Source organism: Litoreibacter sp. GN1-5 (assembly GCF_055693805.1).
The window spans coordinates 2,037,513-2,152,855 of sequence record NZ_JBVFUP010000001.1 but is presented as its reverse complement, the minus strand read 5'-3'; the positions used below and the strand labels follow the sequence as shown (position 1 = coordinate 2,152,855).

Below are 115,343 nucleotides of genomic sequence, written 5' to 3'. Positions count from 1 at the left end.
ATCAGAAGTACGAAGAGTCAGGTATCGACCAAAGCCCTTCGAATTAAGGACAATCAGTTACATTTAGCGGGGGCAGAATTATGAGTGTCGCCGCTCGGGCTAAAGCTTTTGCCGCAGTTGCGGCTGATTTGCTTACAGGTGACAAGCAGGCAGATCGGGTTGTGCCACCATCGGGCTATACGGCGAACCTGACGATCTTCACCGCCGCGGCTATGGCGTTTCTAGCAGTCTTTGCGATGGCGTTGTCGCTTGCAACAGACCGTTTGGCGGATCGTTGGGCGTCCGAGCTGGCACGAACGTCGACTGTCCGCATCTCGGCACCAGCCGAAGAGATTGAGGCGCAAACCCTTGCCGCGCAGGACGTCTTGCGCACCACTCCGGGGATCGCGACATCGCGGATTTTGGGCGACGAGGAACAGCGTCTGCTTCTTGAGCCATGGTTTGGCCCAGATTTGCCGGTCGAAAGCCTACCAATCCCGCGTCTGATCGAAGTGGTAGAGGACGAGGCAGGCTACGATACGGAAGGGTTGCGCCTGCGTCTTTCTGCCGAAGCACCGGGGGCAATCTTAGATGACCACACCCGTTGGCGCAGACCGCTTGTGACAGCCGCAAAACGCTTGCGCCTTCTGGGCTGGGTCGCAATCGGGGTGATCGCTTTATCAACCGCAGCGATGATCACATTAGCGGCCCGCGCTGCCTTGTCGGCCAATGCCCAAGTAATCCGTGTGACCAGATTGGTGGGCGCAAAGGATACCTATATAGCCCGCGCTTTTGTCCGCCGGTTTACCCTGCGGGCGCTGTCAGGTGCTGCGATTGGCGCTGTTCTAGGGATGGTTGCCATCGCCTTGCTTCCAGCGCCTGCAGAAGACGGGGCTTTTCTGACTGGGCTTGGGTTTCAGGGATGGCATTGGCTCTGGCCTCTGATCGTGCCACCGTTAGCAGCGGTTGTCGCTTTCCTTGCAACGCGGAGCGCCGCGTTGAAGACATTGAACGAGGTCACATGATGTTTGCTTACAGTCTGCAGTGGATACGATCCCTGTTATTCGGCCTGACGATTTATGTGGCTATCGTTTTATACGCTTTGTTCTATCTGCCGTGGACATTGATCAGTCCCATGGGGGCAGTGGCCGCGTGTCATGGGTATGCGCGTTTCGTGCGTTGGACAGCACGCTGGATGATCAATCTGGAAACAGAAGTGCGTGGCACGCCCCCAACAGGTGAGGTGCTGGTTGCAGCGAAACATCAGTCCTACCTCGATATTTTCATGATATTCAATTCCATTCCCCATGGGAAATTTATCATGAAGAAAGAGCTGCTCTATGCGCCAATATTTGGGCAATATGTCTATCGTCTGGGGTGTGTGCCGGTCGATCGTGGCAAACGGGGCAAAGCGATTGCAAAAATGCTGGAAGATGTAAAACGAGGTGCTCAGCTACCAGGACAATTGGTGATATATTCCCAAGGGACCCGTCTGGCACCGGGGGTTAAGGCACCTTACAAAGTTGGGACAGCAGCCCTTTATGAACAGATGGGTCAAGAATGCTTTCCCGTTGCGACCAATGCAGGCGTGTTTTGGCCACGACGCGGGATTTATCGCAAGCCGGGTACGGCGGTTGTCGAGTTTTTACCTCCAATCCCAGCTGGCTTGCCAAGAGAAGAGTTCCTTCAAAGGCTGGAACATGAGGTCGAAACCGCTTCTGACCGATTGCTTGATGAGGCTGGGTTCGTGAAAAAGGGCTAGGCATTTGGAATTTGTCGAAACCATAGAGCAACTTGAGAAGCTTTACGGTACACCGGGCGACGCATCTCTGGTCAAGGTCGCCACTCAGATGACACCGTTATACCGGCACTGGATTATGGCCTCAAAATTTTGTGTGCTTAGTACAGTTGGGCCGAATGGCACCGATGGCTCTCCCCGAGGTGATGATGGTCCGGTGGTCACTGAACTTGACCCTCAGACACTTGCGATGCCCGATTGGCGCGGTAACAATCGATTGGACAGTTTGCGCAACATCGTGGCTGACGGGCGCGTATCACTGATGTTTATGGTTCCCGGATCTAACAACGTGGTGCGCGTGAACGGTCAGGCAAAGATCAGTGTAGATGACGAAATGTTAGAGCAGTTTGTGCGTAAAGGCATACGACCCAGATCGGTCATTATTATCAAGATCGGTGAAATATACGCTCAATGTGCCCGAGCTTTGCTGCGTGCGGGCCTGTGGTCAGGCGATGACCAGAGCATCAATTTACCCTCCGTTGGGGATATCCTTAAGGAAATGACAGATGGCACTATTGATGGCGCAACCTACGATGCGAACTGGCCCGGACGTGCTGCCAAAACGATGTGGTGACGGGCTCAAAAGCCTAAGCCGCCAGCCCTTTTGATCCTAATCCAAGGTATTTCTGCCGGCGATCCATGATCAACCTGTCACCTTCCATGCCAGACAATTGCGTCAGCATCTTTTTAATCGCGGCCCGGACATTTTTGATAGTTTGTTCCTTGTCCCGTTGCGCACCACCCATAGGTTCAGGGATTATCTCGTCGCAAACACCTAGTTTGTTCAGGTCTTGCGCTGTCAGGCGCAAGGCTTCGGCGGCTTCGCGCATTTTCTCGGCGTCTTTCCAAAGGATTGAAGCGCATCCTTCCGGGCTGATCACCGAGTAGATCGAATGCTCCAACATGGCGACCTTGTTCGCCGTTGCGAATGCGACCGCCCCACCTGAACCACCTTCACCGATGATGACCGAAATCAGCGGCACGCCGATCTCAAGGCATTTCTGAGTGGATCTGGCAATCGCTTCCGATTGCCCGCGTTCTTCTGCACCCTTACCGGGATAGGCCCCGGGTGTGTCTACCAGTGTAATAACCGGCAGTTTGAAGCGGTGCGCAATATCCATCAGCCGGATCGCCTTGCGGTAGCCTTCGGGGCGGGCCATGCCAAAATTCCGCTCAATCCGCGTTTTGGTATCGGTGCCTTTTTCATGGCCGATCACCATGACGGGCGTATCATTGAAGCGGCCTAAACCGCCCATGACAGCATGATCGTCCGCAAAATTGCGATCCCCGGCCAGCGGTGTGTATTCAGTAAACAAAGCCTCGATATAGTCTTTGCAGTGGGGGCGGTCCGGATGCCGTGCGACCTGACATTTGCGCCAAGGGTCCAGATTCTTGTAGAGGCTTTGCAGAAGTTCTGATGCTTTGTTGTCCAGATCAGCGGCCTGCTTTTCGACATCCATCTCTTCGTTCTGACGGGCCATAGCGCGCAGTTCTTCTGCTTTGCCTTCGATTTCGGCCAATGGCTTTTCGAACTCAAGATAGTTGTTCATTGCATGCTCCGATCTTGTGACGTGCCACACTATATGGCCGCGCTGATTGCCAGATGCAACTCAACAGGTCTTAGGTATTTATCATCTCAAACTGCTGGACGATGACTTCGGCCTGTTTGATCGAGGCAATATCCACCAGTCGCCCCTTATAAACAGTGGCACCCTCGCCGTTTTTCTTGGCCTGTTCCATAGCAGCAAGGATTTCGCGTGCTTCCTGCACTTGCGTTTCAGAGGGGGTGAAGACCTCGTTTGCCAAAGCAATTTGCTTGGGGTGGATCGCCCACTTGCCGACCATGCCTAATGTCGCAGACCGACGCGCTTGTGCCCGGAACCCTTCGTCATCCGAGAAATCCCCGAATGGTCCGTCCACTGGTAAAACGCCATGGGTGCGGCAGGCAGCAACGATAGCTGTTTGTGCCCAATGCCATGGATCGGACCAGTGTTTTGCGCCATCCTGAAGCATATAATAGTTTTCCTGCGTCCCGCCGATGCCAGTGGTTTGCATTCCCATGGAGGCCGCGAAATCCGCAGCCCCAAGGCTCATCGCCTGCAATCGTGGAGAAGAAGCGGCGATGTCTTCCACATGGGCAATCCCGGCAGCGCTTTCGATGATAACCTCAAGACTAATCCGCTTTTGCCTGCCTTTAGCGGCCTCAACGGCTGTGACCAGTGCATCGACAGCGTAAATGTCAGCGGCATTGCCGACCTTGGGGATCATGATCTGATCAACCCGGTCACCTGCCTGTTCCAGAATATCAACCACATCGCGATACCAATAGGGTGTATCCAGCCCATTGATCCGGACTGACAGGTATTTATTGCCCCAATCGACATCGCCAATCGCTTCGATAATGTTCTTGCGTGCTTGCGGTTTGTCATCCGGCGCAACGGAGTCCTCTAGATCAAGGTTGATTACATCTGCGGCGGAGGCAGCCATTTTTTCAAACAAAGCCGTGCGGGAGCCGGGGCCGAACAACTGACAACGGTTTGGACGGGCAGGGGATGTGGGTTGCAGTCGGAAGCTCATGGCAGGTCTCGCAGCGTAAGGATATTTCGTAATCGGTCGCCCTGTTGTTAGGATATTACGTAAGGCACTGCAAGTGCTGCGCTGCGGCATAATGACAAAACGCATACAGCGTGTCAGGACCGATCAACAGGCGCTAGACTTGCGGATGCATTTAAGGCGAAGGAAGCGAGGATGTGGTTTCGTAATTCAGCCGTCTTGAGTATGACTAATGAACGAAGCAATTTTACTATGTGTGAGCGCCTAACGATATGATGATATTGAACATTAACCCCCTTGTAGTTGTGATTGAGAACGCCTTTGACAAGAGTTTCGCAGACCAGGTGATTACTCTGGGCATGAACGCTATGGCGCAAGCCCCGACGATTAATCCGGATGGCGGCCAGATGTTAAGTGACTTGCGCACCAACAGTCAGGCGACTCTGGATCAATGGCAGCATGAGAGCATGACAGAACTGACCAGAAACATTGCATTCTGGCTGAAACTTCCACCAGAAAACTCTGAGCCTGTGCAGCTATTGCATTATTGTAATGAGCAGGAATTCAGGCCGCACCCCGATGGGTTTGATGATAGCGAAGGCGGACGCATGGCTAAAAAGAATGGCGGCCAGCGCCTTTATACTTCGATTTGTTATCTGAATGATGTGCCGGCCGGGGGCGAGACGGTTTTCCCGAAATTGAAGATCGCGGTTCAGGCAAAACTGGGGCGCATATTGATTTTTGCGAATACTTTGGTGGGATCAGCAGACATACATCCCTATTCTTTGCATGCCGGCGTCAGCGTCACAGAGGGCGAGAAATGGGCAATGACCCATTGGTGGCGGCAGAATACGTTTAAAGCAGCGGATGCGGATTACCCCGACATACCCGGAGACATGGTTCGATATTGAGCCCTGATCAGGTTCGTCTCAGACGGATCACCACGTCCACCTTGGAAATCTCTGTTCCTTCAGGGGCATCAGGCAAGGCAGAGATTTCCAGCTGTTCTTTCGGGGCATCTGACAATGTACCATCGTTTTCCCAGAAGAAATGCGGGTGATCATCAATGCGTGTGTCGAAATAGGACTTTGTACCATCGACCATGATCTCTCGGATTAGGCCAGCATCCGAGAATGCACGTAGGGTATTATAGACAGTTGCAAGTGAGACGCAGTCGCCACTTTTCTTTGCCGCTTCATGCAGGATTTCTGCGGTAACGTGCCTGTCCTGACCATCACCAATCAACAGCGACGCCAAGGCCACCCTTTGACGTGTCGGGCGTAAGCCAGCGCTTGACAGCCAAGCCGTCCCGCGTTTGATCTTTTGTTCGGTCATATCAACAGAATGCACACTCATATCTCTTATATAGGGCTCTATGCCTCTATGTTTCAAATAAAAATCGAATGTCGTGATGAAAGTGCGGCACTTGCGCGCCAGTGAAGGCCAATGTTAGACGGGACTCAAGGAAAACACAGGGGATATAGGGGCGGACTGTATGGCGGAGTTTCCGACAAGTTTTGGCAAGGATGAACTGCTGAAATGCGCAAGGGGTGAGTTGTTTGGCCCCGGCAATGCCCAGTTGCCTGAGCCGCCGATGCTAATGATGGACCGTATCACGGATATCAGTGGTGATAGGGGTGCTCATGGCAAGGGGCATGTGGTGGCAGAGTTCGACATTACGCCTGATTTATGGTTCTTTGCCTGTCATTTTCCAGGTAATCCGGTGATGCCGGGTTGTCTCGGGCTGGATGGCCTGTGGCAGCTTACCGGGTTCAATCTTGGATGGCGCGGATGGCAGGGGCAGGGGTTTGCCTTGGGTGTTGGCGAAGTTAAGCTGACGGGTATGGTTCGGCCTGATCGCGCTATGATTACCTATTACGTGGATTTCACCCGTGTTATTGATCGCCGCCTGAAAATGGGTGTTGCGGATGGCCGTGTCGAAGCGGATGGTGAAGTAATCTATCAGGTCAAGGATATGAAGGTCGGTCTGGCTGTCGCAGAAGACGCCTGAGCCATACGACCAAAGGAGGATGCCATGCGCCGCGTTGTGATTACAGGTTTGGGGATCGTATCACCTATTGGCAATTCCGCTGATGAGGTCATGGCCGCTCTGAAGGTAGGCAAATCCGGGGTGGAAACAGCCGAAGAGATGGTCGAACACGGGTTTCGCAGCCAAGTGGCTGGAACGCTGAAAATTGATGTGACAGAGCATGTGGATAAACGTCGCTTGCGTTTTATGGGACCGGGTGCGGCCTATGCCCACATCGCGATGGAACAGGCGATTGCGGATGCGGGGCTTGAGCAAAGCGATGTTGTCAATCCACGCACGGGGCTGATCGCGGGATCTGGTGGGCCGTCAACATCTTCTATGCTGGTGGCACATCAAACAGTGCTGGACAAAGGCTCACCCAAGCGGATCGGTCCATTTGCGGTCCCGAAATGTATGTCATCGACGATCAGCGCAAATCTCTCCACTGCGTTCCAGATCAAGGGGTTGAACTATTCGATCACATCAGCCTGCTCGACCTCACTGCATTGCATCGGCAACGCAGTTGAACAGATTCAGTTCGGCAAACAGGACGTCATGTTCGCTGGTGGCGGGGAGGAACTGGATTGGACTTTGTCCTGCTTGTTCGACGCCATGGGGGCGATGTCATCGAAATATAATGATACGCCGCAAAGGGCGTCCCGCGCATTTGATGCGGACCGGGACGGATTTGTTATTGCAGGCGGCGGGGGCATTGTTGTTCTGGAAGAACTGGAACGCGCCAAGGCCCGTGGGGCCAAGATTTACGCCGAGGTAACAGGTTACGCTGCAACCAGCGATGGTCATGATATGGTTGCCCCGTCCGGCGAAGGGGGAGCGCGCGATGCGGGTTGCTCTGAGCGGTTTGGCGGATCGTAAGGTCAGCTATATCAACGCACATGGCACCTCTACCCCGGTAGGTGACGTGGGGGAGGTCGAAGCCGTGCGCCGTGTCTTTGGCGAAGGGCAGACTCCACCGATCAGTTCGACAAAGTCGATGACAGGGCACAGCCAAGGAGCAACAGGCGCGCAAGAGGCAATCTATTGCCTGCTGATGTTACAAGACGACTTCATTGCGCCGTCCATCAATGTTGAAACATTGGATCCGGATTTGAACCCCGGTGAAATCGCAACTGATCTGGTTGAAAATGCAGGTCTGGACACCGTCATGACGAATTCTTTCGGATTTGGCGGAACAAATGGATCCATGTTGCTGAGCAAGTATTTAGGATGAGCACCCATGTCTGACTTAATGAGTGGTAAGCGCGGCTTGATCATGGGGGTCGCCAATGAGCGCTCCATAGCTTGGGGAATCGCCAAGGCGATGGCGGCGGAAGGTGCAGAGCTTGCATTTTCCTATCAGGGCGAGGCTTTTGGCAAACGCGTTGCGCCGTTGGCGGAAAGCCTTGGTTCAGACTTTCTGGTAGATGTAGACGTGACCGATGACGCCTCAATGGATGACTGCTTTTCCAAGCTCAAGGATCGTTGGGGGCAACTTGACTTCATTGTCCACGCGATTGCTTTTTCCGATAAGAACGAACTGACAGGGCGGTTTATTAATACAACGCGTGACAACTTTAAAACGTCCCTGGCGATTTCCTGTTATTCGTTGATTGATATCGCCCGGCGTGCGGCTCCGCTTATGCCAGGTGGTGGTACGATCCTGACGCTGACGTATCAAGGCTCGAACAGGGTCACGCCATTTTATAACGTGATGGGCGTTGCAAAAGCGGCTTTGGAAAGCTCGGTCAGGTATTTGGCGAATGATTTGGGCCCAGATGGTATTCGGGTCAACGCGATTAGCCCGGGGCCCATGAAAACACTTGCAGGTGCCGCCATTGGGGGCGCGCGCCGCACATTTCGTCAGACCGAGGCAAACGCCCCCTTACGTGCAAATGCAACGCTTGAGGCTGTCGGCGGTACGGCCGTCTATCTGGCTTCAGACAGTGGCGCTTGCACAACAGGCGAGATCATTCGCGTTGACGGTGGGTATCATGTTTTGGGGATGCCACAGCCCGAGAACCTGTGACAATAGCCCAACCCATGACCTAAGACTCAATTGTTAAAGACGGCTCAAGCCACAAAGCTGCGGTCGAGATATTTAACCAAACTATAGGTTAAAACCGCTTCGCAAAGACTAAGGCAAGAAACGCCATATTGCCGCCCATTTCATGCCAGACTGCGCTTCTAAGTCTGCCCTAACGGAGTTTGGGTTAGGATAACGCAGATGCTCGCATTGGTTGGGGCGCTACTATTATGCTCTTTGACGCTATACGCGCTTCGTGGCGGATTGGTATCCGGCAACGGGGTGACAGTCGTTGGCATGGATGTCGAAGGTCTTGGCCTTGGCGCCTTAGCTTTCGCTGCTGCTGCCTGGTATTTCGGGCCACTCTACGGATTGGCTATTATCCTCAGCGTTATGATCCACGAATTCGGCCATGTGGCGGCTTACCGCATTGCTGGCCATGATGACGCGCGGTTTCGCTTAATACCGTTGTTGGGCGGTGTTGCGATTTCCGATAAGCGACCCGAAAGTGATATGCATAGCTTTTTCATCACACTGATGGGACCCGGCATTTGCATTGCGCCCTTGGTGCTTTCAATGGCTTTGTCGGACTTTCTGGACCCTATCTCAACAATGGGTGCTGATTTCTTCTGGGCTTTTGCGATGGTTACAGGGGCATTAAATTTCTTCAATCTGTTGCCATTCTGGCCGCTTGATGGTGGTCGCTGTGTCCGCATTATTACAAATGCGTTCACGCCCGGCGCGACCAACTATATCGCTTTGGGGATGAGCGCTGCACTGGCCGCGGCGGCGGTCTCGCTCCAATCCATCGCGTTAACTGCATTTGCTTTGATGGGCGCACATTCTTTATTTGCAAAATCTGAAGAAGCAGAAAGCGAATACCGCCTGACCCGTTTACAGGCTCTTTTGGCGCTGGCTGCTTATTTGTTCACAATGGCTGCGCATCTTTGGGGCGGCTACCGGATGCTGCTTGCTTATATCTGATCCCAAGCGGCTATAATTCGGCGTTTCCCTTCGCGGGGGAGTGTGCAAGTGTTCCCCATAAAGGGGATCATAATGGCAATCACCACTTGTGTATTCGATGCTTATGGCACGCTTTTTGATGTTGCTTCTGCCGCACGACAGGCAGCAGAGGAACTGGGACATAAGGCTTTAGCAGAATGCTGGGCAAAACTGGCCAATGATTGGCGTTTGAAACAGTTGCAATACACCTGGTTGCGCGCCATCACAGGCGATCATACGGATTTCTGGCAAGTCACTGGCGAAGGTCTTGATTGGGCGATGCAGGCAAACGGTCTGTCTGACCCTGACCTGCGGGAACGCCTGTTGGCGCTTTATTGGGAGTTGCAGGCCTACCCGGAAGTTCCTTCGATGCTGGCTGCGTTGAAAAACATGGGCATGACGACAGCCATTTTGTCTAACGGGTCGCCTGATATGCTGGATGGCGCTGTGAAATCCGCAGGGATCGGCGACGTTTTGCATGATGTGCTGAGTGTTGAGGATGTGGGTATCTTCAAACCTGCTGCTGTCGTATATGATCTTGTGGGCAAACGCTTTGATTGTGCAAAATCTGAAGTTTTGTTTGTGTCCTCCAATGGCTGGGATGCGGCAGCGGCAACTGGATATGGGTTCACAACCGCTTGGGTTAACCGTGGGGCGGAACCTATGGATAGGTTGCCCTGGAAACCAGCGCATGTCCTAAGCGATTTGGCAACAATTCCCGATCTTGCAGGGGCGATTTAGATGTATTTCAACGCAGCAGATGGCACGCAGCTGCATTTTACCGATGAAGGCAGTGGGCTTCCTGTGCTTTGCCTTGCGGGGCTGACCCGCAATGGGACCGATTTCGACTATGTTGCACCGCATCTTTCAGATGTACGCCTTATCCGTCTGGATTATCGCGGGCGCGGTAAATCGGACTGGGCTGATCTAACTACTTACACCTTGCCACAAGAAGGACAGGACGCGATTGCGCTGCTAGACAATCTTGGTATCGAGAAGGCCGCCATTCTGGGCACTTCCCGTGGCGGCGTTATTGCGATGGGGCTTGCTGCGATGCTCAAAAAACGTCTTCTAGGTGTTTGTCTCAACGATATTGGCCCCGAAGTTGCCACCCCCGGTTTGGAAGCGATCAAGGTCTATCTCGGACGCCGCCCCACATTCAAAACAGTAGAAGACGCTGTACAAGCCCGCGCCAAGTTGATGGCCGGATTTTCCAGCGTGCCGGAAAGCCGTTGGCGAGAAGAAGTCGAACGTCACTACGTGCAGGACGCGGATGGGTTGAATATCAACTATGATCCGAAGCTGCGTGAGGGTGTCTTGGAAAAGGCGGAAAACCTCAACCCTGATCTCTGGCCATTTTTCAAAGCGCTTGAAGGGTTGCCGACGGCACTTATCCGGGGCGAGAACTCCGATATTATTACCAAGGAAACGGCCGCAGAAATGCAGCGCCGCCGGCCTGATATGACCTTCGCCAATGTACCAAACCGGGGTCATGTCCCGTTTCTGGATGAGCCGGAATCGCTGATGGTGATTAAGGAATGGCTAGAGCAGATGCAATGAATATCGCAATGATCGAAGCCGCTGCAAAGCGGCTCGAAGGCCATGCGCGGCGAACGCCGCTTTTGAGTTCTCCGTTTGTAGATGAAATTGCAGACCGTCGCGTTTTTGTTAAACTAGAAGCCTTACAACATACAGGGTCGTTCAAGTTTCGTGGGGCCTGGGCTGCTGTTTCAAACCTTGATGATGATGCATTGAAGGCAGGCGTGATCGCTTTTTCCAGCGGCAATCATGCGCAGGGTGTGGCGTTGGCAGCACGGCAACATGGGGCGAAGGCCGTGATTATCATGCCTGCAGACGCGCCACAGATAAAGATCGACAACACGCGGGCCCTGGGGGCGGAGGTCGTGCTATATGATCGTGGTTCTGAGGATCGCGATGAGATAGGCGACCGTTTGTCGTCGGAACGCGGGCTGACCCTGATCAAACCGTTTGATGAACCGCAAGTGATTGCTGGGCAAGGAACAACCGGTCTGGAAATTGCGACACAAGCGGCGGAGCTGGGCGTGAATGCAAGCGATGTTCTGGTGTGTTGCGGTGGGGGCGGCTTGACCTCTGGCATTGCGCTGGCGCTGGAGGCGAAAGCGCCGGATTTGCGCGTTCGCCCGGTCGAGCCCGTCGGGTTTGACGACGTGGCCCGGTCACTGGTGGCGGGGCAGATCAGGCGCAATGATAAAACGTCCGGGTCCCTTTGCGACGCTATCATCACGCAGCAACCAGGTGAGATCACCTTTCCTATTCTCAAACGCCTCTGTGGTCCGGGTATTGTTGTACCCGAAGAAGACTGCTTGCGGGCGATGGTCGTGGCCTTTTCACGGCTGAAGGTGGTGCTGGAGCCGGGCGGAGCAATCGCGCTGGCGGCTGCACTATATCAAAGTGATCAGATTGATGGGGACGACGTGATCGTCGTTGCCTCCGGCGGGAATGTTGATGCAGGCGTGTTCCGCATGGCTTTGGACAAATACGGAGATACCGCATGACAGATTTCACCATCGCCAGTTTCAATGTCAAAAACCTGATCGGCGCAGAGCAGGAATATTACCGCTTTGAAAAATACACAGTTGAAGAACACGCTTGGAAAGAGGATTGGCTGGCTGATCAGGTTTTCACTCTGAACGCAGACATCATATGTTTTCAGGAAATCTTTGATCAGGAGCCCCTTCAGGATGTGGTAGATGAAGCTGATCGTAGGGGCAAAGCCTCAAACGATGATGCCCTGCCGGACCGATCCAAGAGATATGCCAAGAAGGCGATTTTCCGAAAATTGGCTTACGCGCCTTACACGGACGCCGGCCTCGCATTCGCCCCCAATGCCAATGATGGTGGCCCCGGTGAGCGGCGGCCGGGTGTAGCCATCTTGTCGCGCTTTGGTTTCGTGGGCACGCCGGAGATCATTCAGGACGTTTCACCTGTTATCGAAATCCCTTTCGGCCTGATGGGTGGTGGTGACGGTGGGGCGTTTCGCCTGAACCGCCTGTCGCGCCCGATCCTGAAGGCGAAGATCCCTGTGGATGGACGGGTCGTTACCATATTCAATTGCCACCTCAAATCCAAGCTTGGGGAATTCATGCGACCCGAAGGGGCGGATTTTGCGCCCGAAGCGGACTTGCTGAACTACGATGCTGTTGGTCGCGCACTTGGATCGATGCGCGCGGCTGTGCGTCGCATGGCAGAGGCGTGGGTGCTGCGTCGAATGATCGTAGACGAGATCAAACAGGGCAATCCAGTTATGGTGCTGGGTGATTTCAATGACGCTGACAACGCCGTATCGTCCGAGATCATCGCAGGTGAACTGCCATTCAAGAACTATGCTTGGATGCGCCGCCATGATGCGCAGAAGGCCAATGATCGATATATCAAGGAAGAAGCTGAGCAAATCCGCGAAAGCATCGAAACCTTGCGCCTGCATTCCTGCGAAAAGCTGTTCGTGCGCAGATCCCTGCGTGACATGGTTTATACTGCGGCGTTCGGTGGAGTATACGAATCCATTGACCAGATCCTGATGTCACGCCATTTCATCGAAGGGCCGGATCAGATTGGCGAGATGGACTATTTCAGCGTGTTCAATGACCATCTGACTGATGGGTCTCACCCGGAGGCACCGTATAACAAGCTTGCCTCTGATCATGGGCAGATCATGGCGCATCTGCGGCTGTGGGATTCCGGCTAAGGCTGGTGGCAAATATAGCCCATGATACCAGCATGATTATTGCCGCCAAAAGAAACGCAGCGCCAGGCAGGAAAATGGCAGCATCCGGGGCGGTGAAAATGGCGAATACTTGTGTCATCATCAGTGGTGTGATGATCATGCCGACGGCGTTGATGGATGACAGAAGGCCTTGAAGTTCGCCCTGTTGGTCGTCGGGCGCGCGTTGCGACATGATCCCTTGCAAGGCCGGTGCTACGATCGCGCCAAGAGCTGAAAGTGGGGTAAGGGCAAGCAGCAGCCATCCGTTGGACACAAAGGCGATGATTGCCAACATTATCGCGTTGAAAATCAAACCGAACCAGACCGTACGGGTTTCACCAAGCCTTGGGATTATCACCCGGATCAGACTTCCTTGCACAATGGCCATTGAGATGCCGTAGACCGCAAGTGATACGCCGATCATACCCGGACTCCAGCCAAAAGCTGCCTGCGTGTAGTAGGCCCATATTGCCGGGTAGACCATGTTGGCGACTTGATAGAAGAAGAAAACCAATAACAGGCAACCGACGCCAGGTAATGCCCCGATATATTTTAGCCCGCCCGCCGGATTGGCCCTTCTCCAAGTGAAGGGGCGACGCTTTTCAGGCGTGACGGTTTCGGGCAGAACGAAAAACCCGAAGATCAGGTTGGTCGCCGCCAGAATAGCAGCAGCATAGAAAGGTGCCCGCGGTCCGAACTCGGCCAGTAGGCCGCCAATGACCGGGCCGAGGATGAACCCTAGTCCAAATCCTGCGGATATCAGGCCGAAATTCTGCGCTTTTTTCTCTTTTGGACTAATATCGGCCATGTAGGCAGATGCTGTAGAATGGGTTGCAGCAGTGACGCCGCCGACAATTCGTCCGGCCAGCAGCAACCAGATCGTACCTGCTAAAGCCATCACCACATAGTCCAGCGCCATAACGAAAAGGGACACCAGCAGAACGGGCCGGCGCCCAAAACGATCACTCAGATTCCCAAGCGCCGGGCTGAACAGAAACTGCATGACAGCAAAAGCAGCAGAAAGGATGCCACCCCAAAGTGCTGCATTTGAGATGTCGCTGCCGCGCACATCCATAATCAGCTCTGGCATTACTGGTAGGATTAGTCCGATACCCATGGCATCCAGAACGACTGTAATCATAATGAAAGTGACAGGCAGGTTCCGGAACATAAGAGCCTTCAAGCAAATGAGCTGCCACAGTGCCGCGTCAAAGCTGTCTGTTCAAGCCTATGTCTATCAGGATAGGGGGCTTTTAGTTTTGACTGGCGCGTTCCAGATGCCCAATTTCTTCCAGAAAACCGGTAATAGCCAAAGCATATTCATCCGGTTTTTCGACACATGGTAAATGACCTGCACCTCGGATGAGATGAAACTGGCTGCCTTTGATCAAATCACTGATCTCGCGAACAAGGTCTGGCGGGGTCGTCTTGTCTTCACTTCCCGCAATGGCAAGGGTTGGCAGGCTCAGGCTTGCGGTTTGGTTGTAGAAATCTGTTCCGGAAATGGCAGCGCAACATCCGATATAGCCGTGTTGAGGCGTTTCCATCAGCATCTTGCGCCATCGGGTCATTTGGGGTGTTTCAAGGAAACGCCGGGCAAACCAGCGCTCCATGACTTCATCTGCAATGCCAGACAAGCCTTTATCGTTGATCTCGTTAATGCGATCCTGCCATGTCTGGGGCGTGCCCATTTTGACTGCCGTATTGCACAAAACCAGCGCCCTTATCAGATCAAGCCGTTTCGTCGCTAAGCCCTGCGCAACCAATCCACCCAATGAAAGACCTACAAAAACACAATTCCTGGCGTCCAGAGCATCAAGAACTCTTTCTGCATCGCGGACAAGAGCACCCATCGCATAAGGCGCATTCGGTGCAGAGGTACCGCCATGCCCACGCGTATCAAAGCGGATCAAGCGTAGGTTTTGTGGTAGCCGCTCGATCACCTGATCCCACAGATTAAGTGTCGTCCCCAATGAATTGCCAAAAACAACTGGCCGTCCATTTGGATTGCCGTCAATACGAGCGTTCACAATAATATCGCCCAGATCAATCTGTTGCATGGTCCCCCCGCTTCGCAATGCAGGGCCACACTACATCTGGAAAAACCGGTCTACGCCGGATTTGAAATATCCCAGATTTTGAACTCTGCTTAGATTATACGGAACCAAACCGCAGGTCGATCATACTAAGGCAGATTTTTAGAGCTGATTATGCGAATTTACGCGCGCAGCCTTAACGGTCATTTTCATGTTCCAGTCTTTGCTGGGCTATCAGTTCGTTATGTTCTGCGCGTTGTTGGTCGGACAGACTGTTTTCCACATAGGTCATATGCGCTTCAACTGCAGCACGGGCTGCTGGGCCATTGCGGGCTTGAATTGCATCATTGATGGTGCGGTGTTGGTCCAGCAACATATCGCGCGTTGTGCGTTGCTTGAACATGACCTGTCGATTGTAGAAGACGCCTTCGCGCAGTAATTGGAACATTGCACGCATCATATGCAGCATGACTGTGTTGTGGCTTGCCTCAATGATGGCAAGGTGGAACTCTGCATCCAATGCGGCTTCCTCAGCCGGATTGCGTTTAGTATGTGCGGTTTCCATCTTGCGAAAGATTGTATCGACCACCTTAAGGTCCGTATCAGACCCTAAACGTGTGGCACGTTCTGCAGCCATGCCCTCTAGGTCGCGGCGGAAAGAGATATAGTCAAACACAGCCTCATCATGTGTTGCAAAAAGCTGGATCAGTGCGTCGGAAAAAGCCGAGTTCAAAACATCCGCCACATAAATCCCTGCCCCCGCCCGTGTCGCTAAAAGGCCGCGATCCTGTAAACTTGCGATTGCTTCCCGCAAGGATGGCCGCGAAACGCCCATGCGTTCGGCCAACTCTCGTTCTGATGGCAGGCGTTCGCCTGGACGCAAAATACCGCGCAGGATCAGCAGTTCAATCTGACGCACAATTGAACTGGATAGCTTTTCGGCTTCAATTTTCTGAAACGGCATTGCGACCCCCTAAAATTGGTCAAAAGATATGACCGCATATGGGGGATAGCAATAAAAAACGGCCTGAGTTGCGTCAGGCCGTTTTTTGTTTTGTCTTGGATCAGGCAGCGTTGGGGCGGATAATAATCTCGACCCGACGGTTTTGTGAGCGCCCTTCTGGTGTCAGGTTAGAAGCGATCGGTTGGTCTTCGCCTTGTCCGAATGAACGAATCCGGAAGCCTTGAACGCCAGAGTTCTGAAGTACAGAAGCCACGGTTTGAGCCCGGCGTTGGGATAGATTGAAGTTGTAATTGGCGCTGCCTGTATTGTCCGTATGACCGACTATATTGACGGTTGTATCAGGATAATCATTCAGGTTTCCGGCCAACGCGCGCAGATCGCGCTGCAGATCAGGTCGCAACGAGGCGCTGTCGGTTGCAAACAGAAGATCCTGCGGCATTGTCACCCGCAATTCAGTCCCTGTGTTGACGATACCGATATCCTGATTGGGAATATCGCGGCGTAGGTCCTGCGCCTGTTTGTCCAGCCTGTTGCCGATCAAGCCGCCGACAGCGGCACCGATGCCAGCACCAACGGCACCTTTGACCAGCTTGTCATCACTGCTGGATGCGCCGATTGCGCCGCCAACCAGACCGCCGATGATGGCACCTGTTTGCGTGCGGTTTCCAGCGCCTGCGCCTGTGCCATTTCCGGTGTTCAGGTTGCCTTGGTCGCATGCGGCAAGGGCCAATACTGATACACTGGCGAAAATAAGGGAAGTACGGGTCATTTCTACGTCTGCCTCAACTCATTGGTTGCTTAACTTTATGATTGTTATCTTACAAATATATGTAATGCACTGCACATTTAAGCGAATACGCGTCTTCTTGCCGCATTAAACAGCTTCTTTACGGGCAGTTTCGTAAGCCAGCATAGCGCGTTTGACGGGCAAACCCCAGTGGTATCCGCCAAGGCCACCAGATTTGCGCAAGGCCCGGTGGCAAGGGACTAGCCAGGACACCGGGTTGCGTCCGACTGCGGTGCCCACAGCGCGGACAGCCTTCGGGTTGCCAATGGATTTTGCTATTTCAGAATAAGTGGTTACATGACCTGACGGGATGCTAAGCAGGGCTTCCCAAACCTTGATCTGGAAGGGCGCACCGATCAGGTGCAGTTGTGTTTCGGACCTATGATCGAAAATCTCATCAGCGGTAGCGACAATGCTTTTAGAGTCTTCCACATAAGTTGCCGCAGGCCAGCGGGCCGCCATATCGGCGAAAGCGTCCTCACGGTTTGTTTCATCTCCGAAAGCCAAGCCGCAAACGCCACGGTCTGTCGTCATGATCAAGGCGGATCCAAAGGGGCTGTTGGCCCATCCGTAACGGATAACCAGGCCTTGACCTTTGCGAGCAAAATCACCTGGGCTCATCGCTTCCCAGCGCAGGAATAGATCGTGCAGGCGGCTGCTACCTGACAAGCCAACTGCGTTCGATGTTTCCAAAGTGGTGAATCGGGCGTCCAGCAAGGATTTCGCATGTCCGAGGGTCAGGTATTGCTGGAACCGTTTTGGCGATACGCCAGCCCAACGGCTGAATACTCTTTGGAAATGCGCAGGGCTCATGCCCATCTTCGCTGCAAGCGCCTCAAGCGGCAGGTCCGTTCCATCTGCGTCGTCGATCAGATCAATGGCGCGTTTCACGATCCCATAATGGTAGGCAATATTTACATCATCAGACATGGTCTCAAACTCCGAACAGCTTGCTGAATTTCTACAACAGCACGCCATTCGGGGCGACCCGATTCATGATACATCTACGCGACAGAGGCCCAATCTTGCCGTTTGTCATCAGGCGTAATTGCTTGATCGATCAACGTCGCCTCCCACCCTTCCAAAACAGGTCTTGGCGCGCTGTCGGTATGGGTCAGACTGTCCAGAGCGGTTCCAATGATCGCTTTGATGCTCGTTTTTTCATCCGTCATTTGGTTGGATACGCCCGCCAGACTTTCGACCCAAAGACCATCCGCCTTGATCAGCTCAGGACATTTCAACATGATCGCAATCCGGCTTTTGTTGCCTTCTTGATTGGCCGGGAATGGTGCGAGCTCTGTGCTGAGATCGCCTGCGCAGGCCAGTGCCTGATCTGTTTCAAAATACAAATCAACCTGCCAGCCAGACAGAAGAACACGCTGGTTTTGTGCCAGAACAACATCTTGAGCTGGGCTGTTTTCCCCAAATCGGCCCGCAGGAATACGCACGCCACAGATCGTATTGTCCCTTGCAAACCTGCCGCTGCGCCACAGGCCCGAGATAGGTTGGGGACCATTGTCATAGGTCATCACCATATCCCCCACCCGTAGCTTTTCCGCAGTAATATCCCCGTCAGGTGTTGCAATCATAGTGCTGCCACTGAACCCCGGTCGTAAGGAGGGGCGTGTTTCAGGCAGAGGCACGTTTGCCTTATGCGCAAAGGGGCTGAGGTATCTAGGGTGTTGCATAGCCGTCTCCTGTGAGTCCCAGAGACTATGCGGTGTGTGTGGTAAACGAACGGTGAATACTGGACCGCTTTGCTTTTCAAAATCATATCGAATTGTTCCTATCTTGCCCATGCTGGCCAGACGGGGCATACCGCAACAATGGCAAAGCAGCTCGACTATCATACGATTCACAAGATATTTACCCGTTTCCATGAGGCTGACGCTGCTCCGGAAGGGGAACTGCACCACACGAATGCCTATACTCTGGTAGTGGCTGTGGCTCTGTCTGCTCAGGCTACGGATGTTGGAGTGAATCGTGCCACTGAAAAACTATTCCAGATCGCTGATACGCCCGCGAAAATGCTGGCGCTGGGCGAAGATAAATTGATTAACCATATCAAAACTATCGGCCTGTATCGCAACAAGGCCAAAAACGTCATCAAGCTGAGTCAAATTTTGGTCGATCAATATGATGGGCAAGTTCCATCGTCGCGTGCAGCTCTGCAATCACTGCCCGGCGTCGGACGCAAGACAGCCAATGTGGTGCTAAATATGTGGTGGAAACATCCCGCACAGGCGGTCGATACGCATATTTTTCGTGTCGGCAATCGGACCGGCATTTGCCCCGGCAAGGATGTAGATCAGGTCGAACGTGCCATAGAAGACCATATTCCGGTTGAATTTCAGCAGCATGCACATCATTGGTTGATCCTGCACGGGCGCTATATTTGTAAAGCGCGTAAACCCATGTGTGGCAATTGCCTGATCCGAGATCTCTGCCCTTTTGAGGATAAAACACTATGAAAAAATATCAGGTTGTTGGTATCGGCAATGCGCTGGTTGATGTGCTCTGGGAATGCCCTGATGCGTTTCTGGCTGAGCACAGTATCGAAAAAGGTATTATGCAACTGACTGACTTGGCCAGCGGGGCACAGCTTTATGACCAGATCGGTGCAGCAAAGGAAATCAGCGGCGGATCAGCGGCCAATACAATTGCTGGCATCGCACATTTAGGTGGACGCACCGCTTATGTCGGTAAGGTCAAAGATGATCAGCTTGGTGCGATCTTTGCCCATGATCTGCGAGCGCAGGGCGCTGATTATGATACACCACTGGCGTCAAAAGATCATGAGGCTGAGACAGGTCGCTGCATTGTACTTGTTACGCCGGATGGTGAACGGTCGATGAATACATATCTTGGCGTAACTGAATTCCTTAGCCCATCTGATATTGACGAAGGCCAGATGGCCGAAGCCGAGTGGATTTACCTGGAAGGTTACCGCTTCGATGGGGCCGAGAGTCATGCAGCTTTTGAAAAAGCCATTGCGGCTTGCAAGGGCGCAGGCGGTAAGGTGTCCTTGACGCTAAGCGACCCGTTTTGTGTGGATCGCCACCGTGACGCGTTCCGGCAAATGATCCGGGATCATGTGGATTTGCTCTTTTGCAATCGGGCCGAGATGCTGTCGATGTATCAAACAGACAGTTTTGAGGGTGCTTTGTCCGAAGCCGCTTCGGAGGTAGAGATTGTGGCCTGTACTGACAGCGAAAATGGCGCCCATGTCCTGAACGGTGCCGGTCGCTGGCATGCGCCCGCTATGCCGGTTCAAATCGTCGACGCGACCGGCGCGGGTGACCTGTTCGCGGGAGCCTTCCTGTGGGGGTTGACCAACGACCATGACTTAGAAGCTTGTGGCCGTATGGGGTGCATAGCGGCCGCTGAGGTGATCAGCCATATCGGGGCGCGGTCCGAGGCGGATTTGAAACAGGTGTTTGCGGATAAGGGTCTGATCTGAGGCTGTCATCTGTCTTTGTGTGGTGGACCGTTTATGTTACCCGCCGGTCGCTTCTGCCATTCGCGCCAAGCCCATGCCGACAAACAGCAATGCAATGGTTCCTAATATTATGACTTGCAAAATACGGAAATAGAACTGTGGCAGGAAGTCCATTTTTGTCCGGTAGAGTTTATTGAATGGTACATTTTTAGGTTTTGTGATGGCGACGGCAAGCCAAAACGGGACGGCTGCGACAAGCAGTATGATAAAGTATGGGTCGAGATAATCAGGCGCTCGCACAAACCCAAAATTGAACGCCGCAGCGCTGTTCGGCACCAGCGCAAGCGCGCCGAAGCCCAAGAGATACTTTTTTGCAGAATCTGAGCATATCTAACTTCTTTTCTTATAAGTTGATCCTACCAAATTAACCGCGAATATGGCGGTTTTTCGGCACCAGAACTATTGAAAACTGTAAAGATCAATCGTCCATGAGTTGGAGCTTGGATCTGCACCCACCAGGTTTTGTTAGATGATCGTTTCGAGCCCAAATAGACAATAATCGACATCTTACTTATGCTCAGTTCCAAAGTGGAGAGCTTATGTTTGAGCGAACCGTACTTCAACTTTCTTGGATCTCATTCTGTGTCCTGTTTTACGCCACAATGACATTAAACACTCTCTTTTTCACGCCTGCCTTTGGGAAGGAAGTATAACCCACAGGTCTTTGGTTTACCTGTTCTTTAGAAACAGTGGATGGGGACGTCGCGGATGCAGTATTGAGAATTGGCGATGGCGACACAATCAGTTTAAAAATCAACGAGCTTAGTTTGCACAATGTCGTTGAATTGGTGGGTCACAGTCACTCCCCAAACATTGCTTTTTCTACTAACATGGATAGCAGGGGTGTCTACACGCTGGTTGTTCACAGGGATTTCTTTCTCCCGAATCCTGAAGGTTACAATCCGTCCAAACCTCCAGCAACTTTGACCATTCAAAACGCTAACGCTGATGTGGTTCCCAAGGTTGTTGTGTACTGGGGTAGGTGCGAGTTTTTCTAGCCGCGTAAGGTAGTCGCCTCGTCCGCACAGCTGTCGAACAGCTCTGTCAAAGCTATTGAACCAGAACACCTGCCCTCCGGCTTCAATCCCCCAGCTTCGCGTGGATCTCGTCGAGGTCGATCTCGCCTTTGGGCATTTTATTTGAAGGGTCCTCAAAATCGTATTTGAACAGGTTGAAATCACGCTTGTAGATTTCATAGACCAGATGCATCGACAAATCGTCGAAATAGTCTTCGATCGGATGGGCACGTTTGGGGCCGTGGCCTTCGCTTTCATTGAAGCGTGGGATTTCGGCTAGATTTATAGGGTGTGCTGTGTCCACAGAATCAAGAACCGTTTGCATACCTTCATTGAAATGTTCTGTGAAAAATATATGGTCATAGGTGCCACCGTTAATGATGAAGGTCGAGATATGGCCCGACATGGCGGACCAGTGGATGTCGGGCTCCATCGGTCGGCGCCAGCGGATTGTGTCGCGGGCAAATAGCAGAAAGCGTCGAAATGATTTGATTTGATCAAACTCAAACCCGGTTTCAGGGTCGCCGACCTCGATTCCATATTTCTGCGTGAGCAACGGAACCAGATTACCGCGATAGCGCTGACCATTGCGCTGGATACCACAAATTTTGTCGAAGAAAGAACTTAGGATACGTCCGTATGGGTTTCTCACGCAGGTGAAGGTATAGGATGCATGTGTCTTGGCGTTACGTTCGATCTTTGGCTGGCTGTTTTCGAAAGCCCATTTATGTATTCTGCTGGTTGCATCATGGATATCACCATCGAAGAATTCCCCATGATCCGAATAATACATGATCTGCCCGATGGTCGAGCAGGCACATTTCGGAACCACACGGTAAACCATGCTTTCGCTTTCGGTCATCCAGACCCCGGGAAACCCCATATTTGCGTTGCCTCATTCTGTCGGCTTGATCATTTGCATAGAAAAGCAAACTAGACCTGTCTATTCAATTGTTACTAAGGTTATCTTCAGAAAACTAAAAGATCATTACGTCGACTTGGGACACTCTTTATATAATGGCAAAGATCGCGTTTATATTACTGTGTCACAAAGACCCGGATGCCGTCATCGCGCAGGCTGAGCGCTTGACTGCTGCGGGCGACTGCATGGCAATACATTTTGATGCCAGATCGCCGAGCCAAGCCTACGGGCTGATACGCGCGGCATTGAAAGACAACCCCAACGTGGTCTTCGCCAAAAAACGTGTCAAATGTGGTTGGGGGCAATGGTCGCTTGTCGCCGCAACCCTGCAAGCAATAGAGGCAGCGCTTGAGGCTTTCCCGCGCGCCACTCATTTCTACATGTTGTCCGGGGATTGCATGGCGATCAAATCGGCTACATTCGTTCATGAGTTTCTGGATGAAGACGATATCGATTATATAGAGAGCTTTGATTATTTCAGCTCTAACTGGATCAAGACGGGCATGAAGAAAGACCGGTTGATCTATCGCCACTGGTTTAACGAACGTGAACGCAAGAGCATGTTCTATGCCTCTTACGAGTTGCAAAAACGGTTGGGTGTGACCCGTGCCATTCCGGACGATTTGCAGATGATGATAGGCTCGCAATGGTGGTGTCTTCGCCGCGGAACAGTTGAAGCAGTGCTGGATTTCGCCAAGTCGCGCGGCGATGTGATGCGATTTTTCCGCACAACCTGGATTCCGGATGAGACATTTTTTCAGACCCTGGTCCGTCATCTCGTGCCCGATGCTGAGATCAGGAAACGAACGCTGACCTTCCTGATGTTCACGGATTACGGGATGCCAGTGACGTTCTATAATGATCATTATGATCTTCTGCTCAGTCAGGAATTTCTGTTTGCCCGCAAGATTTCCCCCGATGCGACGGAGCTGAAGGCACGGTTGGGCGATTTGTATGCGTCAGAGCGAACAGAGTTTGCGATGTCCAATGAGGGACGGACTCTGTTCGATTTTCTAAGCCGTCAGGGTCGAATTGGGCAGCGGTTTGGTCCACGTATCTGGGAGCGCGAGAATACTCTGGGGCGGGACCGCAAAGTGTTTATCCTGACTTGTAAGAAGTGGCATGTGGCCAAGCGACTGCTGGCAAGAATTCTTGAGGAAACGGATATTAACGGTGTGGAATACCTATTTGACGAGGAAGCAACAGCTTTGCCTGATCTGGGAGGAATAGAGACCACGCTCAAGAAACGAAATCATCACTGGCGAGCCTTTCTGCGGTTGCTGTTCGGGGCGTTGGGCGAAGACCGGCTGATCATATGTATCGACCCCAGCAATATTGCGCTGGTGCGAGACTTGTTTTCCGACATATGCACAACCCGCCTTTTGGAGATTGATTGCAATTTTGACGATAACTATCTGCAAGGTCATGCCACCCGTGTTGGCCTGGTTGGCGAGATGACGTCGCAAGATGCGATAGACCGATTATTGCCGACCGTGCGCCATACATTCCGATATGAGAGTGCTCAGATCAGGGATGTGGAATTGAGCGGATATTTCCGGATCAGTGAACAACGGGACAAAAGTGCAAATGCCAAAGCTCTGGCAGAGTTTCTTGATGTTGCAGAAGATCGTGCAGCGCGTATCCTGTCGATAGATTATCTGTTTGCGGATTGAGGAAACGATATGGCTTATGTCTATGATACCCAGAACATCTTTGCCAAAATTTTACGCGGTGAGATCCCAAATACGACGGTGATGGAAACAGATCACACGCTGGCATTCAATGACATAACACCGCAGGCCCCAACGCATGTTCTGGTTGTGCCGAAGGGGCCATATGTCTGCTATGATCATTTTGCGCTGGAAGCTTCGGATGCCGAGATTGTAGATTTCAATCGGGTCATCGGACAGATTTGTGTCGAGCTGGGCATTCAACCCGGTGAGGGTGGTAACGGGTATCGGCTGATCTCAAACGCGGGGTCCGATGGGGTTCAGGATGTGCCGCATTTGCACGTGCATATTCTGTCTGGTCGACCATTGGGGCGTATGCTTTCAAGACCATAACTGATCCAATTGGGCCGCTGCCGCGGCGTTGTTTATTCTGCAAGTTTTTAGGTGATGCTTCTGTCGGGGGGCGTTGCGCGGGTTGCGGTTTCGGGAGCCTCCGGCGGAGGTATTTTTCCCATTTGGAAAAGGGGATGTGGTCTTGTGGGTGGAGCGTGTTGCGCTATGATCGGCTTGGAGTTTAGAGACAGGAAAAAAGATGATGCCGACACCCGTGCCCGAGACAGAAGTGGTCGATAATTACCGGATCGCCTGCGATGGTGGTGAAGGTGCATTAGGCCATCCACGCGTCTGGTTGCAGATTGATGAGGTGACGGGCTTTGTGGAATGTCCTTATTGCGACAAGAAGATCATTCATCGTGATTTTGAAGGCAAAGTCTAGTGGCTTTTGGCAAAGGCTGTCATCTGCACCTGATTGACGGCTCGGCCTTTATTTTTCGTGCCTATCACGCGCTTCCGCCACTAACCCGTAAATCTGATGGGTTGCCGATTGGGGCGGTGTCTGGCTTTTGTAATATGTTGCAACGTTATGTGGACGGAAATAATGGGACAGATGCGCCGACCCATGTGGCAGTGATTTTTGACAAGGGTTCCCATACGTTTCGCAATGAGATTTATGATCAGTACAAGGCCAACCGTGAGGCGATGCCCGAAGATTTGCGTCCGCAGATTCCTTTGACGCGAGCGGCGACGCGCGCATTCAATATTGCTTGCGAAGAACAGGAAGGCTTTGAGGCTGATGACATGATCGCCACTTTGGCTGTTCAGGCGCGTGCGCTTGGCGGGCGATGCACGATCATTTCCTCTGATAAGGATCTGATGCAACTTGTGGGCGATGGGGTCGAGATGTTCGACGCCATGAAGAACCGGGTCATCGACGTGGATGGTGTGCACGAGAAGTTTGGCGTTGGTCCGGAACGGGTGGTTGATGTGCAGGCGCTGGCAGGTGACAGCGTCGATAATGTCCCCGGCGCGCCGGGGATAGGGGTGAAGACGGCAGCGCTTTTGATCAATGAATACGGTTCGCTAGAAGAATTGTTGGATCGTGCCGAGGAAATCAAACAGCCCAAGCGGCGTGAGACATTGATCAATTTCCGCGAGCAGATTGAGATTTCAAAACGACTGGTACAGCTGGACGATAACACGCCGCTGAATTTCACGCTTGATGATCTTGAGGTGCGCGATCCTGATCCTGAAAAGCTGATGGCATTTCTGGCGGAGATGGAGTTTCGTACGCTGACAAAACGCATTGCTGAGAAGCTTGAGGTCGAAGCTCCGGTGATCGAAGATGCACCTGTGCAGGCTGTTGATGCGCCTGAAATGCCTGCGCTGAGTGAGGCGGTCTACGAAACAGTGCGCGATCTCTAACGAGTTAAAAGCCTGGATCGCGCAGATTTATGGGCGCGGCTGGGTAGCTGTGGACACGGAGACAACGGGTCTCAACGAAATGATCGCGGAGCTCGTAGGCATTTCGTTATGTGTGGAACCGGGCCATGCTTGTTATATCCCGCTTGCCCATATCACAGGTGAAGGGGATCTGTTGGGCGCGACTGAGCGCGCTGATGGGCAGATGGGTTTGGAGGAGGCGCTTGCCTTGCTCAAGCCCGTTCTTGAAGATGAGAGCATCCTCAAGATTGGCCAGAACATGAAGTACGACGCAAAGATTTTCGCGCGATACGACGTGGCCGTTGCGCCGATTGATGACACAATGCTGCTGAGCTATGCATTGCATGCGGGGTTGCATAATCATGGTATGGATGCGTTGAGCGAGCGCTACCTGGGTCACACTCCGATCCCAATCAAGACCCTTCTGGGGACAGGTAAGTCTGCAATCACTTTTGATCGTGTGCCGATTGAAAACGCGACGCCTTATGCTGCGGAAGACGCTGATGTCACGTTGCGTTTGTGGAAGCTGTTCAAACCGATGCTGCATCAAAAGCAGGTCACAACAGTGTATGAAACACTGGAACGGCCCTTGATCCCGGTTCTGGCCAAGATGGAAATGAATGGTATCAAGGTGGACCGCGATACCTTGTCACGCATGTCGAATGCCTTTGCGCAGAAAATGGCGAGCCTGGAGGCAGAAATACATGAAGTAGCGGGCGGTCCTTTCAATGTAGGCTCGCCCAAACAGCTTGGGGAAATTCTGTTCGACAAGCTGGAATTGCCCGGTGGCAAGAAGGGCAAGACAGGGGCTTATGGCACCGGGGTGGACGTTCTGGAGGATTTGGCGACCGAGCATGAACTGCCGCGCCTTGTGCTGGACTGGCGGCAGCTGTCGAAGCTGAAATCGACCTATACGGATGCGCTGCAAACTCATATCAACGCCGAGACCGGGCGGGTCCATACATCTTACTCCATTGCTGGGGCCAATACTGGACGGCTGGCGTCGACCGATCCGAATTTGCAAAATATCCCTGTGCGCAGTGAAGAAGGTCGCCGTATCCGAGAAGCTTTCGTGGCAGAAGAGGGCAACCTTCTTGTCTCGCTTGACTATTCCCAGATCGAACTGCGTATTCTGGCCCATATCGCGGATATTGCAGCGCTCAAACAGGCGTTTAAGGACGGTTTGGATATTCACGCCATGACAGCGTCCGAGATGTTTGATGTGCCGATGGATCAGATGACCCCGGAAATTCGCAGGCAGGCCAAAGCGATCAACTTTGGGGTGATTTATGGAATTTCCGGCTTTGGCCTTGCGCGGAATTTGCGTATCCCGCGTGCGGATGCTCAGGGCTTCATTGATCGTTATTTCGAGCGTTTCCCCGGCATCAAAGACTACATGGATGACACGATTGCTTTTGCGAAAGCGCATGATTATGTGCAGACGCTGTTTGGCCGGAAAATCCATACACCAGAGATCAATGCCAAAGGCCCGCATGCAGGTTTTGCGCGGCGTGCAGCGATCAATGCGCCCATTCAGGGGACCGCTGCAGATGTGATCCGGCGTGCGATGATCCGCATGCCTGCTGCAATTGCGGACTTGCCCGTGCGTATGTTGTTACAGGTCCATGACGAGTTGATTTTTGAAGCACCTGAAGACAGTGTCGACGCAGTTATTGAGCGTGTGCGTGATGTTATGCAGAATGCGTCTGATCCAGCTGTGAAATTCGACGTGCCGCTGATCGTCGATGCAGGTCAGGGCAAAAGTTGGGCTGAGGCTCACTGAACTTGGAATGCAACTCAATGGGCGTAACAGTTTTTATAGCCGTTTGACGTTAGCCCAATCTGCCTGATGCTGTCTGCGCTTCTATTGCAGGCGTGTCATCTGTGGCTTCCAGTGGGCATCTGCAAGCTTTGTAAACCTGTCTGCGCGCGATAGGACCGATGATTAGGATTACCATAAAGGCAACAGGCCATGCGGTTGTCCAACCGCCGAACCAGATATGGGCGAAGGCCGCTGACAGACCTGACATTTTGTAAGTCATTACCCCACATACAATTGCAGACATCACTGCAGAGGTGATGGCGCTGAACAGGATGAGGGCAAATACGTTTCGTTTCATTGGCAGGCTTTCGAGACATTCGGTTTTGATAATGCCTACGGGATAAAACACTGATCACATAGCCGATGGGCGAACGGCCTCTGTGCATCTGTGCGAAAACCACGAAAACCTTGCACAGACAGCGTGATTTCACGAAACTGTGAATGCGAATTTGGTGTTTCAGTAGCCTTAAAGTTGTGAATCAGGCGACATGTCAGTTTTGTTTGATGTTTCGTCGACCTGCGGCAAACATTTTTTCAATGCTGCGAAACTTGCGTCTGTATCTTGTGTTTCCGCACTCGCAAAGAAGGCTTCCAGCTTGGGACGTGCTATGATGGAAGAGTCGATTTGTGGGTCAGCACCTTGAGCATAGAGCCCTGCCTGGATCATCATCTCAGCGTCCGCATAGATACCCATCAGCATACGGGCTTGTGACAATATCTGATTTTCATCACTCGATGCTGCTGTTGGTAGACTTCTAGAGACGGAGCGTAGCAAGTCAATTGCCGGGAAACGCCCGCGCTCTGCAATTTTACGATCCATGACAACATGCCCGTCCAATACGCCACGCAGGATATCTGCGACGGGTTCTTCCATATCTGATCCTGACACAAGCACCGAGAAAATACCGGTTATATCGCCCTTGCCATTTGGTCCGGGCCCTGCGCGTTCGCAAAGCGACATGATGGTCTGACTTGTGGACGGGGGAAAGCCGCGCAGGGATGCGCCCTCACCACTGGCAACAGCGACCTCTCGATGCGCCTCGGCGAAGCGGGTGATCGAGTCTGCCAGAAATAGAACCTGTAGCCCTTGATCACGAAAAAACTCGGCCACTGCCATCGCAGACCATCCAGCCCGTCGGCGGATCATGGGCGATTGATCGGATGTGGCAGCAACAATGACTGAGCGTTTCAGACCTTCGGAGCCTAACACATCCTCAACGAAATCGCGTAGTTCGCGTCCACGCTCACCAATCAGGGCAATTACTACAACATCCGCTTCGATGCCTTGCGCAAGATCAGCTAGAAGTGTCGATTTCCCAACGCCAGAACCTGCAAAGAGGCCGATGCGTTGCCCCTGCACAATTGGCAGGAATGTATTAAACACCGAGAGCCCGGTTTCCAAACGCTTTCCCAACCTGCGTCTGCTGGCGGCAGCAGGGGGCGGCGTGAGCAGTGGGAATGGCTTCAGCCCCTTGAACAGAGGCTTGCCGTCCAATGGCTTCCCAAAAGGATCCACAACGCGACCCAGCCACCTGTGGTCTGGTGAAATATCTGACCCGCCAACGTGATGCACTTTATCGCGCAAGGCAAAACCACTACATCCGGACGCTGGCAGCACATTGATCCTGCTTGCATTCAGGGACAGAACTTCCCCCAGAACTGCGCTGCTTTTTCCTTCGATCCGGACCAGATCGCCAACACGCGCGATTTTGGACAGCCCGGATACTTGCAGAACGCCGCCATCTGTCCCGGTGACAAAGCCGGTGCGTTCGACAAGAGACATTCCCCTGACTTCGGCTTCAAGGGGGGCAAAGCTGGATACGGGCATTAAGCAAAGTTCCTTTTTGGTGCGCTTACACTTTCTAAAGGAATCACTCTTAAGACTTGGTTGAGATATTAATCGAGGGAGAAGCCCCGATGTTCCAGAACCTAGAAATCTTCCGCACGGCGCAGGCAATGGCGACCCACGCGGCTGCGCGTCAGTCTGTTGTAGCGGCAAATATCGCGAATGCCGATACGCCGGAATATAAAGCGAAGACTATGGCAAGCTTTGCTGACGTCGCTCAGCAGAATACGGGATCTGGCCATCTGAAAACCACCCGGCCAGGGCATATGGCGTCCAGCACGCAAGCCGCACATTTTGAAGCTATGCTCAATTCCGATGCGGCATCAAAACCCAACGGCAATACGGTCTCGGTTGAGGAAGAAATTTTCCAATCCATTGAAGCGGAAAGACAGCATTCTCGTGCTCTGGCAATCTATCAAAGCTCTCTGACAATTCTGAAGACCAGCCTTGGTCGTGGGCGCTGAGGTTGAAGCATGAGTGATTTGAGCAAAACTCTTAGCGTGGCCTCAAGCGGAATGCGGGCGCAGGCGTCCCGTTTGCGTCTTGTGTCTGAAAATCTCGCCAATACCGATACGCCGGGTTATCGCAAGAAAGCAGCCAGCTTTGAGCAGATGATGCAGAAACCCGATAGCGCCGGTGAAGTACGCCTTGGGAATGTGCGGCTGGATCAGACAGAATTGCCCCGCCTGTACGATCCGTCCCATCCGATGGCTGATGAGGGCGGGTATTATGAGGGTTCCAACGTCAATCTGATGATCGAGATCGCTGACGCGCGCGAGGCGCAGCGTAGCTATGAAGCCAATCTGAAAATGTTTGAACAGGCACGCAAGATGTCGTCGTCGCTGCTTGATCTGCTGCGGCGCTAGGGAAAAGGACACGTCATGGATATCAGCTCAAATTTCGCCGCAAGGGCTTATGGTGCGGCAAAACCTGCAACCCAGCCAACACCGGGGAAAGAAGATCAGGCCTTCGGGTCCGCAGCCCAGAGTTTCGCAGATGTTTTGCGCAATGGGGAAGATACGGCAAAGGCTGCCATGTTGAGCAGCGCTGACCCGCATGCATTGGTTGAAGCCTTGGCACAAACAGAACTTGCCGTCGAAACCGCAGTTGCCGTGCGTGATAAAGTGGTCGAAGCGTATCAAGAAATTCTGAGGATGCCCGTCTAATGATGGCCGAGGCTGAATTCTTCGATGTCTTGCGACAGGCGCTCTGGATTTCGGTTGTCATTTCGGCGCCAATCCTTGGTGTGGCACTGGTTGTCGGGTTGGCGATTGGTTTGATCCAAGCCCTGACGTCGATTCAGGAAATGACCCTGACATTTGTGCCAAAGGTCGCGGCAATGCTTGCCGTTTTTTGGGTGTCGATGGCTTTCATGACCCGCACGCTTACCAATTTCTGGGCGGATGGGATCATCCCAATGGTTGCAGGCGGATAAGAGAATGAGCAATTCGATCTATACCGCACTGACGCGCCAATCCGGATTGATGAAGGAAATGCAGGTTGTGGCCAATAACGTGGCGAACGCTGCAACGACAGGCTACAGGTCAGAAGGCGTTGTTTTTTCCGAGCATGTCCAAAGGCTTGGGGCGGATCATGCTTCGGTCTCTATGGCAGTGGCCGGTGCGCACCAAACGGATGCGCGCCAAGGCGCGATGACCAAGACGGGCGGTCAGTTTGATCTTGCAATTGAAGGCGAGGGCTATTTTCAGATTGAAACCCCAGCCGGCGTGCGTCTGACCCGCGCCGGTGCGTTTATCCCCACGCCAGAGGGTGATCTGGTTACACCGAATGGATATCCGTTGCTGGATGCCGGCGGTGCGCCCGTCTTTGTGCCGGGTGATGCGCGGCAAGTGAATATTGCGCCAGATGGCACGCTAAGCGCTGATGGCAATCCGATTACTCAGATTGCCTTGGTGAAACCTGCTGATCCGTTGGATTTAACCCGTGAGGACGGTGTCAGGTTCAAAACAGAAAGTGAGCTGGTTCCGGTAGAAAACGGCGCGCTTTTGCAAGGTTTTCTGGAAAGTTCAAACGTAGACCCGGTTGGGCAGATTGCCCGCATGATCGAAGTTCAGCGCGCCTATGAGATGGGTCAATCCTTCCTTGAGCGCGAGGATGAGCGCTTGCGGTCGATCATGGCACTTGTGGGTCGTTAGTAGAGAGGATCAAGATGAGAGCATTGCAAATTGCGGCAACAGGCATGGCCGCGCAGCAGACACGGGTTGAGGTCATCTCCAACAACCTCGCCAATATGTCTACGACCGGCTACAACACGCGTCGGGCTGAATTTGCTGACCTGCATTATCAGCAAATGACACGGGCGGGCACTATTAATGCAGCCGATGGAACATTGGTTCCCGCGGGTGTTCAGCTGGGTCTTGGCGTTCGCCCGACCGCTGTAACTGTGAACGTTGCGCAAGGGGCCTTATCGGCGACAGGCGGCGATCTGGATGTGGCGATCGAGGGGCGTGGGTATCTTGAAGTCACACTTCCATCAGGGGTATCTGCCTACACGCGTGATGGGGCTTTGAAGCGTACTGGCGATGGCCTGATTGTGACCTCTGACGGATTTCCGGTGGTTCCCAACACAACCATTCCAGAAGATGCGCGCTCGATTTCCATTAATGCAGATGGCGAGATTTACGCCTATTTCATTGATCGGGTAGAGCCCGAATTGCTGGGCCAATTGACCCTTGCCGGGTTCACCAATGAAAAGGGTCTGGAAGCCATTGGCAGCAACCTTTTCACTGAAACCGGGGCCTCTGGCCCTGCTTTGGTGGGCGATGCAGGTACAGATGGTTTGGGGACGTTCCGACATGGTTTTCTGGAAGATCTCGTCCGTTGATGCTGTGCGCGAAGTGACTGAACTGATCGAAGCGCAGCGCGGGTACGAGCTGAATGCCAAAGTCATTACAGCCGCCGACCAGATGCTTGGCGCGACGACGCAGATCCGATGATGAGTTTCGCGCGCTTTTTTGTTTGTGCTTTGCTGGCGCTCTCGCCTGATTTGCAGATGGCCCATGCGGATACGGTTGTTGCGAACCGGACAATCCGGGCCAATACGATTGTCAAAATGGCGGATCTGAATGTTATTGGCGAAACCGTCCCGGGAATGGTCAGTGATCCGTCCCTTGTCGCAGGGCTTGAGGCGCGCAACATCCTTTATGCTGGCCGTCCGATCCGACCCGCGGATGTTGGCCCGCCCGCGTTGGTAGAACGCAATCAGATCATCCCTCTGATTTTTCAGACAGGTGGTTTGGTGATTATGACCGAAGGCCGCGCCCTTGATCGCGGTGGTGTAGGGGAACGCCTGCGCGTTCTCAACCTTGCGTCCCGCAATACTGTTTCAGGACGAATTGACATGACAGGCGCTGTGCGCGTTGGACAATAAGTGGAAAAGAAAATGCTATTGAAAAACAAGACGATTATGACTGCCCTTTTCATTGCGTTCTGCGCAAGTGGTTGCGCCAAGCTGGATGAAGTTGGAAAGGCTCCAAGCTTTACACCACCTCAGCAAAGCAATGAGCATTTTGCCATGATGCGAACACCCATTCCGCAAAGTGCTACGAAGGCAGTTGCGACCGAGGAAGCCTCGCTATGGCGGGCCGGGCGAGAGTCGCTCTTGGGCAACCAACGTGCGTCACGTGCGGGGGATATCCTGACTGTCGTCATCGAAATCGATGACCGCGCGGAGATCTCCAACAGCTCCAGCCGTTCACGGCAGGGGAAGGAACAATTGGGGATTCCGTCGCTTCTTGGGATACCGCAAAGGCTGAATGATATTCTGCCAGATGGCGCGTCGCTGGATGATGCGGTGTCTGCCAATTCGTCCAGCTCATCCTCTGGGGACGGATCCGTGCAACGCAAGGAAAAGCTGACATTGCGTGTGGCTGCAACCGTGGTTGACGTTTTGCAAAACGGCGTTCTAAGCATTCAGGGATCACAAGAGGTCAGGGTGAATTTCGAGCTGCGCGAACTGCTTGTCTCGGGCTATGTCCGGCCTGCCGATATTTCACGGCAAAATCAGATCACCTATGACAAAATGGCCGCCGCGCGTATTTCCTACGGCGGTCGTGGTCGGATTACCGAAGTACAGCAACCCAGATACGGTCAGCAGGTCGCTGACATCATTTTACCGTTCTAAATATTATGGGAAAGCTTCTTCCAATTTTGCTTGCTTTGATTGGCCTTGGAGTTGGTGGTGGTGCAGGGTTTTTCCTGCGCCCGCCTCCGCCTGAAGAAGAGCTTATGTCGGAAGAAGAAAACCACAGTGAAAGCGCGCCAGAAACTAAAAAGGATTACGAAGAAGATGGCGAGCTGACCTTCGTTAAAATCAACAATCAATTCGTTATACCGGTCGTCGAGGGTAAACGCGTCAGGTCGCTTGTCGTATTGTCGATTAGTCTTGAGACCAAACCTGCAAATACCGAGACGATCTATAATCTAGAACCCAAACTACGCGATGCTTTCCTGCGGGCCATGTTTGATCATGCCTATGCAGGTGGCTTCGACGGGGCGTTTACTGCCAGCCCTACGCTGGATGCATTGCGCTATGCTTTGCTGGAATCGGCCAATCATGTCGTTGGTGACACAATTACGAATGTATTAATCACCGATATTGTCAGACAGGACGGCTGACCGCTCAAAGGGTGGCTAAAGCGCGGCTGAAAGCTTGTTTCTGGCCGAATGCAATCCTCAGTTTTTCTTTTGCATCGCCCATATCTGCCATCGCGGCGGCCAGCGAAATCATCATATTGCGGTGCTTCTTTTCCTGCCAGAGCCTATGAGCCGCTGCGTTTTTCAAATCGATAGCGGCATCTACGTCTAATATGTCGATCTTGCACGCCAGAAGTCGCGCGATTTCAGCCTCGATGCGTTGAACCTTGTCACGGGCAGATTTGAAGTCTGCTTGCGCACGCTCGTATTTCAGTTCGAGAATTGCGAGAAGCTTTTGTTCTTTCGACCGCTTCGTCATGTTCAACGCTTAGCTTTCTTGCGCATATCTTCCGCAAAGCGAATGGCTGTTGCCACAGTGCGATAATGTTCGGGCAGGATTTGTTGACCTATTTCAACAGTTGCATGCAAAGCGCGCGCGGTTGACGGATCGCTGTGAATTGGTATATTGGATTGTCCTGCCACCTCGCGGATGCGAGCCGCGATTTCATCAACACCTTTCGCCAAGCAAACCGGGGCACCACCACTGGCCTTGTCCCATTTCAACGCCACGGCATAATGGGTTGGGTTCACAATCACCACGTCAGCGGTTGGGACATCCGCCAGCATCTGGTTCATCGCAATATCATAGGCCCGTTGGCGGCGTGTCTGCTTGAATTGCGGATCACCTTCGGATTGCTTGGCCTCGTCCTGTACCTCTTTGCGCGACATACGGTGTTTTTTCAGGTGCTCCGCCGTTTGCCAAAGATAGTCGACGCCGCCGATCACAAGCGTCACGACCATTACAAGCATCAGAAATTCAACCAGCATAGCGCCAATCTGCCCTGCGGTCTGGCTGGAGCTCATGGCGACAGTGCTCATCAGGTCATCGAGACGGCCCATCATGAACCATCCTAGCAACGCCGAGATCAGGATCAGTTTGACCGTGGATTTCAGAAATTCGAAAATACCCTTGCTGCCAAACTTATTCTTGGCCCCTGAAATGGGGGATATTTTGTTCAACTTCGGTTCGATTTTACTTGGGGCAAATACAAAAGCGCGCTGCGCAATCAGGGAAAGCAAAACGGCCAATGCCGGCAATCCGAACAGCGGTAGCAGGCCCCAAATCATATCCCGCATTAACGTGGCCATAAACCATGAGCCACCTCTGTCAAACACAGTCTGCGCAATCCTATCTGCCTTCGAGACCAGCTGCGCATTGGCTTGGCCAATGCTGTCGATGGCCTGTGGTCCGGCAAGCGCAAGGGCAATAATAAGCCCGAGATAGGATGCTGCTGTTGTGATGTCGGTACTTTTCGGGATTTCACCTTTCTTGCGCGCATCCTCCAACTTTTTTGGGGTCGCCTCATGTGACTTTTCGGCGCTATCATCCTCTGCGCTCATTAGAAACTTGGCCCGAAAACATCGACACCAGACAAAAACGCCTTCAGCCAGACAGACAGAATGATCGGGCTAGAAACCATCAACAAGACAAGACCGCCAAGGCTGATCGCGGGTGCGCCGACAAAGGCCACCATCAGTTGCGGCATGGCTTTATTGATGACCCCAAGTGCAAGGTTGTAAATGACGGACGCCAGAACAAACGGCGCTGCCAGCGTAAAGCCAAGCGAGAAAGCATAGCTTATCCTGCCCACGCCCCATTCTGACAGATCGGCGCTGAGCGGCATTTGCCCGCTGGGAAAAAGTTCATAGGAAAACACAAGCATCTCGGCGACCCGAACATGCAAGCCTGCCATTGCCGCCAAACATAATCCGGCGACAACTAGTAAGGTGCTGAAAGACGGTTGCGGCTCTGCCCCAAGGCCTGCGCCAAACAGTTGCGAGAGCGACGTGGATTGGGCGGCAATCGCGCCGGCCACTTGAAGCGAGATAATGAACAGACGAAACAGAATACCAAGGCTTAGGCCCGCAACCACTTCGGACGCTACCAAAAATATCCAGAACCCATCTTCCAGTTTCTGGCTCACATGGTCCCAGACGATTGGCGTTACGATCAACGCAAAGGCAATGGCCGCGCCCAGTTTTATGCGGGCAGGCACTGCTTGTTCGCCGAAGGCAGGCAATAGGGCGATAGCAGCCCCGATGCGCAAAAAGACAAGCGCACAAATCCATACGGCATTTTCGGCAAAGCCAAACAATTGCGCGAGCTCTGCCGTCACGGTGCGACAAGGCCCACAACAGAGGGTTTTGCATCCTGCGCGATTTCTTCAAACGACAGCACCGGGGCCAAGATACCCTTAGCCGACAAGACTGTCCTAAGAAACCTGCGGCGCTGAACAGATGCGATAATGGCGGGATAAATACCTTTCTCGCCCGCCTTGTTCAGTTTTTCGGAAACGCTTGAGGCAAGCTTGTTAAACTGATCAGGGGGCAGGGCGACGTCACCGCCATGCTCGCTCTCGATCTGATATTGCTGGAAGATGTCTTCCCAATCCTGCGAAAGTTGTATGAGTGGCAGCGAACCATCCTCACGCCGCATTTCTGCGACCAGTTGGAACCCAAGGCGCTGGCGTACATGTTCGCAAAGACCATCGGCCGTTCCATAACTTGAGCGACCTTCGGCAATGGCCTCCAGGATCAGCGGGAAATTCCGGATAGAGACGCGTTCATCCAGCAACAACCTCAGCACCTGAAGCAAGGTATCCATCGAGACTTTGTCAGGGATCAGGTCGTCCAGCAGCCGCTGGTTTGCAGCGTTTCGGGTCTCATCAGACAGGTTTGTGAATTCGTCCAGCAACCGCCGTAAAGATCGCATCGATAGCAGGCGAGACAGGTTTCGCTTGATGATCTCTAACAGGTGCGTCGCAAGAATCTCGGTCGATGTAACGACGGTGCAGCCCGCCATTGCGGCCTCTTCCTGGCTTTGCTGGCCGATCCATTTTGCTGGCGCTCCGTAGACTGGTTCTTTCACAAGCTCACCTTCCAGAACCGTTGGTTCGTTCGGGGGCAGCAATGCCAGAATACGGCCTGGTTTCAGTTGATCCTGTGCTTGCTCCACACCATGGATGCGAATGCTGTAGCTGCCGGCAGGCAGCGCGGCGTTATCCGTCAAGCGCACTTCGGGCAGCACGACACCAAAACTGGTTGCGACATGAGTGCGCATATTGCTGATCCGGGCTTCCAGACCTGTGGCCGGATCCAATGCCATGGCGACAAGATCGGGCGCGAATTCCACATGAATTTCATCCAGATCAAGGATATCGCCCATGGATTTCTGCGGTGTCGCATCGATCTGTGCAATTTCCTTTGACGGTTCGACCTCCTCAACCGGGCCGTTACGCACGATCCAGGCACAGATCAACAATGCCAGCCCACCAATGACAAAGGGAATGAACGGCAGGCCGGGAACAAGAGCGAAGAACACCATCAAGACGCCAACGGTCGCCAGGGCCGCTGGATAGCGACCAAGTTGGCCGAGAAGTGCAATATCAGTTGCCCCACTGGTGCCGCCGCGCGCCAGAAGCAAAGCTGATGCGATTGAAATAATAACGGCAGGGATCTGCGTAACAAGCCCATCCCCGACCGTCAGGATTGCATAGGTTTCAAACGCCTCGCCAATAGGCATATTGTGAATGGTGATGCCAATCAGTAGCCCCATCACGAGGTTCAGTAGGGTGATCAGCAGACCTGCAACAGCATCACCTTTGACAAATTTCGAGGCTCCGTCCAGAGACCCGAAGAAAGTTGTCTCGGCTTGTTCGCGCTCACGGCGCGCCTTGGCTTCCGCATGATCAATTGCTCCAGCTGCCATATCGCTATCGATCGCCAGTTGTTTGCCGGGCATGCCGTCCAGCGCAAACCGGGCGCCGACCTCAGCCATGCGTGCAGCCCCCTTTGTGATGACCATGAAATTCACAATCAGAAGGACGCAAAACACCACCAGCCCCATAAAAACGCTGCCACCCATGATGAAATTGGCGAACCCTTCGATGACGTCACCAGCGGCGGCGGTGCCGTTATGGCCTTCGCCGATAATCAGCTTTGTGGAAGATACGTTTAGCGACAGTCGAAGCATCAAAGAGGCAAGAAGGATCGTCGGAAACGCCGAAAAATCAAGCGGTCTGTCCAGAAATAATGTGACGGTAAAGATCAGGATGGCCAGGCCGAAAGAGGCCGCAAGGCCAATATCCAGCACCCATGCTGGCATCGGCAGGATCATCATGATGATGATTGCCATCAGAGCCAGTGCAAGTAGCACTGTCGGTTGAAAAATTGCCCGGACGGTAAGGTTATTCACGTTGATCACCGACCCAGAAATCTATGAATGGCGCAGGCCGGCCTTCCACATCGGCGATATGCACCAAAGACCCCATTCGCGGGCTCTGCGTGCTTTCGCGTAAAAGCGGGAAGGTATTGTGGGTCGGATCAGGGCGATCTTCCTTTGATCGTGTATGTATCTCAGGGGGGATGTCCTGTGTTTCCAAAGCAGCGCGGAATTGATCAAACCGTTTGCGGTATCGCGTAGCATATTGCTTGGTACGGGAATGGTATGCTCCGGCTGCTTTGGACCAACTGCCGAATTCCCCATAAAGCTGTTTCAGAAATTTGGCGGCATAAAGCGCGTTTTCGTCAGGTGAAAACATTGCTTCGACGGATGCAAAATGCTGACCATGCCAACGGTAGTTGATCTGAAAACACCCTGTATCAAAGCTACGATGACCCTCCGACAGCTTTTGTGAGGCATATCGTTCCGCCTCTTTACGGGTTTTGAACCAGAATCCTTTTCCGGCCCAATTCACTGTCCACGGCCAAGGATGTGTCTCACCACCTTTGGTTCTGCCGGTTTCCGTGCGTGTGATTGCCATCATCACCGGCACTGGTACGCCTTCAAGCTGTGCCGCGCGCCCCGCTGCCTGATCACATTGTGCAGAGACCGTGGGTGTCGCTTGTGCCTCAAACACAAGTAGCAACAGTCCTATGAGAACCATCGCCACAAAACACCAAATTTGTGCTAGCTGATTGTCGTTTTTCATCTGGCAGCCCGAGCAATTCTTGCGTCTGACAAAACGCTAGATCGGAAGAGTTTACATTCCGTAAGTATTTGCAGCTATTCGACGAATGTTTCGTCTAAAAGGTCTTCAAGAACAGCCCGAGATTTCGCACTGTTTTCTATAAATAAAGTGGCTGATTGTAATGGTTTGGCGAGATCCTGCAGGTTTGATGGCAAACTCAGCAATCGTGCTGCTGCGCCCCTGGTATTTTCGCCGGAAACTTTTTCAAATCTGCCCGCTGCCCAGGCCAATGCGTTTTCAAGATCAGGTGGCAGCTTTGTATCGATTTGCAGAACTGCCTCAGCGCGCCCTGCTCTGAGCAGCAGATCAATGCGGCGTCGTTCGGCAGCCGGCGTTTGAATATCTGATAGAATCTCAGCTGCTGCCTGATGATCTCCGGTTGCAGCCATAATATCTGCCACCAGTAAAGAAGATGCGGGCTTGTCTGAAACAGCATCGACAAGCCGCTTTGCGATTGAAGGCAGGCCAACGCTCAGTAATTTGCTTGCCAGACTTTCCAGATTTGCCTCAGTAAGAAGAGCAGGGAAATCACCGTCAATAATATCAAGGGCGAAGACTCCGATATTATCGGACGACCCTTGCTTCATCAGTTTTACCACCAGATCGTTCAAGAGTTGCGGCTGGATTTGCGGTTGCTCAAAGAATAGTTGGCTTGCCAGATCAAATTCATCGCGCTGTACGCGTGCAAGGATTTCTGCGGCAGCCAGTCTACGGGCAATGTCACGTCCTCTGAGTTGCTTTGCGAGCGAAGCGGCAAGTTCTACATACTGATCTTCGGCGGGAACCTCTGCATCATTCACACCCTCAAGATACGTCACGAGCGCATCAGGGCTGACCTCGTCATTATTTGCGATGAGATTCTTTAGTACATCCGTTGGGGTATCTTTGGTCGGCTGATGAGCTGCAGTCACAAGCTTCAATTGCGATGTCGGGGCGCCCCCATTGCGCAGAATTGCGTTGCGGATGATACCAGCCTCGGTATCCAGCTCGGCTGCCAGATATCTGGCAATCAGGGGTGGGCCCAGCAAAGATCGCAAATGCCTTGGCAATTCTGAAAAACTGGCTGCGATTTGTTTTGATTGCCGAACATTATGTAGCTCTTGTGGCATCTGGACCAGTAAGGCCCACATTGGAACTGATCCTGTGCAATCCATCATTTGTGACAGTGGCGAGACGGTTGATGGTGTCTTGGATTCCAGCACACGCGCAATAGCCCGAAGCGCTTTTGCCGGGCGAGATTGTAGATCAAACTGGTCCAGAATGCTCCGCGCCTCTGCCCCCAAGCCAAAGAAAGCATATTGTCGGGCAAGGGCCAGCACCTGCACGTCATCTTCGGCATCAAATTCTTGTAACAAAAGAAGACGCTTTTCACCGATCTGATCTCCAAACGGTCTGTCATCCCCCCATGTGGCGATATTCATATCTGAAGGGGCGTAGCATTCCACAGCTGAAATGGTTTCGGGTCCCGATTGCGCATCTGGCAAGGCACGTTCGATAGCAGAGCTGATACGCAGCCTGTCAGGCACAAAGGGGAACGGTTTTTCAGGTTCTATAGGTGGGCTTTTCTCAACCTTTTCAGATTTTTCAGTCGCCTCGGGTATTTCTTGCCGTGGTTTTTCGACCGGTTTCAACAACGCCTGCGTAGTGGCGCGACCGACTTCTTCGACCAGAACACGCCGAAAAGTGCTCAGCCTTTCGTCCTCTGCTTGCGGTTTAATCTGCGGGAGATGGCGTTCAATATTGTTTGGTGGTTTCGTCTCAACTGCCAGCCGAGGTTGTTCCGTTCCGGATAAAGCAATTTCATTTGCTTCTGGCGCGTTAGTTATGGCCTGAACGTCAAGAATAACGGCACCATTGCGATAGGGCTCTGCAATGACCTCACAGTCGCAATTCATGACGAGCTCAAGACTGGACGGCGATGAAATAACTTCTGATAGTCGATCTTTGGGGATCATCTCGAAAATGGACGACGTGTTGAAACCTTCGGCCCATTGATCAACGGAAAATCGGAAGCCTTTCGGGGTCTCGTCAATATTCCAACGGGCATTAATAGGCAGGTAGATGACAAGTCTGCTGAAATCATCATGTTCGCCAGATTTGACAAGGGCAGGTTTGGCGGCTGCCTGCCCGGTTAATAATAGAAGAAATATTGTCAGGAATACGCGTCTCATGCGACCGCCTGCTTTGCGTCCTTCAACGACTCTTCGAGTTCGGAATAAGATGGGCGCACATGGCCGGGTGTGTTTTGTCGGCCAACCTCGACGCAAAGATTGATAGCGTGATTGTGCAGGTTCGCGACCAGAACTTCACGGATCAGAGCATGAAAATGGCTTTCATCTTCAACCACTGTTTTAAGCTTGGCGGCAAAGGGTCCGACAAAACCATAGGCCAAAAACACACCCAGAAATGTCCCAACCAACGCCCCACCAATCAGCTTGCCAAGAATTTCAGGCGGCTGGTCGATTGAACCCATTGTTTTGATCACACCCAGAACAGCCGCGACTATACCAAGCGCTGGCAAGCCATCTGCAACAGTTTGCAAGGCGTGGCTGGAATGTTGCGCATGGTGAAAATTTGCATCCATTCGTTTTTCCAACACTTCTTCGACCTGATGCGGGTCGTCAAAATTCATTGAGGCAGACCGGAGCGTGTCGCAAATAAGCTCTACGGTTTCCTTGTCATTCTGAATTTTTGGATACCTTCCGAAAATAGACGACTCGGAGGGCGATTCAATATGCGTTTCCAGATCGACCGGAGATTTGCGCGCAATGCGGATCAACTCATACAATAGACAAAGCAGGTCGCAATAATCTTCGCGTTTCCATTTAGGGCCTTTGAAAACTTTGCCAATATCCTTGAGCGTGTGCTTAATACCAGCAATATCGTTGCTAATAATAAAAGCCCCGATGGCCGCCCCGCCGATCATGGTAAATTCAAATGGCAGGGATTTCATGATGATCCCCATCTTGCCGCCTGCTGCAAGATACCCGCCAAAAACCATCACAAAAACAACGACGATACCGATAATGCCAATCATATCTGATGCGATCTCTCTGTTATCTTTGGGTGCAAGTTTGCTTGGGAATGGTAAATATTTTGATTATTCTGTGGGCGCATTTGCATTGCGCCCGGCAAGCACGACGCTGATTGCATAGGCCGTGTCGGAATTCAGGCCCGACAAAATACCTGCAGCAGCATCAGGTGCCATCCGCCCCAGAAAACCTGCGGCAAAATCCGGTGACATCTGCTCAAACAAGGCTGCGGCTGTTTTTGGTTTCATCGAGGCATAAACAGATGTTAGGCGATCAAGATCATCTTCTGCTGCTGTATCTACGGCAGCTATTGTTTTCGACAAATGAGCCTCAGCTTTCTCAAGCTTTGCGAGGTTCTGTTCGATCACCTTCTCAGCAACTTTTAAGGCCTGCGCGCGGTCAATCAGTTTGAGTTCCCGGTCATCAAGTTCTGTAACGCGTGCTTGGATCAGCTCAAGCAGCTCAGCAGCGTTTTCACTGGGTGCGCAATGCTGGACGCTAGATATGGGCGTGTTTGCATCACCGCTATCAAGCGCTACAGCTATGCCAACACCGCCAAGCCGTATTACCCCAGAGGTAACAAGAAGAGCTGCGATAAGAAAAATGACACCTTTTGTTTTCTGATGAGAATATTTCTTTTTCATTCTGCGGCCTCCAATGTTTGCGCCCGGTGACGGACAAAAACAGAGATATTTTCATTTTCTTCTGGGGCCTTACTCTCGGGGGTCGCCTCAACAACATCCGGTAAATCATGAAGTGTCGTGATCATTAGCTCCAACCGCTCGGCTACGCCTTCAGCACGATCCGTCATCGCCTGCAATGTATCCGATGATGCCCCAGCACTTTCCTGAGCTTTTGCCAGAACCTTTGTCATATCGTCGACTTGTTTCGACAAAACTGCGATTGCGCCACCCAGGTCTTGGTCAAGCCTTGTTAAGCGCGATAATCGACGTGACAAAAGCAGGCAGTAGAAAGCTGCTGCAAGCGCGCCGGCGCCAAGAAATATGTCCGCAATGAAATCCATCGAACTTCCTTTAAGTGAAAACGAACTCAGTGATGAGAAGGTCACGGACATGCCCGTCACCTGTCACAAGCTGAACCCGGCGTAGCATCTGGGCGCGTAAACGGATCAGGGCCGAAGGATCCTTAAGCTCAGAGATTTCAACAGCGCGCAAATACCCGTTCAGAACATCCAGAATGCGTGGCATTAATAGTGTGACGTCCGCTGATCTGGTCGGGTCAACTTCTAGCTGCGCCCGAAACCGCAGCAGATTTTCCGAGTTTCTTCCAAGAGAAATTGTCATTGGCTCAATAGAGACGAAGCTCACGGGCGGCAGGGCTTCTGTCACCTTCTTTTCCTGCGCGGTATGCCCTTTTGGCCCCAAAACAAGCCCGGAATAGAGTGCGAAAAAGCCCCCAGCGCCTAGCAGAACTGCTAGAGCAAGCCCGATTAATAAGCCCTTCTTCCCCTTTTTAGGGGTGGGTTCGGCATTGTTTTCTTCTTCGTCAGCCATTCGAATCTCTTTCACGTCGTTTTTATTCTATAGAGGCCAACCCACTAACCGATTGTTAAGGCTACCCACGTTAACTGGGGGCATTCGGGTCAGAACGACTCGTTTGAAAAACCGAGGGAAAGTCGTGCAGCAGCTTTTTGATGTGTGGAACGCTTTGGATATGCGGCGCCGTTTGGTCGTGGGGGTCGCGACTGTTGCGGTCTTTGCGGGCGTTTTAATGATGTCACGATTTGCCGCGCAGACAGAGATGAGCCTTCTCTACAGTGGCCTGACGCCAGAGGCCGCCGGTGAGGTGATCACCGCGCTTGATGCGCAAGGTGCCAAATATGATGTCCGTGGTGGGACAATCTTCGTTGAAGACAGCGCACGGGATCAATTGCGTATGATGCTGGCAAGCGAGGGAATGCCAGCCAATGGTAGCAATGGGTATGAGTTGTTGGACAACTTGTCGGGCTTCGGCACGACATCACAAATGTTCGATGCCGCCTACCTTCGTGCAAAGGAAGGGGAGTTGGCACGTACAATACTGGCAAACCCACAGATAAAGGCTGCGCGCGTACATATTGCTACCGCGTCGTCTTCCCCCTTTCGCCGCAACATTATGCCGACTGCGTCTGTTTCGCTGCGATCTTCTGCCAATGGCATACTGCCACAAGCTGCTGAATCCATAAGGTTTCTTGTTGCCTCAGCGATCACAGGTCTGCAACCCGAGGATGTGTCAATAATTGATGCCGATCAAGGGGTAGTGCTGACTGGGGCGAATACACAAGGTTCTGCCGCCTCAGCCCAAAACAAAGCTGATATTCTGAAGCATAATGTTGAGCGTTTGATCGAAGCACGCACTGGCAGTGGCCGGGCTGTTGTCGAGGTGAATGTCCAGACATACCAAGATGAAGAACTCATTTCGGAACGTCGTATCGATCCGGACAGCCGGGTTGCCATCAGCGTCGAGACACGGGAAAGCACCAACACCTCGAACAATCAAAATGGCGGTGATGTTACAGTTGCCAGCAACCTTCCAGAAGGTGATGCCGCAGGTGGTCAGGACCAATCGTCCAGCCAAGGCAGCGATGTCAAAGAGATAACCAATTACGAAGTGTCTGAGACCAAGCGGGAATTCCGGCGCAATCCCGGTGCGGTTAAACGTATCACCGTTGCAGTATTGGTCGATGGAACAAGTGTGGTTGGGGAAGACGGTATCGAAACGCGTGAACTTCGCCCACAGCAGGAACTTGATACGCTCGAAGATCTGGTGAAATCCGCAGTCGGTTTTGATGAGACCCGTGGTGATGTCGTAACGGTGCGTTCGATGGAGCTGGAAACAGCTTCGCCCGTGGTCATGGATGCCGGTGAAGGCTGGATCACGTCTCGTCCAACGGACATCATCGGACTTGCAAAATTTGGGGTAACGGCCCTGGTCATTTTGGCTTTGGGGCTGTTTGTTTTGCGGCCTATCTTGCTTGCGGCTCCGAAGTCACTTCCTTCAGCTACCCCACCTGATTTGTTGCCGGGGATGGCAGATGGCGGAACAGCACTGACCGGAGAAATCGATAATCCAATGGATTTTTCCATTGATGCGGGAATGCCAAATATTGCCTTCGACCCGGACTCTATGTCGGCGGATACAGGAATGGGCGGTATGGGGTTTGATCCGGTTGATGAAGATCCGGTCGAGCGTTTGAAAAATCTGATCGAGGAACGGCAGGATGAAACAATAGAAGTGCTCAAAAGCTGGATCGAAACGCCGGAGGAGCCTGCATGACTGCACGATCCAACCTGTTTGAAGATTTCAGTCAGTTAACCGTAGAGAAAGTCCAGGCTCCTGAATCAAATGTCGATCCTGCTGAACTGAAAACAGCTTTTGACAGCGGGTATCGGAATGGTTGGGATGACGCCGTTGCGGCAAATTTACATACTCAGGACAAGACGCAGGCTGATATAGCGGCTGCCTTGCAGGAAATCAGCTTTACCTATTTTGAAGCGCGCCACCATGTTCTGACCTCTTTCAAGCCCTTGATCGAGGCGTTAACGAATTTGGTTTTGCCGCAGCTTGCCAAAGATTTCCTTGTTCCACGAATCCTTGAAGAAATAACCGCATTGGCTGAGAAAGTTGAATCGCCAATCCTGCTTTTATGCGCCCCTGAAACCGAAGTGGCACTTGGCGCAATTTTTCAGGAGCAAACGACGCTTCCGATCGCGTTGCAAGTTGAGCCAACACTGACGAGCACTCAGATCGTGCTGAAATATGATGGTGGGTTAACCACGTTGGATGCTGACCCCGCCCTTGCAACGATCCAGGAAGCGGTCGCTGATTTTTACCTTCTTAATGATGAAAAGGAGCAGTCTCATGCTTGAAACTGCGGATGTTGAAAATCTTTCAACGGATATATTGAAGAGCGTATCGGTCGAGATCCGGGTATCGGTCGGCTCTGCCCTACCGACCATCGATGAGCTGACAAAACTTCAAACCGACGCTGTTTTGCCACTGGATAAACGGATTGATGATCCGGTTGAGCTTTTCATTGGCGATAAGCTGATTGCCAAAGGGCATCTGGAAGAAGTTGCAGGGACTGAAGACGGGCAGCTTGCAGTTCGTTTGACTGAAATTGGCGATGCCAGTCAGGATTTAGGGTGATAGCCCGCAAGCAATTCATAACGCTTGTGTTACTATGCATGGCTGTGTTGAGCGGACCAGCGGTGGCGCAGGATATTTCGATCAATCTTGGCGGTGACGGCAGCTTGTCTGGTCGGGCCATGCAGTTGATCGGGGTGATCACGATACTCAGTCTTGCACCTGGTCTGGCCGTGATGATCACCTGCTTTCCATTTATCGTGACGGTTCTTTCCATATTGCGGCAAGCCATTGGCTTGCAGCAGGCACCCCCCAATATGTTGATTATAAGTCTGGCATTATTCCTCACCTATTTCGTGATGGATCCGGTTTTTCAGGAAGCCTGGAACGCTGGCCTCAAGCCGTTGTCCGAGGGGCAACTGACGATGGAGGAAGCTTTTCCCAGATCTATTGAGCCTTTTCGTATTTTCATGGCGCAGCGTCTAGACACTGACACCTATCTTTCACTGGCTGATCTGCGCCCCGAAGCAACAGTAACTGATCCTATGGATGCATCACTGTCCCTGCTTGTGCCGTCTTTCATGCTGAGCGAGGTTGAGCGCGCCTTTCAGATCGGGTTTCTGATTTTTCTACCGTTCCTGATTATCGATCTTGTGGTTGCGGCAGTGCTGATGTCGATGGGTATGATGATGGTGCCACCAGCGATCGTATCCTTGCCGTTCAAGCTAGCCTTTTTCGCGGTTGCAGATGGTTGGAGCTTGATCGCCGGCGCATTGGTAAGGAGCTATTTTTGATGACAGAGCATTCCACAATAAAGCCAGATCAGATAGCCTGTTCTGACAATGCTTCTACGAAGGCGCAGATGCTTCTGTCGCTTTTAGGGGCAGAGAAGGTTAAGCAGTTTGACCATCCGTTCTTTCGCGACCTTGCGCAAAAAGCATTGGTTTCTGCGCGCAATCATGTTGCAGAGCAAGACATTGATCAGTCTTTATGGGCTTTGTTGGGGTCTTTAAAAACAGCAAAAAAGAGCTCTGATCAAGTGAAGCCTATGCAAAACATAAAACCATCATCCTTTGCTTCCAAAGCAGGTTCATTGGATAGCTCAAATATGACAGTAGATGAACATCCAGCAATCATAGCCTTACATCTTTCTCGCAGTAAAAGTTCAAATAACGCGGCTGTGTTAAGATTACTTTCGGGGCGTTCTGCCAGAAAAGTTATGCTGCTTCTGAAAGAGCTTCGCACAAACTGACAACTTACCGAATGCTGTTATTATTTTAAGCTGGTCAGCTATTGCACAATAAATTCAGCATGCAGCGCCCCGGCTGCTTTGATGCTTTTAAGGATATCAATCATATCCAAGGGGGACACCCCCAGCGCGTTCAAGCCGGCGATGACATCTGACAGAGATGTGCCGCCCTTCACTTCAGCAAGTCCTTGACCTTGATCCTTTGCGATTGCCGCCGCAGTGCGAGGCACGACAATCGTCTCCCCCTCGCCAAAGGGGTTTGGCTGCACAACTAGCGGTGCTTCCTCAATTGTCAGTGTTAGATTGCCTTGCGCCACGGCAACCCGCGAAATTCGGACATTTTCATCCATAACAATTGTACCAGACCGCTGATCCACGACGACACGCGCGCGACGTTCAGGTTCGACATTGATGTTTTCGATCTGGCTTAGCACATGCGCAGGGGATTGCAGCCGGGTCGCGCTGATGTTGATTTCAACAGTACCAGCATCCATCATCAAAGCAACGCCGCGTCCTAATTGCGCGTTAATCGCCTGTTCTATCTTACTCGCCGTTGAAAAGTCAGGTGTTCTTAAGGCCAAGCGCATTTGTGTCAGTGTTGAAAAGTCGAAATCGACTTCACGCTCAATGCGCGCACCTGACGGGACAATACCTGCCGTTGGCACACCGTGAACAACCCGCGCCGCATCGCCATCGGCCGAGATGCCGCCCGCAATCACAGTGCCTTGAGCCACTGCATAAATCTGCCCATCCGCAGCATTCAAGGGCGTCATGATAAGTGTGCCGCCCAACAGGCTTTTGGCATCCCCGATGGCAGATACCGTTACATCAAGTCGTCCGCCTGTACGGCTGAAGGCAGGTAGAGCGGCAGTGACCAGCACCGCTGCAACATTTTTCGCGCGAAATTGTTCCCCACTGACGTTAACGCCAAGGCGCTCAAGGATGTTTATCATCATCTCTTCGGTGAAGGGGGAGTTTCTAAGACCGTCCCCAGTGCCGTTCAGGCCAACGACAAGCCCGTAACCGACCAAATCATTGCCGCGCACCCCGTCGAATTCAACGAGATCTTTCAAGCGAACCTGCGAGGCCAGTGTGGCACTTGGAACAAGCGCAAGGATCGCGATAACCAGAATACTCCGGAAAAATGTCATCTTAGGTACTCCGTCAAATTCAGGCGTGATGTGCGTGCTGTAACCAGATAGAGGCTTTCAAGCTGCAACTGCACAGCCTCTAATTCGTTGGCCACATCAAAGGGATCGGCGGCTTGCAGGCTGTTTCGTGCCTCAAGTATATTTTGTCGCTCAACTGAAATTTGCGCCTCTGCAGCGACAAGCAAGCCCTGATTCGCCCCGACTTTGGCCCGCGCTTGTGTCAATCCAGTGTTGCTGTCGATCAACCCGGTTGCGGCTTGTGCTATGATAGCACGTTGTTCCTGTGCCGCACCTGCCGGATATCCTTCTGCGGCAAGCGTGACCAATGCAAGATCGCGCAAGGTAGCTCTAAAGGTCGGGTCGGCGGCGGTCTGATCTGATTGAACGGACTGGTTTGGCCCCACTTTGACCGGCTGACTTGCCCCTGTGCCCCCTTGGTAGGCTATTGTTTCAAATCCCCCACTGGGCGCGTTGAACCATGTCTCAACAGCGTTAACCATATCTGTACTGGTTGTTGATGCTGCAATCACTGTTCTCAGTTCGGCCAAAATATCATCGGCAGGCGGTAGTGGTCGTGTTGTGCTTTCAACGCCAGAGAACAGAAATTTATCACCGACCTGAGAGTTTAGAAAAGACACGGCTGCATCGAAATGCTGCGCTGCATTGGCCGCAACTGCAGATAGAACCCCTGGTTGAGCATTTTTAGACGCTGACAATAGAGAGGGCCCGAAATCACCAATTGCATCTTGCATAGAGCCAAGCGCGATTTCGGTCGCGGATAGGCGCCCTTCCATATCGCTGCGCGCGGTTGCGTAGCTATCATGCAGGGCTAAGGATCGCTCAATCGAAGCGGTGTAGGAAAAGTCGCCACGGACAGCACGGCCAAGATCCTGTTTGCGTCCCGTTGCAAGTTCTTGTGTCAGGCGCGATAGGTCAGATTTAAGCTCTGCGTTACGGCGGCGTGTGATGAGGCTTTGCGCAAGATCGCCCACTGTTGTGAAATTCATAATCAGATCCTCAACAGTGATTGTATCATTTCGTCGATCGTCTGGATCACCCGTGCATTCGCAGCAAAGGATTGTTCTATCAGAAGAAGTTTCTGCATTTCCTGATCCGTGTCGACGCCGGAGTTCAACTCGATTTCTTTCAATGTGGACACTTGTACAGATGCAAAGGATTGTCGTGTTTCGGCTGTCTGACGTGCTGTTCCAACGGATGATAAAAATTCAGATGACAAACCCGATACGGAGGCTGCTGTCCCAAACCCGCCAGAGCCGGGTAATTCGCTGCGCGTTAAAGCATCTGACAGCGCGCTTAGCCGCGTCCCATCGCCAACCGGCCCTTGAGCCGTGGCACCAATTCCGTCACGCAGCCGCCAGAGGTCGCCACCTTGGGCTGGATCAACGGCAGTATTAACGGACAGACGGCCAGCTAATCCAACTTCGTTAATTGGATCGAAGCTAACACCATCATCTGTAAATAGTCCTGGCGCGCCCGGTGTAAGGCTCGGATCCACAGTGGGGTCAGACAGGCGTTCCATAACATTGCGTGATAAAGCATCAAGCTGAGATTGGGCACCAACCGAATGCGTATCGCGTATATCGAACAGCGCTGCGATAGACCCACCAGAAATTGCGCTCCGTGCATCACTAACACTGCTGGCGGTGCCGCTGACGCTTAGGCCGGATAGGGCACCGGACCCAATCGTCATGTCCGGTGTGATCAACGGGGTACGGTCAAATGAAAAACTGGCGGCTTTGCCGTCTACCAATGCCGTTCCGTTGGTCGTGAATAATGCCACTTCACCAGTATCACGCTGGATCGATGTGATCGGGACATATTCGCTAATCGCATCTATAACGACCTGACGTTTGTCCATAAGTGGCGTAGGGTCGCCGCCTGAAAAGAGCTGCCTGCGAATGTCGGTGTTAAGCTTCTCGACATCCGATAAGGCTGTGTTCAGCTTTGTGATCTGATCATCAATCCGTTGGTCTGCTGATTGTCTTATGTCTTGTAAGCCATCCGACAAACCATTCAGATGGTGCGCCAGATCATTGGCTGTTGTCAGGATATTCTGTAACCGTACCGGGCTTTCCGGGCTGCTGCTGGCAGAAATTAAGCTCCCCTCAAAGGCGGCAATACGCCCATTAAGAGAGCTTGGCTGATCCGGTGTTCCGATCAGTGTTTCAAGTCGAGCGAAAAACTGCGCCTCTTCGCGCGTAGTACCAAGCGACGCATCCGCAAGGCGTCGATCAGATATAGCAACCTTATCCACCACCCGGTCAACGCCGGCGACCCTGACCCCGCCTGTCCCAAGCGTTGTCAAATTAATCTCTCGACGCCCATAGCCCGGTGTTGTTGCATTCGCGACATTACCAGACACCAGCTCAGCCGAGCGGGACGCGGCGGTCAGGCCGGTTACAGCATTTGCAAGGGCGCTGGAGATGCTCATCAGGGGTCCCTCAGGTCAGGTTAGCGTTTGATATTGGTGGTTTCCTGCAGCATTTCATCGACAGTTTGAATGACTTTGGCATTGGAGGAATAGGCGCGCTGGGTCTGGATCAACTGCGTCAGTTCACCGGCTACATCCGTGGTGGACTCTTCAAGGGCAAAGCCCACAACATCGCCTGTTGGGCCATCGCTTGCGTCCCATAGGAAGAATGATCCGCTTTCGTTAGAGGTCCGGTAGGTCTGATTATCAAGCGCAATCAACCCGTTCGGGTTGGGCAAGTCGACAAGTGGAATTTGATAGACTGTCCGCGTGATCCCAATGTCAAAATTTGCATGGACAAACCCATTTGGATCAACATCAACTGAGATCATGTTTCCAACGGGTGATCCGTCTTTAGTGATCTGGGTCGGGGCGAAATTGTCTGAGAGCTGCGTTATTCCTGTCCCCGAATTCAGGCCGCCAATTGTGATGTCGATTGGCCCACCTGCGACGTTAACCTCAAATGATCCGGTTGTGTTGCTGTAAGCCCCGCCGCTGATTGTCGTCACACTGTCCAAGGTGCCACCGCTGCCGCGGGAATCGTCAAACTGCAACGTGTATTCCCCGATAACCGCGTTCCCTTGGGCGGAGTCGCGTAGTGTCATATTCCAACGATTGGTCGCCGCACCTGTTGCCGGGACATCAGGTGTGTATGTCACAAGAACATTCTGAGACGTGCCGAGGTTGTCAAAGTATTCCACCGATAATTCCAGAGCTTCCCCATCAGCGCCAACTTCGGTTTCGGTGGCAGGCAGGTTCACCCCCAGATTCATGCGCGTTGTCGGCTCACCCGCGAACTGGTTCACGTTGATTTGGATTGGCTCAAGCCCATCGGATGTATCGCGCGGGAATGTTGGCACAGATCCGTCAGCGGCGGCGGGCCATCCCATTAGCACCATACCTGTATCGGACCTCAGATATCCTTGAGAATCCGTTCGGAAAGATCCTGTTGTTGCAAGGCGGAAAGGATGTTCCCCTGCATTCAGCCCGATAGAGGCTTCGGTGGTAACTGGCAAGAACCCGCGACCGCGCACGGCAAGGTCGGTAGAGTTTGACGTGGTTAGCAGCGATCCGGGCTGATCAATCAGCCTTTGTGATGTTACCCGCACGCCACCAGCAGAGTAGGTGCCGGTCCCGTTTGACAGCACCATCGAGTGAAAATCTGTCTCGGCGCGCTTGTAGCCATATGTGTTCGAGTTCGCGATATTGTCCGAAATCGTTGCCAGACGGCTTGCGTTAGCGGCAAGGCCTGCTACGCCCGCATTGAGGGAAGATGAGATTGTCATGGTTGCGCCTTTCTGCTGCATCCTCAGATTTCCCTGACTATGCGCGCGTAGGCTTAACACACCGCTAACAACTAAAATTAAAAACAGTTTTCAGCGAAACTCCCGTAGCAGGATAACTTCCAGCCGATTGTTGCGGGGTGCCATCGGATCTGACATCAGAGGTTTGCGCTCACCATAGCCAGTAACCTTCTGCACCCGGGCGTTCCCAATTCCGGAGGTTTCCAACAATCCGCGCGTGGCATGGGCGCGTTCTGTTGACATATCCCAAGCCGGATTTTGCCGCAGAACTGTAGGGTAGGCCTGCGTATGCCCCACAACGGATATTTTATTCTCAACGATGCTAAACACATCAACCAGAATATCTGCGATTTCGATCATAATCGGCGTAGGCTCAGAGGTCTTGGGGCGAAAAAGTGGATCATCCTCCAGATCGAAAATTTCGATCACCAGCCCTTCCTCGGTCACGCGTGTCACGATATGGTCCATCGCCATTTCGGCGATCAGACTGTCCCCACCACGCCCTAATAAGCCTTGTTGTATCTCTTCCAGCTTGTCCGTTTCCTTAGCAGCGTTTTGGCCAGCTGCCGCCTGACTTTCCACATCAGATGGTGGCAAAAGCAAAAAGCCACCCCGCCCATTTTGAGACAGGGCTTTTTCAGAAAGCATACTTTCCCCACCAAAAGCACCATCCCCACCGCCAGACACGCGCGCAACGGCAATTGTCGGGCTGAAATAATCCGCAAGCCCCTTGCGTTGATTTTCCGTCGTTGCATTCAGCAACCACATGAGCATGAAGAACGCCATCATCGCTGTTACGAAATCCGCATAGGCAACCTTCCAGGCACCGCCATGATGACCGCCACCTGCAATTACTTTCTTGCGCTTGATGATGATCGGTGCGCGATCTTCTTTGGTCATGATTGCCCTATATGTCTGTATAGGCTCAACGTAACGGACAGGTCTGAATGTGGATTTAATATCTAAAATTGATCGGATTTAGGTCCGCGGAGTATTGACGCTTGAAACCCAAACCATATGCGTCCTACCTGTTGCGCCAAGTAACCCGAAAAGGCGCAAGCATGGATACGATCTATTCCCCAACATTGTTGGCAGGGTTAGCGGTGACACTTATCGCAACGGGTGCGGGTGCGGGTGTTCTGGCAGGGTTGTTAGGTGTTGGGGGTGGTATCTTAATTGTGCCAGTCCTGTTTTTCTTGTTCGAGGCGGTAGGGTTCCCGGAAACGTTGTCGATGCACGTAGCTGTCGGAACGTCACTTGCAACGATAATCCCGACTTCGATTTCCTCTGCCAGATCGCATTATGCCAAAGGTGGGTTGGATGTTGATCTGCTTAGATCATGGGGCCCGTTCGTTGCTCTTGGCGCAGGTCTTGGTGGCATTGCCTCAAAGTATCTGGCATCCTCAACGCTGACATTGATTTTTGGCGTGGTAGCAATGCTGGTGGCCGTCAATATGGTGCTTCCAAAACGGATATTCTTAGCCAGTGCGCCCCCGAAAGCTATCGCTGCCCGAGGAAGTATCGCAACTGGTATTGGCGGGTTTTCAGCCTTGATGGGAATTGGCGGGGGCACATTATCCGTACCGATCCTGACAATGTTTTCCTTTCCCGTTCACCGCGCAGTTGGAACGGCGGCAGTGTTCGGCTTAGCCATTGCAATACCAGCAACGCTAGGGTTCATCTGGTCAGGTCTGGATGTCGCGGAGCGCCCGCCGCTGTCATTAGGATATGTCAGTATTCCGGCAGCAATCCTGATTTTCTCAGCCAGTGTTTTCACCGCCCCGATCGGGGCAAACCTTGCCCATCGATTGAACGCAAGCAAACTGCGTCTGGCTTTTGCGGTTTTTCTGTTTATCAGTGCGACACGTATGCTGTTTTCGACTTTAGGGTAGTCGAAGGTAGCTTAATAACTGCCATACTGATCAATGCTAACACCATCAGCATTGTTCAAAATGACACCTAACAAGGGCGTTTGATCCTTTAGCAGACGCTCCACCTCTTCCACTTCTTTGCTGGTCGTTTTGCCACCGCCGATAACAAGAAGAACGCCATCAACCTGCGGGGCAAATGCCAAAACATCATCACATCCCAATGCTGGCGGCATATCAAACAGCATGACGTCAGGGCGTAGATCACGCTCCATCTTTGCGACCATCGCGGCTGTTGCTGGTTCTTGCAGGATTTCCGAGGCATTTTGAACCGGCATGTCATTCAAACCAACCGCAAGGTTTGGTCTGAAACGCTGCAGGTACTTGTGCATCGGCTGGCGGCCTGTCAGGTATTTACGGATATTCTGCGGTTGTTTCACGCCTAATAGCTTGGCCAGCGTCGGGATGCGCAGATCCATATCCATAAGGACAATATTGCTGCTATCGCGTCGTGACAAGCTGAGTGCGAGGTTCAGCGCAGTGAATGATTTGCCACATCCTTTTGTGGGTGAGGTAATCGCTACTTTGGTCCAGCCATTGGTGCGCAGAGCTTGCAAAAGCCGTGTGCGCAACACATCAAACGCGATATGGGCCGGGTCATTGCGGGCAGCTGTGATGATCCGATTACGTTTGAGAAGTTTTTCGTTCAGGGACGTCTCTTCGATAGCGCCCCAAACTGTTCGAAGATCGGGCTGAGCGGGCTGCAGATTCTCCATTTGATGTTGAGACCGGAACGAAGGCTCACTGTCAGGCTTTGGCTGTGCGACAACCTTCTCAGCCACGGCTTCCGGCACTTTCGCCATTGCCGGTGTCAGGCTTAGGGGAAGATCCTTGCCTTCCTTCTCGGATTTAAATGTCAGACGACGATCACTCATACAAAAACCCTGATTCACCTATTACCGGCGCACCTTATTATACCAGACCGATAAAACACAGCCGAACTTGGTTAAATGCAAAACTACTGAAATCCGGCACTTTTAAAAGCCGAACAGATTTGCATCTGTAATCGCACGGCGCGCGAATTCATCACGATCCGCTTCCGGTTGCCAGCCCAAAACTTTTTTCGGGTGCTCATTGCGGAATGGGGAAAAATGTGCCCGAGATTCCCAGTCCCGCAGCGAGGCGCGTGTCAGGTTATCTTTCCTCAAAACATAGTGTTTCAGCATGTATTTGATGCCATCCGCAAAATAGAAACCTCGCAAAGAGCCCGACCTGACCTTGATCCGCGCACCTGTTGCTGCGTGTATCGCATTAAAGTAATCCCGTGCAGACATCATCGGCTCACCGACAATATTAAAGGATTGCCCCACAGCTTCTTCAATATCCAACATAGAGACAAGTGCATCTGCCACATCTTCATTGAGCACAAATGGCAAGATGTTACGACCGCGCCCCCAGATGCGAACGGCTCCGGCACCATGCCAGCGCCCGATCCCCCAATGCTGCAGCGGACCACCCGGACCAACCACGATACCGGGGCGCGCAATAACCAGAGGCAAGCCCTTCTCTTTGTGCATCTCGGTTAACATAGCTTCACAGGCGGCTTTAGACCTCGCATAGAGATTGCGGTCAGTCATGTCCTCGGCAAAGCCTGTTTCTTCGGTGATAACGCGATCAGGCCGGGACATATCGTAAGACGCGATTGTGCCCGTATAGACAAAACGGGTAACACCTGCATCCAGGGCAGCTTCTGCGATACGGCGGGTGACGCCGACATCATTCTCAAGACAGCCTTCCCAAGTTTTATCCATCGATTTGGCAAGGTGATAGACCGCTTCGATCCCTTCCATTGCCGCCCGTAGTTCTTCTGGGTTGTGTAGCGAAGCTGACATGGTTTCAACCTGATCCGGCAGATCATCAAAGGGGCCAGTGCGTCCGCGGCTAAGTACACGAACGTCCCAGTCAGAGGCGACAAGTGAGCGGGTCAATTGCCGCCCAATAAAGCCAGTACCACCGATGACCAGCACTGTTGGCTTTGGGGCGCGCTTTGCTTTAGGTAGGGCAGGTTTTGGCATGTCAGGCAATAGGTCCAGCGTTGCATCAATTGCGCCCATGACCTTTTCAGCAGATGCGCCTGCAAATCTTGCATCAAGTGCAGTGCCGTTCTGGATCGCCTGATAAAATGCCGTCATGGCACCTTGAAAACTAAGCCCGTAAGGTGATTTGCGATTGAGCGAACTTAACTGCCGAAAAGCATTTACTCCGCCTTCGCGCATATGCTGCCAGGCTTGGGTCAACTGACCACGGAGCGCGTTTACCACGATGTCAGATGTGTTTTCTTGCAGAATTGTTAGGGCGTCGGTCGCGTAATCCATTCTCGCAATTCCGCTGGAGCCATGGATCACAACAGATCTGTCATCCATCGTTTCTACAATCGACAGGTTAAACGTAATATCCACATCGCCTGCGCGCGCCACGATACGCCAGGATTGCGGACGTGTTCCGGCACCTGCGGGCAATTCAATCGGTTTGCCAAGGCTGAGATGTTCGATTTCTGGCGTTCCAAACAAATCTTGCGCGAAGGCGTAAAGATGTGGACCAAGCTCCAGCAATAGATTGCGCGGCTCGCGTAGCAACCACAACCCAAACGGGCCAGAGCGCAGGGGCGCCAATGGCAAACGCCAGTTGATTTCTGCCGAGGCGATGCGGCCAAGCTTGCCGGCCTCGACGGCATTTTTCAGGCGCTGATAGCTGGGCAGGCCAAGAAAATTATGCCCGACGCCAAACAGCTTGCCAGAGGCTTGAGCCGCGGCTTCGATATCGGCGGTTTCCTGACGTGAAAGAGCGACAGGTTTTTCGACAAATGTGTGCAAGCCCGCCTCAAGGCATTTGATTGCAAGATCGCGGTGCAGCTGTGGGGGCGTCAGGATATGAACGGCATCACATATCCCGCTGCTGATCAAGTCATCGAATGAAGTATAGGCGGCTACGCCATATGCTGCTGCCATATCCTCTGCGGCGGTCTGCGATGTATCGCAGATCGCAACCAGCTCAACATCCTTTAACATGCGCAAGGCATCAGCATGCCATGTGGCAATATATCCTGCGCCAACAAGCGCGGTGCGGATCGTTTTTTGAGACATGATGAAACTCTTCCTCGTATACTCTACTTGTACTCAATAATTTTCATGCGATGGCCCCGAAGTTGGCGCCAGAAATATGTCAGAATGCCCTGCAGATTTGGAAATTTCGACAGGGTCAACAGCACGGAATGCGCAGCGGCTTCGCCTGTTGCCAAGCCTTCCTTGCGCATACCTGCGGCTGTGCGCAAATATGACAGGACATATAGTAGCAGAACCGCAGCAAGCAGCGGCAGCCAAAACACTAAACCAAGAATGGCAAGTAGTGGCAGGACGCCCCCGTAGAACCAGACGCGACGGCGTTCTTTGACAAAGTAATCCGGGTGCATCGCCCCGACCTGAGCAAACCCGTGACCACTGCGCACAGCGCGCTGCCACCATTGGGCAAATCGGGTCATCGCAGCATCATGACGTGTCATCTGAACCGGCAGGCGATGCAGTCCCCAACCGGCCTTGCGAATTCGGACGCAGAATTCATCGTCCTCGGCCGCAATGACCGTATCGTTGAAACCACCGACCTCCGTGAACGCCTGACTGCGCACCATCATATCGCCGCCACATGTCACAATATCACCAGACGGGCGGTGCCATTCCACATCACAAATCGCGTTATAGATACTGGCGTCCCGATAAATTTCTGACCGCCAGCCTGTAACGATCGCCAGTTTCGGTGACTGATCCAGTTTTTGTCGCGCCGCCTCGATCCAGCCCGGCTCTAGCCCGCAATCACCATCAACGAATTGCACATAATCTGGCATATCGCCCATCGCCTGCAATGCGGCAAACCCTGCATTGCGGGCCCGCGCAGCGGTGAAAGGGCTGGACAGATCAAGCTCTACGACCTCGGCCCCAGCTTCGCGGGCATTGGTAAGGCTGTCATCGCCGGAGCCTGAATCAACATAGACAATCCGATCAACCGTGCCTTGCAGGGAGGCAAGGCAACGCACAAGACGTTCCCCTTCGTTTCGCCCGATGGCGACGGCTGCAATGGTTGCGACCATTATATATGATCCCTCTTGCCCGGTTGCGCCGTCCCCATCGCGTATGCTTTGAATATTTGTGCCAGCCATGCGGCTTCGTGTTCCAGATTGAACTCTGCCATCACTATCGCACGACCTGCCTTACCCATTTGCATGCGCAAATCCGGATCTTGCAAAAGCTTTGCAAGTGCATCCGCCAAGCCTTGCTCATCGCCCGGTGGCACCAAGGTGCCGCTAACACCGTCTTCTACCAGTTCCGGAATGCCTGCCACGCGCGTTGTTACGACTGGAACGCCAGCGGCCATAGCTTCCATCAGCACAACCGGCACACCTTCGGCAAAGCTGGGCAGGACCAAAATGTCAGTGCTTTGCAAGATCTGCGCAACTTCTGTCTGAGATTTATAACCGACAAAACTGACACATCCGGTCAGACCTTTTTGCTGCGCCTCACGCTCCAGCTCTGCCCGTTCAGGCCCATCACCGACCAGCGTGACTTTCATATCAGGTAGGCGCGGCAAAATCTGGGCCAGTGCATTAAACAGCACCGGCACGCCTTTGACTGCCGCAAGACGGCCCACGAATGTCAGGTGTTGAGCGGAGTTCTTATCGCCCTCGGCAACATATCGTTTGGGGTCGATCCCGCAATGGACAATATGCAGCTTTGACCAATGCACCCGGTCCGAGAAATTCATCGCCTGACTGCGGCAAAATTCGCTGATGCAGGCGACGAAACTGGCCCGCGCGATTTTCTCGTCCAGCCGCCAGTGCATGGGTTCATAGAAAATGCCGGGCCCATGTAAGGTGAAGCTGTAAGGAATGCCGCTTAAGGCACTGGTCAGCATCGCAACCGTGCAACTGGCCGTTGCGATATGATTATGCAGATGGATCACGTTGTTGCGTTTCAGATGGTCTGCCAGCACGGCGGCTTCAGCAAAATAGAATAGCTGATAAAGCCACGCTTTCAGCCCCGGTGGCCGGGTTTGCATCGCTAGTATTAGGGTGCGTAGATACGCCGCAGGTGAGCCCTTTAAGGCGGTCCAATGGCATTTCAGGAAATGCTTGGGGGCCTTCGCCGCCGCAATCACATTGAACGTATCGCGTGCCTCGGCCTTTTGCTCTTCGCCCACGTGATGCTCAGACCCGGTTTTTCGGATTGAGCAGGTATGGACCGTAATCCCCAAGTTCCGCAAAGCTGCAATTTCACGCTGAATAAACGTATCGGTCGCACGCGGATATTCACCTGCTAGATAGGCGATTGGACCGGGCAGTATCGGGTTTGACATCTATATGTCCTCCGCTGCAAGGGCCCGCGCCATGGCGTGGTTGAACATCATATTGCTTGGTTCCCCTAAAACACTGCGCATCTTCGCATTGCTATAGCGGATCGGCTTCACCCGAGCATGCAAAACAGACGGTCGCAGCAGACCGGGCATGTATCTGGATAACCCCAGCGATGCCATAAGACGCGCCGGAACTGCCAGAATGCGCCATGACCACGGCACAACAATGCGAGGCCAGCCAGATTGAACCAATGCGCTGATATAACGGGCGCGGTCAGGTAGGTCATTGTCCAGCAGGTTTATGACCTCCACCTTGCCATATTTACCCACCGCAGCCTCTGCCGCCAGAACAAGAGCTTCGGCACAGTTTTCGACATGGCAAATTGGCACCTCGCCTTTACGCCCAAGACGTAGCAGAACCGGACCATAGGTCGGGCCGAGGTGGTCGTTCCATAGCCTGCCGGGGCCAAATACCGCGCCGGGCCGCATGATCCACAGAGGGAAGCCATGCGCTTTGGCCATTGCACGTGCCTGCTGTTCCTGCGCCAGTTTACTGGCGCAATAGCCATCGCGCAGATCAGGTTTTGGCTCTAGTGGTGTGCTCTCATCAAGAACCGCGCCCACGCGAACGGATTGCGTGTCATAAACCGTAATTGAGCTTACAAGAACTATTGCCGGAGCCTTGTCGCCAAGCCCGGAAATCGCCGAAAACAGGGCTTCGCTGGCCTGAAGCGTATCCCTTTACGTTGCGCGGCATCTCCGGTCAGGCTAGCGGCTGCGTGGATAACAACATGAACACCCTGCAATATACCGGTTAGATATTCCTGCGTTGCGGTTGCAAGGTCCAGCGTCACACGTGTAATGCTGTCGTCTACTTCCCAGCTTGGCAAGGTCGTCCCAGCGCTGCGTGTCAGCGCCACAATGCTATGGCCTTTCGCGTGGGCTGCGGCCACTGTATGACGTCCGATAAAACCACCGGCGCCTGTGATCAGAATGTTCAGACCGCCCATGACATAGGCTCCATCTTGTCGCAACTTGTTGTCATAACTTGTGCGCCAGTGTTTTTACCTGCGTTCTGAATGGCCAGTGTGACTTCGTTCAGATGCAGCGCAAAGTCGGAAGATAGCCGGCATGGGCGCTGTTCCGCCACAGCATTCAGCATTTCGACAGGGCCAAGTGCGAAATTCATTGATGCCGCGCCCCAACGCCCAACTTTTGGATGGGTCTTGCGGCCTAACTTGAGGCGCTGTCCAATTGGATGCTCCAGTAAGCGCCTGCGAATATTGAAGCGTTTGTGAAAGCGCACAGGTGCTGCGTTGTCCCACGCTTTCTTTATGCTCAGCACGCCGTTATCGCCAACGACCCTGATCTGATGATCGTGTGGCGCAACAATTGAACAGGTCAGTCGCGCGACCACGCCATTTTCAAAATACAGCGCAGCAACAGAGAAATCAGGTGCCGTCTCGCCGGTTTCGATTTTTTCAGGGATCAGATCAGCCGAGGCCGCAACAACGGTGCGGATCGGGCCGAAAATCGCAATAAGCCAACTGAGGTAATAACCCGCATGTTCCAATGTGCAGCCGGTGATGAACTCATCTTCGTAGGGCCACGGCGCTCCGGACTCGCTGATCCAGTCTTTATACCGCGCTTGCGGGATGAAACCGTCATCCAGCTCTGCATATACCAGTCGCGGGGTGCCTGCGACACCGTCCCGAACAGCTTTACCCAAGGTTTGTGCGGCCTCGCCCAAGACGCTGCAGGGGGCAGAGGCCAGCATAAGCCCTTTATCCTTGGCAAGCGTATGCAATGCATGGGCGTGCTCCATCTCGGTCGCCAATGGTTTTTCGGAATAGACGTGAAAACCGGCAATCAGACAATCGCGATTCACCTCATGGTGAGAACCGGGGTTGGTGAGGTTCAGGATTACTCCACCTGATGTCTGGCGTTTGATGAAATCTTCAAAACCTGTCGCAGCAGTTACGTTCCAATGGGCGCAAAAGGCAGCAAGCCGCGTTGCGTCACGATCATAGACACAAGACACCTGCACATCCGGAAATGTCTGGAGCGAACGCATGTAAAGATCAGCAACAAAGCCGCACCCAATGATCGAGAGAGTGGTCATCGCAAAATTTCACATAACAAAGACGAACAGGGTGAAAACATCAGGCTGATAACTTGTTAACTCCGGACTTCAAAACACAACGAGGCACAAGGCTGATTCTCCTTTTCAGCCTGTATGCCCCCAAACGCCGCTACTCATAACGGGTTTTCGCTTGGAGTTTCACCCATTTTGTTGAATGCGATGCTCAGTTTTGATCATTTTCTGTGCGTCACACGGCTAAATGCATGAGTTCGGGGCAATATGAGCCACATCAGACGGATCAATTTTCAAAAATGTGAAAATTCCGTGTTCGTTTCTAGGTAAAACAGTGTTAAAGAAGTCTTAACGGCCATAGTGGGTCGTTAATGTTTTACTAGTGTTACGGAGTAATGAGTTGGATTTTCGTATCGATTCTCAAGTTGTAAAAGTTAACGTGCCTTCCAAAAAGGCATTGGTTCAGCAAGTTATAGCGCGCCTGTCAAATGGCGAAGGTTTTTCACTTGCGACCATTAACCTAGATCATCTCGTAAAGCTTTCGACGTCTTCTGCGTTTCGCAAAGCCTATTGCGCGCAGGATCTTGTCGTGGCTGACGGTAATCCCATCGTCTGGCTTTCTCGTTTGGCGCGCCGTCCGGTAGAGTTGGTTCCAGGGTCGGATATTGTACTGCCTTTGACACGTATGGCGCGGTTCTCCGAGGTCCCTATCGCTATTGTCGGCAGCACGGAGGAAGCCTTGTCAAAGGCCGCCAAGAAACTTCAGGAACAAGTTCCAGGTCTTGAGGTTGCAGCGTTGATCTCACCAAAATTTGGATTTGATCCGGAAGGTCCCGAAGCGGATCGTATATATGCTGAGCTTAACGCTTCCGGTGCAAAGCTTTGTTTCATCGCTTTGGGTGCCCCGAAGCAGGAAATCTTTGCCGCCCGTGCGCGCGAGGCCGCGCCATCCATTGGGTTCGCATCAGTCGGTGCCGGTATCGATTTTATTGCCGGTGATCAGAACCGTGCCCCGGCATGGGTGCGCCAGCTGGCAATTGAATGGGTCTGGCGTATGCTCCTGAGCCCGCGCCGTCTTGGCCCGCGTTACGCAAAATGTATCGGTATTCTGCCGGGCCAGGTGTTCAAAGCCTTGTCCCAACGCTGGCAGGTTCCTACCTCTGCATAAACCCCAAGCAAGACCATAAATGCGGGCTCCATTCGGGGCCCGTTTTGTTTTTAAACTTGTGTTTCGATACGGCGGGGTTTGGGGCGTTTCCGCAACAAAACCATATCTTTGATCCGGCCCTTCCATGATCTGGGCGTCAGCAGCTCATCACATTTTTCGAATACGGCCCCATTAAGCGATGGATCATGCCACATGGCCAGATCAACACCCCAAATGGCTGCTTCCGCTGGATCAAGCCCATCTGCAACGCCCATTTGGGTCGCCAGCATGCCCGGCATCCAAGTGGTCACAACTATATTTGGGAAGCGATCCCCGATATCGGCAACAAGTGCGCGGGTGAATATCCGTGCAGCCCCCTTGGATACACTATAGGCAGAGCTGGCAGGCAATGGCGATATGTCTGCAAAGCTAGAGACATTGATGATCCGCCCAATGCCGGTTTCTACCATATCTTTCAACGCAGCATGAGTGCAGTTCACGACGCCGCCCAGATTGACATCTATAGTGCGCATGAAGCTGTCTGGCGTTTCGTCCAAGAAATCAGTGCGCGGATAAATAGCAGCGTTGTTGATCAAGACAGTTACAGGGCCATGATTTTTGGTGATCTGATCAAAGGCGGTTTTGACCGCCTTCGTATCGCTTACATCAACAACGAACGGTATGAACTGCCCGTCCGTGATCAGCTGGGCAGTCTCCAGAAGTGGTGCCTCGCGGCTGCCAAAACCGACAACGCGTATCCCACGCTTTGTTAGCTCAATCGCTATGGCCCGGCCCAGACCTGAGCCCGAGCCGGTGACAACGGCCATGCCTTCCCGAAGTCGCTTTTTGACGTCAGGCATTCAAACGGCCTCCGCCAGTTGAGCTGTTTCATCCTGTAATTCTGTCGCAATACAGTCGGCCACGCGGATGGCATTGGCCGCAATCGTCAGACTTGGGTTGATGCCCAATGAGGTCGGCATGAAAGATGAATCCGCAACATACAGATTGGCAATATCGTGGGTTCGGCAAGACGGGTCCAGAACGCTGGTTTTCGGATCTGACCCAAACCGCAGGGTTCCACAGGAATGACCAAAGTTCAGCTCGGGCTGGAACGTCAGGAAAACTGAGCGTTGTCCATTAAATGCTTTTTTCATGTGACGCCGGAATTCTTTCCTGCGGCGAGTCATTTCCGGGGTGTAATGATACTCAAATGTTAGCTTATCAGGATCTTCTTCGTTCAAAATGACCCGGTTCATATCATAGGGCAGGTCTTCCATGATGCCGATGAAAACCTTAGCCTCACCAAAAAGGCGCGAGGCGATCAGCGCAGGGATGCGGGTTAACTCACGGATCGGCTTTAGGGACCGGAAAATTGAGCGATCGAAGACGTTCTTAAGATAATGCACGATCTCTCCATAAGATGCATCCAGCCCCATCGCCTGAATGGCGCCATAGCGTTCGCCGTTTTTGTAGTAGATATCGCGGAATGCAATTGACTTGCTTGGCCCGGAGAACTGCATCTTCTTATCTGGCCAGAGCGCAAGCATCTCGGTGAGGTGAAACATCAGGTTTCGCCCGACCAGACCACTGCTATTGGCGCATCCGTCAGGCCATTCTTCTGAGGCTGAGGCAAGCAATAGCTTGGGTGAGCCCATGCCCCCTGCAGACAAAACATAACGCTTTGCGCGCAAATTCAGAGTTTGCCCATCACGCACGGCTTCCACATGTGTGACATGATCTTTAGTGCCGCGTAGAGCCCGCACTTCGCAGCGATCAAGAAGCGTCGCATGTCCGGTTTCCATCGCAGGTTCCACCCCGGCAGAGCGACCATCCATTTTGCATTTTTTGGGACACTTGAAGCCGAAACACTGTTTACAGCCAGGCAGGAAGCGAATGGCCATATGCACGTGATAAGGATGGAGTCCTTTGCTTTTGAAAAGTTCCATCATTGATTTATCACCGGGGCTCAGGTGCGGTGGCGGAGCAATTTTTGACGGGCGTTCTGGCGATAAGGGATCCTCGTCCCCGCAAACATGATAGTATTGCTCAGCCTCATCGTAATAGTTTTGGAACGTATCAAAGTTCACAGGCCATCCACCGGTCGGGTGGGTGCGTTCCGGGCTGTCATCAATGTCATGGCGTTCGGGACGCTCCAGCGTGGCCGCGTAAAATACAGATGACCCGCCGACACCTGCACCAACAGCCCCGAAAAATTCTGATGTTCTTCCATCAATATTGGCGTGCAAAGGCTTTGGCCAATAGCCGCGGACGCTACGTGCGACGGGATCAGACATCTCGGCGTTCAATTGCTGCTGTTCACCCCGCGGGCCATTCGGCCCGCGCTCCAGAAACAGTACAGAGATACCGCGCTCGGCCAAACGGCGCCCAAGCGTGCCGCCACCCATACCGGTGCCGATGATTATGACGTCCCATTCTTTGTCGACTATATCGCCGATCATTGTTTTTCCTTCTCATCCACCTCTGACCGCCTTAGCGGTGCAAAGAATGGTGTAAACAGTCCTCGCATTTGCAAAGATGCCGTGTTTGTTATGTGATTATTGTCAAAATAAAATGAGGTGCCGCCCTGCATTGCAGAGCAGGCGTCTTTGTCGCAGAGAGCGCCCCAAGTATCAAGTAAAGTGATTGCGCCGCGCGCCTCCAGCTCACGTAAAGGTATCTCTGAACCTTGCGTGCGTTTGATCAGTGCATCTTTCGACACTGTCGTGGTTGCATCAAGCGCTGGGCCGTCTTGCATCCACCCGTGCGCCATCTGTCTGGATAGAATACGGGAATTATAATCTGGTATCTCTGGTACCTGACGCAGAACATGTATTGATGCGAAGCTAGGCGATATCTCATCAATTGTGGCGGTTAGCGCATTCGCAAAAATGGCAGCTTGAGTATCACCACTCAACCCATAGGCTGGCAAGGCAGAAATCGAGATTGTGTTCTCTTCGTCCTGCCCGATCCCACGACCTTGGGCGTAGTAAGACCAACGCCCGATCAGTAGCAGGCGATCGATACCATCCAATTGAGATATCGCTTGTCTGATACGGTCTGTATCCTCAAGACAGTCGGCATCTTCCAATCGGGTACTGGCACTTTCCTGCTTGGCCAGCCCAAAGACAGGCGGGCAGCCTGCATGCCAGATCAGCAGTCCCGGTGTGTCCTGTTCAAGCGCCGCAAGGGCAATACCTTCCTTGAAAGCGCGCACATGGGAGTCACCCCAAACCAGCACTTCCGGCGCGCGACCATCCGGACCTATGGGGCAAATCTCGACGCCTGCGAACATACCATCACTCGGGGTGTCACAACGGCTCCAATCTTGCAGGAAATCGGCCGACGCATCGATATGCGTGCGCACCGCATCCGGGAACCGTGTTGGCAGACCATCTTTGAGATACAGAACCGCGCCCCCGGCAAGCAACGCTACTGATGCTGCAAAAGCGCCGCCAAAGACGTTCAGCGCAGACAGGTTCGCCCTCCGTACAGGACGCTCGACAAATCGCCATGAGACCGAGGACACGACAAAAACTATTGCAAGCCAACCCAGCATTTGTACGGCCGAGCTATAAGACCCCCCGTAATAATAGTGGGATAGGGTCAGGATTGGCCAATGCCACAGGTATAAGGAGTAAGAGATCAACCCCACGAACACCGGCCCCGGCGCTGAAAGCAGCCGATTGACCAGATTGTCATGCCTTCCGTTCAGGATTAAAAGGGTCGCTCCAAGTACCGGCGGGATTGCTTGCAGGCCGGGGAAATGCTCACCGGGTTGCACGAAAAAATCGATCCCAGCACCAGCGTTAATCCGACCCAGGATAGGGTTGCCGTATAGCTCCATGTGGCCGCGCTTCGCTGGCCGTGAACAGCCAGAAGTACACCCGACATCAGTTCCCACGCGCGGAAGGGGAACAGATAGAAGGCTGCGGTATGAGACGTATAGGTGGTCCAGACCCCTGCAATCAATGAAATGATGAATGTCAGCACCATTGTAAGCAGCAACGCTTTTTGCGATTGGCTGAAAATCAGAATGATGAGCGGCAGGAAAATATAGAACTGCTCTTCCACCGACAAAGACCATGTATGCAGCAGCACCTTATCCTCTGACGCCAGATCGAAATAGCCCGAGCCGCGATAGAAAAAGACATTCGACAGGTAGACTGTCGCTGCAATGAGTGACTTGCCGAATTCACGAAACTCAAATGGGAGTAGCACGACATAAGCTACGCCGAAGGTTACAGCAGCCATGAAGAAATAGGCCGGGGCCAGTCGTTTTATGCGACGCAAGTAAAAATGCCCTAAGCGCAGTGTCCCGGTATCCGTCAATTCACGCCACAGGATGCCGCCAATCAGAAAACCGGAGATTACGAAGAATATATCAACCCCGACGAAACCGCCTGCAAAGCCTGGTACGCCGAAATGAAAAAGCACAACAGCCAGCACGGCAATGCTGCGAAGCCCGTCAATTTCGCGCCTGTAGGAGATGGGGGCGGAAGACATATCAGGCAGTTTCCGTAAATTTTGGGATGTTTGATAGTCTTATACTATCACCAGCCAGAAACTTTGTGATTTCCAAGACATCCGATTTAACAATACTGAAATGCGCAATGTCACTATAAAGCGAAGCCGCCTCAGAAATAGCTGAAGCCATCATATCCCTCACACACAAACTACAACCATATAAAACAGCAGGCTGACTTAATAACCCGGCTTCGCCTTGGCGTGTCAAGAGATTGCGAAGGTGATCTTCGCGATAATAACCCAACGTATCTTGAGAAACACGTCTATATTCGACGTGATTTTACTGAGATTTGTATCGATTGTTGCCGGAAAAATGATCTTGCTGGCATTCCGGTTGCTCCTGCCGCAGTAATCGCGGAACCTTCGAAGCTGTGACAGTGTTGTACTGTCGGTATTGGGAAAATCATCGTGCGAATTGCGCCAATCATCGTTGTAGCAGCTTTGGCATACGGGTTGGCAAGCGCTGCTCAAGCACTTGACGTACAGCTTGATGCAAGAGGCGCAAATGAAGTGCTGCGCGATGGTTTGATTGCGGCCTCTCAACTGGAGCAGCTTTCCTCGCAGTCCACACCACAACCGCAAGACATTATATCGGCAGCACAAGCAGATTATCAGCGCCTGACAGCAGCTCTTTATGATCAGGGATATTTCGGGGGAACCGTGAATATCCTGCTTGATGGACGCGAAGCTGCGGATTTATCGCCCTTTGAGCTGCCCAACCGGATTAACCGGGCGGTAATCCGCATTGATCCGGCGCCAGTCTTCCGCTTCGGGCGTGCCGAGATTGCGCCACTTGCCCCAAAAACCGTTTTGCCTGCGCAGTTCAAATCGGGGCAAGTGGCGACGACAGATGCAATTCGTACTGCGGTTGAGGCCACGGTTGATCGCTGGCGCGACGTTGGATTTGCCAAAGCACGCGTCGCTTCACAGGACATCACTGCGGTGCACCCACGGTCGCTACTTAATGTCGGGGTTGGTATTGCACCGGGCCAAAGGTTGCGGTTTGGCGATCTGGTGATCACAGGTAATAAAGCTGTCCGCACGGATCGTATCCGCGATATCGCGGGCTTGCCCACAGGACAGGTTTTCGATCCCGAAGAGGTGGAAAAGGCGGGCAACCGCTTGCGGCGCACTGGCACGTTCCGCTCCGTTGCCCTGACCGAAGCTGATCAGGTTGGCGCGGACGGTACGCTTGATATCAATGCACAGCTTACAGAACAGCCCCCCGCCGATTTGGCTTCGGGGCAGAGCTTTCCTCGTTTGAAGGGTTAGGAGTGTCTGCATTCTGGTTGCATCGCAACCTTTTGGGCGGGGCTGAGCGATTGCGTCTGGAAGGCGAGGCGGAAGGCATAGCCGGACAGAGCGGCGGTGTTAATCTACGATTTTCCGCCCGTTTTGATCGCCCTGCCACCTTCAATGAGGATACGGATTTCTATGCGCTGGGCGAACTGGAACGGCTGGACGAGGTCAATTTCTCATCCCGCCAAGCCTCGATCGAGGCAGGGATACGTCGTTATGCCTCTGACCAACGGGAATATACGTTCGGGCTTGGCCTTCGGACTGCGCAGACTACCGATGCGTTTGGCGAAAGATCATATACGCTGCTGACCGCCCCGCTTGGGGCGATGTTTGATTATCGCGATGATCGTCTGAGCGCCACAAAAGGCTATTACGCTCAGGTTAGCTTGACACCATTTCTTGGTTTGCAAGGCACAGCGAATGGTCTGCGGACCTACATTGATGCCCGCGCATATAAAGGTTTCGGGTCTGACAACAAGCTGGTCTTTGCAGTGCGTGGTCAGTTAGGTTCGGTTGCTGGGCCATTACTATCTGAGGCACCGGCAGACTTTCTGTTTTATTCTGGCGGTGGTGGTACTGTGCGGGGGCAACCCTATCAATCGCTATCCGTTGATTTGGGCGGGGGTAATCTGGTTGGAGGGCGATCCTTTCTTGGGCTTTCTGCCGAAGCCCGTGTAAAGACAGGTGAAAAGCTTAGCATCGTAGGGTTTCTGGATGCCGGATATATCGGCTCAGAAGCTTTCCCGGACGGCAGTGGCGAATGGCACAGTGGTACTGGTGTGGGCGTGCGATATGATACAGGTATCGGGCCGATCCGATTGGACGTTGGCCTGCCAGTTTCAGGCCCCGGCGATAATTCGGGCGTTCAAGTCTACATCGGTATAGGACAGGCATTTTGAAACGATTTTTGTTTATACTGTTTTGCGTCATATGCGTCACCTCTGCTGTCGCACAAGACGATGATCGCGGTTTCCTGACCGAGCTTTTGGAAGATAGTCTGGCTGGCGCGGGGCGCGAAGTTCGGATCGAAGGATTTGCGGGCGCGCTCAGCTCCCGCGCGACCATTGACCGAATGACTATTGCTGACGGCAATGGCATTTGGTTGGAAATGACCGGGCTTGTGTTGGACTGGAACAGATCAGCGCTGTTGCGTGGTCAGTTAGAGGTGCAAGAGCTTTCCGCCCAGACCGTTGATATATCCCGCCTTCCCGAAAGCGAGGACAGCGACCTACCAGATGCAGAAGCATCGGGGTTTTCGCTACCTGATCTGCCGGTTACCGTGAATATTCAAACAGCGCGGATCGAGCGCATTTCTCTGGGCGAACCCGTGCTTGGTGAAGCCGCAGAGATGAGCATAGAGCTATCTGCCTCGCTTGCTGACGGGTCCGGTCAGCTTATGCTCAGCGCAGATAGGGTCGATCAGAAGGCAGGACGCTTCATTATCGATAGTGGATATGACGGCACAACGCAGGAATTGCGCCTCGACTTGGCGCTTGAAGAAGGTGCGGACGGCATTGCATCGCGGCTACTTAACCTGCCGGGTAGGCCTTCTGTTGCAATGAGTATCAAGGGTGCGGGGCCGCTGGACGATTTTGAGACACAGGTAAATATCGCAACAGATGATGTTCCACGCCTGGCTGGCACAGTGACAGTTCTTGCCTCTGATGACACGACCCACAACTTCAACGCCGATATCGGTGGTGATGTTACGGCACTGTTTGCTCCGCAATACCGACCGTTCTTTGGCAATAATATACGTTTATCCCTTGCAGGCCAGCGGGCTGGTAGTGGCGCCCTTGATATTTCAAACTTTGCTCTGACTACGCAGGCATTGGACCTAGCGGGCCGCGCTTCTTTGAACGAAAATGCATGGCCTACTTTCCTTGATATTGACGGACAGATCAAAGGGCAAGACGAGCAGCCTGTTATACTGCCAATCGGTAGCCCTGAAACCAAGGTTAACCGAGCTCGCCTGACCCTGAGATATAATCAGGCTGAGAGCGATATATGGCGCGGGGCATTTCGCTTTGAAGATCTTCAACGTGAGGGCATTCGCATCGACCGTGCCGCATTGGATGTCAGCGGCAAGCTTAGCAATGACGCTGCTGCGTTTGGCGAAGTAACCGCAAGCATTGCAACTCTTGCAAATGGTATAGCCTTTGATGATCCTGATCTGGCACAAGCCGTTGGTGATAGCATCAATGGCTCCGCAAAAATTGCTTATACTGAAGGCGATCCATTAACAATCAGCGAGATGACGTTGGTGGGGGAAGATTACGGTCTGAGCGGTCAAGCTATCATTGATACACTCAGTACTGGATTTCAGACCATTTTGGATGCGGAGCTGTCAGCAAAAGACCTTAGCCGTTTCTCTGGCTTGGCTGATCGTCCGTTGACTGGTACAACAACACTTGGGGCCAAAGGTACGGTTGCGCCATTGGCAGGCACATTTGATCTGGACATAACCGGGACCACTGCAGACCTGACCGTTGATCAGGAACACGCAGATCGCTTGCTGGCGGGCGCAACACAGATGAAGATCATCGCGGCGCGCACCATTACAGGCCTGACGCTTGAAACTGCTCGCATTGAAAACACCAACCTTTCACTAGCGGCATCGGGAAGTTTTGCAAGCGACAACAGCAATCTCCGCTATGATGCCCGCTTGCGTGATGCGGCTCTTGTGTCGCCCGATATCAAAGGCCCACTTACTTTGAATGGGACTGCTGTTCAGGATGTCAGAGGCTGGTCCGTTGATACGCGCGCTGATGGGCCATATGATGTCGAAGCCACGGTAAAAGGTTTGGTAACAGGACCTGATATGGAGGTGGCGTTTAAGGCTGATATGCCCGACATTTCCCCCCTTGCCCCAGGTTATTCCGGGCCGCTTCAACTGACAGGTACAGCGCGACAAGGTGAAACTGGATTTCTGGTTAATACGCAAGCTAGGGGTCCATATGGGGTGAATGCTAAAGTCGCTGGTGTGGTTACAGGGCCAGATATGGCTGTTGATTTTGATGCTAGATTGCCCAATATAGCACCGCTTGTTCCCGGATATTCCGGCCCTTTGGCGGTCACAGGTTCTGCAAAGCAGTCTGAAAACGGCATTACAGTCGATACAAAAGCCAGCGGTCCTTATGGAATAAAAGCGTCATTATCCGGTAGAGTGACAGGGTCAGGGCCCGCTGTGATTTTCGACGCCAATATGCCGAATATTGCGCCAGTTGTGCCGGATTTCAACGGACCATTACGTGTCAGCGGCAGGGCGCAGCAGCAACCCAATGGCTGGTTGCTGAATACAAATGCACGCGGGCCCGGCGGTACAGAGGCGTCTGTCAATGGATTGCTCTCCCCGAATGGCACCGTCAATATGACAATCAATGGCTCTGCCCCTTTGGGATTGGCGGAACCCTTTCTCAAACCGCGGAGCCTGCAAGGGCAGGCCCGGTTCGCATTGCGGATGAATGGCGCCCCCGGGCTGCCTGCACTGTCCGGGCAGATCGAAACAACAGGCTCGCGGTTCTCGGCCCCGAACCTGCGGATTGCCCTGACAGATATCGCTGCGACTATCGGGCTGAGCAATGGCCGCGCCAATGTTCGGGCACAGGGCAATGTCTCGTCCGGTGGGCAAATCAGCCTGGCGGGGCCGGTTGATCTGTCAAACAACCTTTCTGCTGATCTGACAGCAAACCTGTCACAAGTCACAGTCATCGATCCCGGCCTCTACAAAAGTATAGTGAATGGCACGCTCGCAGTCACTGGTCCCTTGCAAGGCGGGGCTAGGATTGCTGGGACACTGAATATCGGCGAGACAGAAATCACAGTCCCATCCTCGGGCATCACAGCGTTGGGGGAAATTCCTGATATTCGCCATGTAGGCGAACCGGCTGCGGTGCGCCAAAGCCGGGAACGTGCAGGTTTGATTAATACAGCTGCGACTGACGCTGAAAATGGAGCAGCTCCGGCATATCCGCTGGATGTTACAATCAATGCCCCCGCACGCATCTTTGTGCGTGGGCGCGGGCTGGAGGCAGAACTTGGGGGCAATTTACGGCTGACTGGTACAACCCGCAATATTATATCGGCCGGGCGGTTCCAGTTGATCAGGGGCCGGATCGATATTTTGGAGAAACGGTTCGTGCTGGACGAGGGCAACATTCAGTTGCAGGGCAACTTCGATCCGTTCATTCGCTTCGTTGCGACAACCCAAACTGCGTCGGGAAGTGCGAGCGTTGTCATCGAGGGCTCGGCATCTTCTCCGCAGGTGCGGTTCGAAGCTATTCCCGAGGCCCCCGAGGATGAGGTGCTGGCCCAGCTGTTTTTTGGTCGTGACATTGCCCAGCTTTCGGCGTTCCAGGCGCTCCAGCTTGCCAATGCGGTTGCAACTCTGTCCGGAAGCGGTGGCGAAGGTATCGTCAGCAAATTGCGCAAAGGGTTTGATCTGGACGATTTGGATATAACGACGGATGAGGAAGGCAACACCGCTGTACGTGCTGGCAAGTATATCTCGGACAATGTCTATACGGATGTAACGGTCGGTGGTGAAGGCACAGGCGAGGTCTCTTTGAACCTCGATATTTCGCCTTCGGTGACCGCCAAAGGCAGCCTTGGCTCAGACGGCAATACCTCGGTGGGGATATTCTTCGAACGGGATTATTGAGGGGTCGATCAAACTGCTACCTAAAATCCTGGAATAAAACACAAAATATTGTGCCTTCCGCGTGACAAACCCCTGCAAACCGCTTATATCTTGAGCGGGATTTTCTGGGAAGATTACATGGCCGAAGACAATAAAAAAAACGAAGACTATGGCGCGGATTCTATCAAAGTTCTCAAAGGCTTGGAGGCAGTGCGCAAGCGGCCCGGTATGTATATCGGGGACACAGATGATGGCTCTGGCTTGCACCATATGGTTTATGAGGTTGTCGATAACGGAATTGACGAGGCACTGGCGGGCCATGCGGATGCTGTGAATGTCAAAATTCATGCCGATAGTTCAGTCTCTGTCAGCGATAATGGCCGTGGCATTCCCGTGGGCATCCATGAGGAAGAAGGTATTTCCGCTGCCGAAGTGATCATGACGCAGCTTCACGCGGGTGGGAAGTTCGATAGCAACTCCTACAAGGTTTCTGGCGGCCTGCACGGGGTTGGCGTGTCCGTGGTGAACGCCTTGTCCGACTGGCTGGAATTGCGCATCTGGCGTGACGGTAAGGAACATGTTGCACGGTTTGAAGGCGGCTTTACAGTCAAGCACCTGGAAGTCGTCGGCGATACCGACCGGACCGGTACAGAGGTACGCTTCATGGCCTCAACCGATACATTCAGTAACCGCGACTACGTGTTTCACACACTAGAAAACCGGTTGCGCGAACTTGCGTTTTTGAATTCTGGTGTGCGGATCATACTGGAAGATGAACGCCCGGCAGAACCGCTTAGAACAGAGCTGTACTACGAAGGTGGCGTGAAGGAGTTTGTCAAATATATCGACCGCTCAAAGACGCCCATGATGCCCGAGCCGATCTATGTGGTGGGCGAAAAGGATGAAATCGGTGTCGAAGTCGCAATGTGGTGGAATGACAGCTATCACGAAACAGTCCTGCCCTTCACCAACAACATCCCGCAGCGCGATGGTGGCACGCATATGGCGGGCTTCCGCGGTGCATTGACCCGCACGATTACACGCTATGCATCTGAAAGCGGTATCGCCAAGAAGGAAAAGGTGCAGTTCACTGGCGATGATGCGCGCGAAGGTTTAACCTGCGTTCTTTCGGTCAAGGTGCCTGATCCGAAGTTCAGCTCTCAGACCAAGGATAAACTGGTCTCAAGCGAAGTGCGACCTGCCGTCGAAAGCTTGATGAATGAAAAGCTGACTGAATGGTTCGAAGAGCATCCAAACGAAGCGCGGATTATTGTTACCAAGATCGTCGAAGCGGCACAGGCGCGTGAAGCAGCGCGCAAGGCGCGTGAGCTGACACGACGCAAGAACCCTATGGATATGAATTTCTTGTCGTCCAAACTGAAGGACTGTTCCGATAAAGACCCTTCAAAGACCGAGATTTTCCTTGTGGAAGGCGACAGCGCCGGTGGTTCTGCTCAAACCGGGCGGGATCGGCAGACACAGGCGATCCTACCGCTTAAAGGTAAAATTCTGAATGTGGAGCGTGCCCGGTTCGACCGGATGCTTGGTAGTCAGGAAATCGGCAATATGGTCATGGCACTGGGAACCGGTATCGGTCGAGATGAATTCGACATCTCGAAGCTGCGCTACCACAAGATCGTTATCATGACTGATGCTGACGTAGATGGCGCGCATATCCGCACGCTGCTTCTGACTTTCTTCTACCGGCAAATGCCGGAACTGATTGAAAACGGGCATCTCTTCATTGCGCAACCACCGCTTTACAAAGTGGCGCGCGGTAAGTCTGAGGTATACCTGAAAGATCAGGCTTCGATGGAGGAATACCTGATTGATCAAGGTGTCGAAGGTGCGATGCTGAAACTGCAATCCGGGGAAGAGATCGTCGGTCAGGATTTGCGCCGCATTGTTGAAGAAGCCCGCACCATTCGGCGGATATTGCAAGCCTTCCCGACCCATTATCCTCAGCACATACTGGAACAATCCGCTATTGCCGGGGCTTTTCTTGCGGGACAGGTTGATGCGGATTTGCAAGGCGTTGCCAATACTGTGGCCGAGCGTTTGGATTTGATTGCCCTGGAGTATGAAAAGGGTTGGCAAGGCCGACCGACGCAGGACAAAGGTATTCGTTTGTGGCGTATCCTGCGCGGCGTGGAAGAGGTACGGGTGCTGGACGGCGCAGTTCTACGCTCTGGCGAAGCGCGGCGCCTTGGGGCGCTGACAGAAAGCCTGCAAGAGATCTATGCGCAACCCGCCAAGCTGATCCGCAAGGATCGGGAACAGCCTGTTTTTGGCCCAATTGACCTTCTGCAATCCATCCTTGAGGAAGGCGAAAGGGGCCTTTCCCTGCAACGCTACAAAGGTCTGGGTGAGATGAATCCAGATCAGCTTTGGGAGACAACTCTTGACCCAGAAGCCCGCACATTGCTGCAGGTCAAAGTCGAAGACATGGCGGAGGCAGATGACATTTTCACCAAACTTATGGGTGATGTCGTCGAACCCCGTCGCGAGTTTATCCAGACAAACGCGCTAAGTGTCGAGAATTTGGATATTTAGGTAAACCGGGGGCATGCAATGCAACATGCCCCCATTTTATAAACTGCGGATAGTTTTATCATCCGCTTACTGCAGATCTCCAAATGCCTTTTGCATTCGCGCTACTGCATCTTGAACGAAGCTGCGCGGGGCCGCGATGTTGAACCTCAGAAAATCCTCGCCGCCCTTGCCAAAGGTGGGGCCATGGTTGGCGGCTATTTTTGCATGTGTCTGAACGCGATCAGTGAATTCAGACCGCTGCATTCCGGTGCCAGAGAAATCGACCCATGACAGATAGGTACTTTCCAGATTCATTGACGCAAGGCCGGGAATGGCATTTATACCCGCGTCGAACAGCTTACGATTGCCGTCGAGGTAGGTTGTAAGCTCATCCACCCAAGCTGCGCCGTCCGGGGAATAAGCGGCCGTCGTCATGAACAGGCCGAAAGAGTTGGCCGACATTCCCAAAGCCGCCATTCGTGCGGCAAAGCGTGCGCGCAAATCCGGATCTTCAATAATCACGTTGCCGCAATGGCTGCCCGCAATATTGAACGTCTTGGTCGTGGCTGTCATCATGACAAGGCGGTCAGTGATGCCAGGGATATGGGCCATGGGAATGTGGGTGTTGCCTGGAAAAACGAGGTCGTGGTGAATCTCGTCAGAGACCAGCACCAGATCATGACGTTTTGCAAAGGCTGCAATCGCCAGCAATTCCGGCTTGGTCCAGACCCGTCCACCCGGATTATGGGGCGAGCACAGGATCAACATGGTCTCGGACCCGGTCATTTGGGCATCATAGGCATCAAAGTCCAACTCATAACGGCCTGCAGTGTTGACCAGTTCGCATTCCACCACTTCACGCCCGGCAGCTTTTATGACCCGTGCGAAAGCGTGGTAAACAGGTGTGAACAACACGATCCCGTCGCCGGGATTTGTGAAGGCATCCACACAAAGCGCGGTGCCGTTCACAAGACCATGCGTCGTGAAAATCCAGTCAGGTTCAATCGTCCAACCATGGCGGTTTGTCATCCACCATTGAATTGCGGTGCGATATTCGGTCTCATCGCCGAAATAACCATAGACACCATGGTTATGCATTTCCTGCACAACATCCTGCACGCATTGAGGCGGCTGAAACTCCATATCAGCAACCCACATGGATAGGCCATCTTTGGGAGACACACCGTAAAGCGCTTCCATCCTGTCCCACTTCACGCAATGGGTGCCGCGGCGATCGATGATTTTGTCAAAGGACATGGCTGTCTCCGGGAAATTTAGTTCTGATCAGGTTCGCTGGTCTTTTCAGGCTCTGCAAGGGTGAAAATATCTTCCACGCGAAGGTTTAGTGCGCGCGCGATTTTCAGCGCAAGAACGGTGGAGGGGACAAAGACTGAGTTCTCGATTGTGTTGATCGTCTTGCGAGACACGCCAGTGGCTTCTGCCAGCATATACTGGGTCAACTTGGCCTTTGTACGGTGGTATTTAAGCGTATTTGTAAGGCCGGGGGTCGTCATCCCAGGTTTTCATCTCGAAGTTCGAGGCGATAAATTGTATATTCTCTTATGCTTTGTGAATTCACGCTGAAGTGCAGTTCCTGATATGTCGTTCTATTCCAATCGGTTCTGAATTTCCATCAGCTTGGTCTCGAAGACTTCCGCCGGTGTCCGGTAATTCAAACACTTGCGCGGCGTTGAATTGAGGCGATGGCAAATCGACCTCAAATATCGATTTGTCAGCGCCGTCGGTTCGGTCGATCTGGGGAGATACTTCCGCAACCTGTTGTTCGTGTTCTCGACAGTGCCTTTCTGGTAGGGCGCTTGCGGGTCACAGAACCAAGCATCTGCACCGATCCCAGCTTTGAGGTGCTTCCAGGCCGAAAACTCGGTGCCTCGGTCGAAGGTGATTGATTGATGCGCATCGGCGGGCAGGGGAGCCAAGCCTTGGATCAGGGCTTCCATGATCGGTTTGGACTGGCGATCTTCATTGCGCATCACGACCGCGTATCGGCTGACGCGCTCGACCAGAGAGGTCACGTTCACCTTTCCATGCTCTTTGCGGAACATCATTAAATCGCACTCCCAGTGGCCGAACTCAGCGCGCGCTGCGATGCTCTTGGGCCTGTGTGAAAGGCTTTGCACATCGAAGATATGCGTTCGGTTGTGCCTGCGGTAACCCCGTGGCCTGCGGCGACGGCGATGTTCAGGCAGGTGGCGATAGAACTGCTCATCGCGACCGTCTTTGGAATAGGCGAACCGATAGATCGTCTCGTGGCTAACGCGGATCGGGTGGCGTTCAAGACGCATCCGTCCCGCGATCTGTTCTGGCGACCAGCCGGCCTTGAGCCGATCCTCAATGGCTGCCTTCAGTTCTGGATGGACGATCATTTTACGATGAACTGCACGACGGCGCTCATACATGTCCTGAGCGCTCAAAGCGTAGTAACCGTTTAGCTGTGGCAGTTCCCGGTCATCATAGTGGTTGCGTCGAACGTCTCGGTAGATCGTTGAGACATCGCGGCCCAGACGATCCGCAATCTCAGACATGGACATTTTGGCTTCACGCCACTTTGCGATCTTACGTCGTTCTTCTAAGCTCAGGTGAGAGTAGTGGGTTCCCATTCAATATCCTCCATGCAACATTCTGTTTTGATACAGAATTTGCACTTCGTTTGTGAATCCACCCTTTTGAAATAATTATAAGAATAATCAAGCAATGACTGATCGGGAGTTCGATCACCTGAGAGTCATTAAGAATAGCAATAGAAAACCCCACAATTAGTGTTATTTTAGATGCTATGAAGCTTGAAATATGTAGGTTTTTCTGGAACCAACTTCATAGTTTGGTCATCCCACAAGGGCCAAACCAGAGTTAGTCGCTCGACTTCATGTCTGACGTGCTGGAGGACGGCCGTAGGTTCCGCGTGCTGAATGTCATTGACGACTTCAGCCGGGAATATCTTGCCGCTGTGGTAAGCATATCCATAGGCGGTCAGTGTGTGGTTATTCGTGTCTGGTCGTGTCAGATAATGGCACCGAACTGACGTCGAATGCGATCCTGAAATAGCAGGAAAACCGCAAGGTGGACTAGTGTTACATCGCGCCGGGGAAACCAATGCAGAACGGCTTCGTAGAGAGCTTTAATGGCCGGATGCGCGACGAACGCTTGAACGAGCGTCTCTTCGACAGCCCGCGCCATGCCTGCCGATGATTGCGGCATGGCGCGCCGACTACAACCACCAACGCCCCCATTCCAGCCTCGCTGGAATGACACCAGCAGAATATGCTAACCGGTCAAAGGAAGACCAAAACATGAACAGAGCTAACCTAAATTAGCGGTCTCTAAGGCGAGCAGGTCAGTACTACGTATCAGATCTGCGTATCTGGGACTGTCTTGTGTTTCAGGGATCGGTTTGATGTTTGAGTAGCTGGCGCAATTTTTCTGCTATTTTTTTGTAGTTAAGCTGACGGTCAGGTCTCATATTGGAGTTTTCAAATGTCAAATACACAGCTGGTTGGTCGTAATGGTGTTGGCTTTGGCAATAAGGTAGAAGCTGATGGGGTGGGTGTCCGGCGAGGTGGTGTAAAGGGGTCCGACACGGGGTCTGATGGCGGCTCTGCAGGTGGTGTGCGGTCTGGCGGGGGTCGTGACGGTTCGGTGTCCCAGCCGCGCGTTCAATTGAAGGGGCAGGTTTCGACTGCTGAGGGTCGTGCGGAGCTTGCGACAGCAATTGACGGAATGACGGCACAAGAGCGCACGTTACGCGAACAGATTTTCATGGATTTTTTAATTGATGAGTTTTTGGGTGGCAGTGGCGACGAAGTTTCTCTGGATGGTTTTAAGACACCCAAGGTTGTTGTTGCGGTTCCTGGTGATCGCAAGACGCAGCTTCCGGATGGTGCGAACGGTGCGTTTGTGGCAGGGCGGAATGGTGGGCGGGGGACGATTATCCTGCGGGCTGGCCTGACACCATCTGAGCGTCAAAAGACATTGAACGAGGAGTATGGGGAGGCTGTCGGTGCTTATATGGCCTCCAAAGGTGTGGACGTCGCGCCGGGTGATGTCGGGGCTCGGATTGCGCGGGTTGTGACTGGCAAGCCTGTATCGCGTGAAGCCACGCCCGGTTTATACAGATCGCAATCTTCCGACACGGCCCAGGTTCGGTTGGATGGGCAAACGGTGCAGGCGCAGGCGCGGATTACGACGGATGCGCCTGTCCAGCAGGTCACGGCGTCGTTTGAATCGTCCAATGAGCTGATGGTGCTCTACACTCCCAAAGGGTCGAAGAAACCTATCGTCGTGGCGCGCAAGAAAAAGCAGACACCGAATGCCCAAGATAAAGTTCCTTTTGTTGTCACGGATCTGACGGCTAAACTGCCTGACAAGCTTGATGGTGAGTTCAGCGTTTTCAATGTTGATAAAAGCCACCCTAAAGGTGGCTACGTGGTGGCGACAACTGCGGCGAAGGTTGATGGCAATCCTGCAGGAAGTACGTCACGCAGCACGCGCAATGCAGATGGCTCCATTACAATTTCTTTTGATGAGTTTGGCGACGGCCGAGTAGATGGCTTGGAGCCCGATGGTTCTGTTGGCTTCAAAGGCGATGGTGATTTTAATGATGCCATTATAACCATCAAACCTCAGAAGAAGCCAAGTGCAACACCGGATGGCAAGCCAGCACCATCTAAGCCAGGCGATGGGTCAGAAGGTGATACGGTCACCACTGGTCCAGTCGAACCTGCGGGTCCTTCCTTTGGCTCGCCGGTTGACGCGACCGACGCCCCGCCTTCTGTGCCGAAGGGCACCATCAAGAAGTCGCGCACGAAGGTTGAGTTCAATACTGAAGATGAGTTGGTGGTTGAGGTTTTTGATCCCAAGACGAAGAAATGGACGGTGATTGCCAGGAAGGGCTTTGGATACCAAGAGACAGAGCAATATGTCGATATCAACCAGGTTGGCAAAACGCCGCCTGCGGTGCGGGTGCGCAATATCACCCAAGACGGCGCGATCATCTCGGGCAGTGATCCGCAACGTGCGCGGCTATTGGTCAATCCTGAGGAAGGGACACAAGCGATCGGGTTTGAGGACCGCCTGCGCTCCAAAGGTGATGGTGAGTTTGTAGGCGATGATTTCCGCGACGCGGTTGTGTCGTTCAACGTCAAGCCCGGTGCCAAGAGCGCGGTTGGCAAGCCTGTGGATACGACGACGGGCAAGCCAGCCGAGACGAAGCCGTCTGCGGGTGCCAGACCCACCGATCCGACGGAGTTCACACCGGAGCCGCAATATCAGGAGATCGGCGACAAGATCATTGCGGCCAATGACGGCAAGCCTGTGACGATGAAAGATCTGCCCAAGCTGATGGAGAAGAAGGGCGTCGTGACCAAGGACGGTCTTGAGTATGGGGGTGATGCGAAGGGCAAGACGGCTGCGATGTTCGCCCTGCAAGCGGCCAATCGTGGCAAGCCTCTGAGCGCCAAAGACATTGCCAAGTTCATTGATCGCGGTGTGATTGTGATCAAGGATGGTAAATGGAGCGTCGATCTGACGAAGTTGGAACCAACAGAGCTCAAGCGCATTACCTTTGCATTGAACAAGAACAGCAAGCTTTTGACCTTTGCGTCAGATACCGAAAAGGGGCGCAACAAGATCACGGGCCAGTTGGGCTTTGACGACAAGAAACTGCGCACACGGATTGATGACAGCTATGGCAATGGCGACGGAACTTTGCACCCCGTCGAGATCAACCGCGCGATTGATGACGGCTACCTGATTATGGGCCCCGATAACACGTTCGTCACGCGCAGCAGCGTCAAAGAGACAGACCCAAACAGCAAAACCGATGATGGAAGCACTGCGGCTGAAGAGACGGATGGCTTTAGCGTCTCGGCGGACGATTCCAGCGGCCTGAAGCAAAAAAGCGGCGGTATCCGCCCAAGTGTGCAACGGATTCTTGATGGAACGCCTGCTGGTGGGTTTAATTCTCTGCTTGGCGTTTTTCTGGAAGAAAACAAGCAGACCGAAAAGGATCTAAAAAACTGGGACGTCAAGCTTGATAGCAAGGACAACACCAAATTTGTCATCACATATAAAGGTAAGAGCGTCGTAAAAGGGCGCCTGTATCAACGCTCGACCGACGGGAGAGAGGTCGAACCGTATAAACCCAGTGGCAATGATGCCTTTCTTGATATGATGAGTGATGTTGTTGATATTTTTATCTTCAATACCAAAGATAGTAAGGGCCGGGTAGGAAAACGCAACAAAGCCATGGGCGCAGGCATTGCGGGTATTGTGCGTTCTCTCAATATCATTGGCGGTGAGAAGCTTTTGGACGAGGTCAAGGATAACGGCATTAAATCTCTTAGCGTCATAGATGGGACGACTGAGGAAGACGCCTACGGTTCACCTGACTTCAAATTCGAAAGCAAAAGCGATGTTGACTCGCTCGCGATCACGGCCCATGCGCGCGACATTGAAAAATATGTCGATGAGGATGGGACCGGCCTGCGGGCGGATATGGTACAGAATTTTTTCTATCGTATTTTGCAGGACGGAACAGGCAAAGCCGGCAACGTAAAAAATCCCACAGCGTGGAAAGAAGCTCTCGAAAAGGACGATGTTGGTGATCTCGATGCAAGTAGCAGCGGTGGCGAACATAGTGAGATCGCAAGCCTATGGTGGATGGTCGCCAATGGTAATGCCACTCCAGCAGAGGCCAGAGCGCTTGGCGCCAAGTTCTCTGCAACGTTTGACTACTTCAACAAAAACTACGCCAAAAAGCTAGGCGTCGATCCCGTCCCAACTGGATCGGTTGCCACCACCGGGACGGACATTGCGGGATCAGGCAGCGTGAACGCTGAAAAGTTTGTTCAGAACATGAGCAAAGCCGGCTTCGACTTCGATGATGACGGGACAAGCCTCGAAGCAGGTGAGGGGGCCAATGTGCTCATGGCACTGAATGGTGGCAAGCCCATGAGCGCCAAGGACATCGACCTGTTCATCAAAAAAGGCATCATCAAGATCGACGAAAAATCCGGCACATGGTCGATCAACAAAGATGCCATGACAGGTGACAGACCAAACCGCATCGTCGCAAACATCCTGCGCTCACCCTCCCTCAAAAAGGGGAAAAAGACGACCTCCTCGACGCAATAGGGGTCGACATAGAAGACCGGAAGTTGCTGGCTAAAAAATTCCCAGACGGACAAGGTGGCATAAACCCAGACGCGATTGAGAATCTTGATACACCGATATTCTCAAAGGGTGGATCAGGCCTGTTTGTTCTCGATGATGAGGCTTTGGAAGAGGTCAAAAAATCTGGAACACCGGTTGTTGATCTAGGTAAAGGTGCGAAACAGGCAACTGACCTTGTTACTAGTATTCCACAGAAGGATCCCAATGACGTAGCGGAAGTTGATTCCGCGCTTGATCAGGTAGATAATCGTTATAACTCGATATCAAAAATGGAATCTAAAGATTTTAGCTTTGATCCGATCTCGACTGAGCTAGATGAAGCAAGAGAAAAAGCAATAGCAGATGCCAAGAAGCAGTACAGACAAGGCGTAGAAAATGGAACAATAGATCCGAAAGACAAAACAAAATTTGTCTTTAATTTTGAACCTTCTATAGACACGACCTTTGTGGTAAAGAAGCTCGGCATAGGTAACTTCAAAGGGCTTGAGCAGACGAGAATATTTGCGCGTATCGGGGTTACTGTTGACGCCAACGGTAATGCGCAAACGACAACTGGTTTGGGCATTCGCTATTGGGGTGACTCTGGCTGGAATCTCGACTTAAGCCAGATCGGCGTCAAGACTGCTAATCACGGGTTACAAGATACAACCACTATATTCATTCCGCTGGCGAAGAAAAAAGACGGTGGCTGGAAACGAGGTGGAGATACAACTTTAACCACCTTTATGGGGTATTCGCTAAACTCGGTAATAGGTTTACCGGCTTTTCAAAATGGGCTTAAAAGTCTTTATCAAATGATATCGCGTGGGTTCAGTCAAGCAGAAGGCACAGAAAGTGCGTTACCACCAGGTGGCCCTGAAGCTCTTGAGCAAGGTGGACCAGTTGCTGTTCCTGCTGATGTTCCCGAACCTGCAAATGGTATATTGTCGAGACTTTGGCAGAATTTCAAGGAGAAGTCAGACGTAAATGCTCGTGGCGGTATCGGTTTCTCCAGTACTATTAACATATCTGATGTCTGGAAAAACGGTACTACTTCTGACAAATTAGCCACGGTTCTAGGCCCGGTGGCATCATTTGGTTCAAAGATCGGTGCTCCTCCAGGGGCTACATATTTATCGCGCCAGATGGCCGCTAGATATGGACCGAATACGCCACGCCAGATGGCAAAAATTCGAGCTTTTGTGGAACTTGGGCGTGTTGGTGGTCTCATGGCTTTGTGGGGCATACAAACTGGAACGGCTTATGCCAAAGGTACGTTGCAAAACTTCAAAGTAATCGCATATGGTTTTGTATCTCCAAGGCCGTTTGGGCCGGCTTTCGGTCCGTACACTACTCCCGCACTAGATCCGGTAACGGGAGAAGCGGTGACTGGCGAAAATGCTGCTTTCAACAAGTTCACGTTTGGAAAATTAAGGGCTCAGTTTTTCTCTTCTAGCTCATTTGAAATCTTTTCAAGGCCACCCAGAACTCCGGTAGAGGGCACGCCTAGCCAAATTGATGAACCACCTGCTACTGCTGACGAGGGTGGGGAATAGGCACCCCCAGACACAAGGCAAGATTGAGCGGTGGCACCAAAAAATGAAGAACCGTGTCCTCCTAGAAAGCTACTTCCTACCCGGCGACCTGGAAGGCCAGACCGGCGCATTTGTCGAACATTACAACAATAACCGGTACCACGAGAGCTTGAGCAATCTGACGCCAACCGACGTCTATCACGGCCGAGGCGCGAAAATCTTGAAGATGAGAGAGGAGATCAAAAAGAAGACAATCCAAAAACGCCGATTGCAGCACCAATCAACTGCTGCCTAAACTCAAACAGAAACTTAAACTCTGACGACAGACAGACCTCAGGCGTGGCTGGCATGCCGATGATGCGCGTCGTAAAGGCGTCTCTGCCGTTTCTCGCCGTGCTTTTTGTCTTCCTGATCATGGTCACATATATCCCGGCAATCTCCATGACCCTGCTAAACGCAGTCATGGGACCAGAATTGACTCTGAACTAGAGACGCGGGTGGCACAAATGAATACGCCGGTTTGGGAACTGGCCAAGCCAAAAAATGACCGATACATTGAGATAGACTTGAGTTTTGGCTAGAACACGCAATGGTAGTCCTTAAGCAGGTTGCGTTCAACTTGGGGTCCGAAAATTGCTTTTAAGAATGTCAGCCTTCATCTAGTGAACATGCGTTTATATAAACCAATATTCTTTTTTATTGCCTTAATGGGACTAGCAACAGGCGTGTATTTCGCATCATTTTCCTATTTTCAGGCACGTGAGATCGAGAACGCCGAGGCACGTTTGACGCTGTATCGCAACACGCTTGAATCCGAGCTTCGTCATTTTGCGCATTTGCCTTTTTTGTTGTCGCTTGACCCAGTAGTTGTTCGCACCTTGGAAGGCGGCCCGTCGGAGGAACTAGATAAACGGTTGGCAAGATTTGCGCAAAGTGCTGGACTTGACGCCATCTATCTCATGAACAGTGATGGTGTCACAATCTCAGCCTCGAATGCGAAAAGCCTAAACAGCTTCAAGGGGCAGAACTATGCTTTCCGCCCCTATTTCAAGGCGGCGCGTAAAGGCGAATTGGGAGAGTTCTACGGCATAGGAGCCACTACAGGTATTCCCGGCTATTTCTACGCAATGCCGGTCCGCGCACAGCAAGCAGATGCGCAAGGTGTGATTGCTATCAAGATTGATCTATCGGACTTGCAAGACACTTGGCAGGCTTCGGGAGAGCGGATCGTATTGGCAAACGCCGATGGTGTCGTCCTGTTGGCATCCGACCCTGATTGGCGCTACAAAACAATGGTCCCTCTGACACTGGTTCAGCGCGAACGGATCGTTGCGTCACGGCAATTTGGCTCGGAGCCATTGGTTGCTCTGGACGGATCATTCGATCAAAACCGCCAGATTGCCACAATGGATGGCGTGCGGCTTTTGTATCTCTCCACGGCCAATATGCCCAATAGCTGGTCGCTACATTTTTTCGTGCCCGACGATCTGGTTGTCACGAGATCCTTGCTCACAACCGGGACACTTTTGACGTTAATTCTGTTGCTGTTTTGCGTTTGGCAACTCAACCGTATGCGGCGTATCCGTACAGCACTATTCAATTCAGAGCGGGAAGAGACGGAATTGCGGGCAGCGAACGCCCGGCTCGCCATCGAAATTAAAGAACGTCGCGCTGCTGAATTTAACTTACAAAAGACACAAGTCGAATTGGAGCGAGCAAGCCGATTAGCGGCACTTGGACAATTGGCGTCCTCCGTCACGCATGAGTTGGGTCAACCAATTGCTGCCATGCGCAATCAATTGGCCGCATCTGAAATAACAATTGGACCGTCTCCATTAAGCGAAAAGATGCAGAGCCTCGTGGCGCGGATGGAAAACATAACGCTTCAGCTAAAGTTCTTTTCTCGCAAAGGGCGCGACAGCTTCGAAGATTTTGATTTAGCTGACGCTATGCAGAATGCGTTAGAAATGCTGGAGCCCAGCATTAGCATGCGTGCTGCTCATGTCGAATTTCACCGCCCGCGCTTTCAAGTTCATGTATGTGCCAATAAGCTACGTATTGAACAGGTGATGACCAATATTGTGCGTAACGCGTTAGATGCTGTTGAAGAGACCGAAAAACGTCAGATAGACATCACGATTGGGAGCGCTTCAGACGGTGTATGGTTCGAAGTCGCAGATACGGGCCACGGTTTGCAAGGCCAGTCGTTGGACGACTTACGAGAGCCTTTTGCAACAACCCGTGCAAGCGGTGAGGGTATGGGGCTGGGACTGACGATTTCCGCAGGTATCATCTCAGATCATGGTGGACTAATTACAGCGTCAAATAGATCAAGTGGAGGGACAGTTTTCCGCGTCGAGCTGCCTTGCAAGAATGGGAGTCATATTAAGTGACTGGCTACCGTATATTGGTTATAGAAGATGACCGCTTGATGCGGAACTCGCTTGTAGATCTGATCGAAGCGGCCGGTTGGATTGCAAAGCCTCTGGCCCGTGCAACAGATGCGCAACGTTGGATTACCCAATTCGAACCCGATGCAATCCTGTCGGATGTGCGGATGCCAGAGATGTCAGGTCTCGAATTGTTACGCACCCTTCCAGCCGAGCCGCCAATTGTACTCATTTCGGCACATGGCGACATTCCCACCGCAGTCGAGGCCATGAACCATGGGGCCTATAGCTTTATTGAAAAGCCATTTGATCCAAAGCGGCTTTTGTTGGTCCTGTCACATGCTGCCGAACAACACAAAATGCGGCAAAACAACCAGCGGCTGAAGGCGCGTTTGCGCCAGTTATCAGGTCTCGACCGTGTTCTTTTGGGGCAGACAGCACAAATGCACATGTTACGCGACACAGTTGTCATGGTCGCTGGAAGCGATGCCGCTATCCTAATACATGGCGAAACGGGCACCGGAAAAGATTTAGTTGCACGAGCGATCCATGATCTGTCACCCCGCTGTGACGGTCCGTATATCGCTGTGAATGCAGCGCAAATCAATGTGGAACAACTACCCCATATCGCAAGGTGCGCCGCAGGCGGCACTTTGTTTTTGGATGAAATCTGTGCTTGCCCGATTGATATGCAACCAATGCTGTTGCGCCTGATCGAAGCAGGCGAGATTTTCGGATCTGGGCAAGGTTTACCGGAAACGACCGATCTGCGCATAATTTCTGCCACTAATGAAAATTCGGTGGCAGCGGTAGCGGTCGGGTCCTTGCGTGCCGATCTGCTTTACCGTTTGAATGGCTTCACTATTGATCTGCCGCCCTTACGTGAACGGCGAGATGATATAACACTGCTTGCTGTGCGCTTCTTGCAAGAGTTTGCCACCCTTTATGAAACCGAGCCGCCTGAGCTGACAGATGAAGACCTTGCCGCCCTCATCGCTCATGACTGGCCCGGCAATGTCCGGGAGTTGCGTAACCTGACTGAGCGTCGTGTGATGACGGCGCGCCACGGGTTAGGCTCGATGCAGGACGTGCTGTCTGATGCCAATCGCAACCAGTTAGAGCGTTCGGGTCTGCGAGAGGCTGTGGCAGCCTTTGAGCGTCAGATAATTAGTAAAGCCATCCAAGCTCATGGTGGACGGATGGATGACACTGCGGATGCACTGGGTATTGGCAGGCGCACTTTGAACGAGAAGATTGTCAAGCTGGGTCTTGATAAGGAGGCCCTGTTATAGCCCTGCGGAAATCCGCAGGTATATGGTGGAATATGCCGCAAATTTCTTCATGCGTATGGCGCTCGCTTTTCTGTTTTAGTATTGAGAATTAATTCTGGGAGGAAGCTAAATGAAAAAATACCAAAACTTTATAACGATCACTGCGTTGTCGACTGTTCTTACGGGTCAAGCGATGGCGGAAGAGTGGAACGTGTCTCTATGGGGCAAACAGCGTGCGTTCACTGAACACATTGAAAAGCTTGCTGAGTTGGTGAACGAAAAAACAGATGGCGAGTTTACTCTAAATATCAGTTATGGCGGTCTATCGAACAACCGCGAAAATTTGGACGGTATATCAATTGGTGCGTTTGAAATGGCGCAGTTTTGTGCTGGGTATCACCGCGACAAAAACCCGTCTATCACAGTTCTGGAGTTACCTTTTCTCGGTGTGACATCATTAGAACAAGAAGTTGCGCTGTCCATGGCCGTTTACCAACATCCGGCCACCGTTGCTGATCTTGCGCGCTGGAATGCCACGCTTTTGATGCCCTCACCACTACCACAATACAATATCGTTGGCGTGGGCGATGCGCCCAACACGCTTGCCGAATTCGAAGGGCTTAGCGTTCGCGCGACCGGGGGCATCGGCGCTGCGATGGAAGCCGTAGGCGCCGTCCCTACATCTATGTCCGCAAACGAAGTGCGACAGGCAATGGATTCCGGTGTTGTTAAAGCCGTTGCATTCGCGCCGCATGCGCACATGTCTTTTGGCACAATCGAAAACGCAAAATGGTGGACTGAAAATCTAAACCCCGGCACGGTGAACTGTCCTGTGGTGGTGAACTCTGACGCATTAGATGGTCTGTCTGACGCGCATCGTGATGCGTTGCTGGGCTCAGTCGATGAAGCGCTGGACCACTATATCGCCAACTATAATGGTGCCACTATGGACGCTTGGGGGCCTGCCCTAAAAGAACGCGGCATCGAAATAGTCAGCTTCTCTGACGAAGAGATCACAGGCTTCAAGGAGGCAGTGGCGGCACCCGCAGCGACAGCTTGGATTAAACAGAACAGCGCCACCGGTTTGCCTGCACAAGAGCTTTACGACCTTGTCACCGATATGATTGCCGAAGATCAGTAATATCCTTGAGGCCTCGCGCACGTGATGTGCGGGGTCTCTTCTGGACTTCGCATTGAACTCTGTCGGGGGTCCCCATGGCAATAGCGTCTCTTGTGCTGACAGATGACAGCACTCTCAGCAAATTTGACCAAACACTTCTCAGACTTGAACGTATTTTTGCCCTTCTAAGTGGCATTGGTGTTTTCGGACTTATGATACTCGCCGTCGTGTCGGTCGCTGGCCGAAATGGGTTGAACCTACCTCTTCCGGGCTACGTAGATTGGATCGAACAAGCGATGCCGCTGATCGCGTTCATGGGCATTTCATATGTGATGCGCGAAGGCGGACATATTCGGATGGATATAGTTGTCGGAAAATTGCGTGGGCGTGCCCTTTATACGGTCGAATTGATCACCACTCTGGCAGTGCTATTGCTGATGGTGTTGTTGGTTTGGGGTAGCTGGGCGCATTTTGTTCGCAGCTTCGATTTTGCAGCTCCCATGTGGAGCCGCGACAGTTCCATGGATATTGCGCTGCCAATTTGGCCCGCAAAACTGCTTGCACCCGTAGCTTTCGGCATCCTGTGTCTGCGGTTATGCCTTCAACTTTGGGCCTATGGTCGGGCCATCGTGACGGGCCGTGCCATCGCGGTTCCAATGATCGCCGATGCAGCGACACAAGCCGAAATGGAAGCTGACCAATTGAAAGAACAACACTGATGGAACCAATTGATATTGGGTTGTGGGTCACTGGCGGGATGCTGGTGCTGGTCGTTTTGGGTATGCGGGTCGCCTTCGCGGCAGGACTAGCAGGCATGATCGGGCTGATATGGATTTTCTGGGCCAAGAAGGACTACGGTTTTGACGATTTCGGTTGGGCGCTTGGAGTCGCTGTGAAAACCGCAGGCCAAGTGCCGCACTCCAAAGTCTCAAGTCAAGCACTATCCTTGATCCCAACTTTTATTCTGATTGGTTATCTTGCCTATTACGCTGGGCTAACCAAGGCATTATTTGAGGCTGCTAAACGCTGGATCGCCTGGGTGCCCGGAGGGCTGGCGGTCGCAACAGTTTTTGCAACTGCTGGGTTTGCTGCGGTTTCTGGTGCTTCGGTCGCAACTTCGGCGGTCTTTGCGCGGATCGCAATTCCAGAGATGCTCAAGATTGGCTACAACAAACAATTTGCAGCGGGCGTTGTGGCAGCAGGGGGCACGCTAGCGTCGCTTATTCCACCCTCGGCAATCTTAGTAATTTACGCGATCATTGTCGAACAAGACGTTGGCAAGCTACTATTGGCAGGGTTCATTCCCGGCGCGTTTTCGGCCCTCATCTACGCAATGCTGATTATCGTTATGGCGTTGACGATCAAGAATTTTGGACCGCCCGTCAGCGGCTACAAATGGCGCGAAAGATTTGCATCATTACCGCCTGCTTTACCCATCGTCTTCGTTGTCGTTACAATCATATGCTTTGTTTATAACCCGTTCGGTGGCGACGCATGGGGCACACCCACGGAAGGTGGCGCAATAGGGGCCTTTGTCGTGTTTCTGATGGCACTTTACCAAGGCATGCGCTGGCCAGAGCTTAAGGACGCATTGCTGGAGACAGCAAAACTTAGCGTGATGATTTTCACAATCATATGGGGTGTTCTCATCTACGTACGGTTTTTGGGTTTTGCTGATTTGCCAAGCGCGTTTTCGGACTGGATTACGTCTTTGACAATGTCACCAATGCTCATTCTGATCTGCATTTTACTTGCCTATGCTGTACTTGGAATGTTCATGGATGCTATTGGTATGCTGCTTTTGACGCTCCCAGTAGTTTATCCTGCGGTGATGGCGTTAAACGGCGGCGAAGCTGTAAGTGCCGCAGACAGCACATTCGGCATGTCTGGACCCATGTGTGCTATTTGGTTTGGTATACTTGTGGTCAAGATGGCAGAGTTCTGTCTAATCACACCGCCTATCGGCCTTAACTGCTTTGTGGTGGCCGGCGTTCGAGACGATCTTTCCGTACAAGATGTGTTCAGAGGTGTTACTCCCTTTTTCATTGCCGACGCCATCACGATTGGACTTTTGGTCGCCTTCCCATGGATAGTCCTTTGGCTGCCGAGCTTGGCGTGACGCTAAGCGACGATCTAATAGCAAAGAAAGGCTGATTATTATGAAAGCAAATTTCTCCCTTACGATGATCGACCTTAAGATCGCTGTCGTAATAGCCTGCACAACATTTGGTTTTGTCGCGCAGGCAGACGCGCAAAATGTGACGCTAAAAGCAAACGACGGTGGCTTTGAGATGACAGGCAAGCTGATTGAGGCTAACGCCGAATATTACTTGATTGAGTCCACCCTTGGCCCTCTTAGAGTTCGAACAGAATTTGTTGATTGTTTCGGCGCCGCTTGCCCAGACGAGACCGTATCAAATCCAATTGTAGCCACTGATGTCAAGACGGAGTGGGACGTTTCTCTTTGGGGCAAACGTCGAGCATTCACCGAACATATCGAAAAGATTGCCGAACTTGTTTCTGAAAAGACCGACGGTAATTTCGTACTTAACCTGTCTTATGGAGGCCTGTCGAACAGCCGTGAAAACCTTGACGGTATCTCAGTCGGCGCTTTTGAAATGGCCCAGTTTTGCGCTGGTTATCATCGCGAGAAAAACCCGTCAATCACGGTGCTGGAATTACCATTTCTTGGCGTCACATCGCTGAAACAGGAAATCGAACTATCGTTGGCAGTATATGAACACCCTGCGACACAAGCTGACATGGCGCGTTGGAATGCAACACTTTTGATGCCTTCCCCTCTGCCGCAATACAACATTGTTGGATCAGGACCGCCGCCAACATCATTGACCGATTTTGAAGGAATGCCAATCCGCGCAACCGGTGGCGTGGGTCAAGCAATCGCAGCTTTAGGTGCCGATTTGGTTCCGATTCCTGCGCCCGACGTAAAAGACGCCTTGGAAAATGGCACAATAAAAGCAGTCAGCTTTGCACCCCATGCACATATGTCCTACAATACGATCAACAGTGGCACGTGGTGGACGACCAACCTAAATCCTGGCACAGTCAATTGCCCTGTCGTTGTGAATACCGACGCACTTTATGGTCTACCCGTTGAGCATCGCGTAGCGCTGTTGTCGTCAGTAGATGAAGCGCTTGAATACTACGTCGAGTATTACAACGGTGTAACAATGGATGCTTGGGGACCTGCGTTAGCTGAAAATTTTATTTTTCAGATCACCATAAATGACGAAATTCTTGGCGATATTAACGAAGCGGTAGCGGCTCCCGCCGCGCAAGCATGGATTGAGGAAAATGAAGCCCTGAACCTTCCTGCGCAGGAACTTTACGAACTTGTGACAAAACTGATAAAAGGTGCTCCCTGAGCTTATAGATTTGGTTTTGTACAATGAAACGAAATGCGGCAAAGCGATATCGGGGCCGAGTCCGGTTGAGGGCGAAATATTACGATAGCGGACAATTCTCACAATGCCCCTAAAACAGCAAAACGGCAATATGTTTGTCCTGAGTTTATGAACTTTTCTCGATCATAAGAGTCCATTCCTTAAGCCCAGTAGCTCAACAAAATTTCAGCAAGCACCCAAGTCTACCTTGCCCGCTAACTTCCCTAGTTTGCCGACATTTTTACATCCGCTTCGGGAACCGGAAGAAGCTGAGATGGCTCTATCGCGAGGAGAAGCTGCAAGTGCGCAAGCGTGGAGACCGGAAGCGGGCCCTTGGGACACGCAGGCCAATGCTGGTACCGGATCGCCCCAATGAAAGCTGGGGCCTGAATGCGGTGGCCAGAGTATTGCCAATTTAGACGAATAGGGTTCATCCCCGCTTCAAGGAAGTCCTTGTGAGCAAGGGTAGTAGGGGCTCTCAGAAATCCCTTCGCGCCGCAGACCGGCCAAGACAGTCCTGATCTTCTCTTCAGCTGAGTAATTGCGGGCTTTACGCTTGATGCAGCTGACGGGCTTGTCAGGGGCGTCCTTCGATGGTCCGGGTTTCTTGCCCATCTTCACTCCTTGGTGGTTACGATGTGCCAGAAGCTCTCTCTTATCAAATCGACCTAAATTGTCCCATTGGCACTGACGTCAGACACTTCCCGTACTACGTATCAGATCTGCGTATCTGGGACTGTCTTGTGTTTCAGGGATCGGTTTGATGTTTGAGTAGCTGGCGCAATTTTTCTGCTATTTTTTTGTAGTTAAGCTGACGGTCAGGTCTCATATTGGAGTTTTCAAATGTCAAATACACAGCTGGTTGGTCGTAATGGTGTTGGCTTTGGCAATAAGGTAGAAGCTGATGGGGTGGGTGTCCGGCGAGGTGGTGTAAAGGGGTCCGACACGGGGTCTGATGGCGGCTCTGCAGGTGGTGTGCGGTCTGGCGGGGGTCGTGACGGTTCGGTGTCCCAGCCGCGCGTTCAATTGAAGGGGCAGGTTTCGACTGCTGAGGGTCGTGCGGAGCTTGCGACAGCAATTGACGGAATGACGGCACAAGAGCGCACGTTACGCGAACAGATTTTCATGGATTTTTTAATTGATGAGTTTTTGGGTGGCAGTGGCGACGAAGTTTCTCTGGATGGTTTTAAGACACCCAAGGTTGTTGTTGCGGTTCCTGGTGATCGCAAGACGCAGCTTCCGGATGGTGCGAACGGTGCGTTTGTGGCAGGGCGGAATGGTGGGCGGGGGACGATTATCCTGCGGGCTGGCCTGACACCATCTGAGCGTCAAAAGACATTGAACGAGGAGTATGGGGAGGCTGTCGGTGCTTATATGGCCTCCAAAGGTGTGGACGTCGCGCCGGGTGATGTCGGGGCTCGGATTGCGCGGGTTGTGACTGGCAAGCCTGTATCGCGTGAAGCCACGCCCGGTTTATACAGATCGCAATCTTCCGACACGGCCCAGGTTCGGTTGGATGGGCAAACGGTGCAGGCGCAGGCGCGGATTACGACGGATGCGCCTGTCCAGCAGGTCACGGCGTCGTTTGAATCGTCCAATGAGCTGATGGTGCTCTACACTCCCAAAGGGTCGAAGAAACCTATCGTCGTGGCGCGCAAGAAAAAGCAGACACCGAATGCCCAAGATAAAGTTCCTTTTGTTGTCACGGATCTGACGGCTAAACTGCCTGACAAGCTTGATGGTGAGTTCAGCGTTTTCAATGTTGATAAAAGCCACCCTAAAGGTGGCTACGTGGTGGCGACAACTGCGGCGAAGGTTGATGGCAATCCTGCAGGAAGTACGTCACGCAGCACGCGCAATGCAGATGGCTCCATTACAATTTCTTTTGATGAGTTTGGCGACGGCCGAGTAGATGGCTTGGAGCCCGATGGTTCTGTTGGCTTCAAAGGCGATGGTGATTTTAATGATGCCATTATAACCATCAAACCTCAGAAGAAGCCAAGTGCAACACCGGATGGCAAGCCAGCACCATCTAAGCCAGGCGATGGGTCAGAAGGTGATACGGTCACCACTGGTCCAGTCGAACCTGCGGGTCCTTCCTTTGGCTCGCCGGTTGACGCGACCGACGCCCCGCCTTCTGTGCCGAAGGGCACCATCAAGAAGTCGCGCACGAAGGTTGAGTTCAATACTGAAGATGAGTTGGTGGTTGAGGTTTTTGATCCCAAGACGAAGAAATGGACGGTGATTGCCAGGAAGGGCTTTGGATACCAAGAGACAGAGCAATATGTCGATATCAACCAGGTTGGCAAAACGCCGCCTGCGGTGCGGGTGCGCAATATCACCCAAGACGGCGCGATCATCTCGGGCAGTGATCCGCAACGTGCGCGGCTATTGGTCAATCCTGAGGAAGGGACACAAGCGATCGGGTTTGAGGACCGCCTGCGCTCCAAAGGTGATGGTGAGTTTGTAGGCGATGATTTCCGCGACGCGGTTGTGTCGTTCAACGTCAAGCCCGGTGCCAAGAGCGCGGTTGGCAAGCCTGTGGATACGACGACGGGCAAGCCAGCCGAGACGAAGCCGTCTGCGGGTGCCAGACCCACCGATCCGACGGAGTTCACACCGGAGCCGCAATATCAGGAGATCGGCGACAAGATCATTGCGGCCAATGACGGCAAGCCTGTGACGATGAAAGATCTGCCCAAGCTGATGGAGAAGAAGGGCGTCGTGACCAAGGACGGTCTTGAGTATGGGGGTGATGCGAAGGGCAAGACGGCTGCGATGTTCGCCCTGCAAGCGGCCAATCGTGGCAAGCCTCTGAGCGCCAAAGACATTGCCAAGTTCATTGATCGCGGTGTGATTGTGATCAAGGATGGTAAATGGAGCGTCGATCTGACGAAGTTGGAACCAACAGAGCTCAAGCGCATTACCTTTGCATTGAACAAGAACAGCAAGCTTTTGACCTTTGCGTCAGATACCGAAAAGGGGCGCAACAAGATCACGGGCCAGTTGGGCTTTGACGACAAGAAACTGCGCACACGGATTGATGACAGCTATGGCAATGGCGACGGAACTTTGCACCCCGTCGAGATCAACCGCGCGATTGATGACGGCTACCTGATTATGGGCCCCGATAACACGTTCGTCACGCGCAGCAGCGTCAAAGAGACAGACCCAAACAGCAAAACCGATGATGGAAGCACTGCGGCTGAAGAGACGGATGGCTTTAGCGTCTCGGCGGACGATTCCAGCGGCCTGAAGCAAAAAAGCGGCGGTATCCGCCCAAGTGTGCAACGGATTCTTGATGGAACGCCTGCTGGTGGGTTTAATTCTCTGCTTGGCGTTTTTCTGGAAGAAAACAAGCAGACCGAAAAGGATCTAAAAAACTGGGACGTCAAGCTTGATAGCAAGGACAACACCAAATTTGTCATCACATATAAAGGTAAGAGCGTCGTAAAAGGGCGCCTGTATCAACGCTCGACCGACGGGAGAGAGGTCGAACCGTATAAACCCAGTGGCAATGATGCCTTTCTTGATATGATGAGTGATGTTGTTGATATTTTTATCTTCAATACCAAAGATAGTAAGGGCCGGGTAGGAAAACGCAACAAAGCCATGGGCGCAGGCATTGCGGGTATTGTGCGTTCTCTCAATATCATTGGCGGTGAGAAGCTTTTGGACGAGGTCAAGGATAACGGCATTAAATCTCTTAGCGTCATAGATGGGACGACTGAGGAAGACGCCTACGGTTCACCTGACTTCAAATTCGAAAGCAAAAGCGATGTTGACTCGCTCGCGATCACGGCCCATGCGCGCGACATTGAAAAATATGTCGATGAGGATGGGACCGGCCTGCGGGCGGATATGGTACAGAATTTTTTCTATCGTATTTTGCAGGACGGAACAGGCAAAGCCGGCAACGTAAAAAATCCCACAGCGTGGAAAGAAGCTCTCGAAAAGGACGATGTTGGTGATCTCGATGCAAGTAGCAGCGGTGGCGAACATAGTGAGATCGCAAGCCTATGGTGGATGGTCGCCAATGGTAATGCCACTCCAGCAGAGGCCAGAGCGCTTGGCGCCAAGTTCTCTGCAACGTTTGACTACTTCAACAAAAACTACGCCAAAAAGCTAGGCGTCGATCCCGTCCCAACTGGATCGGTTGCCACCACCGGGACGGACATTGCGGGATCAGGCAGCGTGAACGCTGAAAAGTTTGTTCAGAACATGAGCAAAGCCGGCTTCGACTTCGATGATGACGGGACAAGCCTCGAAGCAGGTGAGGGGGCCAATGTGCTCATGGCACTGAATGGTGGCAAGCCCATGAGCGCCAAGGACATCGACCTGTTCATCAAAAAAGGCATCATCAAGATCGACGAAAAATCCGGCACATGGTCGATCAACAAAGATGCCATGACAGGTGACAGACCAAACCGCATCGTCGCAAACATCCTGCGCTCACCCTCCCTCAAAAAAGGGGAAAAAGACGACCTCCTCGACGCAATAGGGGTCGACATAGAAGACCGGAAGTTGCTGGCTAAAAAATTCCCCGACGGACAAGGTGGCATAAACCCAGACACGCTCGAAACCGCAGACAAATACGACATCTTCAAACCAGGCAAAAAAACACTCATAAGCCTGGACGAAAACGCACTCAAAGATGTTCCAGATGACGCAGCGCCGGCCGTTTCGGAAACCACGATATTCGATCCGGTCTTTGCCCCAGGCCCGGAACCCGCGCCGCCGTATTACAGCCGCCCTGGCGACGGTATGGAGGGCAATGTCGAGGGTGACGTCTTTAACGATCTCAATGGCAACAACATCAAAGACCTGCCAGAAGAAACAGGGCGCCCGGATACACTCGTATTCTTCGATGAGGATGCGGATGGAGAATGGGATGAAGGGGAATATTATACCTACACAGATGATGATGGGCATTATCGCTTTGAGAACGTTGTGCCCGGCACCCACGGATTGGTCGCCGAAGATAGTGAGGTCGAAGCAAAGCTGATCGGTCCTGGTGGAGTCATTGCAGATAACGCGACCGGACCGCAGGGCGTGAGTTTAACCAGCCAGTTGCCGCCAGCAGATGCCGAGCCGCAACCAACGCTACAAGGTTCTGAATATTTGCTTAGAGGGGGTCGCATCCGGGATGATATAGATTTTCCGGAAAGCAGTGACGCCATATTTAAAGACCCCGACAGGAATGAATTGGATGGAGAAGGAACGGAAGTCTACGTCATGGATAGCGCTGTAAATCTAGACCATGTAGCGCTATCAGATGCAACTATTACGAACGTGAGACCTAACGGTCCCCCGCAGAGAGAACAAACTGCCCATCAAAAAAATCATGGCATCGCGGTTTCCTCATTAATTGTTGGCGACAACATTGATCCCGACACCAGACAGCTTAGAAAAGGAATTGCAAGAGGTGCAAGCGCAATAGTGGTTGACAACACTGGGCCAACTATTAAGCGAGAATATTTGAATATAATTGAGAGTCTGGATAAAATTGCGGACCGGGCTGCAAATAATCCTGATAAGATTATCGTTGTTAATATCTCAGCAGTATACCGCCTTAATCCAAATGGTAGTGCACGAGCACTTTTGATGCGCGTTTTGGAGAAGCTAGATAGAAATGGCGTCATTGTTGTAGCCTCATCGGGCAATTCAGGGTCTGGACCTATTGAAAAAAATGCACTCCTTTCTTCTGGTACTGTCGTTTCAGTTTCTGGCAATGATCGAGGCAATAGAGACGATATTGCGAGTGGCGCACGGTTTAGCCAGAATCTAACAGGCGTAACCGTGCCAGGATTCAAAAGATGGGTTCCAACCAATGATAATAGAGACGATTTTTCGGAAGAAGACGGCACAAGCTTGTCCGCTCCCGTGATATCAAGCCTTGCTTTGGTATCGCAGGAATATGCGCAGAAAACCTATGGTCAAAAGCTTACACCAATGGAGTTTCGCTGGGCCATAAACAAATCAGGAAAACCACGATTCAACACAAACGAAAGAGGTGGTGACGCAGAAATAGGAGATTTCCGCGAAGTTGGCCCGCGCAGATTAAAACAAGCAATCGACATGCTAATGACGAAGAAAAACGCCACTGTTTTCAATGCTCAACCTCGTCGCACGACGCAGGTCAATTTTGTGGGCCCGGCAACGCCTAAGAAAAAGCCGCAACCCGCGACTACTGACGGAAAAAAGGAAAGAGTAGCTGTCGCAAGCGCGATTAAGGATGCAACGAAGGGTATAACTGAGAGCTCCATTGGTTCGAAACCCACTACTTCGGGGGCCTTCACAGGGGGGTTCGAAGCCGCGGGCTACACGTTTGACAGTACCACTGGTCTGACGGATAGCGAGGCTGCGAAGATTCTATTAATGCTTACGGATGGCAAAGCTGACGAAAAGACATTGATAAATCTCGAACGGCTTGGCCTGATCAAGATCGACCCGGAGAAGAAAACTTGGAGTTTGAACAAAAAGCCTTCACCCCGGAAGCTGCGGCAAAATTGGTTGATGCCGCGTTTAGCGATGGCAAGATTGATTCAGCTGAGCGTCGTCTGTTGCTCAAAGTAGGTATCAACACAAGAGAGATAGACCAAGAGTTCGGTGATGATGATGGGAAATTAGAAACTAAGGATTATCAAGATGAAGATCCATCAGAGATATTCGAACTCAACCCAGGACATCCGATATTTGACATCATCTCGTAGGGCAAGGCGGATGGATCTACTGGGGTGCCCCTAGTTTTCTAGATATCAGTCTTTTTGAGTTTGAGCTGTTTTTCTTCGAAGTAAATGGGTGACAGCATGTCGTTTTTCGTGTGCTTGCGTTTCGATTTGTAAAAGAGTTCAATTGTCTTACCAGTGGTCGATCAGCCGTTTGGTCATCACTTCCCTTGCAATTGGTCTACAATCGAAAATGTCAGGTCATGCTGCTGCCCCTTTTGATCACAGGTAGTTCTTGCCTGGTTTTGTCAGAATGGCCCATGCAATCCGGATCAGTTTGTTTGCTAATGCAACGACTGCCTTGTTGCGATGCGTTCGATCTTCAAGCGTGCTGAGCCATCGTCCACATCCGCACGCGCGCAGAATATATCAAAGGTGCAGGGTAGAGACGCTGCAAAACTGTCCGAATAAATGGGACCACTTAACTATTCGTGGCGCAAGGCATCAATTGGGTTCAGTTGTGCCGCGCGGCGAGCTGGGAAAAAACCGAAGATCACGCCAACTGCTGCAGAAAAGGCAAAGGCAAGAAGTATGATGTTGGGATCGGGTCTGAACGGGATCGACAGCATATTCGCACCGACCCATCCAAGCCCCAACCCGGTAACAATGCCGATCAGTCCGCCAAACAGGGACAGAATGATCGCTTCTACAAGAAATTGCATCAGAACCTGACGCGCCTGCGCGCCGATGGCCAGACGGATGCCAATCTCGCGCGTGCGCTCAGTGACGGACACCAGCATGATGTTCATGATACCGATGCCGCCCACAAGCAGACTAACAGCGGCTACGGCAGATAAAAGCCCGGTAAGAACACCCGTAATGCCTGACAGAATTGTGGCAATCTGCTTCATATCCATGACGGTGAAATCGTCGTCCTCGCCTTTTCCAATGCGGCGGATTTCGCGCAGAACGGCTTCGATTTCTTCCTTCGCGCGCTCGGTGGCAACGCCTTCGCGGACAGCCGCGATCAGCAAAGAGACATCCGTATTGCCGGAAATCCGACGCTGAAAGGTGCGAATTGGCATGATGACGAAATCGTCCTGATCGCTGCCAAACGTTGATGCGCCCTTGGATTTCAGCAACCCGACGATCTCGCAGGACAGCTTCTTAATGCGGATCACCTCGCCAATCGGGTCAGAGGTTCCAAAGAGATCCTTACGCACGGATTCCCCGATTACGCAAGCCGGTTTGCCGGACTTGATTTCGGTTTCATCAAATATCCGACCGCGCGCGATTTCCCAACGTGCCGCCGTGAAATAACGGTTGTCGGTCCCGACAACATCAGTCCGTCGGTTTTCGTTGCCAAAGACCGCGCGTGCGCGGGCCATGCTCATAGGCGCGGACACGTTGATCACGCTGAGTTGTTCTTCAAGCAGATTGTTTGTTCGGATGGTGAACATCTGATCGGTGGTGCCAGCGGGGCCGCCTTCCATCGCATCTTGCCCCGGCATGATCATCAGCATGTTGCTGCCCAGCTTCTCGACATCCGCAGTGACCTGTTCGGTCGAACCCTGTCCGACAGTGACCATTGCGATCACGGCCCCCACGCCGATCACGATGCCAAGAACGGTCAGAAAGGACCGCAGCGCGTTTCGGAAAATGGCTTGTATCGCGAGCTTGACGGTCTCTAATAACATTTCAGGCGGCCTCTCTAGTTGGGCCGTCGCGCTCTATGCGGCCATCGACCATCCAGATCAGCCGTTTGGCATATTGTGCCATGTCGGCCTCATGAGTCACCATGACAATGGTCAGTCCGTCGGTTTCGTTCAGGCCTTTCAGGGCTTCCATAATTTCGATCGACAACTTTGTATCGAGATTGCCGGTGGGCTCATCTGCCAGAAGCACTTGAGGATTGCCAGCCAATGCCCGCGCGATCGCGACGCGTTGTTGTTGACCGCCCGACAGCTCTGACGGATCGTGACTTGCGCGGTGCGCAAGTCCGACTTTTTCCAGAGCCGCAATTGACGCTGCTTGTCGTTCTGCGCGCCCCAATCCTTTGTAGATGAGCGGCAGTTCGACATTTTGTAAAGCACTTGTGCGTGGCAAGAGGTTGTAACCCTGAAACACGAAGCCAAGATAATGGCGTCTTAACAAGGCGTGCTGATCCTGAGTCAGGTCCGCGACTTCAACCCCATTGAACAGGTATTCGCCTGAGGTCGGCGCATCGAGGCAACCAATCACATTCATCGCTGTGGACTTCCCAGATCCGCTTGGCCCCATGATCGCAACGAATTCGCCCTTGGCGATATCTAGATCAACAGCGTCGAGAGCCCGCACCTCGGCCTCCCCGCTGCCATATACGCGGCTGATCCCGCGCAGTCGGATCAGTGGCAAGCTTCCCGCCGCAGCATTAACCATCGACCCGGTCCACGATTACCAAGTCGCCAACGGCAAGCTCACCTTCAAGTATCTCTGTTAAACGACCGTCACTGGCGCCAGCACGAATGGCGATTTTCTGCGCCGCATCGCCCCGCATGACCCAAAGTGTCTTGTTGTCTCCTCGTCTGGTTCCATCAGAGTCATCGGGAATAAGCATTCCAAGTAGGCCGCTTCGTTCCTCATTCTCTACCGGCACTGCGGGCGGAGCATATCGCAAGGCTGCATTTGGCACGGTCAGAGCAGCCGAAATCTCTGCCACCGTGATATCAGCAGTCGCGGTCATGCCCGGTCGTAATAACAGGTCCGAGTTATCGATGCTCAGAACCGCCTTGTATGTCACAACCCCGTCAACCGTTTTCGGAGCGAACCGGATCTCCGAAATCTCTGCGGGGAATGAACGCTCGTCATATGCATCCACAGTAAAGTCAGCCATGTTACCAACCGCTGTGCGTCCGATATCTGCCTCATCGATATCAACCTGCAGCTCCATCTTGGTCAGGTCTTCGGCAACAGTGAACAGGACCGGGGCAGATAACGCAGCCGCTACGATCTGGCCTGTATCCACCGCGCGATCAAGGACAATTCCATCAATGGGCGAACAGATACAGGCCTTGTCCAACTCGGTTTGCTGAAGATCCAGATCCGCTTCGGCCAGTGCTCTGTCGGCCAGGGCGGCCTGTAATTCTGATTGCGCGCGGATGAAGGCTGCGCGTTGCGAAACAAAGGTTTGATGCGCTGTGACCCCGCGTTCCTCAAGCCTGACCGCGCTTTCGTATTTCTCCTTTGCCTCATCCAGCGTGGCCTCAGCCATTGCGACACGTGCGATTTTGCTATCCAGCGAGGCCTTGCTGACCGCAACAAGCGCCTCCAGCTTGGCTGTATCCAACTCTGCCAGAATACTGCCTTTACTGACCACATCGTTGAAATCAGCATTCACCTTGCTAAGCGTGCCCGACAATTCACTTGAAATCTCGACCAGATTTGTAGGTTCAATCGTGCCAGTCGCCGTCACAGTTATCTGCAGATCATTGGTTTCTGCTTCAGCCGTGACGTATCTTATATCCTTGTCCGGATCCGCGGACGCGAACCAGTACAGGCCTATACCTCCGATCACCAAAGCCCCAATCACATACTTTATCCAGACCGGAACACGACCTTTGCCGTTCCCAATACCCAATCTTTCGGCAACTTCTGCAGATGTCTCCGACATGATTTTCTTCCCTAAACCCTCGCATCCATTGGCAAAGTAAGTCAGCCAGACGCTCACGATCTGACAAATATCAAATGCGGTTGAAGAAATTTTGCGGCGGCGTTTTCCCAGCTAGCCTGAGATCGCGCGCCGCGCGCTATGCTCGGTTTTCTGGGTCTGACTTGATTCAAATCACTTGCATCGATCACGCGGGCTTTATGATGCGCTCTCATCCAATCAAACTGAAGGTTAAAGACATGACCAGTGGTTCCACCAAAACTGATAAAGAAGATCGAACCTGGATCGAAGAAATCGAGGTTTCGAGCGACAAATTGAAAGATAAGGTTGAAAGCCTCGCCAATGAGGCTTCTGTCCGCCGAATTCGCATCAAAGAGCCTGACGGCGATATTGCGGTTGATATTCCTCTCACAATCGGCGCTGTCGCTGGTGGCGCAATTGCTCTTGCTGCGCCGATACTGGCTTTGATTGGTGTCATCGCTGCGTTCTTTGCCCAGGTTAAGGTAGAGATTGTTCGCGAAGAGCCGCGACACGAGGACAAAGCGAAAGGTTGAGCTTTAGTGATTTACGGATCAAGCATCCCTTTGGTTTCAGGTCGCGCTTTCATAGTCGCATAATTCAAGGGTTGCTTGCACCCTTCCAAAAGGCCTGAACAAGGCCGGGGCAGTGCGTTTCTATCTTCTTGAGTGAGGCGGCGACCCCACTGATCTCAAACGCCTTGGGGCTGTCATCGGAATTTAGTTTTATAAGCACATAAAGGGGCTGTTTTGACCCGCTAAAGGCGCTGCTGATAATGTTGTCATGCTGAATGAGAGAAGTTGCAGAGATCACGCCAACATGCCCGATGGTTGGTACGATCCTCGTCTCAAGGATGTATCTCATCGAACTGGCCCATAGGCGTGCCAACCGAAACGTAGCAGCGGCGGTAATAGTGCCATCGGTGCGACTTTGCATGTCGCTTTGCAGACACCTTCCAAACAAATGCGATCAAAGGCCGGACGTAAAGCAATATCTGAGCCACCCCCGTAGATGACCGGGGTGAGAAGGCCATAAAGCTGTCCCGTTTCGGCCGGATCACCAAGCCCAAACTCGGCGTCGACTTTAAGCTCCTCAAAATGCACGGCGCGAAACAACGACGATACGAGCCGATAGGCTTCAGCGCCTATATGCTTGGGAACCTTCCTTCGCTTCTTTTTATGTGCCCTCTCACTTTTCTTCTTTTTTGACTTTGCCTGACGTGACCGGTCGCTATCAACTATATCAATCACCGGACCATGCCTGCCAAAGAGACGCGCGCTGATTGTAAAACGCACATCTCGATACTTGCTGATGCGGAAGTCGATCAGCACAGGGACGCTCAGAACCAAGATCAACAACGCCAGCAAAACAGCAAGAGCGCTTAGCAAAAAAACAAGCACCCAGTACATTGGGCTTAGGCTTTCTTCACCTCGGGCGGCTCTTTCTTGGATGCTCGATCCATGGCATGGGCCACGGCGTCTCCAACGATTTCTGCTACATTCGTAACGGTCCCTTTCACCGCTTCAACACGGGCGCCTTGATTGTCGAAGATAATTGCACCCAAGGGCTTGATGCCACCGCCAGCACCGGTTCCGCTGCCAGCGCCAGTTTTGTCCGCGGATTTGCCACCGGCGCCAAAACCAAACCCGTAGCTGACGATAGGAATTACCATTGATCCCTCCCGCTCAATCGGGTCTCCCAGAACATTTTTTGCGTTTAGCAGCTTATCAAGCTCTTCGACGGTTCCTTTCAATAGGCGTTCAACGTCTTCCATTCCGTTCTCCTGTAACGATGTTTGTTCTAGCTGAACAAATACCGGCCATATGAAGTGCCGGAGTTGATATTTCTCAGGTGGGTCGCGTTTTTTTTGAGATCACCAACACGGGACCTGTGCATCACTTGTCGTCCGAATGCGGGTTTCGATGTCCCAGAGCTGCAAAAATATCTTGAAAGATATCGAAATCTGAGGTGCCTCTTGCAACGAGGCTTTCATTTCTCTAAATACCCGCCGATGGCTAAGTTGCTACGACTCAATATTGAAACGCCGCGTTTGGTCCATTTCGCTTCGAGGACCATTTCCGGCAAAGGAGAAGCGATATGAAACTGCATGAACTGCGCGACAATCCCGGCGCAACCAAATCCAAAAAACGCGTAGGCCGTGGTCCCGGCTCCGGCAAAGGTAAGACTGCTGGCCGTGGTATCAAAGGTCAAAAGTCCCGCTCGGGCGTGGCGCTGAACGGATATGAAGGCGGGCAAATGCCACTTTACATGCGCCTTCCAAAGCGTGGCTTCAACAAGCCTAACCGCAAGAAATTCGCTGTTGTAAATCTTGGCCTGATCCAGAAATTCATCGACGCCAAGACACTTGATGCCAAAAAAGAGATCACTGAGGATGTGCTGGTAGAAACCGGCGTTGTGCGCCGCAAGCTTGATGGTGTGCGCATTCTGGCTAAGGGTGATATCACTGCGAAGGTGAAACTGAACGTGACCGGGGCCTCAAAATCAGCTATTGAAGCTGTGGAAAAAGCCGGTGGCACACTGACCGTAGCGGCAGCAGCGGAATAACCGCTTGTGAGAGGCAGCATCGCCACTTACATACATTACAGTTTTCCGGCGCCGCGATTGGGGAACCCAATGCGCGGCGCTGTCACGACATAGATAGGGAAGTCGAGACATATGGCATCCGCAGCCGAGCAAATGGCCTCAAACATGAGCTGGTCCGCCTTTGGCAAGGCGACCGAGCTGAGACAGCGTATCCTTTTCACCATCGGGCTTCTTATCGTCTACCGCCTTGGCACCTATGTGCCGGTGCCAGGCATTGATGCCGCAGCCCTGCGCAACTTCGTTGAGCAGTTGCAAACAGGCGTTGGTGGTATTTTCAATATGTTTACGGGCGGTGCGATCGGGCGGATGGGCCTATTCGCGCTAGGTATCATGCCCTATATCTCGGCTTCGATTATTGTTCAGCTGATGACAGCTATGCTGCCGTCACTGGAACAGTTGAAGAAAGAGGGTGAGCAGGGCCGCAAGAAGATAAACCAATATACCCGCTACGGTACTGTGTTTCTGGCGACCTTTCAGGCCTATGGTTTGGCGGTAGGGTTGGAAAGTGGCGGTCTTGTTTCGGATCCGGGTTGGTTTTTCCGTATTTCCTGCGTTGTCACACTGGTGGGTGGCACCATGTTTTTGATGTGGCTGGGTGAACAGATCACCGCACGTGGCATTGGTAACGGTATCTCACTGATTATCTTTGTTGGGATCATCGCCGAGATCCCTGCCGCAATCGCACAATTCTTTGCACAAGGCCGTTCAGGCGCGCTGTCACCTGCGGTAATCGTTGGCATGTTACTTCTTGTTGTGGCGACCATCACCTTCGTGGTGTTTATGGAGCGCGCTTTGCGCAAGATACATATTCAGTACCCACGTCGTCAGGTTGGCATGAAAGTATATGATGGTGGCTCATCGCATCTGCCGGTGAAGGTGAACCCATCGGGTGTGATTCCAGCGATTTTTGCCTCGTCCCTGCTATTGTTGCCGACGACATTCTCAACCTTCTCAGGCAATGCAGGCAGTCCGATCATGGCTACGCTGCTTGCCTATTTCGGGCCGGGACAGCCGCTCTATCTGTTGTTCTTCACAGCTATGATCGTATTCTTTGCTTATTTCTACACGTTCAACGTGTCGTTCAAACCCGATGATGTGGCTGACAATCTGAAAAACCAGAACGGTTTTGTGCCGGGCATTCGTCCGGGTAAGCGCACAGCGGAGTATCTGGAATATGTTGTAAACCGTATTCTTGTGCTTGGCTCAGGTTATCTTGCGGCAGTTTGTTTGATGCCGGAAATTTTGCGTGCACAATTTGCCATCCCGTTTTACTTTGGCGGTACGTCAGTTCTGATTATTGTGTCCGTTGCGATGGATACTGTTCAGCAGGTGCAAAGCCACATGCTGGCCCACCAATATGAAGGGTTGATTGAGAAATCGCAGCTGCGCGGGAAAAGACGCGGCAAAAAAGGGACAGCACGTAGATGAACATAATACTTCTGGGCCCACCGGGCGCGGGCAAGGGAACGCAAGCGCGTAAGCTTGTGGATGAACGCGGCATGATCCAGCTTTCCACCGGTGATATGCTGCGCGAAGCGCGAACCAGTGGAACCGAGATGGGTCAAAAGGTTGCTGCGATCATGGATGCCGGAGAGCTGGTGACAGATGACATTGTCATCGGCCTGATCGAAGAAAAGCTTGCGGGCGATCATGGCGGCGGGTTCATTTTTGACGGATTCCCCCGCACGCTGGCACAAGCCGACGCGCTGGGCGATCTGTTAGAAAAATATGGCACTGGCCTGCATTTTGTCATAGCGATGGAAGTTAATGACGACGCGCTGGTGCAGCGTATCACGGCGCGATCCACCTGTGGCAATTGCGGCGAGGTCTACAACGACATCACCAAGCCAATCCCGGCGGATAATAAATGCACCAACTGCGGCGCGTCAGATTTCAAACGTCGTGCTGATGACAATGAAGAATCCTTACGCACCCGGTTGATGGAATACTACAAGAAGACCTCACCACTGATTGGATACTATCATTGCAAAAACCAGTTGCAGTGGATTCCGGGCTTGGGTGAGATTGATGAGGTGGCGGCCCAGATAAATGCTGTTCTGGATGATTGACCAACACCTCTCTTGACCATCGCTTAAAAAGGTCCTAAGCCCCAATTTCTCAATAGAGAATCGCGCCCCAGCAGGCTCAGCTAACCTGCCCTGCGCATTTGAGGATTAACCAAGCCCGACGGTTCAAAAAACCTTCGGGCTTATGTTGTGAAAAAAGGTTCTGGCATTACGGAACCGCGACTGAGAAGGAAAAGCCAATTGGCACGTATTGCTGGCGTTAACTTGCCTGATGGGAAACGTGTTCCTATCGCACTTACTTACATCACTGGTATCGGTCACACCTCCGCCAAAGAAATTTGCGAGACTGTGGGTATCGAAAGCAGCCGTCGCATCAATGAGTTGAGCGATGCAGAGGTTCTGAAAATCCGCGAGCATATCGATGCGACCTATACGGTCGAAGGCGATCTGCGTCGTGACACGCAAATGAACATCAAGCGGCTGATGGATCTTGGTTGCTACCGCGGCCTGCGTCATCGCCGTAACCTTCCTGTTCGGGGTCAACGGACCCATACGAACGCCCGCACGCGCAAAGGCCCCGCAAAGGCCATTGCCGGCAAGAAGAAGTAAGGGAGGATATTCGATATGGCACGTGAAAAGACACGCACGAAGAAGAAGGTTCGCAAGAATATCGCCGCCGGTGTGGCGCATGTGAATTCTTCATTCAACAATACGAAAATCCTGATTTCCGACGTTCAGGGCAATGCAATTGCTTGGTCGTCTGCTGGTACAATGGGTTTCAAAGGGTCGCGCAAGTCGACACCTTATGCAGCGCAGATGGCCGCCGAGGATGCTGGTCGCAAGGCGCAGGAACATGGTGTCAGAACGCTTGAAGTGGAAGTGCAGGGCCCTGGTTCCGGCCGTGAAAGCGCGCTGCGGGCACTGGCAGCTGCCGGGTTCCAGATCTCGTCCATTCGTGACGTGACCCCAATGGCCCATAACGGCTGCCGTCCACCAAAACGCCGCCGCGTATAAGCAAGTTTCAACGATCAGGGCATCTGCAGTGGCAGGTCCCTGAATCCGTCATTTTAACCTCGGGCGTTCCCATTTTTGGACATGAATGGGAACAGGTATGGAGGCGACACATGATCCACAAGAATTGGCAAGAACTGATCAAGCCTATGCAACTGGAAATCAAGCCGGGCAACGATCCTGCGCGTAAGGCAACGATGATTGCCGAGCCGCTGGAGCGCGGTTTTGGTCTGACACTCGGCAACGCATTGCGCCGGGTGCTGATGAGCAGTTTGCAAGGGGCTGCGATTACATCCGTACAGATTGACAATGTTTTGCACGAATTCTCTTCGATTGCCGGTGTGCGCGAAGACGTGACAGACATTGTACTGAACCTCAAAGGTGTTGCGATCCGTATGGAAGTGGAAGGGCCAAAGCGCCTGTCCATCGCGGCAAAAGGCCCTGCTGTTGTGACAGCCGGTGACATCAGCGACAGTGCAGGCATCGAAATTCTGAACCGTGAACACGTGATTTGCCACCTTGATGATGGTGCCGATCTGTTCATGGAACTGACTGTGAATGTCGGCAAGGGCTACGTGTCCGCTGACAAGAACAAACCGGAAGATGCACCTATCGGTCTGGTTCCGATCGATGCTATTTTCTCGCCGGTCAAAAAGGTCAGCTATGATGTGCAGCCGACCCGCGAAGGTCAGGTTCTGGATTATGACAAACTGACATTGAAGGTCGAAACGGACGGTTCGCTCACTGCGGATGACGCTGTGGCCTACGCTGCGCGCATTCTGCAAGATCAATTGGCAACCTTCGTTAACTTCGAAGAGCCTGAAAGCGCCCGCGCGCAGGACGATGAGGACGATCTGGAGTTCAACCCGCTTCTTCTGAAGAAAGTGGACGAATTGGAACTCTCTGTCCGTTCGGCCAACTGTCTGAAGAACGACAATATTGTCTATATTGGTGATCTGATCCAGAAAACCGAAGCCGAGATGTTGCGTACTCCGAATTTCGGTCGCAAATCCTTGAATGAGATCAAGGAAGTGCTGTCCGGTATGGGTCTGCATCTGGGCATGGATATCATCGAATGGCCACCAGAGAATATCGAAGATTTGGCCAAGAAGTTCGAAGACCAGTTTTAATTCTGTTATGGTGGGGTGAAGCTCTGCCATAACACCAAAATGCCTGCACGTGCAGGGAATATATGGGCAATCCCGCCCCAAGGAGAGTGGCCGGCACGCACTGGACCACCAGACAAAGTAAAATGAGAAGGAATTGAGAAATGCGTCACGCACGGGGCTATCGCCGCCTGAACCGCACCCATGAACACCGCAAAGCGTTGTTTATCAATATGTGTGGGTCACTTATCGAACATGAGCAGATCAAGACGACTCTGCCAAAAGCCAAGGAATTGCGCCCGATCATCGAGAAGATGATCACGCTTGCCAAACGCGGTGATCTGCACGCGCGTCGTCAGGCCGCAAGCAAACTGCGTCAGGACAAAGATGTTGCAAAGCTGTTTGATGTTCTTGGCCCACGCTACAAGGACCGTCAGGGCGGCTACGTTCGCATTATGAAAGCAGGCTTTCGCTATGGTGACATGGCCCCTATGGCCATCATCGAATTTGTTGACCGCGATGTAAGCGCCAAAGGTGCTGCCGACAAGGCTCGTGCTGAGGCCGAAGAGTCTGCTGCGGAATAGTTACTTCATTAAATTTCTAAACCCCTCTAAACGGAGGGGTTTTTTCTTTTGTTTATATGCGTGATATATGGGTATGTTTACTTGCCCACAATGTTGAAATTTCGATTGTAAACTCGCATGCAACACACCTCATAAATGCTTATTAGTTGGAAATCTGCGTTTCGCTTGGCTATTATAGTGTTGATTGGCATTATTTTGGTGCGTATGCGCCCGCCAATGAGTTGGACCCAAACTCAATTTCTCTTTTCCTATGAAAATGGTTTCCAACGTCGCGGGCTATTAGGTGAGATATTACGCTGGATATTTCCTAACGGAATGACTGAGGCGGACACCTATAGGGTGGCTGCGTTATTGACTGTAATTTCAGGAATTATTCTGTTTGTTTTTATGTTCAATACGCTGCGCGAGGGGCAGAATAGTGGAATTTTATTAGTTTTATTTTCTAGCTCGGTAGGGTTTGCCACTTTTATTGGAAACACTGGAAATCTTGACGCTCTACTCATAATAACTGTTGTTGCAGCTCTTTTTCTGACGAAACAAGGGGTATTGGGGGTTATAACAGCAAGTATGTTTTTAGCTGCAGCAGCGCTGATTCATGAAAATGTATTACCATATTTCGCGCTATTGCTTGGGTTTGACATATGGATACGGTACAAACTGCATAAAGGGCGCATTTTTTTAGCCTTTTTGCCGTTACTGATTGTCGGACTGGCTGCTAGTACTGTCATTTTTAATGGCACGCATCAATTCGTGATGCTTGATATACTTCTTGAAACGGCACAAACTCGAAGCATTGATTTTGACATTCGACCTGATACATTCGAGCCGGTAGTAACCTTTCCGCCAGATATGCCGGGCAGGCTTGAGGCTGTTTGGGGCTCCAGCTTTTATCTTTTCCGCCTTATCGCTTTTGGATTAACAGGATTTTTACTGCTTGGGGTGATGTTAGCATTAATAGTTTTTGCATCATCCCACAGACCTTTTGGGGACAAGCTTTTTCTTTGTCTTGCAGCTATAGCTCCAATTAGCTTATGTGTAATTGCATTTGATGTATCACGTTTCGTATCCATAGCTTTAATAAATACCTATCTGATCATCGCTATTTTGAGTAGAGCAGACGAAGAGTTTCGAGTTGCAATGGAACGTATTTTGTCCCCATCAGTCGTCGTAATATTATTGCTGCTGCATGGTCAGGTAATGTTACGCGATCTTAATAATGACCCAGGCTTTTCAGGTGGTTTTCCGGGGGCTATTTTAAACCAGTTAAATTGGAAGACGTCTCAACTTTGAGTTTAACATAAGATGCATTGAAATCCACATCTATGACCCGCATATTTAGGTTTGCAGATGAAAGAGGTGTCAATGCGCATTCTTCTGACAAGTCTTCTGGTGATCTGTCTTGGCGTGTCTAGCGCCTTAGCAGATACGAAAGTACCGCAGGATCAGGCTGAAATCAGCCTCAGCTTTGCCCCGGTGGTCAAAGCCGCATCCCCCGCTGTCGTCAATATCTTCGCCAACCGCGTTGTCGAACAACAGGTCAGCCCATTTCGTGGTGATCCGTTTTTCGAGGATTTCTTTCGCGGTTTTGGACAGACCCGCCCGCGTGTTCAAAACTCGCTTGGGTCAGGGGTTATCCTGTCTGAAGACGGGATCGTTGTGTCAAACTACCATGTGGTCGGGATGGCGACTGAAATACGCGTTGTCCTGAAAGATCGGCGCGAGTTTGAGGCCCAGGTATTGCTGGCCGATGAGGAAAGCGACCTTGCTATTCTGAAGATCGATAGCGCTACCGAACTGCCTTGGCTGCCGATCCGCGACAGTGATCATGTCGAAGTGGGTGAGCTGGTGCTTGCTATTGGTAATCCGTTCGGCATTGGTCAAACGGTCAGCTCTGGCATCATTTCGGGGCTTGCGCGATCCGGCATCGCGACAGGCAATGCGCGTGGGTATTTCATCCAGACCGATGCAGCCATCAATCCCGGCAATTCTGGGGGCGCATTGGTTGATACAGCAGGCCATCTGGTAGGGGTGAACACGTCGATCCTGACCCGATCAGGCGGGTCAAACGGTGTCGGGTTCGCCATTCCGTCCAATCTGGTTGCTCGGTTCGTCGAACAAGCTCGCGCTGGAAATAAGCGTTTCGCGCGGCCCTGGGCTGGCATCAACGGGCAGACTGTCGATTATGGTCTGGCCGAAGGTTTTGGTCTTAGCGTTCCGGAAGGTGTTGTGATTTCGGCCATGCACCCAGCCAGCCCATTTATCGAAGCTGGCCTTGAGGCTGGTGACATAGTGCTGGCCGTGGATGGTCAGGTGGTCAACGCCCCCGCCGAGATGCTATTTCGCATGTCGATCCGCCCTGTGGGTGAGACGATCAACGTTGATTACCTGTCAGATGGTGTTGAAAAACAGGCCGAGGTTGCGCTTATCGCTGCCCCTGAAATCCCACCGCGAGAACCGCAAACAGTTGGCGAAGGCTCCCCATTGGTGGGCCTGTCCGTGTCGAACCTGAACCCGGCCATCGGTGTCGAGATGAGTCTTGCAATAGGTGTCGACGGGGTTGTTGTCACTGAGGTGCCCACTCCTTTACGCCGTGTGGGATTGCAGGTGGGGGATATTCTGACAGCGGTGAACGGCCAATCGGTTCCAACTACGTCCGATCTAGTCGACGCCGCGCAGGACACATCGCGCCGCTGGCGGCTTGACGGCGTGCGTGGGGGCGGAGGTTCACCTATCGGTTCCGCATCTGATGGCTGATCTATTTGATACGGGTGCGGCGGGGCCTGCGAAAATGCAACCTCTTGCAGATCGTCTGCGCCCCAAAGCATTGTCAGAGGTTATTGGCCAAGAACAGGTGCTTGGCCCCGACAGCCCGCTTGGCGTGATGTTGGCATCTGGTACGCTGTCTTCACTGATTTTTTGGGGCCCGCCCGGTGTCGGTAAAACCACCATCGCGCGGCTTCTGGCTGACGAAACAGACCTTAGCTTCGTACAGATCAGTGCGATTTTTTCAGGCGTTCAAGAGCTTAAAAAAGTCTTCGAGGCCGCAAAGATCCGCGCCGCAAACGGGCAGGGGACGTTGCTGTTCGTTGACGAGATTCACCGGTTCAACAAGGCCCAACAGGATGGCTTTTTACCTCATATGGAGGATGGCACGATCCTTTTGGTAGGCGCGACAACTGAAAATCCGTCTTTTGAGTTGAATTCCGCCCTGCTGTCCCGTGCGCAAGTGTTGGTGCTTGAACGGCTCAGTTTACATGACCTTGAATATTTGACGCAGCGGGCCGAGAAGGAGTTGAGCACGCCTTTGCCGCTGAAACCTGATGCCCGTGCGGCTCTGTTTGAGATGGCCGATGGCGATGGTCGTGCGCTTCTAAATCTGATCGAACAGATTACAGCCTGGAAGACGGATGCACCCTTATCGCCCGAGGATCTTTCGAAACGCCTGATGCGGCGCGCGTCGCAATATGACAAATCAGGTGATGCCCATTACAATCTGATCAGCGCTTTGCATAAATCTGTGCGCGGTTCCGACCCTGATGCAGCACTTTACTGGCTGGCGCGGATGCTGACGGGTGGTGAAGACCCGCGCTATCTGGCCCGGCGCATCACGCGCATGTCGATTGAGGATATTGGGCTGGCAGACACGCATGCCCATCGGGTTTGCCTTGATGCGTGGGAAACCTATGAACGCCTCGGCTCTCCCGAAGGTGAGCTGGCGCTGGCTCAAGCCGTCACCTATCTTGCCCTCGCGCCCAAATCCAACGCAGCCTATGTTGGCTTCAAGCAAGCAATGTCAGCGGCCAAGAAAACCGGGTCTGAGCCACCGCCGAAACATATCCTCAATGCGCCCACGACTTTGATGAAAGAACAAGGCTACGGCAAAGACTATGCCTATGACCATGACGCAGAAGATGGCTTTTCAGGCCAGAACTATTTCCCCGACGGCATGAAGCGCGAGGCTTATTATCTACCGGTTGAACGTGGCTATGAGCGCGAGCTTAAAAAACGCCTCGACTATTTCACAAAGCTGCGCATGACGCGAAACTGATTTTCATCTTGCCAAGATGCTCACGCCTGAGATCAGTGCGGATGTCAGCGCGGTCGGATCACATAAAGCCCGTCGCTGCCCATCGTATCGATGTTATTTCCAGGTCTGAATTCCAGAAAGCTAACATTTACGTCAGATACATAAGGCTCCGGCACAGTAAACCAGCTCAGGTTGCTCGCAAACCCGAGACCAAAGTTATGATGAACGGCCATCTCGCGGAACAGAACAGTATCTTGCCCAATGCTAAGGCTGTAGTAAGCCGGGCCGCGAAAAGCTGCGGGGATTGGGGTGTATACAACCGGCTCTATTCCTTGTTTGTCGAAGCCCAAAATCTTCAATTTACCTTTGGCCGGATATTGAAACGCATCTTCAGGCAGCCCTGAATATTCATCCCGTAAGCGAAAACTGTCTGCCGCATACTGCTTTGTGTCTGGGTCTTTCAAAAGAACAGTTCTGGCATGTTTCTCGGGGAAGCCTTCGATCGTGACGCCAAGTTCCCAATCAGTGGCGATCTTGGCATTTTCATATGCCGTGTGCAGGATCACCCATTCGCCATCTATCCGCATGAAGCTGGCTTGCCGGATGAAGTCATGGGTCGAATTTGCATGTAGAACGACATCCGCGTCCGCATAAGCCTGTCCGAATATTTGCTCCCAGCTTTTTTGAGACAGGACGCGGTCCTTATCGCTGTTTACAACCTGAACGATGGGTTCAAGAAAGGGGTTTTCGCGTGACAGATCGTAAACACCGTTTGGGGTCAGAATATACTGC

The 115,343-nt window shown here is 52.5% G+C and carries 103 protein-coding genes and 9 pseudogenes (2 of these 112 cut by a window edge); 63 read left to right on the top strand and 49 right to left on the bottom strand.

The features are described from left to right. The 4 genes in view from ACZ1HF_RS10775 to ACZ1HF_RS10760 are tightly spaced (at most 4 nt apart) and all read left to right on the top strand, a layout consistent with a single transcriptional unit that may run on beyond the window. Positions 1-84: the final stretch of a cell division ATP-binding protein FtsE gene (locus ACZ1HF_RS10775; protein WP_472657497.1), read on the top strand. It extends 594 nt beyond the left edge of the window; 84 of the gene's 678 nt are visible here — the last part of the coding sequence; its start codon lies beyond the left edge, outside the window; its stop codon occupies positions 82-84. After that, positions 81-1,004: a cell division protein FtsX gene (locus ACZ1HF_RS10770; protein WP_472657496.1), complete on the top strand. Its 924-nt coding sequence runs from the start codon at positions 81-83 to the stop codon at positions 1,002-1,004. Before ACZ1HF_RS10775 ends, ACZ1HF_RS10770 begins: the two co-directional genes overlap by 4 nt. Then, positions 1,001-1,741 (top strand): lysophospholipid acyltransferase family protein, encoded by a 741-nt coding sequence (locus ACZ1HF_RS10765; RefSeq protein WP_472657495.1) that lies wholly within the window; start codon positions 1,001-1,003, stop codon positions 1,739-1,741. Before ACZ1HF_RS10770 ends, ACZ1HF_RS10765 begins: the two co-directional genes overlap by 4 nt. 4 nt (positions 1,742-1,745) lie before the next feature. Beyond that, positions 1,746-2,351, top strand: a complete 606-nt coding sequence (locus ACZ1HF_RS10760; protein WP_472657494.1) for a pyridoxamine 5'-phosphate oxidase family protein — start codon at positions 1,746-1,748, stop codon at positions 2,349-2,351. 13 nt (positions 2,352-2,364) lie between these two features. On the opposite strand, the gene ACZ1HF_RS10755 is transcribed toward ACZ1HF_RS10760, so the two are convergent. Both ACZ1HF_RS10755 and ACZ1HF_RS10750 read right to left on the bottom strand, forming a co-directional pair. Further along, positions 2,365-3,327, bottom strand: coding sequence for an acetyl-CoA carboxylase carboxyltransferase subunit alpha (locus tag ACZ1HF_RS10755; protein ID WP_472657493.1), 963 nt, complete (start codon positions 3,325-3,327; stop codon positions 2,365-2,367). A 70-nt stretch (positions 3,328-3,397) separates the two neighbouring features. After that, positions 3,398-4,354, bottom strand: a complete 957-nt coding sequence (locus tag ACZ1HF_RS10750) for an L-malyl-CoA/beta-methylmalyl-CoA lyase (RefSeq protein ID WP_472657492.1) — start codon at positions 4,352-4,354, stop codon at positions 3,398-3,400. Between the two features lie 248 nt (positions 4,355-4,602). Here ACZ1HF_RS10750 and ACZ1HF_RS10745 point away from each other — a divergent pair, with 248 nt between their 5' ends. Continuing rightward, positions 4,603-5,241 (top strand): 2OG-Fe(II) oxygenase, encoded by a 639-nt coding sequence (locus ACZ1HF_RS10745; protein ID WP_472657491.1) that lies wholly within the window; start codon positions 4,603-4,605, stop codon positions 5,239-5,241. A 7-nt stretch (positions 5,242-5,248) separates the two neighbouring features. Here ACZ1HF_RS10745 and irrA read toward each other — a convergent pair whose 3' ends face one another. After that, positions 5,249-5,686 (bottom strand): iron response transcriptional regulator IrrA, encoded by a 438-nt coding sequence (irrA, locus tag ACZ1HF_RS10740; RefSeq protein WP_472657490.1) that lies wholly within the window; start codon positions 5,684-5,686, stop codon positions 5,249-5,251. Positions 5,687-5,825: 139 nt separating this feature from the next. Between irrA and fabA the strand changes: the two genes are divergently transcribed. The 8 genes and pseudogenes from fabA to ACZ1HF_RS10700 all read left to right on the top strand — a co-directional run bounded on the left by fabA (position 5,826) and on the right by ACZ1HF_RS10700 (position 13,111). Then, positions 5,826-6,341, top strand: a complete 516-nt coding sequence (gene fabA / locus ACZ1HF_RS10735) for a bifunctional 3-hydroxydecanoyl-ACP dehydratase/trans-2-decenoyl-ACP isomerase (protein WP_472657489.1) — start codon at positions 5,826-5,828, stop codon at positions 6,339-6,341. Positions 6,342-6,365: 24 nt separating this feature from the next. Continuing rightward, positions 6,366-7,590, top strand: a pseudogene (fabB, locus tag ACZ1HF_RS10730) (beta-ketoacyl-ACP synthase I). Positions 7,591-7,596: 6 nt separating this feature from the next. Beyond that, positions 7,597-8,385: an enoyl-ACP reductase FabI gene (locus tag ACZ1HF_RS10725; protein WP_472657488.1), complete on the top strand. Its 789-nt coding sequence runs from the start codon at positions 7,597-7,599 to the stop codon at positions 8,383-8,385. A 198-nt stretch (positions 8,386-8,583) separates the two neighbouring features. Then, entirely contained in the window at positions 8,584-9,366 is a 783-nt protein-coding gene (locus tag ACZ1HF_RS10720) for a metalloprotease (protein ID WP_472657487.1), read from the top strand. Between the two features lie 72 nt (positions 9,367-9,438). Beyond that, entirely contained in the window at positions 9,439-10,125 is a 687-nt protein-coding gene (locus ACZ1HF_RS10715; protein ID WP_472657486.1) for a haloacid dehalogenase type II, read from the top strand. After that, positions 10,126-10,944: an alpha/beta fold hydrolase gene (locus ACZ1HF_RS10710; RefSeq protein ID WP_472657485.1), complete on the top strand. Its 819-nt coding sequence runs from the start codon at positions 10,126-10,128 to the stop codon at positions 10,942-10,944. Then, the gene (locus ACZ1HF_RS10705) at positions 10,941-11,921 is read left to right on the top strand and encodes a threonine ammonia-lyase (protein ID WP_472659032.1); all 981 of its coding nucleotides are present in this window, start codon (positions 10,941-10,943) and stop codon (positions 11,919-11,921) included. The genes ACZ1HF_RS10710 and ACZ1HF_RS10705 overlap by 4 nt, the downstream gene beginning before the upstream one ends. After that, positions 11,918-13,111: an endonuclease/exonuclease/phosphatase family protein gene (locus tag ACZ1HF_RS10700; RefSeq protein WP_472657484.1), complete on the top strand. Its 1,194-nt coding sequence runs from the start codon at positions 11,918-11,920 to the stop codon at positions 13,109-13,111. Before ACZ1HF_RS10705 ends, ACZ1HF_RS10700 begins: the two co-directional genes overlap by 4 nt. Here ACZ1HF_RS10700 and ACZ1HF_RS10695 read toward each other — a convergent pair. The 6 genes from ACZ1HF_RS10695 to ACZ1HF_RS10670 all read right to left on the bottom strand — a co-directional run bounded on the left by ACZ1HF_RS10695 (position 13,077) and on the right by ACZ1HF_RS10670 (position 18,604). Beyond that, positions 13,077-14,300, bottom strand: a complete 1,224-nt coding sequence (locus ACZ1HF_RS10695; RefSeq protein WP_472657483.1) for a TCR/Tet family MFS transporter — start codon at positions 14,298-14,300, stop codon at positions 13,077-13,079. The genes ACZ1HF_RS10700 and ACZ1HF_RS10695 overlap by 35 nt on opposite strands. Before the next feature lie 82 nt (positions 14,301-14,382). After that, positions 14,383-15,189, bottom strand: a complete 807-nt coding sequence (pcaD, locus tag ACZ1HF_RS10690; RefSeq protein WP_472657482.1) for a 3-oxoadipate enol-lactonase — start codon at positions 15,187-15,189, stop codon at positions 14,383-14,385. Between the two features lie 172 nt (positions 15,190-15,361). Then, positions 15,362-16,129 (bottom strand): FadR/GntR family transcriptional regulator, encoded by a 768-nt coding sequence (locus ACZ1HF_RS10685; protein WP_472657481.1) that lies wholly within the window; start codon positions 16,127-16,129, stop codon positions 15,362-15,364. A gap of 100 nt (positions 16,130-16,229) precedes the next feature. Next, a complete protein-coding gene (locus ACZ1HF_RS10680) occupies positions 16,230-16,898 on the bottom strand; it encodes a YiaD family glycine zipper/OmpA-like lipoprotein (protein ID WP_472657480.1) in 669 nt (222 codons plus the stop codon). 105 nt (positions 16,899-17,003) lie between these two features. Continuing rightward, positions 17,004-17,846 (bottom strand): methylated-DNA--[protein]-cysteine S-methyltransferase, encoded by an 843-nt coding sequence (locus tag ACZ1HF_RS10675; protein ID WP_472657479.1) that lies wholly within the window; start codon positions 17,844-17,846, stop codon positions 17,004-17,006. Positions 17,847-17,920: 74 nt separating this feature from the next. Beyond that, the gene (locus ACZ1HF_RS10670; protein WP_472657478.1) at positions 17,921-18,604 is read right to left on the bottom strand and encodes a Hint domain-containing protein; all 684 of its coding nucleotides are present in this window, start codon (positions 18,602-18,604) and stop codon (positions 17,921-17,923) included. Between the two features lie 138 nt (positions 18,605-18,742). Between ACZ1HF_RS10670 and nth the strand changes: the two genes are divergently transcribed. Together nth and ACZ1HF_RS10660 are read left to right on the top strand one after the other, a co-directional pair. Then, on the top strand, positions 18,743-19,387 hold the full coding sequence (gene nth / locus ACZ1HF_RS10665; protein ID WP_472657477.1) for an endonuclease III: 645 nt from the start codon (positions 18,743-18,745) through the stop codon (positions 19,385-19,387). Continuing rightward, complete coding sequence (locus tag ACZ1HF_RS10660) at positions 19,384-20,376, top strand: adenosine kinase (RefSeq protein ID WP_472657476.1); 993 nt, start codon at positions 19,384-19,386, stop codon at positions 20,374-20,376. The genes nth and ACZ1HF_RS10660 overlap by 4 nt, the downstream gene beginning before the upstream one ends. Positions 20,377-20,412: 36 nt before the next feature. On the opposite strand, the gene ACZ1HF_RS10655 is transcribed toward ACZ1HF_RS10660, so the two are convergent. Together ACZ1HF_RS10655 and ACZ1HF_RS10650 are read right to left on the bottom strand one after the other, a co-directional pair. Further along, positions 20,413-20,715, bottom strand: a complete 303-nt coding sequence (locus ACZ1HF_RS10655; protein WP_472657475.1) for a hypothetical protein — start codon at positions 20,713-20,715, stop codon at positions 20,413-20,415. Positions 20,716-21,495: 780 nt separating this feature from the next. Next, positions 21,496-22,314: a sulfotransferase family protein gene (locus ACZ1HF_RS10650; protein ID WP_472657474.1), complete on the bottom strand. Its 819-nt coding sequence runs from the start codon at positions 22,312-22,314 to the stop codon at positions 21,496-21,498. A 134-nt stretch (positions 22,315-22,448) separates the two neighbouring features. Here ACZ1HF_RS10650 and ACZ1HF_RS10645 point away from each other — a divergent pair, with 134 nt between their 5' ends. The 4 genes and pseudogenes from ACZ1HF_RS10645 (at position 22,449) to polA (ending at position 27,585) form a co-directional block, all read left to right on the top strand. Beyond that, positions 22,449-24,026: a DUF5928 domain-containing protein gene (locus tag ACZ1HF_RS10645; RefSeq protein ID WP_472657473.1), complete on the top strand. Its 1,578-nt coding sequence runs from the start codon at positions 22,449-22,451 to the stop codon at positions 24,024-24,026. 9 nt (positions 24,027-24,035) lie between these two features. Further along, positions 24,036-24,416 carry an HIT domain-containing protein gene (locus ACZ1HF_RS10640; RefSeq protein ID WP_472657472.1) on the top strand — a complete coding sequence of 127 codons (381 nt, stop codon included), beginning with the start codon at positions 24,036-24,038 and terminating at the stop codon, positions 24,414-24,416. Between the two features lie 202 nt (positions 24,417-24,618). Further along, the gene (locus ACZ1HF_RS10635; RefSeq protein WP_472659031.1) at positions 24,619-24,798 is read left to right on the top strand and encodes a zinc-finger domain-containing protein; all 180 of its coding nucleotides are present in this window, start codon (positions 24,619-24,621) and stop codon (positions 24,796-24,798) included. Beyond that, positions 24,798-27,585, top strand: a pseudogene (polA, locus tag ACZ1HF_RS10630) (DNA polymerase I). The gene ACZ1HF_RS10635 and the pseudogene polA overlap by 1 nt, the downstream one beginning before the upstream one ends. A gap of 49 nt (positions 27,586-27,634) precedes the next feature. Here the strand turns inward: polA and ACZ1HF_RS10625 are convergent. Further along, entirely contained in the window at positions 27,635-27,922 is a 288-nt protein-coding gene (locus ACZ1HF_RS10625; RefSeq protein ID WP_472657471.1) for a DUF2798 domain-containing protein, read from the bottom strand. Positions 27,923-28,090: 168 nt separating this feature from the next. Next, entirely contained in the window at positions 28,091-29,452 is a 1,362-nt protein-coding gene (locus ACZ1HF_RS10620) for a FliI/YscN family ATPase (protein WP_472657470.1), read from the bottom strand. An 89-nt stretch (positions 29,453-29,541) separates the two neighbouring features. On the opposite strand from ACZ1HF_RS10620, the gene ACZ1HF_RS10615 reads away from it, so the two are divergent. The 9 genes and pseudogenes from ACZ1HF_RS10615 to ACZ1HF_RS10575 all read left to right on the top strand — a co-directional run bounded on the left by ACZ1HF_RS10615 (position 29,542) and on the right by ACZ1HF_RS10575 (position 34,108). Next, the gene (locus tag ACZ1HF_RS10615; RefSeq protein ID WP_472657469.1) at positions 29,542-29,934 is read left to right on the top strand and encodes a FlgB family protein; all 393 of its coding nucleotides are present in this window, start codon (positions 29,542-29,544) and stop codon (positions 29,932-29,934) included. A 9-nt stretch (positions 29,935-29,943) separates the two neighbouring features. Further along, positions 29,944-30,336, top strand: a complete 393-nt coding sequence (flgC, locus tag ACZ1HF_RS10610) for a flagellar basal body rod protein FlgC (protein ID WP_472657468.1) — start codon at positions 29,944-29,946, stop codon at positions 30,334-30,336. 15 nt (positions 30,337-30,351) lie between these two features. Beyond that, entirely contained in the window at positions 30,352-30,636 is a 285-nt protein-coding gene (gene fliE / locus ACZ1HF_RS10605; RefSeq protein ID WP_472657467.1) for a flagellar hook-basal body complex protein FliE, read from the top strand. Positions 30,637-30,638: 2 nt separating this feature from the next. After that, positions 30,639-30,905, top strand: a complete 267-nt coding sequence (locus tag ACZ1HF_RS10600) for a flagellar biosynthetic protein FliQ (RefSeq protein ID WP_472659030.1) — start codon at positions 30,639-30,641, stop codon at positions 30,903-30,905. Between the two features lie 4 nt (positions 30,906-30,909). Beyond that, complete coding sequence (locus ACZ1HF_RS10595) at positions 30,910-31,626, top strand: flagellar hook-basal body complex protein (RefSeq protein ID WP_472657466.1); 717 nt, start codon at positions 30,910-30,912, stop codon at positions 31,624-31,626. Between the two features lie 14 nt (positions 31,627-31,640). Then, positions 31,641-32,427, top strand: a pseudogene (flgG, locus tag ACZ1HF_RS10590) (flagellar basal-body rod protein FlgG). Next, positions 32,427-32,861: a flagellar basal body P-ring formation chaperone FlgA gene (flgA, locus tag ACZ1HF_RS10585; protein WP_472659029.1), complete on the top strand. Its 435-nt coding sequence runs from the start codon at positions 32,427-32,429 to the stop codon at positions 32,859-32,861. Before flgG ends, flgA begins: the two are co-directional and overlap by 1 nt. 12 nt (positions 32,862-32,873) lie before the next feature. Beyond that, positions 32,874-33,614, top strand: a complete 741-nt coding sequence (gene flgH / locus ACZ1HF_RS10580; protein ID WP_472657465.1) for a flagellar basal body L-ring protein FlgH — start codon at positions 32,874-32,876, stop codon at positions 33,612-33,614. A gap of 5 nt (positions 33,615-33,619) precedes the next feature. After that, the gene (locus ACZ1HF_RS10575) at positions 33,620-34,108 is read left to right on the top strand and encodes a flagellar basal body-associated FliL family protein (protein ID WP_472657464.1); all 489 of its coding nucleotides are present in this window, start codon (positions 33,620-33,622) and stop codon (positions 34,106-34,108) included. 4 nt (positions 34,109-34,112) lie between these two features. On the opposite strand, the gene ACZ1HF_RS10570 is transcribed toward ACZ1HF_RS10575, so the two are convergent. The 10 genes from ACZ1HF_RS10570 to ACZ1HF_RS10525 form a co-directional block, all read right to left on the bottom strand. Continuing rightward, positions 34,113-34,445 carry a hypothetical protein gene (locus ACZ1HF_RS10570; RefSeq protein ID WP_472657463.1) on the bottom strand — a complete coding sequence of 111 codons (333 nt, stop codon included), beginning with the start codon at positions 34,443-34,445 and terminating at the stop codon, positions 34,113-34,115. Between the two features lie 2 nt (positions 34,446-34,447). After that, positions 34,448-35,527 carry an EscU/YscU/HrcU family type III secretion system export apparatus switch protein gene (locus tag ACZ1HF_RS10565; RefSeq protein WP_472657462.1) on the bottom strand — a complete coding sequence of 360 codons (1,080 nt, stop codon included), beginning with the start codon at positions 35,525-35,527 and terminating at the stop codon, positions 34,448-34,450. Next, positions 35,527-36,303 (bottom strand): flagellar biosynthetic protein FliR, encoded by a 777-nt coding sequence (locus ACZ1HF_RS10560; protein WP_472657461.1) that lies wholly within the window; start codon positions 36,301-36,303, stop codon positions 35,527-35,529. The genes ACZ1HF_RS10565 and ACZ1HF_RS10560 overlap by 1 nt, the downstream gene beginning before the upstream one ends. Further along, entirely contained in the window at positions 36,300-38,381 is a 2,082-nt protein-coding gene (flhA, locus tag ACZ1HF_RS10555; protein WP_472657460.1) for a flagellar biosynthesis protein FlhA, read from the bottom strand. Before flhA ends, ACZ1HF_RS10560 begins: the two co-directional genes overlap by 4 nt. Continuing rightward, positions 38,374-39,117, bottom strand: a complete 744-nt coding sequence (locus tag ACZ1HF_RS10550; RefSeq protein ID WP_472657459.1) for a transglycosylase SLT domain-containing protein — start codon at positions 39,115-39,117, stop codon at positions 38,374-38,376. Before ACZ1HF_RS10550 ends, flhA begins: the two co-directional genes overlap by 8 nt. 74 nt (positions 39,118-39,191) lie before the next feature. Beyond that, the gene (locus ACZ1HF_RS10545) at positions 39,192-41,327 is read right to left on the bottom strand and encodes a hypothetical protein (RefSeq protein WP_472657457.1); all 2,136 of its coding nucleotides are present in this window, start codon (positions 41,325-41,327) and stop codon (positions 39,192-39,194) included. Beyond that, complete coding sequence (motA, locus tag ACZ1HF_RS10540) at positions 41,324-42,193, bottom strand: flagellar motor stator protein MotA (protein ID WP_472657456.1); 870 nt, start codon at positions 42,191-42,193, stop codon at positions 41,324-41,326. The genes ACZ1HF_RS10545 and motA overlap by 4 nt, the downstream gene beginning before the upstream one ends. Before the next feature lie 63 nt (positions 42,194-42,256). After that, positions 42,257-42,832: a MotE family protein gene (locus ACZ1HF_RS10535; protein WP_472657455.1), complete on the bottom strand. Its 576-nt coding sequence runs from the start codon at positions 42,830-42,832 to the stop codon at positions 42,257-42,259. Continuing rightward, positions 42,829-43,212 (bottom strand): hypothetical protein, encoded by a 384-nt coding sequence (locus ACZ1HF_RS10530; RefSeq protein WP_472657454.1) that lies wholly within the window; start codon positions 43,210-43,212, stop codon positions 42,829-42,831. The genes ACZ1HF_RS10535 and ACZ1HF_RS10530 overlap by 4 nt, the downstream gene beginning before the upstream one ends. Positions 43,213-43,222: 10 nt before the next feature. Next, positions 43,223-43,702, bottom strand: a complete 480-nt coding sequence (locus ACZ1HF_RS10525; protein ID WP_472657453.1) for a flagellar basal body-associated FliL family protein — start codon at positions 43,700-43,702, stop codon at positions 43,223-43,225. Between the two features lie 124 nt (positions 43,703-43,826). On the opposite strand from ACZ1HF_RS10525, the gene fliF reads away from it, so the two are divergent. From fliF to ACZ1HF_RS10500, 5 genes are read left to right on the top strand one after another with little or no spacing between them, the layout of a single operon-like run. Further along, positions 43,827-45,464 (top strand): flagellar basal-body MS-ring/collar protein FliF, encoded by a 1,638-nt coding sequence (gene fliF, locus ACZ1HF_RS10520; protein WP_472657452.1) that lies wholly within the window; start codon positions 43,827-43,829, stop codon positions 45,462-45,464. Further along, entirely contained in the window at positions 45,461-46,057 is a 597-nt protein-coding gene (locus tag ACZ1HF_RS10515; RefSeq protein ID WP_472657451.1) for a hypothetical protein, read from the top strand. The genes fliF and ACZ1HF_RS10515 overlap by 4 nt, the downstream gene beginning before the upstream one ends. After that, complete coding sequence (locus tag ACZ1HF_RS10510) at positions 46,050-46,337, top strand: FliM/FliN family flagellar motor switch protein (RefSeq protein WP_472657450.1); 288 nt, start codon at positions 46,050-46,052, stop codon at positions 46,335-46,337. The genes ACZ1HF_RS10515 and ACZ1HF_RS10510 overlap by 8 nt, the downstream gene beginning before the upstream one ends. A gap of 38 nt (positions 46,338-46,375) precedes the next feature. Further along, positions 46,376-47,068, top strand: a complete 693-nt coding sequence (fliP, locus tag ACZ1HF_RS10505; protein ID WP_472657449.1) for a flagellar type III secretion system pore protein FliP — start codon at positions 46,376-46,378, stop codon at positions 47,066-47,068. Then, complete coding sequence (locus ACZ1HF_RS10500) at positions 47,068-47,526, top strand: hypothetical protein (RefSeq protein ID WP_472657448.1); 459 nt, start codon at positions 47,068-47,070, stop codon at positions 47,524-47,526. Before fliP ends, ACZ1HF_RS10500 begins: the two co-directional genes overlap by 1 nt. A gap of 38 nt (positions 47,527-47,564) precedes the next feature. Here the strand turns inward: ACZ1HF_RS10500 and ACZ1HF_RS10495 are convergent, their stop codons facing one another. From ACZ1HF_RS10495 to ACZ1HF_RS10475, 5 genes are all read right to left on the bottom strand, one after another. After that, positions 47,565-48,674 carry a flagellar basal body P-ring protein FlgI gene (locus ACZ1HF_RS10495; protein WP_472657447.1) on the bottom strand — a complete coding sequence of 370 codons (1,110 nt, stop codon included), beginning with the start codon at positions 48,672-48,674 and terminating at the stop codon, positions 47,565-47,567. Further along, a complete protein-coding gene (locus ACZ1HF_RS10490) occupies positions 48,671-49,681 on the bottom strand; it encodes a flagellin (RefSeq protein ID WP_472657446.1) in 1,011 nt (336 codons plus the stop codon). Before ACZ1HF_RS10490 ends, ACZ1HF_RS10495 begins: the two co-directional genes overlap by 4 nt. Positions 49,682-49,683: 2 nt before the next feature. Beyond that, positions 49,684-51,126 carry a flagellar hook-associated protein FlgK gene (gene flgK / locus ACZ1HF_RS10485; RefSeq protein ID WP_472657445.1) on the bottom strand — a complete coding sequence of 481 codons (1,443 nt, stop codon included), beginning with the start codon at positions 51,124-51,126 and terminating at the stop codon, positions 49,684-49,686. 20 nt (positions 51,127-51,146) lie between these two features. Further along, positions 51,147-52,451, bottom strand: a complete 1,305-nt coding sequence (locus ACZ1HF_RS10480) for a flagellar hook protein FlgE (RefSeq protein WP_472657444.1) — start codon at positions 52,449-52,451, stop codon at positions 51,147-51,149. A 90-nt stretch (positions 52,452-52,541) separates the two neighbouring features. Further along, entirely contained in the window at positions 52,542-53,369 is an 828-nt protein-coding gene (locus ACZ1HF_RS10475) for a flagellar motor protein MotB (RefSeq protein WP_472657443.1), read from the bottom strand. A gap of 101 nt (positions 53,370-53,470) precedes the next feature. On the opposite strand from ACZ1HF_RS10475, the gene ACZ1HF_RS10470 reads away from it, so the two are divergent. Further along, a complete protein-coding gene (locus ACZ1HF_RS10470) occupies positions 53,471-54,361 on the top strand; it encodes a sulfite exporter TauE/SafE family protein (protein ID WP_472657442.1) in 891 nt (296 codons plus the stop codon). A gap of 11 nt (positions 54,362-54,372) precedes the next feature. Here the strand turns inward: ACZ1HF_RS10470 and ACZ1HF_RS10465 are convergent, their stop codons facing one another. The 7 genes from ACZ1HF_RS10465 to ACZ1HF_RS10435 all read right to left on the bottom strand — a co-directional run bounded on the left by ACZ1HF_RS10465 (position 54,373) and on the right by ACZ1HF_RS10435 (position 61,859). Beyond that, positions 54,373-55,272 carry a CpsD/CapB family tyrosine-protein kinase gene (locus ACZ1HF_RS10465; RefSeq protein WP_472657441.1) on the bottom strand — a complete coding sequence of 300 codons (900 nt, stop codon included), beginning with the start codon at positions 55,270-55,272 and terminating at the stop codon, positions 54,373-54,375. Positions 55,273-55,374: 102 nt separating this feature from the next. Then, a complete protein-coding gene (locus ACZ1HF_RS10460) occupies positions 55,375-57,480 on the bottom strand; it encodes an NAD-dependent epimerase/dehydratase family protein (RefSeq protein ID WP_472657440.1) in 2,106 nt (701 codons plus the stop codon). 23 nt (positions 57,481-57,503) lie between these two features. Further along, positions 57,504-58,478 (bottom strand): glycosyltransferase family 2 protein, encoded by a 975-nt coding sequence (locus ACZ1HF_RS10455; RefSeq protein WP_472657439.1) that lies wholly within the window; start codon positions 58,476-58,478, stop codon positions 57,504-57,506. Then, positions 58,478-59,740 (bottom strand): glycosyltransferase family 4 protein, encoded by a 1,263-nt coding sequence (locus tag ACZ1HF_RS10450; RefSeq protein WP_472657438.1) that lies wholly within the window; start codon positions 59,738-59,740, stop codon positions 58,478-58,480. Before ACZ1HF_RS10450 ends, ACZ1HF_RS10455 begins: the two co-directional genes overlap by 1 nt. Further along, positions 59,741-60,409, bottom strand: a complete 669-nt coding sequence (locus tag ACZ1HF_RS10445) for an NAD-dependent epimerase/dehydratase family protein (protein WP_472659028.1) — start codon at positions 60,407-60,409, stop codon at positions 59,741-59,743. Beyond that, positions 60,406-60,747, bottom strand: coding sequence for an NAD-dependent epimerase/dehydratase family protein (locus tag ACZ1HF_RS10440; protein WP_472657437.1), 342 nt, complete (start codon positions 60,745-60,747; stop codon positions 60,406-60,408). The genes ACZ1HF_RS10445 and ACZ1HF_RS10440 overlap by 4 nt, the downstream gene beginning before the upstream one ends. After that, a complete protein-coding gene (locus ACZ1HF_RS10435; RefSeq protein WP_472657436.1) occupies positions 60,735-61,859 on the bottom strand; it encodes a Gfo/Idh/MocA family protein in 1,125 nt (374 codons plus the stop codon). The genes ACZ1HF_RS10440 and ACZ1HF_RS10435 overlap by 13 nt, the downstream gene beginning before the upstream one ends. Before the next feature lie 373 nt (positions 61,860-62,232). Here ACZ1HF_RS10435 and ACZ1HF_RS10430 point away from each other — a divergent pair, with 373 nt between their 5' ends. After that, complete coding sequence (locus ACZ1HF_RS10430) at positions 62,233-63,000, top strand: WecB/TagA/CpsF family glycosyltransferase (RefSeq protein ID WP_472657435.1); 768 nt, start codon at positions 62,233-62,235, stop codon at positions 62,998-63,000. Positions 63,001-63,050: 50 nt separating this feature from the next. Here ACZ1HF_RS10430 and ACZ1HF_RS10425 read toward each other — a convergent pair whose 3' ends face one another. The 4 genes from ACZ1HF_RS10425 to ACZ1HF_RS10410 all read right to left on the bottom strand — a co-directional run bounded on the left by ACZ1HF_RS10425 (position 63,051) and on the right by ACZ1HF_RS10410 (position 67,482). After that, positions 63,051-63,839, bottom strand: a complete 789-nt coding sequence (locus ACZ1HF_RS10425) for an SDR family oxidoreductase (RefSeq protein WP_472657434.1) — start codon at positions 63,837-63,839, stop codon at positions 63,051-63,053. Further along, on the bottom strand, positions 63,840-65,438 hold the full coding sequence (locus tag ACZ1HF_RS10420; protein WP_472657433.1) for a GMC oxidoreductase: 1,599 nt from the start codon (positions 65,436-65,438) through the stop codon (positions 63,840-63,842). It abuts the gene before it with no gap. Next, positions 65,435-66,271 carry an SGNH hydrolase domain-containing protein gene (locus ACZ1HF_RS10415; protein WP_472659027.1) on the bottom strand — a complete coding sequence of 279 codons (837 nt, stop codon included), beginning with the start codon at positions 66,269-66,271 and terminating at the stop codon, positions 65,435-65,437. Before ACZ1HF_RS10415 ends, ACZ1HF_RS10420 begins: the two co-directional genes overlap by 4 nt. Before the next feature lie 422 nt (positions 66,272-66,693). Further along, positions 66,694-67,482: an acyltransferase family protein gene (locus tag ACZ1HF_RS10410; protein WP_472657432.1), complete on the bottom strand. Its 789-nt coding sequence runs from the start codon at positions 67,480-67,482 to the stop codon at positions 66,694-66,696. 429 nt (positions 67,483-67,911) lie between these two features. Here ACZ1HF_RS10410 and ACZ1HF_RS10405 point away from each other — a divergent pair, with 429 nt between their 5' ends. The 4 genes from ACZ1HF_RS10405 (at position 67,912) to gyrB (ending at position 75,994) form a co-directional block, all read left to right on the top strand. Next, positions 67,912-68,775: an autotransporter assembly complex protein TamA gene (locus ACZ1HF_RS10405; protein WP_472657431.1), complete on the top strand. Its 864-nt coding sequence runs from the start codon at positions 67,912-67,914 to the stop codon at positions 68,773-68,775. 2 nt (positions 68,776-68,777) lie between these two features. Next, complete coding sequence (locus ACZ1HF_RS10400; protein WP_472657430.1) at positions 68,778-69,701, top strand: autotransporter assembly complex protein TamA; 924 nt, start codon at positions 68,778-68,780, stop codon at positions 69,699-69,701. After that, positions 69,698-73,462 (top strand): translocation/assembly module TamB domain-containing protein, encoded by a 3,765-nt coding sequence (locus ACZ1HF_RS10395; RefSeq protein WP_472657429.1) that lies wholly within the window; start codon positions 69,698-69,700, stop codon positions 73,460-73,462. Before ACZ1HF_RS10400 ends, ACZ1HF_RS10395 begins: the two co-directional genes overlap by 4 nt. Before the next feature lie 117 nt (positions 73,463-73,579). Then, entirely contained in the window at positions 73,580-75,994 is a 2,415-nt protein-coding gene (gyrB, locus tag ACZ1HF_RS10390; RefSeq protein ID WP_472657428.1) for a DNA topoisomerase (ATP-hydrolyzing) subunit B, read from the top strand. Positions 75,995-76,060: 66 nt separating this feature from the next. Here gyrB and ACZ1HF_RS10385 read toward each other — a convergent pair whose 3' ends face one another. The 3 genes from ACZ1HF_RS10385 to ACZ1HF_RS10375 all read right to left on the bottom strand — a co-directional run bounded on the left by ACZ1HF_RS10385 (position 76,061) and on the right by ACZ1HF_RS10375 (position 78,591). After that, a complete protein-coding gene (locus ACZ1HF_RS10385) occupies positions 76,061-77,230 on the bottom strand; it encodes a MalY/PatB family protein (protein ID WP_472657427.1) in 1,170 nt (389 codons plus the stop codon). 17 nt (positions 77,231-77,247) lie between these two features. Continuing rightward, on the bottom strand, positions 77,248-77,487 hold the full coding sequence (locus ACZ1HF_RS10380) for a helix-turn-helix transcriptional regulator (protein WP_472657426.1): 240 nt from the start codon (positions 77,485-77,487) through the stop codon (positions 77,248-77,250). 93 nt (positions 77,488-77,580) lie between these two features. Next, the gene (locus ACZ1HF_RS10375; protein WP_472656299.1) at positions 77,581-78,591 is read right to left on the bottom strand and encodes an IS30 family transposase; all 1,011 of its coding nucleotides are present in this window, start codon (positions 78,589-78,591) and stop codon (positions 77,581-77,583) included. A gap of 254 nt (positions 78,592-78,845) precedes the next feature. On the opposite strand from ACZ1HF_RS10375, the pseudogene ACZ1HF_RS10370 reads away from it, so the two are divergent. From ACZ1HF_RS10370 to ACZ1HF_RS10310, 13 genes and pseudogenes are all read left to right on the top strand, one after another. Continuing rightward, a pseudogene (locus ACZ1HF_RS10370) lies at positions 78,846-79,305 on the top strand (integrase core domain-containing protein); the annotation flags it as partial. A 160-nt stretch (positions 79,306-79,465) separates the two neighbouring features. Next, on the top strand, positions 79,466-83,122 hold the full coding sequence (locus tag ACZ1HF_RS10365; RefSeq protein WP_472657424.1) for a hypothetical protein: 3,657 nt from the start codon (positions 79,466-79,468) through the stop codon (positions 83,120-83,122). Between the two features lie 23 nt (positions 83,123-83,145). Next, complete coding sequence (locus tag ACZ1HF_RS10360; RefSeq protein WP_472657423.1) at positions 83,146-84,696, top strand: hypothetical protein; 1,551 nt, start codon at positions 83,146-83,148, stop codon at positions 84,694-84,696. A 1-nt stretch (position 84,697) separates the two neighbouring features. Further along, positions 84,698-84,970, top strand: a pseudogene (locus tag ACZ1HF_RS10355) (integrase core domain-containing protein); the annotation flags it as partial. 35 nt (positions 84,971-85,005) lie between these two features. Beyond that, positions 85,006-85,164, top strand: a pseudogene (locus tag ACZ1HF_RS10350) (C4-dicarboxylate ABC transporter permease); the annotation flags it as partial. A gap of 236 nt (positions 85,165-85,400) precedes the next feature. Further along, positions 85,401-87,068, top strand: a complete 1,668-nt coding sequence (locus ACZ1HF_RS10345) for a sensor histidine kinase (RefSeq protein WP_472657422.1) — start codon at positions 85,401-85,403, stop codon at positions 87,066-87,068. After that, on the top strand, positions 87,065-88,357 hold the full coding sequence (locus tag ACZ1HF_RS10340; RefSeq protein WP_472657421.1) for a sigma-54-dependent transcriptional regulator: 1,293 nt from the start codon (positions 87,065-87,067) through the stop codon (positions 88,355-88,357). The genes ACZ1HF_RS10345 and ACZ1HF_RS10340 overlap by 4 nt, the downstream gene beginning before the upstream one ends. Before the next feature lie 109 nt (positions 88,358-88,466). Continuing rightward, a complete protein-coding gene (locus ACZ1HF_RS10335; protein ID WP_472657420.1) occupies positions 88,467-89,477 on the top strand; it encodes a C4-dicarboxylate TRAP transporter substrate-binding protein in 1,011 nt (336 codons plus the stop codon). 74 nt (positions 89,478-89,551) lie between these two features. Next, the gene (locus ACZ1HF_RS10330; protein ID WP_472657419.1) at positions 89,552-90,175 is read left to right on the top strand and encodes a TRAP transporter small permease subunit; all 624 of its coding nucleotides are present in this window, start codon (positions 89,552-89,554) and stop codon (positions 90,173-90,175) included. Continuing rightward, positions 90,175-91,575 (top strand): TRAP transporter large permease, encoded by a 1,401-nt coding sequence (locus ACZ1HF_RS10325; RefSeq protein WP_472657418.1) that lies wholly within the window; start codon positions 90,175-90,177, stop codon positions 91,573-91,575. The genes ACZ1HF_RS10330 and ACZ1HF_RS10325 overlap by 1 nt, the downstream gene beginning before the upstream one ends. A gap of 172 nt (positions 91,576-91,747) precedes the next feature. Beyond that, positions 91,748-92,842: a type 2 periplasmic-binding domain-containing protein gene (locus ACZ1HF_RS10320; protein WP_472657417.1), complete on the top strand. Its 1,095-nt coding sequence runs from the start codon at positions 91,748-91,750 to the stop codon at positions 92,840-92,842. Between the two features lie 275 nt (positions 92,843-93,117). Beyond that, positions 93,118-93,270: pseudogene (locus tag ACZ1HF_RS10315) on the top strand (IS3 family transposase); the annotation flags it as partial. Between the two features lie 433 nt (positions 93,271-93,703). Continuing rightward, positions 93,704-99,436 carry a S8 family serine peptidase gene (locus tag ACZ1HF_RS10310; protein ID WP_472657416.1) on the top strand — a complete coding sequence of 1,911 codons (5,733 nt, stop codon included), beginning with the start codon at positions 93,704-93,706 and terminating at the stop codon, positions 99,434-99,436. 374 nt (positions 99,437-99,810) lie between these two features. Here ACZ1HF_RS10310 and ACZ1HF_RS10305 read toward each other — a convergent pair. The 4 genes and pseudogenes from ACZ1HF_RS10305 to ACZ1HF_RS10290 all read right to left on the bottom strand — a co-directional run. Further along, positions 99,811-99,933: pseudogene (locus ACZ1HF_RS10305) on the bottom strand (IS110 family transposase); the annotation flags it as partial. Positions 99,934-100,013: 80 nt separating this feature from the next. Beyond that, complete coding sequence (locus tag ACZ1HF_RS10300) at positions 100,014-101,225, bottom strand: ABC transporter permease (protein WP_472657415.1); 1,212 nt, start codon at positions 101,223-101,225, stop codon at positions 100,014-100,016. A gap of 1 nt (position 101,226) precedes the next feature. Beyond that, positions 101,227-101,946, bottom strand: coding sequence for an ABC transporter ATP-binding protein (locus tag ACZ1HF_RS10295; RefSeq protein WP_472657414.1), 720 nt, complete (start codon positions 101,944-101,946; stop codon positions 101,227-101,229). Next, the gene (locus ACZ1HF_RS10290) at positions 101,939-103,177 is read right to left on the bottom strand and encodes an efflux RND transporter periplasmic adaptor subunit (protein WP_472657413.1); all 1,239 of its coding nucleotides are present in this window, start codon (positions 103,175-103,177) and stop codon (positions 101,939-101,941) included. The genes ACZ1HF_RS10295 and ACZ1HF_RS10290 overlap by 8 nt, the downstream gene beginning before the upstream one ends. Before the next feature lie 236 nt (positions 103,178-103,413). On the opposite strand from ACZ1HF_RS10290, the gene ACZ1HF_RS10285 reads away from it, so the two are divergent. After that, complete coding sequence (locus ACZ1HF_RS10285; RefSeq protein WP_472657411.1) at positions 103,414-103,728, top strand: DUF4342 domain-containing protein; 315 nt, start codon at positions 103,414-103,416, stop codon at positions 103,726-103,728. Between the two features lie 324 nt (positions 103,729-104,052). Here the strand turns inward: ACZ1HF_RS10285 and ACZ1HF_RS10280 are convergent, their stop codons facing one another. Next, entirely contained in the window at positions 104,053-104,523 is a 471-nt protein-coding gene (locus ACZ1HF_RS10280; RefSeq protein ID WP_472657410.1) for a DUF2953 domain-containing protein, read from the bottom strand. A gap of 83 nt (positions 104,524-104,606) precedes the next feature. Beyond that, a complete protein-coding gene (locus ACZ1HF_RS10275; protein ID WP_472657409.1) occupies positions 104,607-104,966 on the bottom strand; it encodes a GerW family sporulation protein in 360 nt (119 codons plus the stop codon). A gap of 323 nt (positions 104,967-105,289) precedes the next feature. Here ACZ1HF_RS10275 and rplO point away from each other — a divergent pair, with 323 nt between their 5' ends. The 10 genes and pseudogenes from rplO (at position 105,290) to ACZ1HF_RS10225 (ending at position 114,572) form a co-directional block, all read left to right on the top strand. Beyond that, positions 105,290-105,757, top strand: a complete 468-nt coding sequence (gene rplO / locus ACZ1HF_RS10270; RefSeq protein ID WP_472657408.1) for a 50S ribosomal protein L15 — start codon at positions 105,290-105,292, stop codon at positions 105,755-105,757. Positions 105,758-105,868: 111 nt separating this feature from the next. After that, positions 105,869-107,224, top strand: coding sequence for a preprotein translocase subunit SecY (gene secY, locus ACZ1HF_RS10265; protein WP_472657407.1), 1,356 nt, complete (start codon positions 105,869-105,871; stop codon positions 107,222-107,224). Next, complete coding sequence (locus tag ACZ1HF_RS10260; protein ID WP_472657406.1) at positions 107,221-107,865, top strand: adenylate kinase; 645 nt, start codon at positions 107,221-107,223, stop codon at positions 107,863-107,865. Before secY ends, ACZ1HF_RS10260 begins: the two co-directional genes overlap by 4 nt. 198 nt (positions 107,866-108,063) lie before the next feature. Then, a complete protein-coding gene (gene rpsM, locus ACZ1HF_RS10255) occupies positions 108,064-108,432 on the top strand; it encodes a 30S ribosomal protein S13 (protein ID WP_472657405.1) in 369 nt (122 codons plus the stop codon). Positions 108,433-108,447: 15 nt separating this feature from the next. Beyond that, on the top strand, positions 108,448-108,837 hold the full coding sequence (gene rpsK / locus ACZ1HF_RS10250) for a 30S ribosomal protein S11 (protein WP_472657404.1): 390 nt from the start codon (positions 108,448-108,450) through the stop codon (positions 108,835-108,837). Positions 108,838-108,947: 110 nt separating this feature from the next. Then, positions 108,948-109,964, top strand: coding sequence for a DNA-directed RNA polymerase subunit alpha (locus tag ACZ1HF_RS10245; protein ID WP_472657403.1), 1,017 nt, complete (start codon positions 108,948-108,950; stop codon positions 109,962-109,964). 140 nt (positions 109,965-110,104) lie between these two features. Next, the gene (rplQ, locus tag ACZ1HF_RS10240; RefSeq protein WP_472657402.1) at positions 110,105-110,524 is read left to right on the top strand and encodes a 50S ribosomal protein L17; all 420 of its coding nucleotides are present in this window, start codon (positions 110,105-110,107) and stop codon (positions 110,522-110,524) included. Positions 110,525-110,701: 177 nt separating this feature from the next. Beyond that, a complete protein-coding gene (locus ACZ1HF_RS10235; protein ID WP_472657401.1) occupies positions 110,702-111,814 on the top strand; it encodes a hypothetical protein in 1,113 nt (370 codons plus the stop codon). A gap of 72 nt (positions 111,815-111,886) precedes the next feature. Then, positions 111,887-113,271 (top strand): annotated as a pseudogene (locus tag ACZ1HF_RS10230) (trypsin-like peptidase domain-containing protein). Beyond that, on the top strand, positions 113,271-114,572 hold the full coding sequence (locus tag ACZ1HF_RS10225) for a replication-associated recombination protein A (RefSeq protein ID WP_472657400.1): 1,302 nt from the start codon (positions 113,271-113,273) through the stop codon (positions 114,570-114,572). Before ACZ1HF_RS10230 ends, ACZ1HF_RS10225 begins: the two are co-directional and overlap by 1 nt. Before the next feature lie 44 nt (positions 114,573-114,616). Here ACZ1HF_RS10225 and ACZ1HF_RS10220 read toward each other — a convergent pair whose 3' ends face one another. After that, positions 114,617-115,343: the 3' portion of a hypothetical protein gene (locus ACZ1HF_RS10220; RefSeq protein WP_472657399.1), read on the bottom strand. It continues 449 nt past the right edge of the window; only the last 727 of its 1,176 coding nucleotides appear in the window; the start codon falls outside the window, past its right edge; the stop codon is at positions 114,617-114,619.

Excerpts from the sequence above, each read along its gene's own strand:
- ACZ1HF_RS10770 (WP_472657496.1), top strand. The coding sequence starts at position 81 with ATGAGTGTCGCCGCTCGGGCTAAAGCTTTTGCCGCAGTTGCGGCTGAT.
- ACZ1HF_RS10765 (WP_472657495.1), top strand. The coding sequence starts at position 1,001 with ATGATGTTTGCTTACAGTCTGCAGTGGATACGATCCCTGTTATTCGGC.
- ACZ1HF_RS10755 (WP_472657493.1), bottom strand. The coding sequence starts at position 3,327 with ATGAACAACTATCTTGAGTTCGAAAAGCCATTGGCCGAAATCGAAGGC.
- ACZ1HF_RS10750 (WP_472657492.1), bottom strand. The coding sequence starts at position 4,354 with ATGAGCTTCCGACTGCAACCCACATCCCCTGCCCGTCCAAACCGTTGT.
- ACZ1HF_RS10745 (WP_472657491.1), top strand. The coding sequence starts at position 4,603 with ATGATGATATTGAACATTAACCCCCTTGTAGTTGTGATTGAGAACGCC.
- irrA (WP_472657490.1), bottom strand. The coding sequence starts at position 5,686 with ATGAGTGTGCATTCTGTTGATATGACCGAACAAAAGATCAAACGCGGG.
- fabA (WP_472657489.1), top strand. The coding sequence starts at position 5,826 with ATGGCGGAGTTTCCGACAAGTTTTGGCAAGGATGAACTGCTGAAATGC.
- ACZ1HF_RS10725 (WP_472657488.1), top strand. The coding sequence starts at position 7,597 with ATGTCTGACTTAATGAGTGGTAAGCGCGGCTTGATCATGGGGGTCGCC.
- ACZ1HF_RS10720 (WP_472657487.1), top strand. The coding sequence starts at position 8,584 with ATGCTCGCATTGGTTGGGGCGCTACTATTATGCTCTTTGACGCTATAC.
- ACZ1HF_RS10715 (WP_472657486.1), top strand. The coding sequence starts at position 9,439 with ATGGCAATCACCACTTGTGTATTCGATGCTTATGGCACGCTTTTTGAT.
- ACZ1HF_RS10710 (WP_472657485.1), top strand. The coding sequence starts at position 10,126 with ATGTATTTCAACGCAGCAGATGGCACGCAGCTGCATTTTACCGATGAA.
- ACZ1HF_RS10705 (WP_472659032.1), top strand. The coding sequence starts at position 10,941 with ATGAATATCGCAATGATCGAAGCCGCTGCAAAGCGGCTCGAAGGCCAT.
- ACZ1HF_RS10700 (WP_472657484.1), top strand. The coding sequence starts at position 11,918 with ATGACAGATTTCACCATCGCCAGTTTCAATGTCAAAAACCTGATCGGC.
- ACZ1HF_RS10695 (WP_472657483.1), bottom strand. The coding sequence starts at position 14,300 with ATGTTCCGGAACCTGCCTGTCACTTTCATTATGATTACAGTCGTTCTG.
- pcaD (WP_472657482.1), bottom strand. The coding sequence starts at position 15,189 with ATGCAACAGATTGATCTGGGCGATATTATTGTGAACGCTCGTATTGAC.
- ACZ1HF_RS10685 (WP_472657481.1), bottom strand. The coding sequence starts at position 16,129 with ATGCCGTTTCAGAAAATTGAAGCCGAAAAGCTATCCAGTTCAATTGTG.
- ACZ1HF_RS10680 (WP_472657480.1), bottom strand. The coding sequence starts at position 16,898 with ATGACCCGTACTTCCCTTATTTTCGCCAGTGTATCAGTATTGGCCCTT.
- ACZ1HF_RS10675 (WP_472657479.1), bottom strand. The coding sequence starts at position 17,846 with ATGTCTGATGATGTAAATATTGCCTACCATTATGGGATCGTGAAACGC.
- ACZ1HF_RS10670 (WP_472657478.1), bottom strand. The coding sequence starts at position 18,604 with ATGCAACACCCTAGATACCTCAGCCCCTTTGCGCATAAGGCAAACGTG.
- nth (WP_472657477.1), top strand. The coding sequence starts at position 18,743 with ATGGCAAAGCAGCTCGACTATCATACGATTCACAAGATATTTACCCGT.
- ACZ1HF_RS10660 (WP_472657476.1), top strand. The coding sequence starts at position 19,384 with ATGAAAAAATATCAGGTTGTTGGTATCGGCAATGCGCTGGTTGATGTG.
- ACZ1HF_RS10650 (WP_472657474.1), bottom strand. The coding sequence starts at position 22,314 with ATGGGGTTTCCCGGGGTCTGGATGACCGAAAGCGAAAGCATGGTTTAC.
- ACZ1HF_RS10645 (WP_472657473.1), top strand. The coding sequence starts at position 22,449 with ATGGCAAAGATCGCGTTTATATTACTGTGTCACAAAGACCCGGATGCC.
- ACZ1HF_RS10640 (WP_472657472.1), top strand. The coding sequence starts at position 24,036 with ATGGCTTATGTCTATGATACCCAGAACATCTTTGCCAAAATTTTACGC.
- ACZ1HF_RS10635 (WP_472659031.1), top strand. The coding sequence starts at position 24,619 with ATGCCGACACCCGTGCCCGAGACAGAAGTGGTCGATAATTACCGGATC.
- ACZ1HF_RS10625 (WP_472657471.1), bottom strand. The coding sequence starts at position 27,922 with ATGAAACGAAACGTATTTGCCCTCATCCTGTTCAGCGCCATCACCTCT.
- ACZ1HF_RS10620 (WP_472657470.1), bottom strand. The coding sequence starts at position 29,452 with ATGCCCGTATCCAGCTTTGCCCCCCTTGAAGCCGAAGTCAGGGGAATG.
- ACZ1HF_RS10615 (WP_472657469.1), top strand. The coding sequence starts at position 29,542 with ATGTTCCAGAACCTAGAAATCTTCCGCACGGCGCAGGCAATGGCGACC.
- flgC (WP_472657468.1), top strand. The coding sequence starts at position 29,944 with ATGAGTGATTTGAGCAAAACTCTTAGCGTGGCCTCAAGCGGAATGCGG.
- fliE (WP_472657467.1), top strand. The coding sequence starts at position 30,352 with ATGGATATCAGCTCAAATTTCGCCGCAAGGGCTTATGGTGCGGCAAAA.
- ACZ1HF_RS10600 (WP_472659030.1), top strand. The coding sequence starts at position 30,639 with ATGGCCGAGGCTGAATTCTTCGATGTCTTGCGACAGGCGCTCTGGATT.
- ACZ1HF_RS10595 (WP_472657466.1), top strand. The coding sequence starts at position 30,910 with ATGAGCAATTCGATCTATACCGCACTGACGCGCCAATCCGGATTGATG.
- flgA (WP_472659029.1), top strand. The coding sequence starts at position 32,427 with ATGAGTTTCGCGCGCTTTTTTGTTTGTGCTTTGCTGGCGCTCTCGCCT.
- flgH (WP_472657465.1), top strand. The coding sequence starts at position 32,874 with ATGCTATTGAAAAACAAGACGATTATGACTGCCCTTTTCATTGCGTTC.
- ACZ1HF_RS10575 (WP_472657464.1), top strand. The coding sequence starts at position 33,620 with ATGGGAAAGCTTCTTCCAATTTTGCTTGCTTTGATTGGCCTTGGAGTT.
- ACZ1HF_RS10570 (WP_472657463.1), bottom strand. The coding sequence starts at position 34,445 with ATGACGAAGCGGTCGAAAGAACAAAAGCTTCTCGCAATTCTCGAACTG.
- ACZ1HF_RS10565 (WP_472657462.1), bottom strand. The coding sequence starts at position 35,527 with ATGAGCGCAGAGGATGATAGCGCCGAAAAGTCACATGAGGCGACCCCA.
- ACZ1HF_RS10550 (WP_472657459.1), bottom strand. The coding sequence starts at position 39,117 with ATGAAAAACGACAATCAGCTAGCACAAATTTGGTGTTTTGTGGCGATG.
- ACZ1HF_RS10545 (WP_472657457.1), bottom strand. The coding sequence starts at position 41,327 with ATGAGACGCGTATTCCTGACAATATTTCTTCTATTATTAACCGGGCAG.
- motA (WP_472657456.1), bottom strand. The coding sequence starts at position 42,193 with ATGATTGGCATTATCGGTATCGTCGTTGTTTTTGTGATGGTTTTTGGC.
- ACZ1HF_RS10535 (WP_472657455.1), bottom strand. The coding sequence starts at position 42,832 with ATGAAAAAGAAATATTCTCATCAGAAAACAAAAGGTGTCATTTTTCTT.
- ACZ1HF_RS10530 (WP_472657454.1), bottom strand. The coding sequence starts at position 43,212 with ATGGATTTCATTGCGGACATATTTCTTGGCGCCGGCGCGCTTGCAGCA.
- ACZ1HF_RS10525 (WP_472657453.1), bottom strand. The coding sequence starts at position 43,702 with ATGGCTGACGAAGAAGAAAACAATGCCGAACCCACCCCTAAAAAGGGG.
- ACZ1HF_RS10515 (WP_472657451.1), top strand. The coding sequence starts at position 45,461 with ATGACTGCACGATCCAACCTGTTTGAAGATTTCAGTCAGTTAACCGTA.
- ACZ1HF_RS10510 (WP_472657450.1), top strand. The coding sequence starts at position 46,050 with ATGCTTGAAACTGCGGATGTTGAAAATCTTTCAACGGATATATTGAAG.
- fliP (WP_472657449.1), top strand. The coding sequence starts at position 46,376 with ATGGCTGTGTTGAGCGGACCAGCGGTGGCGCAGGATATTTCGATCAAT.
- ACZ1HF_RS10500 (WP_472657448.1), top strand. The coding sequence starts at position 47,068 with ATGACAGAGCATTCCACAATAAAGCCAGATCAGATAGCCTGTTCTGAC.
- ACZ1HF_RS10495 (WP_472657447.1), bottom strand. The coding sequence starts at position 48,674 with ATGACATTTTTCCGGAGTATTCTGGTTATCGCGATCCTTGCGCTTGTT.
- ACZ1HF_RS10490 (WP_472657446.1), bottom strand. The coding sequence starts at position 49,681 with ATGAATTTCACAACAGTGGGCGATCTTGCGCAAAGCCTCATCACACGC.
- flgK (WP_472657445.1), bottom strand. The coding sequence starts at position 51,126 with ATGAGCATCTCCAGCGCCCTTGCAAATGCTGTAACCGGCCTGACCGCC.
- ACZ1HF_RS10480 (WP_472657444.1), bottom strand. The coding sequence starts at position 52,451 with ATGACAATCTCATCTTCCCTCAATGCGGGCGTAGCAGGCCTTGCCGCT.
- ACZ1HF_RS10475 (WP_472657443.1), bottom strand. The coding sequence starts at position 53,369 with ATGACCAAAGAAGATCGCGCACCGATCATCATCAAGCGCAAGAAAGTA.
- ACZ1HF_RS10465 (WP_472657441.1), bottom strand. The coding sequence starts at position 55,272 with ATGAGTGATCGTCGTCTGACATTTAAATCCGAGAAGGAAGGCAAGGAT.
- ACZ1HF_RS10460 (WP_472657440.1), bottom strand. The coding sequence starts at position 57,480 with ATGTCTCAAAAAACGATCCGCACCGCGCTTGTTGGCGCAGGATATATT.
- ACZ1HF_RS10455 (WP_472657439.1), bottom strand. The coding sequence starts at position 58,478 with ATGGTCGCAACCATTGCAGCCGTCGCCATCGGGCGAAACGAAGGGGAA.
- ACZ1HF_RS10450 (WP_472657438.1), bottom strand. The coding sequence starts at position 59,740 with ATGTCAAACCCGATACTGCCCGGTCCAATCGCCTATCTAGCAGGTGAA.
- ACZ1HF_RS10440 (WP_472657437.1), bottom strand. The coding sequence starts at position 60,747 with ATGGGCGGTCTGAACATTCTGATCACAGGCGCCGGTGGTTTTATCGGA.
- ACZ1HF_RS10435 (WP_472657436.1), bottom strand. The coding sequence starts at position 61,859 with ATGACCACTCTCTCGATCATTGGGTGCGGCTTTGTTGCTGATCTTTAC.
- ACZ1HF_RS10425 (WP_472657434.1), bottom strand. The coding sequence starts at position 63,839 with ATGCCTGACGTCAAAAAGCGACTTCGGGAAGGCATGGCCGTTGTCACC.
- ACZ1HF_RS10420 (WP_472657433.1), bottom strand. The coding sequence starts at position 65,438 with ATGATCGGCGATATAGTCGACAAAGAATGGGACGTCATAATCATCGGC.
- ACZ1HF_RS10415 (WP_472659027.1), bottom strand. The coding sequence starts at position 66,271 with ATGTTCGCAGGCGTCGAGATTTGCCCCATAGGTCCGGATGGTCGCGCG.
- ACZ1HF_RS10410 (WP_472657432.1), bottom strand. The coding sequence starts at position 67,482 with ATGTCTTCCGCCCCCATCTCCTACAGGCGCGAAATTGACGGGCTTCGC.
- gyrB (WP_472657428.1), top strand. The coding sequence starts at position 73,580 with ATGGCCGAAGACAATAAAAAAAACGAAGACTATGGCGCGGATTCTATC.
- ACZ1HF_RS10385 (WP_472657427.1), bottom strand. The coding sequence starts at position 77,230 with ATGTCCTTTGACAAAATCATCGATCGCCGCGGCACCCATTGCGTGAAG.
- ACZ1HF_RS10380 (WP_472657426.1), bottom strand. The coding sequence starts at position 77,487 with ATGACGACCCCCGGCCTTACAAATACGCTTAAATACCACCGTACAAAG.
- ACZ1HF_RS10375 (WP_472656299.1), bottom strand. The coding sequence starts at position 78,591 with ATGGGAACCCACTACTCTCACCTGAGCTTAGAAGAACGACGTAAGATC.
- ACZ1HF_RS10365 (WP_472657424.1), top strand. The coding sequence starts at position 79,466 with ATGTCAAATACACAGCTGGTTGGTCGTAATGGTGTTGGCTTTGGCAAT.
- ACZ1HF_RS10335 (WP_472657420.1), top strand. The coding sequence starts at position 88,467 with ATGAAAAAATACCAAAACTTTATAACGATCACTGCGTTGTCGACTGTT.
- ACZ1HF_RS10330 (WP_472657419.1), top strand. The coding sequence starts at position 89,552 with ATGGCAATAGCGTCTCTTGTGCTGACAGATGACAGCACTCTCAGCAAA.
- ACZ1HF_RS10325 (WP_472657418.1), top strand. The coding sequence starts at position 90,175 with ATGGAACCAATTGATATTGGGTTGTGGGTCACTGGCGGGATGCTGGTG.
- ACZ1HF_RS10320 (WP_472657417.1), top strand. The coding sequence starts at position 91,748 with ATGACAGGCAAGCTGATTGAGGCTAACGCCGAATATTACTTGATTGAG.
- ACZ1HF_RS10310 (WP_472657416.1), top strand. The coding sequence starts at position 93,704 with ATGTCAAATACACAGCTGGTTGGTCGTAATGGTGTTGGCTTTGGCAAT.
- ACZ1HF_RS10300 (WP_472657415.1), bottom strand. The coding sequence starts at position 101,225 with ATGTTATTAGAGACCGTCAAGCTCGCGATACAAGCCATTTTCCGAAAC.
- ACZ1HF_RS10295 (WP_472657414.1), bottom strand. The coding sequence starts at position 101,946 with ATGGTTAATGCTGCGGCGGGAAGCTTGCCACTGATCCGACTGCGCGGG.
- ACZ1HF_RS10290 (WP_472657413.1), bottom strand. The coding sequence starts at position 103,177 with ATGTCGGAGACATCTGCAGAAGTTGCCGAAAGATTGGGTATTGGGAAC.
- ACZ1HF_RS10285 (WP_472657411.1), top strand. The coding sequence starts at position 103,414 with ATGACCAGTGGTTCCACCAAAACTGATAAAGAAGATCGAACCTGGATC.
- ACZ1HF_RS10275 (WP_472657409.1), bottom strand. The coding sequence starts at position 104,966 with ATGGAAGACGTTGAACGCCTATTGAAAGGAACCGTCGAAGAGCTTGAT.
- rplO (WP_472657408.1), top strand. The coding sequence starts at position 105,290 with ATGAAACTGCATGAACTGCGCGACAATCCCGGCGCAACCAAATCCAAA.
- secY (WP_472657407.1), top strand. The coding sequence starts at position 105,869 with ATGGCATCCGCAGCCGAGCAAATGGCCTCAAACATGAGCTGGTCCGCC.
- ACZ1HF_RS10260 (WP_472657406.1), top strand. The coding sequence starts at position 107,221 with ATGAACATAATACTTCTGGGCCCACCGGGCGCGGGCAAGGGAACGCAA.
- rpsK (WP_472657404.1), top strand. The coding sequence starts at position 108,448 with ATGGCACGTGAAAAGACACGCACGAAGAAGAAGGTTCGCAAGAATATC.
- ACZ1HF_RS10245 (WP_472657403.1), top strand. The coding sequence starts at position 108,948 with ATGATCCACAAGAATTGGCAAGAACTGATCAAGCCTATGCAACTGGAA.
- rplQ (WP_472657402.1), top strand. The coding sequence starts at position 110,105 with ATGCGTCACGCACGGGGCTATCGCCGCCTGAACCGCACCCATGAACAC.
- ACZ1HF_RS10225 (WP_472657400.1), top strand. The coding sequence starts at position 113,271 with ATGGCTGATCTATTTGATACGGGTGCGGCGGGGCCTGCGAAAATGCAA.